Here is a 94,142-nt window from a genome sequence, read left to right as displayed (position 1 = left end):
TGGAAAGCACCATCAGCAACATCAGCAACATCATCGAGAACGCTACCGCCTCTCGTTCGACCATTCAGGACGTAGACTTCGCCGCTGAAACCGCTGAGCTGACCAAGCAACAAACCCTGCAACAGGCTTCCACCGCAATCCTGTCCCAGGCCAACCAGATCCCGTCCGCTGTTCTGAAGCTGCTTCAGTAATATCGGTCGACGGTCAATGACGAGGGGGTGCGCTGAGCGCGCCCTCTTGTTGTTTTCACCCTGAGGTAACGGTTATGGACATGAGTGTCAATGCAGTAAAGGCGCTTGAAGTCAGCAAGCCCATGACCACGTCAGCTCCTGTCGATGCAGCAAAGCCCGTTGGTGCCGCCGATTCTTCGGCCAGCAACAGCGTGCCGGCTACCGGCAAGATCGAGCGTGAGCAGGTTGAAAAGGCTGTTGAAGATATTCAGGCGTTTGTGAATTCCAACCAGCGCAATCTGGATTTTTCCATCGACGACACCACCGGTGACGTTGTGGTGAAGATCGTGGCAACCCAGAGCGGAGAAGTCATTCGACAACTTCCGTCCGAAGAAGCCTTGAAGATGGCGCAGCGCTTGAAGGATCCCCACAGCCTATTGTTCGATGAGCAGGCGTGAGTTGGGCACGGAACTTGTAGTGTTCCGGTGAAGAAGGCAGCCCGCCGGTTTTTCGGCGGCTGACCTACAGGAGAGGATTAATGACTTCCACTACATCCACCACGTCGGTCAGCTCGAGCGGCGGCATCACGGTTAGCGGTGTTGGTTCGGGTATCGACACGTCGGCGATCGTCAGCGCGTTGGTGAGTGCATCCACCAGCCCCAAGCAAACCCAGATTACCAAAGCCGAAACAGCGACCAACACCACGCTGTCCGGCATCGGTAGCCTGAAAAGCGCGCTGGAGGCTTTCCAGACTGCTGCCGCGGCCTTGAACAACACCAACACGTTCATGGGCCTGACGGCGGCGTCGTCGTTGGAGACGGTGGTCAAGGCCACGTCCAGCAACACCGCGTCCCCAGGCAACTATGCTCTGGACGTGACCAAAGTCGCCACCGCTTCGAAGGTGTCGAGCCAGTTGTTCGCCAGCGGTTCTTCGACCGCTATCAGTTCCGGCACCCTGGCGATCACCCAGGGCAGCAAGAGCTACTCGGTCACCGTTGGCTCGGGCGCTACCTTGAGCAGCGTGCGGGACTCGATCAACTCATCGCTGTCGTCCAGCGGTATCAGCGCCAACATCGTCACGGACTCCAACGGGTCCCGGCTGGTATTGACGTCGACCACCACCGGCGCGGGTTCGGACATCTCCACCAGCGGTATTTCCGAACTCACCATCGACGGCACGAGCAAGCTCGACCCCACGGACACCACCAGCGCGGGTTACATCACTGACCGCCCTGTCGACGCGGCCTACACCATCGACGGTTTGTCGATGACCAGTAGCAGCAACACCATCGACTCGGCGGTGAGCGGTATCAGCCTCACCTTGACGGGTGCGGGCAAGTCTACGGTGACGGTAGCGTCCGATAGCGACACACTGAAAACCTCGGTGAAGGCGTTCGTGGACGCTTACAACACCATGATGACGGTGGTGAACAACCAGACCAAGGTGACGTCCACCGGCGCCACCACCAGCACCAGCGATTCGGCGACCACCTCCAGTGGCCCGCTGACCGGTGATGCCATGGTGCGCAAACTGGTGTCGCAGATTCGCGGCGCGCTTACCAGCGTGAGCACTACCAGTGGTTCGTTGAGCGTGTTGTCCCAGTTGGGTGTGGGCACCAACTCTTCCACTGGCTTGTTGTCGCTTGACGACACCAAGTGGGACACCGCGATGAAAACCCAGTACGGCAACGTGGCCAGCCTGTTCACCGGCGACGACGGTTTGATCAACCGCATGGATGACATCCTTGAGGGTTACACCCAGACCGGCGGCGTACTGGAAACGCGGCAGAAGTCCCTCAACGCCAAGCTGAGCGACCTGGATAACCAACAGGACGCGCTTGACCGGCGTACCGAGTCGCTCACGGCGATCCTCACGGCGAAGTACACCGCGATGGACACCCTGGTAGCCCAGCTGAACGCCACCAGCACCAGTGTATTGAGCACGCTGGAAGCCATGAACAACTCCGACGATTGATGCAGTGATTCGTTGTTTCGGGCCCGGTAACTTCAACAGGTTATCGGGCCTTTTTTCATTCCACGCTCCGTTAAAGTTCAACGGCTTAGTGTCGATAAACTAAGCAAGAGGACCAGCCGGTTCCGCAGACTACGCCCCAACTTCCGAGGCCAACCGCAATGCATCCGATGAAGGCGCTTCGCCAATACCAGAAAGTAAACTCCCACGCGCAAGCGTCCGAAGCCAGCCCGCACCGCCTGGTGCAGATGCTGATGGAAGGCGTGCTGGACCGCCTGGCGCAAGCCAAGGGCGCCATGGCGCGTAACCAGGTGGCTCAGAAGGGCGTGATGCTGGGCAAGGCGATCGAGATCATCGGTGGCCTGCGCGAAGGCCTGGACCCCGAGAAGACCGATGACAAAAAAGGCATCGCCAAGCTCGACCAGCTGTATGCCTACATGATGAAACAGCTGATCCAGGCTAACCGCAAGAACGACCCCAACATCGTCGACGAGGTTGCTCGCCTGATGATTACCGTCAAGGCTGGTTGGGATGCGATCGGTCATGTTGCTCAGGAATAACCGTGAGGACTCTGCCATGAGTGCCCTTGAACGTATCGAATACACCCGTGCGGCGCTCAGCGAGGCCTTGGCGGTGAAGGACTGGACCGCCATCGGCAAGCTGGACCTGCAGATCCGTGCCTGCCTGGACGGCCTGTTCGAAGGCACGCCGGCCGACCCGGCCGTGGTTCGGCATAACCTGGAGTCGCTGTTGCAGCTGTACCGCCAGTTGGTAGACGTGAGCCGAGGCGAGCGCCAGGCGGTGGCCGACGAACTCAAGCAGGTGCGTCAGGGTCATAACGCGAGCAAGGTTTACCACCTCTTCACGTAAGCCTGTGGCCCCTGCGCTTAACGCATTGCAGGCGCGGGGTGCGCCATAAATTTGACTGTGCCGGAGTTTTTGACTTTACTAGTGCCTGATTATAGGGTTCCGGCGTCTCACGGTTTACGAGCCATGAGGTGGCAATCGCCGTGGCGGGCATTGGGCCGTATCGGGCATTGACTAGGGAAGTTGCTATTGCATGTGGCGTGAAACGAAAATTCTGCTGATCGATGACGATAGCGTTCGCCGCCGTGACATGTCGGTGATTCTGAGCTTCCTGGGCGAGGACAACCTGCCCTGTGGCAGTGGAGACTGGCAACGCGTGGTCGAGGGCTTGGCGTCCAGCCGGGAAGTACTCTGCGTACTGGTGGGCACGCTCAATGCGCCGGCCAACCTCCCCGGGTTGCTGAAAACCGTCGCAGGCTGGGATGAGTTCCTTCCCGTGTTGCTGCTGGGTGACGGCTCCCAGGTGGAGCTTGCCGAAGACCAGCGCCGCCGCGTGCTGTCCACCCTCGAAATGCCACCCAGCTACAGCAAGCTGCTGGATTCGCTGCACCGCGCCCAGGTTTACCGCGAAATGTACGACCAGGCCCGCGAGCGTGGCCGTCAGCGTGAGCCCAACCTGTTCCGCAGCCTGGTGGGCACCAGCCGCGCCATTCAACACGTGCGGCAGATGATGCAGCAGGTGGCCGACACCGACGCCAGCGTACTGATCCTCGGCGAGTCGGGTACCGGCAAGGAAGTGGTTGCCCGTAACCTGCATTACCATTCCAAGCGGCGCGATGCGCCGTTCGTTCCAGTGAACTGTGGCGCGATCCCGGCAGAGCTGCTCGAAAGCGAACTGTTCGGCCACGAGAAAGGCGCATTCACTGGCGCGATCACCAGCCGCGCGGGCCGCTTCGAACTTGCCAACGGCGGCACCCTGTTCCTTGACGAAATCGGCGACATGCCGCTGCCCATGCAGGTCAAACTGCTGCGGGTACTGCAGGAACGCACCTTCGAGCGGGTCGGCAGCAACAAGACCCAAAGCATCGACGTGCGGATCATCGCAGCCACTCACAAAAATCTCGAAGGCATGATCGAAACGGGCAGCTTCCGTGAAGACCTGTATTACCGCCTGAACGTATTCCCCATCGAGATGGCGCCGCTGCGCGAGCGGGTCGAAGACATCCCCTTGCTCATGAACGAGCTCATCTCGCGTATGGAGCACGAGAAACGCGGCTCGATCCGCTTCAACTCCGCCGCGATCATGTCCCTCTGTCGCCATGCCTGGCCTGGCAACGTCCGCGAACTGGCCAACCTGGTGGAGCGCATGGCGATCATGCACCCCTACGGCGTGATCGGCGTGTCGGAGCTGCCCAAGAAATTCCGTTATGTGGACGACGAAGACGAGCAACTGGTCGATAGCCTGCGCAGCGATCTGGAAGAGCGCGTTGCGATCAACGGCCACACGCCAGACTTCGCTTCCAGCGCCTTGCTGCCGCCGGAAGGCCTGGACCTGAAGGACTACCTGGGTGGCCTCGAGCAGGGGCTGATCCAGCAGGCGCTGGATGATGCCAACGGTATCGTCGCCCGCGCCGCCGAACGCCTGCGTATCCGCCGTACCACCTTGGTGGAGAAGATGCGCAAGTACGGCATGAGCCGCCGTGAAGGCGACGACGCCGCCGACGAGTAACGGCGCGGTTCTGTACCCCGCCTGTTACACGCCCCGGCACATCAATTGCAACTCATGGCTCATCCCAACCGTTTTCTGACGGTGAGCCATGAGAGTTGATGATGTCCCAGGCCGCTCCCCTCGCTGACGCCCGCCACTATCTTGCCGATGACCGGCCAAACCTGGACCAGGCCTTTGCCCTGTTCAACCAGGTTTCGGCTCAGCTGAACGACTCCTACAAGTTGCTCGAAAACCGGGTCAGTCACCTCAAGGGTGAATTGGCGCAGGCGAGCGAGGAGCGGTTGCGGCAGTTGGCTGAAAAGGAGCGGTTGGCCAACCGGCTACAGCACTTGCTGGATCTCTTGCCGGGCGGCGTGATCGTGATCGATGGGCAGGGCCGAGTGGCTGAAGCCAACCCCGCTGCGGGGGCGTTGCTTGGTGTGCCGCTGGAAGGCGCGCTGTGGCGTGACGTGATTGCGCGATCTTTCGCGCCCCGCCGGGACGATGGCCATGAAGTCTCGCTCAAGGATGGTCGCCGGCTTTCCATCGCTACCCGTTCCCTTGGCGCCGAGCCGGGGCAATTGGTGCTGCTCACCGACCTGACTGAAACCCGGCGGTTGCAGGACCAGCTTGCACGTCACGAGCGGCTGTCGGCCCTCGGTCGCATGGTCGCATCGCTGGCGCACCAGATCCGTACCCCGCTCTCGGCCGCCATGTTGTACGCCAGCCACCTCCAGGAGCCGGGCCTTGCCGGTGAAACCCGTGAGCGTTTTGCCGGTCGGTTGAAGGAGCGGCTGCACGAGCTGGAGCATCAGGTTCGAGACATGCTGGTGTTCGCGCGAGGGGAGTTACCGCTTAATGATCGACTTGCCCCGGGCGCGCTCTTCACTGCCTTGCGCGAAGCGGCGCACATCCGCACTGAAGGCTTGCCGCTGCGCTGGCAATGCGACCTCCACGCCGGGGAAGTACTCTGCAACCGGGATACGCTGGTAGGCGCGCTGCTGAACCTGCTGGAAAACGCTGTGCATGCCAGCGGCGATCATCCCCGGCTGAAGGTTCACCTGTACAAGCGGCCTGGCGAGCTTCGCCTATGCGTGAGCGACGCAGGCGCCGGGATCGACAGCGCCACCCTGGCCCGCCTGGGCGAACCTTTTTTCACCACAAAATCGACCGGCACCGGCCTTGGCCTGGCCGTTGTGCTTTCGGTGGTACGCGCCCATGGCGGAGAGCTCCGCTTGCGCTCCAGGCCTGGCCGCGGCACCTGCGCTCTGGTGGTGCTGCCATTGCTGGGCGAACAGGAGGCTTGATGCACACGAAAATTCTGCTGGTCGAAGACGACCGCGCATTGCGCGAAGCGCTGGTGGATACCCTGTTGCTTGCCGGGCATGATTATGTTGCGGTGGGTTCCGCCGAGCAGGCACTGGAGCGGGTGGCTGCCGAGGCCTTCAGCCTGGTGATCAGCGACGTGAACATGCCCGGCATGGATGGTCATGGGCTGCTGCTGCGCCTGCGTGCCGATTGGCCTCAAGTGCCGGTGCTGCTGATGACCGCCCACGGGGGCGTTCAACAGGCGGTGGACGCCATGCGTCACGGCGCCGTGGATTATCTGGTCAAGCCGTTTGATGCCAAGGCGCTGTTACAGCGCGTTACCCAGCATGCGCTCCATCTATTGCCCTCGGCCGAAAACGATCCTGCCGTCGCTTGCGAACCGGCCAGCCAGCGGTTATTGGCATTGGCTGCCAAAGTCGCTCGCAGCGACTCTACGGTGTTGATATCCGGCGAGTCTGGCACGGGCAAGGAAGTGCTGGCCCGTTACATCCATCGGCATTCGCTTCGGGCCGAGCAACCCTTTGTGGCAATCAACTGCGCGGCCATCCCGGACAACATGCTCGAAGCCACCTTGTTCGGCCATGAGAAGGGCGCCTTCACCGGTGCGGTGGCGGCGCAGGCCGGCAAGTTCGAGCAGGCCAACGGCGGCACCCTGCTGTTGGATGAAATCTCTGAAATGCCTTTGGCGCTGCAAGCCAAGCTTCTGCGGGTGCTTCAGGAGCGCGAAGTGGAGCGCGTAGGGGGACGTAAGCCGATCCCTCTGGATATCAGGATCATCGCGACCACCAACCGGCAGTTGCAGGATGACGTAGCCGTCGGCCGATTCCGGGAGGACCTGTATTACCGCCTGTCGGTATTCCCGCTGGCCTGGCTGCCATTGCGTGAGCGCCCGGCCGATATCCTCCCGTTGGCCGAACGTCTGTTGGCCAAACATGGCAGCAAGATGAGAAGTGCTAGTGCCCGGCTGTCGGACAGTGCCCGCGCCGCTCTATTGGCGCATCCGTGGCCCGGCAACGTTCGGGAGCTGGATAACGCGTTGCAGCGCGCCCTTATTCTTCAGCAAGGCGGCGTTATCGAGGCGGAGGACTTTTGTCTTGTGCCCCCGGCAGGCACCAGCCATCGCCCCAACGGCGGTACTTTCCGCGAAGCGGCGGTAGAGCCGGATGTGGTAGGGCTGGGGGATGACCTGCGCCGTCGCGAATTCGAATTGATCCTTGAAACGCTCAGGGCAGAGCGCGGCCGCCGTAAAGAGTCCGCTGAGCGGTTGGGCATCAGCGCCCGAACCTTGCGGTATAAGCTCGCTCAAATGAGAGACGCCGGAATGGACGTCGAGGCGTATCTGTTTGCCAGCTGATGTATCACGGCTGTTGCCGTTGGCATCGCTCTTGCTACCTCCATGGTAACTGACGGTTCAAGCGTCAAAAATTTGCAGGCCCCGGAGAGCAGCCCCCATGACCCAAGGTGTTGAATTCAATCGCTTGATGATGGACATGCGTTCCATGCAGCTCGAAGCCATGGGCACGTCCAAGGCCAATGCAGTATCGGCCGTCAGCGCTACGGGTGGCAGCAGCTTCGCTGATTTGCTCGGCAATGCCGTAGGCAAGGTGAACGATACGCAACAGGCTGCCAACCAGTTGGCTAACGCATTCGAGATCGGCAAGAGTGGCGTCGATCTGACGGATGTAATGATTTCCTCGCAAAAGGCGAGCGTGTCTTTCCAGGCCTTGACCCAGGTTCGTAACAAACTGGTCCAGGCGTACCAAGACATCATGCAAATGCCGGTTTGAGGGCAGATTAGGTCATGGCTGAAGCAACAACGGACAACGTACCGGCCAAAACTGGCGCGGCGGCAGGCGGCAAGTCGATGCCGGGCATGGCCTTTCTGGAAAATATTTCGAAGATGCCGGTGCTGCGGCAGGTGGGCCTGTTGGTCGGCCTGGCCGCCAGCGTGGCGATTGGCTTCGCCGTAGTGCTGTGGTCGCAGCAACCGGACTACCGTCCGCTGCTGACCAGCCTTCAGGGTATGGATGCCAAGCAGGTGACCGACACCCTGGCCGCCTCTGATATTCCCTATACCGTAGAGCCGAATTCCGGCGCCTTGCTGGTCAAATCCGAAGACATCGGCCGTGCGCGCCTCAAGCTGGCTTCGGCGGGCGTGGTGCAAGGTGACGGTAACGTCGGCTACGAATCGCTCGACAAGGACCAAGGCCTGGGCACTAGCCAGTTCATGGAAGCCGCGCGCTATCGCCGCGGCCTCGAAGGCGAACTGGCCCGTACCATTTCCGCGCTCAATGGCGTGAAGGGCGCCCGGGTTCACCTGGCAATCCCGAAGAGTTCGGTATTCGTGCGCGATGAGCGCAAGCCTACGGCCTCTGTGCTGGTAGAGATGTATGGCGGCCGTACCCTGGACCCGGGGCAGGTCATGGCCATCGTTAACCTGGTAGCCACCAGCGTGCCCGAAATGGACCGCTCGGGTGTAACCGTGGTTGACCAGAAAGGCACCTTGCTCTCGGACCTGGGTGAAAACTCCGAGCTGAGCATGGCCGGCAAGCAGTTCGATTACACCCGTCGCATGGAAACCATGCTGACGCAGCGCGTGCAAAGCATTCTGCAGCCGGTGATCGGCAACGATCGGTTCAAGGCTGAAGTGTCCGCGATGGTGGACTTCAGCGCGGTCGAGTCAACCTCCGAACAATTCAACCCTGACCAGCCCGCCCTGCGCAGCGAACAATCGGTGACCGAGCAGCGTTCCAGCGGCAGCAGTTCAGGCGGCGTGCCCGGTGCGTTGAGCAACCAGCCGCCAAGCCCGGCTTCTGCACCCCAGACCACACGTGGCGGTGGCGGTGCGGCAGCGCCTCAGGCCATTCAGCCGGGCCAGCCGCTGCTGGACGCCAACGGCCAGCAGATAATGGACCCGGCCACCGGCCAGCCCATGCTCGCCCCGTACCCGGCAGACAAGCGCCAGCAGTCGACGCGTAACTTCGAGCTGGACCGTTCCATCAGCCACACCCGCCAGCAGCAAGGGCGCCTGACCCGCTTGTCGGTTGCTGTGGTTGTTGACGACCAGGCCAAGCTGGATGCGGCCAACGGCGAAATCACCCATACCCCGTGGAGCGCCGAAGATCTGGCGCGGTTCCAGCGGCTGGTGCAGGACGCGGTGGGCTTCGATGCCAGCCGTGGCGACAGCGTGACGGTGATCAACGCGCCATTCAGCCCCGACCGTGGCGAAGTGTTCACAGAGCCGTCCTTCTACCAGCAACCCTGGTTCTGGGACGTGGTCAAGCAGGGCCTGGGCGTAGTGTTCATTCTGTTGCTGGTGTTCGGCGTACTGCGCCCGGTGCTCAATAACATCACCGGTGGCAGCAAGTCCAAGTCGCTGGCGGTGGACGGTGAAGGCGGCCCAGGTGGCGGCATGGCCGGCGGCCCTGGTGGCTTTACTGGCATGAATGGTGAGCTGGCCGATGATCGGGTCAGCCTGGGAGGGCCTACCAGCATCATGCTGCCAAGCCCGACCGAGGGATATGACGCCCAATTGAATGCAATCAAGAGTCTTGTGGCCGAAGACCCGGGCCGTGTCGCGCAGGTCGTGAAAGAGTGGATCAACGCAGATGAGTAATAATCAGGTTGCCGCACCCAAGCTGACCAAGGTCGACAAGGCCGCTATCCTGTTGCTGTCCCTGGGCGAGTCCGACGCCGCCCAGGTGCTGCGCCATATGGGCCCGAAGGAAGTCCAGCGGGTTGGCGTGGCCATGGCGCAAATGCGCAACGTGCACCGCGAGCAGGTTGAGGAGGTAATGACCGAGTTCGTGGCGAGCGTGGGCGACCAGACCAGCCTGGGCGTTGGCTCGGACGGTTATATCCGCAAGATGCTTACCCAGGCGCTGGGTGAGGACAAGGCCAATGGCCTGATCGACCGCATTCTGCTGGGTGGCAACACCAGCGGCCTGGACAGCCTCAAGTGGATGGAGCCTCGAGCGGTGGCGGACGTGATCCGTTACGAGCACCCGCAAATCCAGGCCATCGTGGTGGCGTACCTCGATCCCGACCAGGCCGGCGAAGTACTGGGCCACTTCGACCATAAGGCGCGGCTCGATATCGTGCTGCGGGTGTCCTCGCTCAACACCGTGCAACCGGCTGCGTTGAAAGAGCTGAACACGATTCTCGAGAAACAGTTCGCCGGTAACTCGACCACTGCCCGTACCACCTTGGGCGGTATCAAGCGTGCCGCCGATATCATGAACTTCCTCGACAGCTCGGTCGAAGGCCAGCTGATGGATTCGATCCGCGAGATCGACTCGGAACTGTCCGGCCAGATCGAAGACTTGATGTTCGTGTTCAACAACCTCAAGGATGTGGACGACCGCGGCATCCAGGCGCTGTTGCGCGAAGTGTCTTCCGAAGTGCTGGTGGTCGCGCTCAAGGGCGCGGACGACGGCATCAAGGAAAAGATCTTCAAGAACATGTCCAAGCGTGCTTCCGAGCTGCTGCGTGACGACCTTGATTCCAAAGGGCCGGTTCGTGTCAGCGATGTGGAAACCGCCCAGAAGGAAATCCTTACTATCGCTCGCCGTATGGCGGAGGCCGGCGAGATCGTGCTGGGTGGCAAGGGCGGGGAGGAGATGATCTAAGCTTTGTACGAAAACGGGCGGCACTCGCTGCTGGTTTGTACAAACCTGCGTCGCCATCGCAGTGTCATACTCTGTGCACGGCGCGCCCCGGGAACACCGGGTCGCGCCGGTCGCCTATCTGTTTTGCCAGGAATACTCAATGAGCCAGTCGAGCAAGGAACCCGTCAGCGAGCTGATTCGCGCCAAGGATTTGATAGGCGTGGATGTGTGGCGCCTGCCCAGTTTCGACCCCCAGGTGGCCGAGCCGGAACCCGAGCCCGAGAGCCTCAACGAGATCGAGGAAGTCCCGCTCGACGAAGTGCAACCGCTCACGCTTGAAGAACTCGAGGCCATTCGCCAGGAAGCCTACAACGAGGGCTTTGCCGCCGGTGAGCGTGACGGTTTCCACGCCACCCAGCTGAAGGTGCGGCAAGAGGCCGAGGTTGCCTTGCAGGCACGCCTGGCCACCCTGGAAACCCTCATGGGTAACCTCTTGGCGCCGATTGCCGAGCAGGATACCCAGATCGAGCGCTCGCTGGTGGAGCTGGTCAGCCACATTGCCCGCCAGGTCATTCAGCGCGAGCTCAAGATGGAATCCTCGCAGATCGAGCGCGTGACCCAGGAAGCACTCAAGCTCTTACCCATGGGCGCGAACAATATCCGTATCTTCGTGAACCCCCAGGACTTTGACCAGATCAAGGCCCTGCGCGAGCGTCACGAAGAGCAATGGAAAATCCTCGAAGATCCGGCGCTCATGCCTGGTGGTTGCCGGATCGAAACCGAACACAGCCGCATTGATGCCTCGGTGGAAACCCGCATAACCCAAGCCTTGGCGCTATTGTTCGACCAGTTGCACGAGCAAGGCCTGCACCCGGCCGAGGCGGATCTGCACCTGGAAATGGAGACCAGCGATGCGACTTGACCGCACCAGTTTCGGCAAGCGCATGAGCACCTATGCGCCGGCGGTTGACCTGCCGCGCCAGGCCGTGGTCGAAGGTCGATTGCTGCGCATGGTCGGGCTTACGCTGGAAGCCGAGGGCTTGCGCGCCGCCATGGGCACCCGGTGCGTGGTAATCAATGACGACAGCTACCAGGCGTCCCAGGTGGAAGCCGAGGTCATGGGCTTTTCAGGCAGCAAGGTCTTTTTGATGCCGGTGGGCAGTGCCGCCGGAATCGCCCCCGGCGCTCGGGTGGTGCCTTTGGCCGACACGGGCCGCCTGCCGATGGGCATGAGCATGCTGGGCAGGGTGCTCGATGGCGCCGGCCGTGCCCTCGATGGCAAGGGCCGCATGCGCGCCGAAGACTGGGTGCCGCTGGACGGCCCTACGATCAACCCCCTTAATCGCGACCCCATCAGCCAGCCGCTCGACGTGGGCATTCGCTGTATCAACGGCTTGCTGACGGTGGGCCGTGGCCAGCGCCTTGGATTGTTCGCCGGTACAGGGGTGGGCAAGAGTGTGCTGTTGGGGATGATGACTCGCTTCACCGAAGCGGAAATCATCGTGGTGGGGCTGATTGGCGAACGCGGCCGCGAGGTGAAGGAATTCATCGAGCACAGCTTGGGCGCCGAGGGCCTGAAGCGCTCCGTGGTCGTGGCCTCGCCGGCGGATGACGCGCCGCTGATGCGCCTGCGCGCAGCCATGTACTGCACCCGCATTGCCGAATACTTCCGCGACCGGGGCATGAATGTCCTGCTGCTGATGGACTCCCTCACCCGCTATGCCCAGGCCCAGCGGGAGATCGCCCTGGCCATTGGTGAGCCGCCGGCCACCAAGGGCTATCCGCCGTCGGTATTCGCCAAGCTGCCCAAGCTGGTGGAGCGGGCCGGTAACGCCGAAGCGGGCGGAGGTTCGATCACGGCGTTCTATACGGTACTGTCCGAGGGTGATGACCAGCAGGACCCTATCGCCGACTCCGCGCGCGGTGTGCTCGATGGTCACATCGTGTTGAGCCGCCGTTTGGCAGAAGAAGGTCACTACCCGGCGATCGACATTGAAGCGTCCATCAGCCGCGTGATGCCTTCGGTGGTCACACCGCAGCACTTGGCCCAGGCGCAGCAGTTCAAACAGCTGTGGTCGCGCTACCAGCAAAGCCGCGATCTCATCAGCGTAGGGGCCTACGTGGCCGGGGGCGACCGGGAGACCGACATGGCGATCAGCTTGCACCCGCAGCTGGTGCACTACCTGCGCCAGGGCCTGCACGATAACGAAAGCCTGAAAAACAGCTCGGAACGCCTGGCAACGGTGTTCCGCCCGCTGGCGCCGGGTTGATAGGCCATGGCAAATAGCCGCGCGGCGCGCCTGGCGCCGGTCGTTGAAATGGCAGAGAAGGCCGAGCGTACGGCAGCACAGCGCCTGGGCCATTTCCAAGGGCAAATGCGCCTGGCCGAAGCCAAGCTGCAGGAGCTGGAACAGTTCCGCATGAACTACCAGCAGCAGTGGATCAACAACGGTACCCAAGGGGTTTCAGGCCAGTGGCTGATGAACTACCAGCGGTTCCTGAACCAGCTGGAGACCGCAGTGGGCCAGCAGCGCAAAAGCCTGGCCTGGCACCAGAACAACCTCAACAACGCACGTGACGCTTGGCAGAAGGCCTACGCTCGGGTAGAAGGCCTCCGCAAGTTGGTAATGCGCTACATGACCGAAGCTCGCGCGCTGGAAGATAAGCGTGAACAACGCTTGCTCGATGAACTTTCTCAGCGGTTGCCGCGGTCTGATTCATACTGACGGGAAACTTCGCGGCCCTCGCCAGCCTGCCAGTACCCGTTCTTAATGTGCTTTTGAAAACGCTTTGTATCCAGAGAAGGATCGATGTATGACAAACGTCACCGCAACGCCGTCGGATGATGGAAAGGAGTTAACCATCAGGATTGACGGCCGTTTCGATTTTGGCTGCCACCAGGCATTTCGTGATTCCTACGAGCGGGTCAACACAAAGCCCAGCACTTTTATCATTGATCTCAAGGACACCAATTACCTGGATAGCTCAGCCTTGGGCATGTTATTGCTGCTACGTGATCACGGGGGCGGCGACAGCGCGAAGGTCCGATTGATCAATGCCAGTGCCGACACCCGGAAAATCCTGGCGATCTCCAACTTCGATAAACTGTTCGACATCCAGTGATGCTACCAGACAGCCTTCCGGTCTCGGTGTTGATCGCCGACGACAACATGACGGACCGAATGCTGCTGTCCAGTATCGTTCGGCGCCAGGGGCACCATGTGCTCCAGGCAGGTAACGGCGAAGAAGCGGTGAAGGTCTTCGAGCAGATGCGGCCGCAGATCGTGCTCCTCGATGTGATGATGCCGATCATGGATGGCTTCGAAGCGGCCCGTCGCATCAAGGCGCTCGCAGGCGAGGCCTTGGTGCCCGTCATTTTTCTCACGTCCATGTCCGAGGACGAGGCGCTGGTGCGATGCCTCGAAGCCGGCGGTGACGACTTTCTCCCCAAGCCCTATAACCAGATCATCCTCGCGGCGAAGCTCCACGCGATGGAGCGCATGCGTCGGTTGCAGGCCACGGTGCTCAAGCAGCGTGACGAACTGGCCCGCCATCATGGCCACTTGCTGAACGAGCAACGCGTGGCCAAGGCGGTGTTTGACCAGGTAGCCCACTCCGGTTGCCTGGGCGCGGGAAATATCCGGTACCTGCAGTCTCCGTATGCACTGTTCAACGGCGATCTGCTGCTGGCGGCGGCGAGCCCGGGCGGTGATCTTTATGTACTGTTGGGTGACTTCACCGGCCATGGATTACCCGCCGCCGTGGGGGCGATGCCGCTGGCCGATGTGTTTTATGGCATGACCGCAAAAGGGTATGGCCTGGCGGAAACGCTGCGCGAAATGAACGCCAAGCTCAAGCGCATCCTGCCCCCGGACATGTTCTGCTGCGCCACTTTGATCAACGTCAGCGTCAATCGGCGAGTGCTTGAGGTATGGAACGGCGGCATGCCGGACGGCTACTTGCTCAAGCAGAACGGTGAGCGCGTGCCGGTGCCGTCTCGGGCGTTGCCCTTGGGCATCCTGTCGCCAGAGCGCTTCGAGCCCAAGACACAGGTGTACCCGATCGAGGAAGGCGACCGGATTTTCCTGCTGTCTGACGGCGTGATCGAAACCACCAACCACGAAGAGACCCTGTTCGGCGCCGAGCGACTGGAAGCGGTGCTGGACCGCAACACTGACCGCGATCGCTTGTTCGAAGACATTCGCGAGGCGTTGCAGGGGTTCCACGGTGAAACCCGCGATGACGTCAGCATGGTGCAGGTAAAGGTAGTCGACAGCGCCAGCCTGCCCCCGGCGGTACTTACGCCCGACCGTGGCCAGCCCACGCCGACAGACTGGTCCGTGTCCTTCGAGTTTCGTAGCGAAACCCTCAAACACTACAACCCGCTGCCTTTCCTGTTGCAGCTGCTTCAGGAGGTGCAGGGGCTGCGAGGCCAGAGTGGCGCGCTGTACACGGTGCTTACCGAGCTGTATTCCAACGCACTGGAGCATGGTGTGCTGGGGCTGGATTCGTCCCTCAAGCGAAATGGGGAGGGGTTCGCCCGCTATTACCAGATGCGCGAGGAACGGCTTCGGGAACTCCAGGGTGGCTATGTGAAGGTGGGCCTGGCGGTAGAACCCCAGACCGAAGAGGGCGGGCGGCTGGTCATCACCATCGAAGACAGCGGTGCCGGCTTCGACGTGCCGGCCACGCTCAAGCGCGTAGGTGAAGGCGATGGCTATTCAGGCCGTGGCGTCAAGCTGGTCCGGGCGCTGAGCCACAGCGCTCGCTGGGCCGACGATGGGCGTAGCGCCCGCGTAGAATTCGCCTGGGAGGGTCAGGCATAATAGCCGCCGTTCAAGGAGGACAATGTGACCACAGCCCATCTGGACCCTGATGTACTTGCAACGCTAAGGGACATCATGGGAGAGGATCAATTTCCTGTGCTGGTCCATACCTATCTCTCGGATTCGGAGCACCGGCTGGCACTGTTGCTGGCGGCCACCGACGCCCGCGCCCTGCGCGACGCCGCGCACAGTTTCAAGGGCAGCAGCTGCAACATGGGGGCCGCGCACCTCGCCCAGCTGTGTGGAGAGCTGGAGCATCTTCCGGTCGAGGCGCCCGCGCAGTGGGTGGCCGACTTGCAAGCGAAGATCGTGGTGGAATTCACTGCGGTCCGAGAGGGTTTCCTCGCCATCCTTGACCGTTCACCGCCGCCTTGAAAAGTTGGCCCACCTTTTGCTTTTAGCCTGATATCCGTTTACCCACCCACTGCGCGGGGTCGCTGTCATGGCTGTCGCTTCAAACCCACTCCTGCAAATCGGCACCTCTGTCGGTAGTACCGGCAAGGTCCAGGCTAATGCTCTCAGCTCGGTGACCAAGGTCGCTGACGCCACCAAGGACGGGGCTTCCAGCTTCGCGGAGGTCTATGCCAAAGAGCATCAGGCCGTTCCGCAGAAAGCGGCTGCCAATGCTAGCGCTCGCTCCAGCGAGCACTTCGCGGCAAGCGACAAAAAAGCAGCATTCACCAGCAAGGCAAAAGACGATAAACCGGCGGTTGCCGCTGACGGCAAACCGTCGCCGGCCAAGGCGGACAAGGCCGACCGCTCGAACAAGGCGGACAAATCCGCCAAGGCTGATCAAGCGAACGATACCGATTCGGTGAAGGCCGATGAGGTTTCGGACGAGGCCAAGGTAGCCGATGCGTCGGCGGACGATCAGGCCGACGAGACAACCGATGTTGTTGACGCGACTGCGCTGCCGGCCACGCCCGTGGCGGACCCGACCGCCGCCGCGCCTGCGGCTGTGCCAGCGGATCCTGCATTGGCCCCTCAGCCGGTGATAGACCCTGCACAGCTGCAAGCCGCCAATCAGGCCCAGGCACCGTCGGCCAATGACGCATTCGATCCTGCCGCCGATCCACTGGCAGACCTGCCGATGGTGCGAATGGCACTGGAACACACGGCCAAGGCGCAGGGTACGACCTCTGTTCATGCGCAGGCGGAGAACACCGCAGCGCAGCAAACCGCTGACACGGCGAGCGGCGACACCTTCGCTCAAGGCATGGGGGCGATGCTGGAACAGCAGAAAGCCACAGATGGCCTGGGCGTTGGCAAGGAGGGTGAAGACGGCATCGGTGCGATTGGCGATATCAAGGACGGCACTGCCGGCACAAGCGGCCGCGTCGAAGACCTCACCAGCCGTTTGAACCAGTTGAACCAGGCGGTGGGCGGCAAGGCGGCGACTACCGCCACGCCTCCGGCGCAGCCACTGAACATGCAGCAGAATGGCTGGAGCGAAGGCTTGGTGAACCGGGTGATGTACCTGTCCAGCCAGAACCTCAAGTCGGCGGATATCCAGCTGCACCCGCTGGAGCTGGGCCGCCTGGATATTCGCGTGGATGTCACCGCTGATCAGACCCAGATCACGTTCCACAGTGCTCATGTGGGCGTTCGCGATGCGTTGGAAAGCCAGCAGGGCCGCCTGCGCGACATGCTGTCGCAACAGGGGCTGACGCAGGTTGACGTAAACGTGTCCGACCAGTCGCGGCAACAGCAACAGCAACAGCAGCAAACACACGCCCAGGCAGGCCAGGGCACGCGCAGCGGCTCGGGCCGTAGCGGCGGGGTAGAGGGCGATATGGAGGTCTCCGCCGTTGCCGAAGCGGCTGCCGCCCAGTCGGTGGTGGGCAGCAGCCTGGTGGATTACTACGCCTGATCAGGGTTCTGGCGGCGTTCCCGTCACCTTGTATGGAGCCAGCTGGAGGTGGAGCCGATCTGGATACGCCAGGCCAACGGTGAATACTCGCGGGCGTGCTGGCGTATTTCCCGGTAGAGCGCCGCCAGCTCGGAGGGAGGGATCGACAGCTCGGTGGCGATCCGGGTGACTGCACGAAACTGGCGAAGCTCCGGCACGTCTCGCATCAATACATCATTGAATACCCCCGGGCCCGTCACATGGCTGATGCGGCGAACGTACGCCGTTACGGTGTCCCGGCTATCGGTGTTTTCGTAGGGGCGCTGGAAGTACAGGTCCCGGTTCGCCAGAAAGCGCTGGTGGCTTTCCTGGGAGATTGCCTTCAGTACGGGGGTGTCTGGCAGCGCCGCGAAATTGCTCGTGTTGAACCTGCAGTGCAGGCCCAGCCGGGACTCGTTGACCAGGCCGTTGAGCATCAAGCGCCCGGGGACGATCGACCAGTCCAGGTCGCCAAAATGCCCGCCGCTCACGGTACTGCCGTAGAGCGTATCGTCGATGTCCATGTACAACCCGCCGTGGTAGTCCAGCAGTTGATACCGCAGCACGTCCGCCGCACTGGCGTAATTGATGCCGCTGCCCTCGGTTGCCGCCTTGTATTGCGCGTAATAAGGCGTTTGCCTGAAGGCTCGGAAAAACGGTGTATTTTCCAGCAAGTGAATGTGCAGATTGGTCGGGGCGGTAGCGAGGTCAGTCAGCGTAAGGGCCTGGTCCAGTGGGTCCTCGATGCTCAGATACAGGTGATAGTCGAACGGAGCACTGCCCTCGGCGGCCAGCACGGCATTGGCAATCACGTTGTTCACGAAGTGATCCGGCAGGCGCCGGCCAAGCCACACGCTGTGGATGTTTCGTGGCAGCGCTACCCGGCCTTGCCTGGGGACTGGAGGGATGCGCCAGGGATAGTTTGCCGGCATGCCCAGTTCCGCCGTTGCCGCTTCGATCTCCTGCGCGCTTGGCTGGATCGCAGGCTGGGCACTCGACGGCTCGAACATATTGGCCGCCGCGTTGTAGCGAAAGCCGGTGCCAGTAGTGCTACGCCAGCAGTCGTTCAGCGGGTCGAAGCGCACTACCCGCAAGGCATCCTCCACGGTGATCAGGTAGCTGGAGGCCACACCGCGCCCTAGCAGCTGGCAATGCACCCCTTGCAATACCCGCAGGGCCGGCGGGGCCCAGGGCTCCCGTGTGAAAGGCGAAAGCAGTCGCAGCCGCGCCGGCGACAGGTCTGCCATCGCGACGTGGGCTTCATGGTCGAGCCAGGCGCCTTCGGCGAAATCGCCTAGCTCTTCAGGCGTCAACAGCCGGTCTTCCTGCCCGAGAAGCGCCAACGTGTTCACCCGGTTCAGGCGCAGGTTCAAGCGCAGCGATGCGACCCTGATTCCCTGCGCCTGGATACGGAACAGTTCAAACGGCCCATCAAAGTGCGACTTGGCAAAGGACAACGCCCCCTCGGCGTTGCCGAACACGCGCACACAGGCGCCCTCTATCATCCGTGGCAACCGCGTAAAACGTCGGGTCGCCGCTAACGCCGGCTCGCTGCCAGCGGCTGCACTGTGTCTCTCGACTTCCTGTACGGCAAACACCAGTTCGAAGTCGGTCTGCTCGATCATTCCCCGCGTGTTGAGCGGCCACTGCGAAATCGGCGAAGGCGGCAAGGCAGGAGGCCTGGGCACCACAAGCGGCTCATCCTCGATCACCTCCCACGGCAAGTCGTTCACAGGGCTGGCGCTGAGCAACGGCAGGTTGAAGAGTGCTGTGACCCCTTCAGCAATGGCGGCGCCGATCGCTGCCTTGCGCTCGGCGGGTGATCGGGCCTGGATGGCCTTGTCGATGTCCAGCCCCATCGCCGTGCTGGCGCTTGCTACGGCGCTCAGTGCAATCGGCCATCCGAGAGGCGCCAGCTGGGTAGCCAACTGCGCGAAGGTGGACAGGAACGCAACGGCGGCTTCCTTGCGCAGGCGATGATTGCTGGTAAGGGCAAGGTCGGCGTGCCGGTACATTTCGGCGGCGGCGCGCTCGGCCAGCCAGGCAAACGGATCTTTGGTTGCGGGTAGTGCTTCGCCACCCAGCCATCCGGGTGCCAGGCTTCCCTTGGCCAGTTGGGCCAGCACCTCTCGTGCGCGTTCGTCGTCCGGATCGAAGTGCGATTGCAATTCCGCCAACCCTTGCGGCGTGGCGGCGTAGCGTTGCAGCCACGTCTCCAGTGCTTCTGCATCCTCGAAGCGTTGAACAACGTTCGCCCCATTGGGCATATACAGGTATTGCGCGCCCTCGGGTTCCATCACGCGCAAAAGGTTACGGGAATGGGTTGCTCGCAGGCTCACGCCGGTTACTTTCAAATCCGCAGCCACTGGCCGTTCCGCTGCCAGGGCGGCGGTCGAGAGGTCTTCGCTCAGGCCGTTGGCGAAGGCCCGTCGCAGGGTAATCAACTGAGCATCGCTCAGGGTGCCTTGCTGCCGCGCCTGATCAATGGCTACCAGCGTGCTGGAGCGGCTCAGGGCAATAAAGCCCGATGTTTGTGTACGCCAGAAATCCCTCAGGCGAGCCTGATAGGTGTCGGCGAAAGCGGCCTCCCAGAAATCGGCGCCAAGCTGGCTGGGCAATAGCCGAAGCTCGTGATGTTCGTCGTAGTGGCCCGCCTCGGCGCCAACGGTATAAAAGCCGCTCATCATGTCCAGTTGATCCATCCGGTCCTGGTCCGCCGACGGGAACCGTTGCAGCACCAGTTGTGGCAAGCTCAGGCGTTGCAAGGGTGGCCCACTGTGAACCCAGCCACTGAAGGCTCTTGGGCTGGACTGCGCGTTTTCAAAGCGGTGCCAGTACACGTGTTGCACATCCTGATCCGGGACCCCGTGCAGTGTCAGCAAGCGCCGGGCTTCGGCCTCTGCGGCAGCACTGAGGTCCGGGTAATCGGCCAGCCACCGATCGTTAAGCTCCAGTAGCTCGGCGAGGTGGCGAGTATGGGTTACAGGTTTCATGGTCAGCCTCTGTTGGCACAAAGCGCGCGACTTTGAAGCCAGCCCTCCAGGCGCTGGTGGTGAATAACGCAATCGGGCCGAGGCGCAACATGGCATAACACTTGCTGAAGCCCACTGGATAGCTGGTGTAACCCCTTATCGCGACGGATTATTGGCATGGCTAAGAAAGACGAAGACGCAGGCGCGGCCCCCGAGAAGAAAAAGGGCAAGCTCAAGTTCATACTGATCATCGTGATAGCGCTGCTGCTTGCGATCGGAGCGTCGGTGGGCGGAACCTGGTACTTCATGCACAAGTCCCAGAACAACAAGGATGAGAAAACACCCGAGGCTACTGCCGAGGCCGTCAAACCTGTGGCGATCTACGAACCCCTCTCGCCCGCGTTCGTGGTCAACCTCAATCAGAACGGCAGACAGCGGTACCTGCAGGTGAGTATCACCCTGCTGACCCACGATCAGGCCGCGCTGGACGCGCTCAAGGTGCATTTGCCGGTCATCCGCAATAACCTGGTGATGTTGCTCTCCGGCCAGGATTTCTCCACGCTGGCAAGCCCGGTGGGGATAGAAATGCTCCGCCAGAAAGCCACTGCCAGCGTTCAGGAAGTGGCCCAGAAAGAGGTTGGCAAGCTGGTTGTGGATCAACTGTTGTTCACCAATTTCGTATTGCAATAGGAAACCCTCATGGCCATGCAGGACCTGTTGTCACAGGACGAGATCGACGCGCTGCTGCACGGCGTGGACGATGGGCTGGTGCAGACCGAAACCATGGTCGAGCCCGGTAGCGTCAAAAGCTACGACCTGACCACCCAGGACCGGATCGTGCGCGGGCGCATGCCCACCCTTGAAATGATCAACGAGCGTTTCGCCCGTTATACCCGCGTGAGCATGTTCAACCTGCTGCGCCGCTCCGCCGACGTCGCGGTAGGCGGTGTGCAGGTAATGAAATTCGGCGAGTACATTCACTCGCTCTATGTGCCGACCAGCCTGAACCTGGTGAAGGTCAAGCCGTTGCGTGGCACCGCGTTGTTCATCCTGGACGCCCGCCTGGTGTTCAAGCTGGTGGATAACTTCTTCGGCGGCGATGGCCGCCATGCCAAGATCGAGGGCCGGGAGTTCACGCCTACGGAGTTGCGCGTGGTGCGCATGGTGCTGGACCAGGCCTTCGTGGACCTCAAGGAAGCCTGGCACGCGGTGATGGATGTGAACTTCGAGTTCATCCAGTCGGAAGTCAACCCGGCCATGGCCAACATCGTGGGCCCCAGCGAAGCCGTAGTGGTTTCCACATTCCATGTGGAAATGGATGGCGGCGGCGGCGACCTTCACGTGGCCATGCCGTATTCGATGGTCGAGCCCGTGCGCGAGATGCTCGACGCCGGCTTCCAGTCCGACCTGGACGATCAGGACGAGCGCTGGATCAAGGCCCTGCGCGAAGACGTGCTCGACGTGTCGGTGCCGTTGTCGGCGACCGTCGCCCGCCGACAGCTCAAGCTGCGAGACATTCTCCATATGCAGCCAGGGGATGTGATCCCCGTGGAGTTGCCAGAGGAGCTCGTGATGCGTGCCAACGGGGTGCCGTCGTTCAAGGCCCGCCTGGGCTCGCACAAAGGCACGCTCTCGTTGCAGATCACTACACCGATCGAGCGCCGCTGATTCGCGCGCGCCGATCCTGAACAGATTGAGGACTTACAATGGCTGATGACAAAGATACTTCCGTCGATGACCAGGCGCTGGCCGATGAGTGGGCCGCGGCACTGAACGAATCGGGCGACGGCGGGCAAAGCGACATCGATGCCTTGTTGCAGGCTGATACCGCAGCGCACCCGGCGGGCACCCGGCTGCCGATGGAAGAGTTCGGTTCTTCGCCCAAGCCTTCCGAGACGCACGGCATGGAAGGCCCTAACCTGGATGTGATCCTGGACATCCCGGTGACCATCTCCATGGAAGTGGGCAGCACTGAAATCAACATCCGCAACCTGCTGCAGCTCAACCAGGGGTCGGTGATCGAGCTGGATCGTCTTGCCGGCGAGCCGCTGGACGTGCTGGTCAACGGCACCCTGATCGCCCACGGTGAAGTGGTGGTAGTGAACGAGAAGTTCGGCATCCGCCTCACCGACGTGATTAGCCCTGCCGAACGTATCAAGAAGCTTCGCTGATGAGGGCCCTGCTGGCCGGGCTGCTCAGCCTGCCGTTGGTGGCTTTTGCCACGGAGCCTGCCGCACCGGCGGCGTCGGCATCAACCACGGCGGTGGGCGCCAGTTCCGGAATGGCCGCCCAGCTCGGGCAAACCGCCTTGGGCCTGTTGGCCGTAGTGGCGGTGATCCTGGGGCTGGCTTGGCTATTGCGCAGGCTGCAACCCATGGGCCCGCGCAATGGCCAGGTAATCGAACTGCTCGGGGCCCGCGCCCTTGGCCCGCGCGACCGGCTGGTGCTGGTGCAAGTGGGCCGGGAACAGATCCTGCTGGGGCTTTCCCCGGGCCGCATCACGCCGCTGCACGTGCTGCAACATCCAGTCGAAACCCCACAACCCAGTGAGGCCACGACGCCTGAATTCGCCCAGCGGCTCATGGAACTGCTTGGCAAGGACCATAAGGATAGGAAGTGATGCGCACCCTGCGCTGGCTGATTCCGCTTTGCGGGGTGCTCTTCGCCCCATCGGTGCTGGCGGCGGACCCGCTGTCATTGCCGGCAATTACCATGACGACTGGCGCCAACGGGCAACAGGAATACTCGGTGAGCCTGCAGATCCTCGCGATCATGACGGCGCTGAGTTTCATTCCGGCATTCGTGATGCTGATGACCAGCTTCACGCGGATCATCATCGTGTTCTCGATCCTGCGTCAGGCACTGGGGCTGCAGCAAACGCCGTCCAACCAGTTGCTGACCGGCATGGCGCTGTTCCTCACTATGTTCATCATGGCCCCGGTGTTCGATCGGGTGAACAACGACGCTTTGCAACCGTACCTGGCGGAGCAGATGAGCGCTCAGGATGCCCTGGCCAGGGCTGAAGTGCCGGTGAAGGACTTTATGCTGGCGCAAACCCGGCAGAGCGACCTGGACCTGTTCATGCGCTTGTCCCGGCGCACCGATATACCCAGCGCCGATCAGGCGCCCATTACGATCCTCGTGCCTGCGTTCGTGTGTTCCGAACTCAAGACCGCTTTCCAGATCGGCTTCATGATTTTCATCCCGTTCCTGATCATCGACCTGGTGGTAGCCAGCGTACTGATGGCCATGGGGATGATGATGTTGTCGCCCCTGATCATCTCCCTGCCGTTCAAGATCATGCTGTTCGTGCTGGTGGATGGCTGGGCGTTGATCATCGGTACACTCGCCGGCAGCTTCGGCGGCGTTTGACTCAGAGGAGGGCGCCATGACCCCGGAAATCGCCACAGACCTGTTCCGTGAAGCCCTTTGGTTGACCACTCTGATGGTGGCGATCCTGGTATTGCCCAGCCTGTTGATAGGCTTGGTGATCGCCATGTTTCAGGCCGCCACGCAGATCAACGAACAAACCCTGAGCTTCCTGCCGCGCATGCTGATGATGCTGGTCACGCTGATCGTGCTGGGGCCGTGGATCGTCCGTGAGTTCATGGACTACATCACCACCCTGTACAGCAGCATTCCCGGGCTGATCGGCTAGCATGCTGCAGCTCACTGATACTCAGATCGGCACCTGGGTCGCCAGCTTCATCATTCCATTGTTCCGTGTGGCGGGGCTGTTGATGACCATGCCGCTGTTCGGCGGCAACATGGTGTCTACCCGGATCCGGCTGTATTTCTCGGTGGCAATCACCGTGGTGATCGTACCCGGCCTGCCGGCCATGCCAGAAGTGCATGCACTCGACCTGAGCGGCCTGCTGCTGGTGGCCGAGCAGATCATCGTGGGGGCGCTGATGGGCCTGTCTATTCACATGCTGTTTCAGGCCTTCGTGATCGCCGGGCAAATCGTCGCTATCCAGATGGGCATGGCGTTCGCGTCCATGGTAGACCCCACCAACGGCGTGAACGTGGCCGTGGTAAGCCAGTTCTTCAACATGTTGGTGACATTGCTGTTCCTCACCATGAACGGCCACCTGGTGGTGTTCGAGGTGTTGACCGACAGCTTCACCACCTTGCCGGTAGGCAATGCATTGGTTACCGCGCAGTTCTGGGACCTGGTTACCCGCGTCGGCTGGGTGCTGGGCGCCTCGCTGCTGCTGGTGCTACCGGCCGTTACTGCCTTGCTGGTGGTGAACATCGCCCTGGGCATCATGACCCGCGCGGCGCCACAGCTGAACATCTTCTCCGTCGGCATGCCCATGACGCTGGTGCTGGGGATGGTTATTCTCTGGATCAACATGGCCGACATACTTAACCAGTACCAGCCGCTGGCGATGGAAGCCTTGCGCTGGCTGCGTGCACTGACCGAGGCGAGGTGAGCCCGTGGCAGAGAGCGAAAGCGGCGCCGACAAGACAGAAGACCCCACAGAGAAGCGAAAGAAGGACTCCAGGGAAAAGGGTGAGATTACCCGTTCCAAGGAGCTCAACACCTTTGTCGTGATGCTGGCCGGCACCGGCGCCGTGCTCGCCTTCGGCGGCGCGCTGGCCGAGGCGCTCATGGCCATCATGAAGTACAACTTTACCCTCCGCCGCGAGGTACTCACCGACACCAACCAGATGGCGCTGTTTCTGTTCAGCTCCGGCAAGATGGCGCTTCAGGGTGTGCAGCCGATCCTGATCATCCTGGTGCTGGCCGCCATCATTGGCCCCATCTGCCTGGGCGGCTGGTTGTTCGCGGCCGGCTCCATGGCGCCCAAGTTCAGCCGCATGAACCCCGCCAGCGGGCTCAAGCGCATGTTCTCCAAACATGCCTTGAGCGAGTTGCTCAAAGCGCTTGGCAAGTTCGCCATCACCATGGCGGTGGCCGTGTGGGTACTCAAGCGCGACACGCCCGAACTGCTGGCGATCGCCCATGAGCCGCTCGAACAAGCCATCACCCACTCCATTCAAGTGGTGGGCTGGAGCGCGTTGTACATGGCTCTGGGGCTGATGATCATTGCGGGCATCGATGTACCCCTGCAGCTGTATCAGGGCAAGGAAAAGCTCAAGATGACCAAGCAGGAGGTCAAGGACGAGTACAAGGACGCCGAAGGGCGACCGGAAGTGAAAGGGCGTATCCGGCAGATGCAGCGCGAGATGTCACAGCGCCGGATGATGACCAACATTCCTCAGGCCGACGTGATCATCACCAACCCTACGCACTTTGCCGTCGCGCTCAAGTACGACGCCGATAGCGGGGGCGCGCCCTTGCTGCTGGCCAAGGGCGTAGACATGCTGGCGTTGAAAATTCGGGAGATTGGTGTGGCCCACGAGGTGCAGATCATGGAATCGCCAGCCCTTGCGCGGTCTATCTACTATTCCACCGAGCTGGACCAGCAAATCCCGGCGGGCCTTTATCTGGCTGTGGCCCAGGTGCTGGCATACGTGTACCAGCTGCGCCAATACCGCCCTGGTTCCGGCCAGCGTCCCCAGCCGCCCAAGGACATGCCCATCCCCGAAGATTTGCGGCGCGACGAAAGCGGCGAGCCACCGCCAGCGCCACCCAAGAGCCCGTAAGCGCTCTACCTGTAGGAAGCGGCGGGGCCGGCCATCCGGCGGAAGCTCGCGAACAGGAGCACTCTTGAACTTCTGCGGTGCCCGGTTCGCGAGCTGCGCCTTGCGGCTCCGCCCGTCTCCCACATCTGCAGCCATTGAACGCTCCTCGGCAGGAAGTGCCAAAACTGGAGAGCTTCTTGCACTACCCCGATTTAGAACGCATGAGCGTCAAAAGTTTGTGGGGAATCATAGATGGCGGTGGATCGGACTCAGTTACTCAGCAACGCACGAAGCTTGACCCAGGGCAACCTGGGTGTGCCGTTGCTTCTGCTTGTGATGCTGGCAATGATGATGTTGCCGGTGCCGCCGTTCCTGCTCGACGTGTTTTTCACGTTCAACATCGCGCTGTCTATCGTGGTGCTGCTGGTCAGTGTGTACGCGCTGCGGCCGCTGGACTTTGCCGTGTTCCCGACCATTCTCCTGGTCGCCACTTTGTTGCGGCTGGCATTGAACGTAGCCTCCACTCGGGTGGTAATGCTCCACGGCCACGAGGGGCACCAGGCGGCGGGTAAGGTGATCCAGGCGTTCGGTGAAGTCGTGATCGGCGGTAACTACGTAGTCGGCGGCGTGGTGTTCGCCATCTTGATGATCATCAACTTCGTGGTGGTCACCAAGGGTGCCGGGCGGATCTCCGAAGTGAGCGCACGGTTTACCCTGGACGCAATGCCCGGCAAACAAATGGCCATCGACGCCGACCTCAACGCTGGCCTGATCGACCAGGCAGCCGCGAAGCATCGCCGCACCGAGGTTGCCCAGGAAGCAGAGTTCTACGGTTCGATGGACGGTGCCAGCAAGTTCGTGCGCGGTGACGCCATTGCTGGCCTGTTGATTCTGTTCATCAACCTTATCGGGGGCATGGCGGTTGGTATCCTGCAGCACGGGCTGACGTTCGCCGATGCGGGCACTACCTACGCCTTGCTCACGATCGGTGACGGCCTCGTAGCGCAGTTGCCCTCGTTGCTGCTGTCCACCGCCGCCGCGATCATGGTGACTCGAGCCTCAGGCTCCGAAGAGATGGGTAAGCAGATCAGCCGCCAGATGTTCGATTCGCCCAAGGCGCTGGGCGTGTCCGCGGGCTTGATGGCGGTGATGGGGCTTATCCCCGGCATGCCACACATTGCGTTTCTGTCGCTGGCCGGCGCCGCGGGTGGCGGTGCTTACCTGCTGTGGAAGAAAAAGAACCAGGTGAAGATCGAAGCTGCCGCCGAAGTGCAACGCCAGCAGGAACTGCTGCCGTCGCCACAGCGGTCGCAAGAAACCAAGGAACTGGGTTGGGATGACGTTACCCCCATCGATATGATCGGCCTGGAAGTGGGCTACCGATTGATTCCGCTGGTGGACCGCAACCAGGGCGGGCAATTGCTGGCGCGGATCAAGGGGGTACGCAAAAAGCTGTCCCAGGACCTGGGCTTTCTGATGCCCACCGTGCACATCCGCGACAACCTTGACCTGGCGCCCAGTGCCTATCGTTTGACGTTGATGGGGGTGATCCTCGCCGAGGCAGAGATCTATCCGGACCGCGAGCTGGCCATCAACCCTGGTCAAGTATTTGGCTCGCTCAACGGGATTCAGGCGCGGGATCCGGCGTTTGGCCTCGAAGCCGTGTGGATCGAGATCAGCGCGCGCAGCCAGGCGCAGTCCCTTGGCTACACCGTGGTGGACGCCAGTACGGTGGTCGCCACCCACCTTAACCAGATCCTCCAGAAGCATGCCCATGAGCTGATCGGCCATGAAGAAGTCCAGCAGCTGCTGCAAGTACTGGCCAAGGGCTCGCCGAAACTGGCCGAGGAATTGGTCCCAGGGCTTATCAGCTTGTCTGCTTTACTGAAAGTGTTGCAGGCGCTGCTCGCCGAACAGGTGCCCGTGCGGGACATTCGAAGCATCGCCGAAGCCATCGCCAACAGCGGTGTGCGGAGTCAAGATACCGCCGCGCTTGTGGCCGCTGTGCGGGCCGGTCTGTCGCGTGCAATCGTGCAAAGCATTGTGGGGACTGAGTCTCAGCTGCCTGTGATCACTCTGGAACCAAAGTTGGAACAGATATTGCTCAATAGTATTCACAAGGCTGGCCAGGGTCAGGAAGAAGGCGTTTTGCTGGAACCGAGCATGGCGGAGCGGCTGCAGCGGTCCTTGATCGAAGCGGCTCAGCGTCAGGAAATGCAGGGCCAACCGGCGATTCTGCTGGTGGCCGGTCCGATACGCACGATGCTCTCGCGTTTCGGTCGCCTGGCGGTGCCGAACCTGCACGTGCTGGCGTACCAGGAAATACCGGATAACAAGCAAGTTACGATCGTTGCGACAGTAGGGCCCAACGGCTGAGGTAGCGGGATATGCAAGTGAAGCGTTTTTTCGCCGCGGATATGCGTCAAGCCATGAAACTGGTGCGTGACGAGCTGGGCGCTGACGCCGCGATCATCGGCAACCGCCGGATCGCTGGCGGCGTCGAGCTTACCGCTGCGCTGGATTACAAGCTCTCGGCCCTGGCGCCACGCGTGCCCAACATCGAGCTCGAAGACGAGCTGCGCAAAACCCAATCGCGTATTGTTTCGGCACAGGCCGAGCTGGACACCCGCAGCAACAGCGATGGCGTGATCAACCGCCAGCTGTTCGCCGGCCTGCCGCTGACCGCCGCCGAGCCACTGATCGAGCCTACCCTCAACGAAGCGCCGCGTGCGCCGGCGCCAGCAGCCCCTGCCCCTGCCGCGGTGGACCAGCGCCTGTTCGATTCCATGCGCTCGGAGCTGTCCGGCCTGCGCGAGCTGCTTGAAGTGCAGCTGGGCTCGCTGGCGTGGACCCAACTGCAAGGTACCCGCCCTGAGCAGGCCACGCTGTGGCGCAAGCTGCAACGCATCGGCCTTTCCGGCCCGCTGGCCCGCGACCTGCTGGGCCAGGTGGAGGATATCGCCGAGCCGCGTCACGCCTGGCGCATGCTGCTGGCCCACTTGGCCCGCATGATCTCCACACCCGAGGCCGAACCCCTCGAAGAAGGTGGAGTGATTGCCATGGTCGGGCCGGCCGGCATGGGGAAAACCACTACGCTGGCCAAGCTTGCTGCGCGTTATGTGCTTAAATACGGCGCGCAAAATATCGCATTGGTAAGCATGGACAGTTTCCGCATTGGCGCCCAGGAGCAACTCAAAACCCTCGGCCGTATTCTTAATGTGCCGGTTACCCACGTCGATCCGGGTCAGTCCCTGGCACAGGCGCTGGAACCGCTGCTGCGCAAACGCGTGGTGTTGATTGATACCGCTGGCCTGCAAGCCAGCGACCCGGCACTCAAGCTGCAGCTCGAAAGCCTGGCCGGGCGGGGCATCCGCGCGCGCAACTACCTCGTGCTGGCAACCACCAGCCAGAAGCAGGTTTTGACCGCGGCCTACCATAGTTACAAGCGTTGCGGCCTCGCAGGCTGTATCCTCACCAAGCTCGACGAAACGGCGAGCCTGGGAGAGGTATTGAGCCTGGCGATCAGCCACGAGCTGCCGGTGGCCTACCTCACCGATGGCCCGCGTATTCCGGATGACCTTCACTTGCCTCGCAAGCACCAGTTGGTCAGCCGCGCGGTGAGCGTACAAATGCAGGAAGAGCCCAGCGAAGAGGCCATGGCCGATATGTTCGCTGACCTCTACCACAGCCCCAGCAAACGTGCGGGCTGAGGGGAATGAACATGAATGAATGCATGCGCAATTGGTTGCGCGACAGCGGGTCCGAAAGGCCGCTGTTTGGCTTGGAACCTACCTTCACCACACGCTGTGCCAGCTCGCCGAATGGCTTGTTCGATGGCGAAGCGGGCCGTGGTGCAGCCAGCGTCTCAGTGACAGGGTAAAGAACGAATGGGCAGCATGCATCCCGTACAGGTGATCGCGGTGACCGGCGGCAAGGGCGGCGTCGGGAAGACAAACGTGTCAGTGAACCTTTCGCTGGCACTGGCCGAACTCGGCCGGCGGGTGATGCTGCTGGACGCCGACCTTGGCCTGGCCAACGTCGACGTGTTGCTGGGGCTCACCCCCAAGCGCACGCTCGCCGATGTGATCGAGGGCCGTTGCGACCTGCGCGATGTGCTCTTGCAGGGGCCGGGCGGGGTACGCATCGTACCGGCGGCCTCGGGTACCCAGAGCATGGTCCACCTGACCCCGGCGCAACACGCCGGCCTCATCCAGGCCTTCAGCGAGATCGGCGATAACCTGGACGTGCTGGTGATCGATACCGCGGCCGGTATCGGCGACTCGGTAGTGAGCTTCGTGCGCGCCGCCCAGGAAGTGTTGCTGGTGGTGTGCGACGAGCCCACCTCCATCACCGATGCCTACGCCTTGATCAAACTGCTCAACCGCGACTACGGCATGAACCGCTTCCGCGTGCTGGCCAACATGGCCCAGAGCCCGCAGGAAGGGCGCAACCTGTTCGCCAAGCTCACCAAGGTAACCGATCGTTTCCTTGATGTAGCGCTCCAATACGTAGGCGCGGTGCCGTACGACGAAACCGTGCGCAAGGCCGTACAGAAACAGCGGGCCGTTTATGAAGCGTTCCCGCGCTCGAAATGCGCGCTGGCCTTCAAGGCCATTGCTCAGAAAGTCGATACCTGGCCGCTGCCCGCCAACCCGCGGGGGCACCTGGAATTCTTCGTCGAACGTTTGGTACAGCAAACCAGTGCGGGGCCTGTCTCATGAGCGCCAGTGGATACCGGATGTACAACAACGCCTCTCGGCAGTCGCAGCAGCATGAGCTGATCGAGCGCTATGCGCCATTGGTCAAGCGCATTGCCTATCACCTGCTGGCGCGATTGCCCGCGAGCGTACAGGTTGAAGACCTCATCCAGGCCGGCATGATCGGCCTGCTCGAGGTGGCCAACAAGTACGACTCCAGCAAGGGTGCGAGTTTCGAGACCTATGCCGGTATCCGCATCCGCGGCGCGATGCTCGATGAAGTGCGTAAAGGCGACTGGGCACCGCGCTCCGTTCACCGCAACAGCCGCACTGTGAGCGACGCGATTCGCAAAATTGAAGCGCGTACCGGTCGTGAGGCTAAAGATCACGAGGTTGCTGCCGAACTCAAGGTCAGCATCGAAGAGTATTACTCGATGCTGAACGATACCTTGGGCAGCCGGCTGTACAGTTTCGACGACCTGTTGGAGGACGGCGAGCATGAAGGCTTGCACGAGGGCGGCGCCAGCCACAGCGGCGAACCCGCGCGTGGGCTGGAGGACGAGCGCTTCCAGGGCGCACTGGCTGACGCCATTGCCAACTTGCCCGAGCGGGAGCGCCTGGTGCTGTCGCTGTATTACGACGAGGAACTGAACCTCAAGGAAATCGGTGAAGTACTGGGGGTGAGCGAGTCTCGTGTGAGCCAGTTGCATAGCCAGTGTGCGGCGCGTTTGCGCAGCCGTCTGGGTGACTGGCGCGCCCGCTGATACCGCTGGCCCGAGGGCTGGCCCGCAAAAATTTCAGAGAGTGCTGGAACGGTACGGCGGCAATATGATATCACCGCCCGCCACGCCTGCTCAGGCAGTCATGCAGGTACAGGTGTAAACGGATTCGATTGACTGCGCGTCCCGGAGTGGGCGCGTTTGAGACTGCTTGGAGGTCTACTTGGACAAGAACATGAAAATCCTGATCGTTGACGATTTTTCGACGATGAGGCGGATCATTAAAAACCTGTTGCGCGACCTGGGGTTCACCAACACCTCGGAAGCGGACGACGGCAATACGGCTTTGCCCATGCTGCAAAGCGGCGCCTTCGACTTCCTGGTAACCGACTGGAACATGCCGGGCATGACCGGTATCGAGTTGCTGCGCACCGTGCGCGCAGATGAGCGTCTCAAGCACCTGCCGGTGCTGATGGTGACCGCTGAAGCCAAGCGTGAACAAATCATCGAAGCGGCCCAGGCTGGCGTCAACGGCTATGTGGTCAAGCCCTTCACCGCGCAGGTGCTGAAAGAGAAGATCGAGAAAATCTTCGAGCGCGTCAACAGCTGAGAGGCCGCACAGGGGGCGCTATGGAGTCCAGTAATCTGCCGTTGGGGGACTTCGAGTCCACCCTGAAAATCCATGCGCGTCAGTTGGTGGAGAGCCTCGAAAAGGGCCGCTTCGGCGACGCCGTGCAGTTGATTCACCAATTGAACCAAACGCGGGACCGTGGGCTGTACCAGGAAGTGGGCAAGCTTACCCGCGAATTGCACAGCGCTATCGTCAATTTCCAGATCGATCCTCGCTCGCCCAAGGCCGAGGAGGTTTCGCAGATCACCGACGCCACCGAGCGCCTGGATTACGTGGTTCGCCTGACCGAAAACGCCGCCAACCGCACCATGGACCTGGTGGAGCAAAGCACACCGGTGGTTCATGGCCTCGCGGAAGAGGCACGCGCTGTGCGCGCCGACTGGCAGCGGTTCATGCGCCGTGAGGTGGATGCGGGCGAGTTTCGCGAGCTGGTGAAGCGCGTGGATGGCTTTCTGCAACGCAGTGAAAGCGATGCCACGGCTATCTCGGCCCATCTGAACGACATCCTGCTTGCACAGGACTATCAGGACCTTACTGGCCAGGTGATCAAGCGTGTCACCGCGCTGGTGACGGACGTGGAGTCCAACCTGCTCAAGCTGGTACTCATGGCCAGCCAGGTAGACCGCTTTGCGGGTATCGAGCATGACCCTGAAAGCCTGCTGGACGAAAAAAATACCGAAAAAGACCTCTCCCGGGGTGAAGGTCCGCAGATTCATGCCGATAAGCGTGAAGACGTCGTATCCGGCCAGGACGATGTGGATGATCTGCTTTCCAGCCTGGGCTTCTGAGCCTGGTCTGGAAGCCTCATCGAACCGGCGCTAAATTGCGCTATCCGGGCCGGATGCCACTTACAAAATTCCAGGGAGCACCCAAATGAGCTTCGGCGCCGATGAAGAAATCCTCCAGGACTTCCTGGTAGAGGCCGGCGAGATCCTCGAGCAGTTGTCCGAACAGTTGGTGGAGCTGGAAAGCCGCCCCGACGACGCGGATCTGCTTAATGCGATTTTTCGTGGTTTTCATACCGTTAAAGGCGGCGCCGGCTTTCTCCAGCTCAACGAGCTGGTCGAATGCTGCCATATCGCCGAGAACGTGTTCGACATTCTGCGCAAGGGCGAACGCCGCGTAGACTCCGAACTGATGGACGTAGTGCTTGAAGCGCTCGACACCGTCAACAGCATGTTCGGGCAAGTACGCGAACGTGCCCCCCTTACCCCGGCTACCCCAGAGCTGCTTGCTGCCCTGGCCCGCCTGGCGGAACCCGCTGGCGCCGCACCAGCGGTCGAAGCACCGGCGCCAGTGGCCGCCTCTGCGCCCAGGCATGAAAATGAGTTCGAGGCGCTCGTGCAGAGCCTGGACGATGTTTCAGTGCCTGCCAGCGGCAGTGACGACATCACCGACGCCGAATTCGAATCGCTGCTGGACCAGCTCCATGGCAAGGGCCAATTCGCGCCTGAAGCCCTGCCCACTGCCGCTGCCGAACCCGCGCCAACAGCGCCTGGTGCCGGGGACGAGATCACCGACGCCGAGTTCGAAGCGCTGCTCGATCAACTGCATGGCAAAGGCAGCTTCGCCGTGGACAAGGTGGTAGCGCCCGCTGCCGCTGCACCATCGGCACCTGTTCCTTCGGTAGGCGGTGGCGATCTGATCACCGACAACGAATTCGAAGCGTTGCTTGACCAGCTTCACGGCAAGGGGAAGTTCAACGCCGAAGCCGCAGCCGAGGCACCGGTAGCGCCCCAGGCGGCCAAGCCTGCCGCGGCACCGGCGCCAGCACCGGCCAAGCCCGCTGCCGCGCCAGCCCGGGCGGAGCCTGCACGCGCTGCGGCGGCTGCTGCTGCCCCGGCCGCCGCAGCCGCGCGCCCCGCCCCGGCAGGGGACAAGCCAGCGGCCAGCGAGGCCGAAACCACTGTGCGGGTCGATACCGCGCGGCTGGACGAAATCATGAACATGGTGGGTGAGCTGGTGCTGGTGCGTAACCGCCTGGTACGGCTTGGCCTTAACAGCGGCGACGAAGCCATGTCCAAGGCCGTGTCCAACCTGGACGTGGTCACCGCCGACCTGCAGACCGCCGTGATGAAAACGCGGATGCAGCCGATCAAGAAAGTGTTCGGGCGCTTCCCGCGACTGGTTCGCGACCTTGCACGTCAGCTCAAGAAAGAAATCAACCTGGAGTTGGTGGGCGAAGAAACCGACCTCGACAAGAACCTCGTAGAGGCCCTTGCCGACCCGTTGGTCCACTTGGTGCGCAACGCTGTGGACCATGGCGTTGAAATGCCCGATGAGCGCGAAGAGTCCGGCAAACCACGCTCCGGCAAGGTGGTGTTGTCCGCCGAGCAGGAAGGGGACCACATCCTCTTGTCCATCTCCGACGATGGCAAGGGCATGGACCCAGCCGTGTTGCGTGCCAAGGCCGTGGAAAAGGGCCTGATGGACAAGGACGCGGCCGATCGCCTGTCTGAAACGGACTGCTACAACCTGATCTTCGCCCCGGGCTTCTCCACCAAGACCGAAATTTCCGATGTGTCGGGCCGTGGCGTGGGCATGGACGTGGTGAAAACCAAGATTTCCCAGCTCAACGGTTCGATCAATATTTACTCGGCCAAGGGCCAAGGCTCGAAGATCGTCATCAAGGTGCCGCTCACCCTGGCGATCATGCCCACGCTGATGGTAATGCTGGAAAACCAGGCCTTCGCCTTCCCGCTGGTGAGCGTGAACGAGATCTTCCACCTCGACCTGTCGCGCACCAACGTGGTCGACGGGCAGGAAGTGGTGATCGTGCGCGACAAAGCGCTGCCGCTGTTCTATCTCAAGCGCTGGCTGGTGCCCGGCGCGCAGGACAACGAGCAACGCGAGGGCCATGTGGTGATCCTTTCGGTAGGCACCCAGCGCATTGGTTTCGTGGTCGACCAGTTGGTGGGCCAGGAGGAAGTGGTGATCAAGCCACTGGGCAAGATGCTCCAGGGCACGCCCGGGATGTCTGGCGCGACCATTACCGGCGACGGTCGTATCGCGTTGATCCTGGATGTTCCAAGCATGCTCAAGCGCTACGCCGCACGGCGTATCTGACACCGCTGCCGCCGGCCATGAACGCCGGCGGTCTGTAATGGAGTAACTATGGCACTCACAGTCCTGGTGGTGGACGATTCCGGTTTTTTCCGCCGCCGCCTTACCGAAATTCTTTCGCAGGACAGCAATATCAAGGTAGTGGGCACGGCCAGCAATGGCCGCGAAGCCATCGACCAGGCCATCGCCCTCAAGCCTGACGTGATCACCATGGATTACGAAATGCCGATGATGGATGGCATCACGGCGGTCCGTCACATCATGCAGCGTTGCCCCACGCCGGTATTGATGTTCTCCTCGCTTACCCATGAAGGCGCCCGGGTAACCCTGGATGCGCTGGATGCTGGCGCAGTGGACTTTCTGCCGAAGAACTTCGAAGACATCTCGAAGAACCCGGACAAAGTCCGGCAGCTGCTGTGCGAGAAGGTGAATTCCATCGCCCGCAGCAATCGCCGCTTCAGTTCCGGCTCATCGGCGGCCGCCGCTGCGGCGCCGTCGCCTGCTCCCGTGTCCCGCGAGCCTTTCACCAGCCGCACGCCAGTACGCCCAACGCCTGCGGCGCCTGCACCTGCTGCGCCGCCGCGGCCTGCCGCACCGGCCACCAGCGGTGCCCCTCGTCGCAAGGCCTACAAGCTGCTGGCCATCGGCACGTCTACCGGTGGCCCGGTTGCCCTGCAGCGGGTACTCACCCAGCTACCCGCCAATTTCCCGTCGCCCATCGTGCTTATCCAGCATATGCCTGCGGCCTTCACGCGTGCCTTCGCCGAGCGGCTGGATAAACTCTGCCGCATCAGCGTCAAGGAAGCGGAAGACGGTGATCAGCTGCGCCCAGGCTTGGCATTGCTGGCGCCGGGCGGCAAACAGATGATGGTGGACGCCCGTGGCACGGTGAAAATCCTGCCCGGCGATGAGCGCCTGAATTACAAACCCTGCGTGGACATCACCTTCGGCTCGGCCGCCAAGTCCTTCGGGGACAAGGTGCTGGCCGTGGTGCTGACCGGCATGGGCGCGGATGGCCGTGAAGGCGCGCGCCTGCTCAAGCAGAGTGGCAGCCAGGTGTGGGCGCAGGATGAAGCCAGCTGCGTGATCTATGGCATGCCCATGGCGGTGGCCAAAGCCGGCCTTGCCGATGCGGTGTACAGCCTGGATGACATGGGCCGGTACCTGGCGGAGGCGTGCCAGTAATGGATGTACTGAGCCTTATCGGGATCATTCTCGCGTTCGTTGCCATTGTGGGCGGTAACTTCCTGGAGGGCGGCCATCTGCCGTCCTTGCTCAACGGCCCGGCGGGCTTGATCGTGCTCGGCGGAACCTTGGCGGCAGCCCTGTTGCAAACGCCCATCAGCGCGTTCAAGCGTGCGCTGCAGATACTGCCGTGGATTTTCTTCCCGCCGCGTATCGACCTCGCCGGCGGCGTGGATCGGGTAGTGGGCTGGAGCCTGGTCGCGCGCAAGGAAGGCCTGCTTGGGCTGGAAAGCGTGGCCGACACCGAGCCGGACAACTATGCCCGCAAAGGCCTGCAGTTGCTGGTCGATGGCGCCGAGCCCGAAGCGATCCGCAGCATCCTGGAGCTGGACTTCCTCTCCCAGGAAAACCGCGATGTGCGCGCCGCCAAGGTGTACGAATGCATGGGCGGCTATGCGCCCACCATCGGCATCATCGGCGCGGTAATGGGGCTTATCCATGTGATGGGTAACCTCGCCGACCCCTCGCAGCTGGGAAGTGGCATAGCAGTTGCTTTCGTAGCCACTATCTACGGTGTGGCGTCAGCCAACCTGGTGTTGCTGCCCGTCGCCAATAAACTCAAGGCGCTTGCTCAGCGCCAGTCCCGCTACCGGGAGATGCTCCTTGAGGGGCTACTCTCGATCGCGGAAGGCGAAAACCCCCGGTCCATCGAACTGAAGCTGCATGGCTTCATGGAGTAATTGATGCGTCGTCGGCGGGTTACCGAAGAGCACGAGAATCACGAACGCTGGCTGGTGTCCTACGCGGACTTCATCACGCTGCTGTTCGCCTTCTTCGTGGTGATGTACTCGATCTCTTCGGTGAACGAGGGCAAATACAAAGTGCTCTCCGACGCCCTCGTAGGGGTATTCAACGAACAACAGCGCAGCCTCAAGCCCATCCCGATCGGCGACGAGCGCCCGCGCACCACGCAGCCGGTTACCCCGCTCAATACCGAGAGCGACGAGCCAGACGCGGCGGTGGGGGAGTCCGATGCGCTCAAGACCATTACCGAAGACGTGCGCACGGCCTTTGGCGACCTGATCGCCGCCGACCAGTTGACGGTCCGCGGCAACGAGCTGTGGATCGAGATCGAGCTCAAGTCCGGCCTGTTGTTCGGCAGCGGCGACGCCATCCCCAGCGATCGTGCCTTTGCAATCATTGAAAAGGTCGCTGGCATCCTTCAGCCCTTTGCCAACCCGGTTCACGTCGAAGGCTTTACCGACAATCAGCCTATCCGTACCGCGCAATACCCGACCAACTGGGAGCTGTCTTCGGCCCGCGCCTCGAGCATCGTGCGCATGCTGGCCATGGATGGCATCGACCCTGGCCGCATGGCCGCCGTGGGCTATGGTGAATATCAACCGGTCGCGGGCAACGATACGGCCGACGGCCGCGCGCGCAATCGGCGGGTGGTGCTGGTGATTTCCAGAAACCTGGAAGTGCGCCGTAGCCTTACAGGCTCTGGCACCGCCAACGCCACGCCAGATGCGGCACTGAAGCGGGCTGGCACACAAAGTGCACCGTCCGGGGCAGTGCAGCCGGTGAAGGGGCAAGCTGTCAAAAGTCCGTCGCCGACGTTGTAAACCAGTTATCGGGACCCGTACACATGAGAGTCTGGGCAATTGCCAATCAGAAAGGTGGCGTCGGCAAGACCACCACCACCGTCGCGCTCGCCGGCCTGCTGTCCGACGCTGGCAAGCGCGTGGTGGTTGTCGATCTCGACCCGCATGGGTCGCTGACCAGCTATTTCGGCAATGATCCGGACGGCCAGGAGCACAGCTGCTACGACCTGTTCCTGCACAAGGGCAATGTGCCCGAGGGCCTGCCTGGCCAGCTGCTGTTGCCTACCAGTGACGAGCGTATCTCGCTGCTACCGTCCAGCACTGCCTTGGCGACGTTGGAGCGCCAATCGCCAGGCCAGAGTGGCCTGGGCCTGGTCATCGCCAAATCCCTCGCACAGCTGTGGCAGGATTTCGACTATGCCTTGATCGACAGCCCTCCATTGCTGGGCGTGTTGATGGTCAATGCTTTGGCGGCCAGCCAGCAGTTGGTGATTCCGGTACAAACCGAACACTTGGCAGTCAATGGCCTGGAGCGGATGGTCAGTACGCTTACCATGATCAACCGTTCGCGCAAGCAGCCGTTGCCTTACAGCATTGTCCCCACGTTATTTGACCGTCGTACCCAGGCCTCATTGGGCACCCTGCGGGTACTGCGTGACCGTTGGCAGGACAGCGTGTGGGAAGGGTACATCCCTGTGGATACCCGCTTGCGCGATGCCAGCCGCGCCGGCCAGGCCCCGTCCCGCTTCGATCCCAAAAGCCGCGGCGTGGTGGCCTATCGCGCGCTGCTCAAGCACCTGCTCGGCCAGCAGCTGCTGACCCAGGTGGCCTGACATGAGCCGCCCAATCGACATTCCACGTCGCCCGCGCCAGGCCTTGCAGTCATACCTTGACGGCCTGTTGCAGGAAGCAACGGAGGACTGGCAAGCCGAGCCTGAATCGCAGCCAACACCTGCGCCCATCGCTGTGCTGGTTCAACCCGAGGCGGCCAGTGTGGATAAGCCAGCCAGCCTGGACGAATTCGAAGCGGCCGTACTTGAAGAGCAAGTGCGCGATTCGCGCCCGCGACCGGTGTTACCGGCTGCCGAGCCGCGCCGCGCCATCGCTCGCCCTGTAGCCGAACCCTTGGTGCGTTTCGAGGAGCCCACCTTGTGGGTAGGCCCCTCGCTCGTGCCTCAGGTATCGCCGCAGGTGCTCGATGAAGCCTTGGCGCCGGTGGTAATGCCGCAAGTACCGGTGGAGCTGCCCGTTATCGAGCCTGCGCCGGTGCTGCCAGTGGCCCCAGCCATAGCCCCGCCAACCGCTAGCCCTGAGGCGAGCCTGCGCAGTGAAGGCGGCGGCCCCGGCACGCCGGTAGAGCAGGGGCTTCCGGCCTGGGCGAACGAGACGTTCGAATGCCTGCTGTTCGACGTGGCCGGGCTTACGCTTGCTGTGCCGTTGGTTTGCCTGGGTTCGATTTATCCATTGGCGGGGCAGGAACTGACCCCGCTGTTCGGCCAACCTGAATGGTTCCTTGGGCTGCTGCCGAGCAACAACGGCAACCTCAAGGTGCTGGACACCGCCCGCTGGGTGATGCCCGACCGTTACCGGGATGATTTTCAGCAGGGCCTGCAGTATGTGATTTCCGTACAGGGCTATGAATGGGGCCTGGCCGTGCATTCGGTAAGCCGTTCGATACGGCTGGATCCGGCAGAAATCAAGTGGCGTACTCAGCGGGGGCAGCGGCCCTGGCTGGCGGGTACAGTGATCGAACACATGTGCGCGTTGCTCGATGTTGCGCAATTGGCTGAAATGATTGCCAGCGGCGCGGTCAAACGACAAGAAGCCGAAGCCAGGGCCAAAGCCGCGGCCGAGGAAAAGGCACGGGCTGCCGCCGCCCGGGGCCGTAAACGATAACGCCCTGTGGCCGTGGGCCAAGGGCATGCATAACAGACCGCACTGCGGGAACGAGGGGTAGGGTATGAGCAAAACGTCCGGTAAGGGTTCAGAGGATCCGATCCTGCAATGGGTCACCTTCCGCCTTGATAACGAAACCTATGGCATCAACGTGATGCAAGTGCAGGAAGTGCTGCGCTACACCGAAATCGCGCCCGTGCCTGGCGCGCCGGCGTACGTGCTGGGGATCATCAACCTGCGCGGTAACGTGGTAACGGTGATCGACACCCGCCAACGCTTCGGCCTGGCCTCCAGCGACGTGACCGACAACACCCGTATCGTGATCATCGAAGCGGACAAGCAGGTGGTGGGCATCCTGGTCGACAGCGTGGCCGAAGTGGTTTACCTGCGCCAATCGGAAGTGGAAACCGCCCCTAACGTGGGTAACGAGGAATCCGCCAAGTTCATCCAGGGCGTGTGCAACAAGAACGGCGAGCTGCTCATTCTGGTCGAACTCGACAAGATGATGTCGGAAGAAGAGTGGTCGGACCTGGAGAACATCTGAGTTGATTCTCGAAGCCGCCGTCATCGTACTGGCCATTCTCTGGGCCGGTTCGGTGGCGATGTTCCTCTCGTATTCGCGCAACCAGCAACGCATCGCGGCCGAACAAGCCGCGGGCGATGCCCTGCGGGACCAGCGTATCCGCGAACTGGCCAAGCGCCTGGACGACTACCAGAACGGCACCGTGCGCATGGGTGAAGCCCTCCATGAACTACGCGCCGTGGTCGCGCCCTTGCCCGACAAACTCCTGCAACTGGAACAACGTGACCCGGACAGCCTTTCCTTTGCGCAGGCCGCGAAGCTGGTGCACATGGGGGCCAGTATCGACGAACTCACCCAGGCCTGTGGGTTGACACAGGCCGAGGCGGAGTTGATGAAGAAGTTGCATGGGTAAGGATGCCCTTGCTACTAAGCCGTAGCATGTGTGACGCTGCCTGGAAAGCGGCGGGGCGGCCGGTGAAACTTGTGAATCAGCAGCGCGCAATACCATCAAGGGTGGAGCGTGCGCACGCCAAGAAACCCTATGGTGATACTGAGCGCTGGCCAGCGCGATTGTGATCGGGGTTGATGTAGATATGCAGCTATTACCTTCTCACTTTATCTGATACGGGGGAGATTGACCGCGCCTCTGTTATCTCGTAATTTCTGTTCATACAATTTCAGGCGTTTACGCTCCGCTGGAAGTAATGGGTTTTTCTTTTCGTAACGCGCTATCTTCTTATCAAAGGCAGAAGCACCTTCGGAAAATATCCGCTTTTGAACCTCAATTTTGCTGACGTCGAGAGCGTTCTTACGTCCCAACGCTGCGCCGATCATGATTGCGGCAGTCTGTTGCTCCATAGAGTCTTTGAAAATGTCCTCTTTTGCCGTTTTGGCAAAAATGTGCTCTAGTTGTTCCTTATGGGTAAAGTTAGGATCTTGACTAAACTTTCCGGCTCTACTAAAATTTATCCCCCTTTTGGCTTCTTCGACGGCGTTCTCTGTGATTTTAATGGTATTAAGGCCTTTGAACGACTCATCACGATAGCCGAGCAGCAATGCATATTTATCATCGAGATGACCTATGTCGCCAGCCTTCCGTCCACCGAATATCCGCTGACCCAATTTTGACAGTGAGCGAAATAGAGCATGCCCATCCGGGTCTATATTGTTGAGGGGGTCACCGGCGCAATAAGCATAGGCGTTCAGCCCACCGCGGTCGAATGGGCTCAAGTCGTCGGCGGCGATGAAGCGCATGAGGGTGGGTGAGTAAGCACGATACCCATTGCCTAAAAGATAAAGTCCGATGGGCTCATGGGGCTGCCCCACGAAACCGGTATTCCCATGGCCTGGATGGGTTGAATAACCAGATGGTGTAAAGCCTGCGACCAATGCTCTGCTGCTTGTTGCTTCGTTTACAAGGGATCCTTGCCAATCGGTCCCTTTCAAGGAACATGAGGTACCGGTGCTGGAGATAGTAGCCATGAACGTATCCTGTTAAAGAGCGTCTTCACATTCAACGCTCAAATCATCGGGTCCGACACCTGGCAATGTACTAGGTAGTGACCTCGAGGGCAGGGCCTTACCAACTAATCACTGGCGCCCGGCGTCACATCCCGTTCCCTCGGCCCCGGGCTTATATCCACCCCCACCGGCACTTTCCCCTGTAAGTACCATGCAAAGGCAATGATCTCGGCAATGGTGAGGTACAGCTCCTTTGGAATGCTGTCGCCCAGTTCCAGCTGCCCGAGCATCTTCACCAGCTCGGCGTTTTCGTAGATGGGCACTTCATGGGCCTTGGCGATGGCGATGATGGCGTCAGCCAGTTCGTCGTCGCCCTTGCCGGACAGGGTAGGGGCCTGGATGCCGTCGTAGCTGAGGGCGATGGCCTGGCGTTGGAAGCGGTTGCTCATGCGGTTTCATCCACCCAGCGTTGTTCGAGGCGTGTGCGGTTGCCCTGAGGTGGGCGACCGGTGTGGCAGTCCAGTTCGCCAACGGTCAGGCCGGCGCTCATCAGCCGCTCGCGGAACCAGGGCAGCTCGCGCTGTACCACGTTCACGGTAGCGGGGTTTTCGGCCCACACCTGGCTGGAAAGGTTGCTGTTGAACAGTTGCGCTTGTACATGCAGCGGGCCCAGCCGTGGCAGGTCGAAGGCGAGGTCCAGCCGCCACACTTTGCGCAGCGGCAGCGGATTGCCTTCCGCGTCGCGCTCCAGCTCGCGCTCCTTGTCGTTGGGTTCATCCTGGGCTTGCACGCGCACCTGCATCGGCACGATGTCGTTGAAGGCGCGCATCGGAATTTCCAGTTGCCAGCTGTGCTGCGCCAGGCCGTGCGGCCCGGTGCTGGCTTGCTCAAGGCTGGCCAACTGGTGCGTCTGCACCCGTGACAGCGCCGCCGAGGCCAGGCGCAGCAGGGAATGCAGGTCGTCTTCGTTTTCGCCTTTTTGCAAGGTGCGGCTGGCGAGCGGAAAAGCTGGCGCCTCCTGTGAGCGTGGCCCCACCTGGCCGAGAATGCCCAGGGCATTGCGAAGGAACCCTGGCGCGGCCAAGGCCATGGTGGCGAGGGTTGCAGGGTTCGGTGGCTGATTGCCCGGCAGGTTCGGCAGGATTTGCGCCACCAGCCGCAGCAGTGCGCCTTTCAGGTCCGCCTCGGGCGCTTCCAGGCTGCCAGTAAGCAAACCGGATTCAAGGAACAGCCCGCTGTTGTTGAACGCTTTGGCCAAGGCATCCGGGGTTTGCAGGTCGGCCATGTCGGGCACCGCCGCCAGCAGCGCGCTGGCACTGGCGCGCACTTCAGGGGGCAGGCTGTTCTGGCTCTGGCTGGCCTGGATCACCGCCAGCAGGCTTTGCAACGATGCCTGGCGGCTGCTCTGAGTACTGATTTGCTGAGCAACGGCCAGTTCATCCAGACGCCCACCCAGTTGCACCACGCTCAGGGCCTGGCTGCCTTGCACTTGAGCGCTCAGAAGGCTGCCGATGCGCAGCGGCTGCGGGCTTTCGATGGTAAGGGTTTGCCCGGCCAGGGCGCTGTTGAGCAACGTGACCATGGCCCGGTACACCGGAGGGCCGTCGTTACCAGCAACGGGCAATGACGTCACGACCTTGCCCTGCAGCAGCGTGCCTACGGGCAGGCGGCTGGTGTCCAGCTGGGTAAGGCCCGTGCGCGGCGCGCCGGCCAGGCTTACCGACAGTTGTTCGGACAGCATGCGGGTGACCAGCAATGGCGTGCCGATGGCCAGCGGCTGCGCGGCGCCCACTTGCACCGTGGCCTGGCGGCCGCTGTCCAGGGTGAGCTTGAGCAGCAGCTGAAAATCCCCAGGCAGCTGCTTGATCGACAGCACCTCCGCTTTCGCGGTTTGCCCGGGCTCTAGCAGGCCGTCCACCGATTGCAGCAGCTTGAGCAGCTCGCCGCTGATGGCCGCCGACCGGGAAGTGGCCGCCAGGTTGGCAGCCGCGGCAACGGCGCTGATTTCGTTCGTCATGGTTTCGCGGGCCAGAAAAGTGTCGCAGCCTGACAGCAGGCGGCAAGCCGGAGCTGGCCGCCTCTGTGTATAATCGCCCGCTGCGCTGGCAGCGACCGTACGGTCTTCGTTGCTTATTTCTATCGGCCCGGCCCGCGTGGACTTGAACCGCGACGCGCCAGGGCGCCTACAAGGTTCACTGTGACGGTTCATCTGGAAGGCATCGCACTGGCCTGCGAACGAGACGGGCGGCAGCTCTTCGAAGGGCTGAGCCTGAGTGTGCGCGGCGGCGAGATGCTCAAGGTCTGTGGGCCCAACGGCGCTGGCAAAACCTCCCTGCTGCGCCTTCTCAGCGGGTTGATGGCGCCCACCGCCGGCGAGGTGCGATTCAACGGTGAAGGGTTACCCGGCGCCGCTCGCCAATTGGCGGGCAGCTTGCTCTGGCTGGGCCATGCGCCCGCGCTCAAGCCAAGCCTTACCCCGCAGGAAAACCTGGCCTGGCTGTGCGCGCTGGGCGTGCGGGCTTCCCTTGCCGCTATCGATGAGGCTTTGGCCCAGGTGGGCCTGCGGGGTTACGAGGACCAGCCCTGCCAGCGGTTGTCCGCCGGGCAGCTGCGGCGCGTGGGGTTGGCGCGGCTTTACCTGAACCCGCCGCCCCTGTGGTTGCTTGACGAGCCGTTTACGGCGCTGGACTCGGCTTCGATCACCTCACTCGAAACGCACCTGGCCGAGCACTGCGCGCGGGGTGGGCTGGTGGTGCTTACCAGCCATCATGCGTTGGGCACCCGGCCGGCAGGCTACCGGGAACTTCACCTCGGTGAAGCGGCATGAGCGGTAGCCTCGCCACCTTTACCCACCTGCTGCGCCGCGAAGGCCTGCTGCTGGCGCGCCGGCCGGCCGCGTTGGCCAACCCACTGGTATTTTTCGCCGTGGTGGCCACGCTGTTTCCGCTCGCCATTGGTGCAGACCCCGGCTTGCTATGGCAGATAGCCCCTGGCCTGGTGTGGGTGGCGGCGGTGCTGGCGGTGTTGTTATCGCTGGACAGCCTGTTCCGGGAGGATTTTGAAGACGGCTCGCTGGAACAATGGGCGCTGAGCCCGCACGGCATGCTGTTACCCGTTTTGGCAAAGGTGTTGGCCCATTGGCTGTTGTCCGGGCTGGCGCTGTGCGTACTGGCGCCAGTGCTGGGCCTGATGCTCGGCCTGCCCGCCAGCAGCCTGCCTGTGCTGATGGTGACCTTGGCGCTGGGCACGCCCGTGCTCACGTTGCTGGGCGCGATCGGGGCGGCGCTGACCGTAGGGTTGGGGCGAGGTGGGTTATTGCTGGCTGTGCTGGTGTTGCCCCTGTATATCCCGGTGCTCATCCTCGGCAGCGGGGCCTTGCGCGCCGCCTTGCAGGGCCTTCCAGTGGCGGGCTTCGTGTTGTGGCTGGCCAGCCTTGCGGCGCTCACTCTGACGCTGGCCCCCTGGGCCATTGTCGCCGGCCTGCGGATCAGCCTTAATGAATGACCTCACAGGGGAAGCGAAACGCGTATGAGCTGGGCATGGTTTCATCGGCTGGCGTCGCCGCCCCGATTCTACGCGCTGGCTGGGCGCCTGGTGCCCTGGCTGGGCGCCGCCGCCGGCTTGCTAGTGGCCGTGGGCACGGTCTGGGGCCTGGCGTTCGCGCCGCCCGACTACCAGCAGGGCGATAGTGTGCGCATCCTGTATATTCACGTCCCGGCTGCGATGCTGGCGCAGAGCTGCTACGTGTTGCTTGCCGTTGCCGGCGTGATTTCTCTGGTATGGAAGATCAAGCTGGCCGACATTGCCCTGCATTGCGCCGCGCCGGTCGGGGCGTCCATGACCGCGCTGGCGCTGGTTACCGGTGCCATCTGGGGCAAGCCCACCTGGGGCGCCTGGTGGGTATGGGATGCGCGCCTTACCTCCATGCTGATTCTGCTGTTCCTGTACGCCGGGGTGATCGCCCTGGGCCAGGCCATCAGCAACCGCGACAGTGCCGCCAAGGCCTGCGCGATCCTGGCGATCGTGGGGGTGGTAAACGTGCCGATCATCAAGTATTCGGTGGTGTGGTGGAGCACCCTGCATCAAGGGGCGACCTTTACCCTTACCGCCAAACCGGCCATGCCTGCCGAGATGTGGCTGCCGTTGGCGCTGACTGTGCCTGGGTTTTACCTGTTTTTCGGCTGCGTGCTGCTGATGCGTATGCGCACCGAGCTGCTGCGCCGCGAAGGGCGGAGCCAATGGGCCCAAGCCGCACTGCGGATGGGCGCTGATTCGAGGAGAACGCGATGAGCTTCGCCAGCTTCGGCGATTTTTTGGCGATGGGCCGGCATGGCCTGTACGTGTGGAGCGCCTATGGTTGCTGCCTCGCCGTGCTGGCCTGGAACCTGGCCGTGCCGCTGCTCACACGCCGCCGGCTTCTGGCCGGTGAAGCCCGGCGCGCCCGCCGGAACAGCCAACCATGAACCCGGTTCGCAAGAAGCGCCTGGTGGTGGTCCTCGCCCTGGTGGCTGGCGTGTGCGTTGCCGCCACGCTGGCGCTTAGTGCCTTGCAGCAAAACATCAATCTGTTCTATACCCCCACCCAGATCGCCAGTGGCGAAGCACCGCCAGGGCAGCGCATCCGCGCCGGCGGCATGGTGGAGCGAGGGTCGCTGGCGCGCAGCGCCGACAGCCTGGATGTAAGCTTCGTGGTCACGGACTTCAACCGCTCGGTGACCATTCATTACCGCGGCATCCTGCCAGACCTTTTCCGCGAAGGGCAGGGCATCGTCGCCTTGGGTGTGCTGGACGCCAACGGCGTGGTGCAGGCCGATGAAGTGCTGGCCAAGCATGACGAGAAGTACATGCCGCCCGAAGTGAACAAAGCCCTGAAAGACAGTGGCCGCCTGGGAGCTACCCCATGATTCCTGAACTGGGCCAGTTGGCCCTCGCCCTGGCGCTGTGCCTCGCGTTGGCCCAGGCTGTGTTACCTCTGCTGGGCGCCTGGCGCAATGTGCCCGTGTGGATGGCGGTGGCGCGCCCGGCCGCCTGTGGTCAATTCGCCTTTTTGTTGTTCGCTTTCGGCTGCCTGGCCCACGCCTTTCTCCATAACGATTTTTCGGTCGCCTACGTCGCGGAGAACTCCAACACGGCGCTGCCCTGGTACTACAAGTTCAGCGCGGTATGGGGCGCCCACGAAGGCTCCCTGCTGCTGTGGGCATTGATCCTCGGCGGCTGGACCTTCGCCGTTGCGCTGTTTTCCCGGCAGCTGCCAACGGCCATGCTCGCCCGGGTGCTGGGCGTGATGGGGCTGATCAGCAGCGGCTTTCTGCTGTTTCTGGTGGCCACGTCCAACCCTTTCGCGCGCATCCTCCCGCAGGTACCCCTGGAAGGCCGGGACCTGAACCCTCTGTTGCAAGACTTCGGGCTGATTGTTCACCCCCCCATGCTGTACATGGGCTATGTGGGCTTCTCGGTGGCCTTCGCCTTTGCCATCGCCGCGCTGCTGGGCGGGCAGCTGGACGCCGCCTGGGCGCGCTGGTCCCGGCCCTGGACGCTGGTGGCCTGGAGCTTCCTCGGCGCCGGTATCAGCCTGGGCTCATGGTGGGCGTATTACGAGCTGGGCTGGGGCGGCTGGTGGTTCTGGGACCCGGTCGAAAACGCTTCCTTCATGCCTTGGCTGGTGGGCACCGCGCTGATCCACTCGCTGGCCGCGACCGAACAACGCGGCGTATTTAAAAGCTGGACCGTGCTGCTGGCAATCGCTGCGTTTTCTCTCAGCCTGCTGGGGACCTTCCTGGTGCGCTCCGGAGTGCTTACGTCTGTACACGCGTTCGCTTCGGACCCTACCCGTGGCGTATTCATCCTGATGTTCCTGCTGCTGGTTACCGGTGGTTCGCTGGCACTGTTCGCCGTGCGCGCGCCTGTGGTGCGCAGCCATGCCCGCTTCGCCTGGGCGTCACGGGAAACACTCCTGCTGGCCAACAACCTGCTGTTGGTGGTGGCGGCCGCGACCATTCTGCTGGGCACGCTCTATCCCTTGCTGCTCGATGCCTTGACGGGCGCGCGGCTGTCAGTGGGGCCGCCGTATTTCAATGCGCTGTTCGTGCCAATCATGGGCGTGCTATTGGCGACGATGGGCGTTGGCGTGGCCATGCGCTGGAAAAGCACGCCCGGCGCCTGGCTGGCTCGGCTGCTCACGCCCGTGCTGTTGGCGGCGGTGGCCTTGTGTGTAGGGCTGGGAATGTTCGCCGGGTTGGACCGCTGGCCTTTGCTCGCGGTGACCGGCCTGGCCGCCTGGGTGGTGCTGGCCGGCGTGCGTGACCTGGCGGACAAGCTTCGCCACCAGGGCCTGGGCGGCGTGTTGAACCTGCGCCGCAGCTATTGGGGCATGCAGCTGTCACATCTCGGTTTGGCGGTGGCGGCCGTTGGCGTGGTGTTCTCCGCCCAGCTCGATGCTGCCCGCGACCTGCGCATGGCGCCGAACGACAGCGCCGAAGTAGGGGGTTACACGTTCATATTCCGAGGCACGCAGACCATGCGCGGGCCCAATTACAAAGGGGACCGGGCCATCATCGAAGTCAGCCGGGATGGGCACACCGAGAGCGTGTTGCATCCGGAAAAGCGCCTTTATACCGCGCAAGGCTCGGTAATGACCGAGGCGGGCATAGACGCCGGCCTGTTCGCCGACCTTTATGTAGCGCTCGGCGAACCTCTGCCTGACGGCGCCTGGGCGGTGCGCTTGCAGGTGAAACCCTTCGTACGCTGGATCTGGCTGGGGGGGCTGCTGACCGCCCTGGGTGGAACACTGGCCGCGCTGGACCCTCGATACCGGGCGCGGTTGCGCCAGCGGGCCCGCGCCGGCGCCGAACTGGAGGCCGCCTCATGAAGCGCGCATGGCTGGCGGTGCCGTTGCTGCTGTTTATCGGCCTGGCCGTGGTGCTGTATCGCGGGCTGTACCTGGACCCTTCCGAGCTGCCGTCCGCGCTGATCGGCAAGCCGTTCCCCGCGTTCGATCTGCCAGCGCTGGAAGATGGCCGGCCACTGAACCGTAACGCGCTGCTGGGCCAGCCGGCGCTGGTGAATGTGTGGGGCACCTGGTGCGTGGCATGTCGTGGTGAGCACCCCACCCTGGCGCGGCTGGCAGAGCAGGGCGTGATCATCCACGGCATCAACTACAAGGACGACACCACCGCGGCGAATCGTTGGCTGCGCCAACTGCACAACCCCTATCAGGTAAACGTGAGCGACCCCCAGGGTACCCTCGGCCTGGACCTGGGCGTGTACGGCGCGCCGGAAACCTTCCTCATCGATGCCCAGGGCGTGATTCGCTACAAGCATGTGGGCATTGTGAGTGACGAGGTATGGCGCGACGAAATCGCGCCGCGCTATCAGGCGTTACGCGAAGAGGGGCGGCAATGAGGGGCGTGTTGCTGTTACTGGCATTGGCGTTCGCCAGCATTGCCCACGGGGCCATCGACACCTATGGCTTCGATAACGACGCCCAGCGCGAGCGCTTCGCTGCGCTTACCCGCGAGCTGCGCTGCCCCAAATGCCAGAACCAGGACCTTGCCGATTCCAACGCACCCATCGCGGCGGACCTGCGGCGGGAAATTCACCGCTTGATGGTGGAAGGCAAGACGGACGAGCAGGTGATCGCGTATCTGGTAGATCGTTACGGCGAATTCGTACGCTACAAGCCCGCCTTCGAGGCCCGTACCTGGCTGCTGTGGCTGGGCCCCGGCCTTCTGCTACTGGCCGGGCTTGGCATAGGTTGGGCGCTGCTGCGTCGTCGACACACTGAAGAGTTGCCCGCCACCCTGGACGAGGCCGACCAGGCGCGCCTCGCCACCTTGCTCAAGAGCACCGACGATGATTGATTTCTGGGCGGCGGCCATTGCCCTGCTGCTGATTGCCTGTGCATTGCTGGCCTGGCCTCTGCTGTCTGCCCGGGTGTACACGGCAAGGCCGAGGCGCGCCGTCAACGTGGCGGTGTACGAAGAACGCCTGGCGTTGCTGGAAGAGGAATACAAGGCGGGGCGGCTGGATACGCCGGGATGGGAAGCGGCCAAGGCCGAAGCGGGCAAAGCGTTGCTCGCGGATGTGGATGCCGAGGCGGGCACCGACACTGCGGCACCTTCGGCGGCCGTGAAGGGGCGGCGCGTCACCTGGGTGGTCATGCTGCTGGTGCCGGTCGCTGCGCTGGTGCTGTACCTGAACGTGGGCGCCCTGGACCGGCTGAGCCTCAGCCGCGAGATGGCCACGCCGGCCAGTTCACCCGCAGAAATGCTATCGCGCCTGGAGCGCACTGTGAAAGCCCAGCCCGACGCCCCCGATGCGCTGTACCTGCTGGCCCGCACCTACCTGTCGCAGAACCGCGCCGGCGAGGCAGTGCCGCTGCTCCAGCGTGCCGCGCAGTTGGCAGGAAGGCCACCGGAGCTACTGGGCCAGTGGGCGCAAGCGATGTATTTCGCGGCGGGCCGGCAATGGTCGGGCGAGATTCAGGCCTTGGTGGATGAGGCGCTGCGTGGCAACCCCAACGAAAGCACCAGCCTGGGCTTGCTGGGGATTGCAGCGTTCGAGGGCAAGCACTGGGCGGCGGCGGTCAGCTACTGGCAGCGCTTGCAGGCTGGCCTGGCGCCGAATGACCCCGCCAGGGCCGCGCTGCAAACCGGTATAGACCGCGCGCGCCAGGCGCTGCGAGAAGAGGGCGGTAGCGAGGTGTCCGGGCGGGCCCTGCGAGTGCAAGTGCGCCTGGCGCCCGCGCTGGCAGCACAGGTAAGCCCGGACGACGCTGTGTTTGTGTTCGCCCGTGCTGTGAGCGGGCCACCGATTCCGCTGGCGGTAAAGCGGCTGCGGGTAGCAGACCTTCCCGCGAACATCACCCTCAGCGACGCCGATGCCATGCAGCCGGCACTGAAACTCTCGGCCTTCGGCGAGGTCAACGTGATGGCACGCATCAGCCGCTCTGGCCAGCCCACTCGAGGCGAGTGGACCGGTACCGCCATTACCGCTGGTGGCGGCTCGGCGGATTATGTACTCACCATCGATAGCCCGGAACACTAAGCATGCCCCAGTTCATCACCGCCACTTCCCGCCTTACGCTGTTAACACTGGCGCTCGGCCTGGGGGCATGTACCGTTCAACGGCCCAGCAGCGAGCCGCAGCCACAGCCGTTGCCGCCGATTCAGACCGTGCCGGCCACCAAGCCTCCGGCCAGCAAGCCCACCCCGCCCACGCCTGCAGCCCGCCCGGCGCCGCGCACGTCGGCCAGCTTCGCGCCACCGCCCAGCGGCCCCAGCCATTGGGACCAAGGCCTGGGCGTATACGTACTGGATAACCAGCCCGGCGTGTACTATCGCCAGCGCACTTATTACCGCTGGAGCAACGGCTGGGGTTGGGCCACCAGCCCCAACGGCCCGTGGGAGCCTACCGACGCCACCGGTGTGCCGCCCGGGCTTGGCCGCCAGCACCCCTGATCGCAACCTGCCACGCCCTGGGTTGCCAGCAACCGCTGCATGTCCTCGGTGAACAGCGCGATGCCATGGCCGTTAAGGTGGTCGCTGTCCTTGTAGAACGAACCCGTGTCCCCGATCAGGCAGCGTTCGCCGTCGCACAGGCGATCGTCGAGGGTGACCAGACGCAGGCGCCCTGCGGCTTGATCACGTTCAAAGCGTGATCGGGTGTAGTGCTGCAGTTGCTGATGCTCGGCTACCGAGATGGAAATGGCCCGCAGCGCCTGCTGTTTCTCGTCGGGGGTGACGTCCGTTTTCTGGGCAAGGCGGTAATACACGTATTTTGGACTGGCCAACTGCTGAGGCGCCTGGGCGATCACGTCTACCTGCGCCCCTAGCGCCAGGTAAGCGTCGAGGGTTTTTTCGAAGGCTTCGTCAAAAACCGCGCGGGAGTTCTCTCGGGTGCGGGCCTGATGCCCGGGCGTGACCAGGAAGTACCGAGTCATCTCGTGTTGCCCATAGCCACCATCGGTGTAAAGGCTCCAGCGGGCGATCAGCACCACGCGCTTGATACCGTGCTCGCGTACGTACGCCAGCTGTCTCTGGGCCAGGTCGGCACAGGCGCCTGGCCCGTAGTTGCCCACCGCCACGTCCACGCCCAGCAATGGCGGGCAGCCGCCCACGCCCAGGTGAGCAATGCTGAGGCGAAGCCGCCGGCCCGCTTCATCGAACGCCGGTAGCATGGCCTCGGAGTGGCTGTCGCCGAATACGGCCACATCCGCCGCGCCGACCTTGGACGGTGCGCCGAAGAAGCACAGCCCGATGCCCCAGCCATCCCCGCGATAATCCCGGTCGCATTCCGCACGTACAGTGGGATCCTCGAAGGCTTGTGCCAGGCTGGGGTCTAGTACTGCGGGCCGCGCGAAACCGTAAGTGAGGTATCCGCCCAAGCCCACTGCAATGAACAGCACCGAGGCCAGCGCGCCATAGCTGAATACCTGGTGGCGGCTGAAGCCTTGCCGCTGGCGGAAAGGCCGCTCCACATAGCGCCAGCTCAGCCAGGCGATCACCAGCGACGCCGCCGCCACCAGCAATAGTTCGGTCAGCGGCGGCGGCACCAGGCTGCGGTGGCGGGCGAACGTCAGCAAGGGTTGGTGCCAGAGGTAAGCGCTGTAGCTGATCAGCCCGATGAACACCAGCGGGCGCGTGGCCAGAAGCCGGCCTACCCAGGTGCTTGCGCCAGCAAACAGGATCAACAGCGCCGCGCCAAGGGTAGGTACGAGGGCGTGCAACCCTGGAAACGGCGTACTGCGATCGAACGTGAAAAACGCCCAGGCCAGCAGCCCAAGCCCCACCGCGGCGAAGCCCTGATGAAGCAGCCCACCACCTTCGGCATGCCGGGGGCGCGCGCTGGCATAAAACGCGACGAACGAGCCGACCAGCAACTCCCAGGCACGGGCAGGCAGCAGGAAGAACGCGCCGTTGCTGGCGTGCTGCGTGCCGTATTCAGCCCAGGCCAGGCTGGCCGCCGCTACCGCCACCAGGCTAAGCACACGGAACCGCAGGCCCAGCCGCCAGGTGAGCATCAGCCACAGGGGGATGAGCACGTAGTACTGCTCTTCAACGCCCAGGGTCCAGGTATGGATCAATGGCTTGAGGTCGGCTTCGCCGTCGAAGTAGCCGCTTTCCATCCAGAACAATACGTTGGAGGAAAACAGCGGCACGGCGACCAGGCTTTTGGCGAAGGCTTTCAGGTCGAGTGGGTCCAGCCACAGCCAGGCCATGGGCAGGCACGCCAGCATCATTACCGTGAGCGCTGGCAGAATGCGCCGCGCCCGCCGCTCGTAGAAGCGCACCAGGGAGAACTCACCTTGTGCCATTTCGGCAAGGATGATCGAGGTGATCAGGTAACCCGAGATCACGAAGAACACGTCGACACCGACGAAGCCTCCGGAGAACAGCGGCGCACCGGCGTGGTAAAGCACCACGGGGAGTACGGCGAGCGCCCGCAAGCCGTCGACCTCCGGCCGATACGGCACAGCGGGAGAATGAGCAGTGGTCATGTGTGGAAGCTCCCCCGGATGGGGCGAAGAAGGATAGGTAAAAGGGCCAGGCAGGCAGAAACGCTACCGCGGGGCCTTCCAGAGAAAGGCCCTGCGGCGGGGTATGCGTATGGGATGGGTTACAAAGTACCCGGCGCCTTGCGGAAGATCAAGCCGGGCGCGCAGGCTTTATTGCTGATAGATCTGGTCGAACACGCCGCCATCGGTGAAGTGGGTTTTCTGCACGGTGCGCCAGTCGCCAAAGGTTTTCTCGACCGACATGAAATCCACCTTCGGGAAGCGGTCGGCGTATTTGGCCAACACTGCCGGGTCCCGTGGGCGCAGGTAGTTGTTGGCGGCGATGTCCTGGCCCTCGGCGGACCAGAGGTATTTCAGGTAATCCTCGGCCAGGGCGCGGCTGCCTTTCTTTTCCACCACCTTGTCGACCACGGCGACCGGAGGCTCGGCCTCGGCCGAAACGCTCGGGTACACCACTTCGAACTGATCGCGGCCGAACTCACGGGCGATCATTTCGGCTTCGTTTTCGAAGGTCACCAGCACGTCGCCGATCTGGTTGGTCATGAACGTAGTGGTGGCTGCGCGGCCACCGGTGTCGAGCACAGGGGCCTGCTTGAACAGCTTGCCAACGAAGGCCTTGGCCTTGGCATCGTCGCCGCCGTTCTTGAGCACATAGGCCCAGGCGGAGAGGTAGGTGTAGCGGCCGTTGCCCGAGGTTTTCGGGTTGGGCACGATCACCTGCACGCCGTCCTTGAGCAGGTCTGGCCAGTCTTTCAGTTGTTTGGGGTTGCCCTTGCGCACGATGAACACCGTGGCGGAGGTAAAGGGTGCGCTGTGGTTGGGCAGCAGCGTTAGCCAGTTGTCGGGCACCAGTTTGCCGTTATCGGCCAAGGCGTTGATGTCAGTGGCCATGTTCATGGTAATGACATCCGCCGGCAGGCCATCGATCACCGAACGTGCCTGCTTGCTGGAGCCGCCGAAGGACATCTGCACGGTCACCGCTTCATTGTGCTCGGCTTGCCAGTGCTTCTGGAAGGCTGCGTTGTAATCCTTGTAGAAGTCGCGCATCACGTCATAGGAAACGTTGAGCAAGGTCGGCGCCGCACTGGCGGCAGTGGTGAACAGCGCCCCGGCGCAAAGCAGCGAGGCGGCAAGCAGTTTATTCACGAAGCGGTCCCTGTGGTGTCGTTATTGGTGGTGTGGGTTGGCCTGCCGGCGACTATAGCCAACAGGCCAAACGCCCGAAAGCACCAAATGTGCTGAGCTTATGCTCACGCCCTGCCGAGCCGGTCGCCGCCAAGGCGGGCTGCTACAGCGGCGGCTTCACTCCCACTCTACAACTACCTTGCCGAAGTGGTCGCCGCTTTCCTGGAAGCGGAACGCTGCTGCGAGCTGCTCCAGCGGGAAGCTACGGTCGATGACCGGGCGGATGCCGGTTTGTTCGAGCGCCGCTACGTATTCCTGCTGTTGCAGCCGGCTACCGACGATCAAGCCCTGCACTCGCGCCTGCCTGGCCATCAACAGCGCCGTGGGGACGTCGCCCTGCCGGCCGGTAAGCACGCCGATCAGCGAAATGTGCCCACCCACACGCACGGCGGCGATGGACTGCGCCAGGGTGCCCGGGCCGCCGAGCTCCACCACATGGTCCACGCCGCGGCCTTCGGTGTACTCCAGCACGGCCTTGCTCCACTCCGGCTGCTGTTTGTAATTGATGCCATGATCGGCGCCCAGCGCCTTGGCTCGCTTGAGCTTGTCATCTGAAGACGAGGTGACAATCACCCGCGCACCCATGGCCTTGGCGATCTGCAACGCCGCGATCGACACGCCGCCGGTGCCCAGGGTAAGCACCGTCTCGCCCGCCTTCAGCCCGCCGTCGCCTACCAGGGCACGCCAGGCTGTGAGGCCCGCCGTGGTGATGGTCGCGGCCTCGGCGTGGCTCCAGCCGCGCGGTGCCAGGGTGAAGGCGCTGGCCGGGCGTACTACATATTCAGCGGCGAAGCCGTCGGCGCCGTCCCCCGGGGTTTCGCCAAAGCTGCCCACTGCGGTGAAGGCTGGCCCTGCCGGCCATTGTGGGAAGAACGTGGACACCACCCTATCCCCGGGCTTGAATTCGGTCACGCCAGGGCCTACCGCTTCCACTACACCCGCGCCATCGGCCATGGGTATGCGGTTATCCGCAGCGGGAATGCTGCCGTTGGCAACCAACAGGTCGTGGAAATTGAGCGAGGTGGCCCGTACGGCAACCCGCACCTGACCGGGCCCGGGTTGGCCAGGGTCGGGCAAATCCACCAGTTGCAGTTGATCCAGCCCACCGGGGGCGCGAACGGTCATGGCTCTCATCTGGATTTCCTCCTCGAATCAGTTGGCAATGGACAACCATAGCTCGTGGATGGTTTGGCGATACGGCGTGTGGATTTGCGCGGGTACCGCCTCGAGATAGTCGCGCGCATGCTGGCGAACCTCGCCGGTGAGCGAAGCCAGATAGGCGATCGCTTGATCAACGGTGGGTATGCGGCCTTCCACGCCGTTGACCCGCGGGGGCAGGCCGGTCCAGATCACACCTTGGGCGCCACGCTCTTGGGCCCATCGGCTGATAAGCCCTGTGGGGTTACCCCCGATCGCCAGGCTGCCGATGCCATCGTCGCGCTCCGGTGGTATCCCCTCACGTGCCTTCAACGCGCTGCAGGCAGCTTCCAGCGTGGGGGAGGCAAGCCAGGCCCAAAGTACCGGTACCGGCTCGGCGTTGGCACACAGTGCCGTGGCCAGTTCGCCTGAATCCCCCACCCGGGAGAACTCGATGGGCAACCGGGGGCCGTCGGTGAACCATTCGCTGGCGACCGGCAGGTTGCCGGGTTTCCAGATCAAAGAGCCCCATCCAAGGCACGCAATCTTCACAGTCAGGCTCCCTCTATTGGCGCTTCATACGACCGCGCCAGCGAAGCGATTGCTCCGCCCGATAGTGCGCGGGGCCCGCCTCACAGTTCATCAGGAAATCACCGCGCCGATGGAACGCCTAGACCTGTGGCCGATCCTTTTTGAAAGCCCCTGCAAAGAAGGAAGCGCCATGGCGATTCGTCCGACCCTAGCGTCTGCCCAGTCCAGCCGTACCGATGAAAACCTCAGCCAGCCTGAGCGCGTATTGTCTGTGGCCGGTGGCGGCGCCTTGCTGCTCAATGGCCTGCGCACCGGCGGGGTGAGCGGCGCCCTGCAACTGGTGGCGGGTGGGTGGTCACTGTGGCGAGGCTACCAGGGCCGTTGTCAGCTCAAGGCGGCCTTGGCGCACACGCCACTGGAGCAGGAGTGGGAGGAGGAAACCGGCTGGGCCAGTACCAAGCTGGTAAGCCGAAGCATCACCGTGAACAAGCCTTTGGAAGAAGTGATTGCCTGGTGCCGGAACCCGGCCAATATCGGGCCGCTGATTCCGTGGGTCGATTCCATCGAGCAGACCGCCGACGACACCTATCGCTGGACCGTGCGCGGGCCAGGCGATCGTACCTTCAGTTGGACGCTGATTCAGAGCGAGCCCGACGCGGGCCGGGCGTTGCGCTGGAATACGCCGGGCGAAGGCGTATGGCAGCACGAAGCCGATGCCCGTTTCACTGAAGCACCCCAGGGGCAAGGGACAGAAATCAAACTGGTGCTGGCTACCGAGCCACCCGAGGGAGCGCCTGGCTATGCCGTGGCGAGCTTGATCAGCCGCTTCACTCACAAAGCGCTGCTGTACCTGCTTCGCGCGCTCAAACAGCAAATGGAAACCGGCGAGATCGCGACCAGTCGTCCGCGCAACGGCGTACGCGATTTCCTGTTCATTCACCCCGATCATCGCGCCCAGGCCGACGAAGCCGTGGCGACCGAGACCCTCGAAGGAGGCATTCACTGATGCGCGCGCTAACCTGGCAAGGCCCAAACCGGCTACAGGTCGAGACTGTTCCAGACCCCATACTGCTCAACCCACAGGACGCCATCATCAAGGTCACGCTGTCATCGGTGTGTGGCTCGGACCTGCACCTGCTGGGCGGGTATGTGCCCACGATGCACGCCGGCGACATCCTCGGCCATGAGTTCCTCGGCGAAGTCGTGGAAGTGGGGGCGCGTGTAAACTCCGTGGCCAAAGGGGACCGGGTGATTACCGTGTCGATCATCGGCTGTGGCGAGTGCGAACATTGCCGTCGGCAGGACTTTTCCTGCTGCGACAACTCCAACCCTAACCCTTGCGTAACGGAAATGGCCTACGGGCAACCCTGCGGCGGGATCATCGGCTACAGCCACGCTTTCGGTGGCTACGCCGGTAGCCACGCGACGTACATCCGCGTGCCGTATGCCGACGTAAACCTGTTCAAGGTGCCGGACGGCGTGACTGACGAGCAGGCGGTATTTGTGTCCGATGCCGCGCCAACCGGTTACTTCGCCGCCGACAACGCGGGTATCCAGCCGGGCGATACAGTCGCGGTATGGGGCTGCGGCGCGGTAGGGCAGATGGCGATCGCCAGCGCGTACCTGCTGGGTGCCGAACGGGTGATTGCGATCGACCGCCTGACCGATCGGCTTACCCTGGCGGAGAACAAGGTGGGTGCTATCGCGCTGGACTATGAAACCACCAATATCCACCAGGCCCTGCTCGAGCTCACGGGCGGCCGAGGGCCCGACCGTTGCATCGACTGTGTGGGCATGGAGGCGCACGGCACCGAAGTGGACTATGTGTACGACAAGACCAAGCAGCTGATGCGGCTGCACACCGAGCGCGGTTCAGTATTGCGCCAGGCCATCCGCGCCTGCCGCAAGGGCGGGACGGTGTCGGTGGTAGGGGTGTATGGCGGCCTGCTGGATAAATTCCCCATGGGCGCCGTGCTGAACAAGGCCCTCACCCTGCGCGCGGGCCAGCAACCTGGCCAACGCTACGCCAACCGGCTGTTCGAGCACATCCAGAACGGCCAGCTCGATCCGTCCTGGATGCTCACCCACCCCATGGACCTGGAAGACAGCGCCGAGGGCTACAAGCTGTTCAAGGAAAAAGGCGACGAGTGCCTGAGGGCTGTGTTCAGGCCATAAGTGGCGGCCCCGGTGCTTCCACGAATTATTGTGGGAGCAAGCGCAGCCGCAGGCGGAGCTCGCGAATAAGGGCTACAGCCCGCACCCCTTCAGCACTAGGGTAGTGATGGTCTGGGTAGCGGCCTCGTAGTCATCCACGCTCAACTGCGCCTTGCCCGTCACGGTCGCGATCTGCCAGTCGAAGTCGGCGTAGGTCTGGGTGGCCGCCCAGATGCTGAACATCAGGTGATGGGGGTCCACCGGCGCCATCAGGCCGCGGTCCACCCATTGCTGGAGGCAGCCAATGTTGTGCCGCGCCTGGGCGTTGAGGGCTTCTGCCAGATCCGGTGGCAAGTGCGGCGCGCCGTGCATGATTTCGCTGGCGAACACCTTTGAAGCATGGGGGAGGTCGCGGGAAATTCGCACCTTGGCACGGATATAATCTGTCAGCACCTCGCGCGGGTTACCCTCAGGATTGAACGGCGCCGATGCCTGCAGTAATGGCTGCACGATGCTGTGCAGCACCTCGCGGTACAAGCCTTCCTTGGACTTGAAGTAGTAGTACACATTGGGCTTGGGCACCCCGGCGCGCGCGGCAATGTCGCTGGCCTTGGCGGCGGCGAAGCCCTTGTCGGCGAATTCCTGGCTGGCGGCGCGAAGAATCAGTTCGCGGTTACGTTCGCGGATACGGGTCATGGCAGGCGCAAAAGCCGCAAGCTTCGACGCAAATGCTTCTACACGCAAGCGTCGCGCGGCTGAAACCGCGCGCGCTCATGCGCAAGGCGCCTCAGGCGTCCTCGAAAGGCCCCTGTGCGGCGAACGCACCACCGTGGTACAGCGCGGCCGGGTCGTCCGCTGCGACCGGCGGCTGAGCGTCGACCTTGGCCTGGAAGCGCGCCGAGCTGTCCTTGGGCTCGTAGCCCAGGTGCGCTGCAAGGCGGTTGTCCCACCACACTTGCGGGTTATCCGACATGCCGAACACCACGGTATGGCCCAGGTCTGGCGCGTCCATGCCCTTCACGATCAATTGCGTGAGGTCGTCGTAGCTCAACCAGGTGCACATCATCCGGCGGTTCTGTGGCTCCGGGAAGGATGAGCCGATGCGGATGCTCAAGGTTTCGATGCCATAGCGGTCGTAATAGAACGTTGCCAGGTCCTCGCCGTAGGACTTGGACAGGCCGTAATAGCCATCCGGGCGACGCGGCGCGAGGGCGTCGATGGTTTCGGTCTGCTTGTAAAAGCCCACCACGTGGTTACTGCTGGCGAAGATCACACGCTGCACGTTGTGCCGACGCGCGGCTTCATAGATGTGGTAAGTGCCAGCGATATTAGGCCCGAGGATTTCCTCGAAAGGGCGCTCTACCGACACGCCACCAAAATGCAAAATGGCGTCCACGCCTTTTACCAATTGATCAACGGCCGCCTTGTCAGCGAGGTCGCAAATCACCACCTCTTCATTTTCGCCGGCTTCTTGCGGGGCGACGATATCCGACAGGCGCAGCATCGAGGCGTAGGGCTTGAGCGTTTGCCGCAAAACCTTGCCCAGGCCGCCCGCGGCACCGGTAAGTAGAATCCGGCGGGGTGTGAAGGTGTCAGGGGTCGATGCAGTCATGGGTGCTCCCGTTATTGTCGTTATCGGTTGTCATATAACTTGGCCCAGTATCGCCATGCCGCCTGATTTGTCAAAGGGCACACGCGTTCATGCCTTCATGGCATGACGTAGTGCCCAATGCTCGTTTGTTCCGCCGCCTGCCAGCCTTGGATACTGCACCTTTAGACAAGGAGCCAGGCATGCAAGCAGACGCCCAGGGGTACCGTTTCAACCCGGCCTTCGAGGCACCGGGCGGGTCAGCGATCCGCGAACTGTTCAAATACCTGTCGCGGCCGGGAATGATCTCGTTCGCCGGCGGGTACCCGGCGCCTGGCCTGTTCGATGCTGAAGGCCTTGCGCTGGCCAGTGCACAGGGCATGGCCGAGCCGGTCACCAGCCTGCAATACGGCGCCACCGAAGGCACCCCGGCGTTACGTGAGCAACTGGCCGCGTTGATGGCGCGGCGCGGCGCGGCCGTGGCGGTGGATGATCTGATCGTTACCACCGGTTCCCAGCAAGGGCTGGACCTGCTCATCCGTGTGTTGCTCAGCCCGGGTGATGCTGTGTTGGTGGAACGGCCTACCTATCCCGCCGCGCTGCAAGCATTGCGGCTGGCCGGGTGTGCGATCGGCAGCATTGCCGGCGATGCCGACGGGCTTGACCCCAATGCGTTGGCACAGCAGTTGGAGGCGGCGCCCCCGGGGCATTTCCGGCTGCTTTATTGCGTACCGGATTTCGCCAACCCTACCGGTGCCTGCCTGTCCCTTGGGCGGCGGCTGGAGGTTCTGGCGTTGGCGGCGCGGCATGACCTGCTGCTGGTGGAGGATGACCCTTACGGCGCGCTGCGCTTTACCGGTGAGCCTGTGCCGTCGCTGCTCGCGCTGTCCCGGCAGGTGCCGGGCGCGGAAGGGCGGGTGGTTCACCTTTCCAGCCTGTCCAAGATCGTTGCTCCTGGCCTGCGGGTTGGCTGGATGATTGCGCCCGCGCCGGTTCGTCAGCGTTGCGTGATCGCCAAGCAGACCATCGACCTGTGCACCTCGCCGATCAGCCAGCAAATGGCTGCCTGCTACCTCGCCAGCGGTGCCCTGGAGCGTCATCTGCCCCTGTTGCGCCAGCGCTATGGCGAAAAGTGCCAGCGGATGATGGCTGGCATCGCGGCGCTGGGCGGGCGCCTCGAGGTGGCGGCACCTACCGGCGGGATGTTTGTGTGGGGGCGCCTGGCCGATGGCGGCGATGCCCAGGCGTTGTTTGAACGCGCCATCGATCAGAACGTGATGTTCGTTCCGGGCAAGGCGTTCTATTCAAGCGAACCGGACCCTGCCAGCGTGCGGCTATCCTTCGCCGCACCTGGGCTGGAGGACATCGACGAAGGCTTGCATCGGCTTGCCAGGGCGTTCAACTGACGCGGCCGGATAGCGAGGGCGATGGCTTGCGGGTTACTCTTGGCGCCCGTCGTTTGATCCGTAAGTACACGCGAGCCCGCCATGAAGCTGCTGCTGGTAGAAGATGAGGCGCTGCTGCGCCATCACTTGCACACACGCCTGGGCGAATGCGGCCATATCGTGGAAGCGGTGGCTGATGCCCAGGCGGCCCTGCAACAGGCCGCGCAAACCGCTTTCGATCTGGTGATCGTCGACCTGGGGTTGCCGGGCCTGTCGGGCCTTGAGCTGATTCGCCAGTGGCGCGGCCAGGGCCTGGCGTTTCCTATCCTGATCCTTACCGCGCGGGGTAGCTGGCAGGACAAGGTCGAAGGGCTGGCGGCCGGTGCGGACGACTATATGGTCAAGCCCTTCCAGTTCGAAGAGGTAGAAGCCCGCCTTGGCGCCTTGCTGCGGCGCGTCAGCGGTTTTATCCAGCCCACCATCGTGGCCGGCCCGCTGGAGCTGGACCTCAATCGCAAGCAGGCAACATTGCAGGGCGAGGCGTTGGCGCTTACCGCATTCGAATACCGCATCCTCGAATACCTGATGCGCCATCACCAGCAGGTGGTGGCCAAGCAGCGGTTGATGGAGCAGCTGTACCCGGATGATGGCGAACACGACCCCAACGTGATCGAGGTGCTGGTGGGGCGCATCCGCCGCAAGCTGGAGGCCGCCGATGGTTTTCGGCCTATCGACACCGTGCGTGGCCTGGGCTATCTGTTTACCGAGCGCTGCCGATGATCCGCTCGCTGCGGCTGCGGCTGATGCTGGCCGGGGCCTTGCTGGCAGTGCTGTTCATGTTGGGGTTGCTGCCCGCGTTGCAAGGGGCCTTCAGCCTGGCGCTGCGCGAATCCGTGGAGGAGCGCCTGGCCACTGAAGTGACCACCCTTATATCCGCGGCACGCCTGGAGCAAGGGCAGTTGCGCATGCCCGCGCCGGTGCCGGATGAGCGCTTCGAGGTCCCCACCGAGCGTTCGCTGGGGTACATATTCGACCGGCAGGGCGCGTTGTTGTGGCGAAGCCCCGGCGCGCCGTCGCCGGAGTACAGCCCCCGTTATGACGGGAAGGGCAACCGGTTTTCCCGCTTCACCAGCGCCGATGGCCAGGCGTTCTGGGTATACGACGTAGAGGTACGGTTGTTGGGAGGCGAAAACGCAGCGTTCAGCTTCGTGGCCATGCAGTCTGTAGAACCTTACCAACGCACATTGAGCGCCCTGCGTGATCGGCTGTACCTGGGCTTTGGCGCAGCGCTGCTCACCCTGTTGGTGCTGTTCTGGGGTGGCATGACCTGGAGCCTGCGCTCGCTTCGGCGTTTGAGCCACGAGCTGGACGAGATCGAGAGCGGGCAGCGGCAGGGGCTGAGCGAGCGCCATCCCAGCGAACTGCTGCGCCTTACCCGCTCGCTCAACCGTTTGCTGGCCAGTGAAGGCGAACAGCGCCAGCGCTACCGGGATTCCCTCGGTGATCTGGCCCACAGCCTCAAAACCCCGTTGAGTGTGCTCCAGGGCATCGGCGAAACCCTGGCTAGTGACTCTCCGCACAGCGAGGAAGGCAAGCAGGCGGCGATCCTGCGCGGGCAGGTGGCACGCATGAGCCAGCAGATCGACTACCAGTTGCAACGGGCCAATGTGCGCCACGGCGGGCTGGTGCGGCGGCAGGTGGCCGTGCGCCCGGTGCTCGATAGCCTGGCGGCAAGCCTGCGCAAGGTGTACCCGGACAAGCCCGTGCAGCTGCATATCGCCCTCGACCCACCGGGTGTACTGCCGATCGAGGAGGGCGCCTTGATGGAGCTTTTGGGCAACCTGCTCGAGAACGCCTGGCGTTTGTGCCTGGAGGATGTGAGCGTGAGCCTGAGCGTGATCGGCCGGCGCCTGGAGCTGCTGCTCGAGGACGACGGGCCAGGTATTCCGCCGGAGCAGCGCAGCCGTATCCTTCAGCGGGGGGAACGGCTGGACCGGCAACATCCGGGGCAGGGGATCGGCCTGGCGGTTGCCCACGACATCATTCGCAGTTACCACGGCACCCTTACCCTCGAAGACTCGCCGTTGGGCGGCGCACGCTTCAGGATCAGTTTTCCCAAGGAATGATGGCGGATATCCGCCAGCGGCACGCTTCCTTGCACGGCAGTTGGCGAGAATCCGCCAGCTTGCCGTGTGGCCGTGGCTTCCTATACTGCTTGCAGATGCCGTATCGGCGGAGATCCAGGGCACTGCGCCAGGTTGGCATGAGCCTTGCGATTGTGTCCTCAGGCCGCCCGCGTGGGTGCATGCGCAGGCTGCAGGCCAAGAACAAATCCCTCCAGTCAGGAGGGTTCTCGCTTCATGTGTTGGGGTGTCGGGAAGACACTTGCCGGCACGCTTGAGGAAACTGCTATGACGACCCGTCAGCCGCTCTACAAGTCCCTGTATTTCCAGGTGATCCTCGCGATCATCATCGGCGTTCTGCTTGGCCACTTCTATCCTCAGACCGGCACGATGCTCAAGCCGCTGGGTGATGGCTTTATCAAACTGATCAAGATGGTCATCGCGCCCATCATCTTCTGTACGGTGGTGAGCGGTATCGCCGGCATGCAGAACATGAAGGCCGTGGGCAAGACGGGCGGCTACGCGCTGCTGTACTTCGAGATCGTATCCACCATTTCCCTCATCATCGGCCTGATCGTGGTCAACGTGGTGCAGCCCGGCGCTGGCATGCACATCGACCCCGCTACCCTGGACGCCTCCAAGGTCGCTTCTTATGTGACCCAGGGTGAAGGCCAGAGCGTTGTGGGCTTCCTGCTGAACGTGATCCCCAACACCATCGTCGGCGCGTTCGCCAACGGCGATATCCTTCAGGTGCTGATGTTCTCGGTGATCTTCGGCTTCGCCCTGCACCGCCTGGGGTCGTACGGCAAGCTGCTGGTGGACCTGATCGATCGCTTCGCCCATGTGATGTTCAACATCATCAACATGATCATGAAGCTCGCCCCGCTGGGTGCGTTGGGCGCCATGGCGTTCACCATCGGCAACTACGGCGTGGGTTCGCTGGTGCAACTGGGCCAGCTAATGCTGTGCTTCTACATCACCTGCGTACTGTTCGTGGTGGTGGTACTGGGCGCAATCGCCCGCGCTCACGGCTTCAGCGTGTTGAAGCTGGTGCGTTACATCCGTGAAGAACTGCTGATCGTGCTGGGCACCTCCTCGTCGGAATCCGCCCTGCCGCGCATGCTGGTGAAAATGGAGCGCCTGGGCGCGCAGAAGTCCGTCGTTGGCCTGGTGATCCCGACCGGTTACTCGTTCAACCTCGACGGTACCTCGATCTACCTCACCATGGCCGCCGTGTTCATCGCTCAGGCGACCGACACCCACATGGACATCACTCACCAGATCACCCTGCTGGCCGTATTGCTGCTGTCCTCCAAGGGCGCGGCGGGCGTAACCGGTAGCGGCTTCATCGTGCTGGCGGCCACGCTGTCCGCGGTTGGGCACCTGCCGGTGGCCGGCCTGGCGCTGATCCTGGGCATCGACCGCTTCATGTCCGAAGCCCGCGCCCTCACCAACCTGGTGGGCAACGCCGTGGCAACCGTGGTGGTTGCCAAGTGGGTTGGCGAGCTGGACGAAACCAAGCTGCAACACGAGCTGGCCTCTGGCGGCACCCCGCTGGAACTCACCCAGCCCAAGGACGACCTGCAAGTGGCCGAAGGTACGCGCTTGTAAGGTTGGCTGATGCTGTGAACGAAGCCCGGGCCAATAGCCCGGGCTTTTTCATTGCGCCCTTATTCGCGAGCTCCGCCTTCGGCTCCGCTTGCTCCCACAGGGGTAGGGGTAGTGTGTGGATGCCCCTCCAGGCCCCCTCACTCCACCCGCATTTCGCCGCTGAACACCAGCGTTTGCCGGCAACGGCGGCACAGGTAACGCCGACCTTGGCGCACCAGGCCATGGCGCTGGGCAGTGAAGGGGAACACGCCGTCGGTGCAGGGGCAGCGGTAGATGTAGCGCTTCACCTGGCGGCGTTTCACTTCGTAGTTGTGGCAGCGCAGCGGCGGCAGTTCGTACACGCCACGCATGATCAGCTGCCACTCTTGGCCATGGGGCTGGATGCGGTCGCCAAACATCTGGTGCGCCACCAGATGAGCCACCTCATGGGGGACCGTCTGGCGAAGAAAATCTTCGGTATTTTTCTGGTACAGCTCGTTGTTGAACCGCAGCTTGTTTTCGTACAAGTGCGCCACGCCGGCCTTCTGGCCTCGCAGCTTGAGGCTGACCACAGGCCTTTTGAACGGGCGCTTGAAGAAGGCTTCGGCCTGTTCGTAGCAGGCTTCGACGCGGTGAAGGAGGGGGTCGGACATAGGTATTGGCTCCACGAAGCGCAATTATGCCCTGCGGGCGGTTGGGTTGCCGAGCCGCTCGTCACCGATTCCTGCCGCAGGGCTCGCCAGCGCCGCCTTGTGGCCTACGCTCCGCCAGCGTTTGCAGGTAGAATGCGCGCCTTCGTATTCCGCTGTCGGCACGTATCAGGATTTCCTCATCATGGGCACCCTCTCGGTCAACCAGAACAAACTGCAGAAACGTCTTCGCCGCCTGGCGGGGGAAGCCGTGGCTGACTTCAACATGATCGAGGACGGCGACAAGGTGATGGTCTGCCTGTCCGGGGGCAAGGACAGCTACACCATGCTGGACGTGCTGCTGCACCTGCAAAAGGTCGCGCCCATCCGCTTCGAGCTGGTGGCGGTGAACATGGACCAGAAGCAGCCTGGTTTTCCCGAGCATGTGCTGCCGGCCTACCTGAAGGAACTGGGGGTGGACTACCACATCCTCGAGAAGGACACCTACTCGGTGGTGAAGGCGCTCATCCCGGAAGGGAAGACCACCTGCTCGCTGTGTTCGCGCCTGCGCCGCGGCACGCTCTACACCTTCGCCGATGAAATCGGTGCCACCAAGATGGCGCTCGGGCATCACCGGGACGACATCGTCGAAACCTTCTTCCTGAACATGTTCTTCAACGGCACCATCAAGGCGATGCCGCCCAAGCTGCTGGCCGATGATGGCCGCAACGTGGTGATCCGCCCGCTGGCCTACTGCGCCGAGAAGGACATCCAGGCCTACTCGGATATGAAGCAGTTCCCGATCATCCCGTGCAACCTGTGTGGCTCCCAGGAAAACCTGCAGCGCCAGGTGGTCAAGGACATGCTGGTGGAGTGGGAGCGCAAGCACCCGGGGCGCACCGAGAACATTTTCCGTGGGCTGCAGAACGTCGTGCCCTCGCAGTTGGCCGACCGCGACCTGTTCAACTTCACCGACCTGCGTATCGACGAAAGCGCAACGCCCCGGTTTGTCGATGTGATGAACCTCTGACTCCACTCATCGGCCGTGCCAGCCGCCGTCGAGCGCTGGCACAACGGCCGTCTGTATCGGGTTCGCCCGCTATCGAACGCCGCCTGGCCTCCCGGCTTGCCTTAAGCTGCCGAACAGCATCGGACGAACGGTAATCCCGTAATAACCCCCTCTATTTCCATAGCCCCAGCGGCCTTTCTGCCCACAATTTTCACTGGTAGAGAGATCATACCATCATCCAAGTATACAAACAGTTCAGGTGATGCTAGAACTCTCCCATGCCCGTGCCACTGTGAGCCCGGGTGAGGCGTGGATCGCTGCCTTATCGCGACCCTAATAAGAAAACACTCGTCACACCGGTGGGCGCCCTGGCGAACACCCTGTCGATGAGCCGGAGAGAACAGACATGTCCCAGGTCTCCGCAGCCCCTCAGGTCGAGCAATCGGCTATCCGCAAGATCTCGCTTCGCCTGGTGCCCTTCGTGGCACTGATGTTCTTCATCAACTTCCTTGACCGTACGGCGATTTCCTTCGCGGGCCCTAATGGCATGACCCAGGACCTGGGGCTGACCATCGCCCAGTTCGGCATGGCCTCGGGCATCTTCTTCATTGGTTACATTCTTCTGGAAGTGCCGAGCAACCTGGCCTTGCATCGCTTCGGGGCGCGCAAGTGGCTGGCGCGGATCATGGTGTCGTGGGGCATCGTTTCGCTGCTGTTCACCTGGGTGTCCAGCGTGGAAGGGCTGTATGCCTTGCGTGTACTACTGGGGGTTGCCGAGGCAGGGTTCTTCCCCGGGGCCATTCTGTTCCTCAGCCTCTGGGTACCCGGGCGCTATCGCAGCAAGATCCTCTCGCTGTTCTACCTGGCACAACCGCTCACCGTGGTCATCGGCGCCCCGCTGGCAGCGTGGCTGATCAGCCATGACGGCTTGTTCGGCCTGGCAGGCTGGCGGGTAATGTTCCTCGGGGTGTCGATACCCGCGATCGTGGTGGGCTTGATTGCCTGGTTCTACTTGGTAGACCGGCCGGCCAGCGCCAAGTGGCTCAACGAAGAAGAACGCACCTGGCTGGTAAGCGAACTGGAACGCGAGCAGCAACAGGCCCAGGCCAGTACTCACCACCTCAGTGTTGGCAAGGCCATGCTCAACGGGCGGGTATGGGTGCTGTGCTTCATCTACTTCGGGTTCATCTACGGCCTGTATGCATTGGCGTTCTTCCTCCCCACCATCATCGGCGGGTTCCAGGCGCAGTTCGGCACCACGTTTACCGTATTCCAGAAGGGGCTGATCACCGCCATCCCGTACCTGCCGGCAGCGGTAGCGCTGTACCTCTGGTCCCGTGACGCCACCAAGCGCGGCTGCCGCACCTGGCACATCGCGTTGCCGGCCGTGACTGGCGCGGTCAGCATTCCGCTGGCGCTGGCCATGGGGTCGCCGACCGCGACGGTAGCGGTGGTCACTATCACCGCGTGCTCCATCTTTGCGGCGCTGCCGAACTTCTGGACCCTGCCCACCCGCTTCCTCACCGGTGCCTCCGCGGCAGCCGCTGTGGCGCTGATCAATACCGTAGGCAACGTGGCCGGTTTTTCGGCGGGGTTCGTCACCGGCATGCTCAAGGAAAGCACCGGCAGCTACGCCGTGCCGATGTTCGTGGTTGGCGGGCTGATGCTGATGTCGGCGGTGCTGATGGTGTTGCTGGGCCAACAGCGGCCTACCGCGTCGAAAGACACGCTGGCGCCCGTGCGTCACGCGCACTGAGGAGATAACAATAATGACCCGTCTGTTTAATCAGCCCTCTGACTTCGCCGGTGAACTGGTAGAAGGCTTTGTCGCGGTACACAGCGACAAGGTCCGCCGGGTGCCTGGCGGGGTGGTGCGCAATACCCGCACCCCCGACAACAGCGTTGCCGTGGTGATTGGCGGTGGCTCCGGCCACTACCCGGCGTTCGCTGGTTTGGTGGGGCAGGGGTTGGCCCATGCCGCGGTGATGGGCAACCTGTTCGCCTCGCCCTCGGCGCAGCAGATCTACGGCGTAGCCCGCCTGGCGAACAAAGGCGCGGGCGTGCTGCTCGGCTACGGCAACTACGCCGGCGACGTGCTGCATTTTGGCCTGGCCCGCGATCGGTTGCTGGCCGAAGGCATTGCCTGCGAAGTGATCGCGGTCACGGATGACATCTCCAGCGCGTCGAGCCAGGAGCTGCACAAGCGCCGCGGCATCGCCGGCGACCTGGTGGTGTTCAAGGCCGCCAGCGCGGCGGCCGAGGAAGGCTATGACTTTGCCGAGGTGGTGCGGGTGGCCCGGCATGCCAACCAGCGCACCCGGTCATTGGGCGTGGCGTTTACCGGCTGCACGCTACCAGGCGCCGACCATCCGCTGTTCACCGTGCCGCACGGGAAGATGGCCCTGGGCATGGGCATCCATGGCGAGCCCGGTATCGACGAGGGGCCCGTGCCCAGCGCCGACGAGTTGGCCGAGCTGCTGGTGGCGTCCTTGCTCAAGGACCTGCCAGAAGGGATCGGCCAGCCCGCCGGTCACCGTGTGGCGGTCATTCTCAACGGCCTGGGCAGCGTCAAGTACGAAGAACTCTTTGTGGTGTATCGGCGGGTGGCGCAACTGCTGAGCAATATAGGGCTGACCGTAGTAGAGCCCGAAGTGGGTGAACTGGTGACCAGTTTCGACATGGCCGGCGTATCGCTCACCCTGTGCTGGCTGGACCCGGAACTGGAGCGGTTCTGGTGCGCCGCTGCCGCCACGCCGGCTTACCGCAAGGGCAACGTGATGTTCGCCGAACGGCTGGGCGCGCTCGACCTGGCCCCTTTGCAAAGTGCTGCGATCCCCCCCGCCAGTGCCAAATCCCGCCGCTCGGCGCATTGCGTGCTCCAGGCCCTGGAAATAGCCGAACGTACCGTGCTCGAGCACGTGGAGGAGTTGGGCCGTATCGACGCGGTGGCCGGCGACGGCGACCATGGCATCGGCATGCAACGCGGGGTAATGGCTGCCGTGGCCCGGGCGCGTGAAGTGCTGGCCCAGGGCGCGGGTGCCGGTACCTTGCTGCGCTGCGCCGCCGATGCCTGGGCCGACAAGGCCGGGGGCACCTCAGGGGCCATCTGGGGCGTGGCGCTCACCGCGCTCGGGAGCAGCCTGGGCGACACGCTCGACCCCGACGCCAGTCGGGTGGCCAAGGGCATTCAACACGCCAGTGACGGTATTCGCCATTTCGGCAAGGCCCAGGTGGGCGACAAGACACTGGTGGATGTGTTGGTGCCCTTTGCCCAGGCCCTGAACGAGGCGGCGGGGCAGGGGCTTGAGCTTGCCGAGGCCTGGCGGCATGCCGCCGCGGTGGCCCGGGACGCCTGCGCGGCCACCGCGCAACTGCGCCCGAAAATCGGCCGCGCTCGCCCTTTGGCGGAGAAAAGCCTGGGCACCCCGGACGCCGGCGCCGTATCGCTGAGCCTGATCATCACCGCCATCGAGCCGCTGCTGGCGGCTGGAGTGAGCGCCGCACGCCGCCCAGAGGAGAGCCTTCATGAGTGACACACTGCGAATAGTCATCGGCTGCGACGACGCCGGTTTCGAATACAAGGAAGCGCTCAAGCGTGACCTGCTCGCCAACCCTCTGGTCAGCCATGTGGAGGACGTGGGGGTGGACAGCCAAAGCCATACCGCGTACCCCTTGGTGGCCATCGCGGCAGCGGAAAAAGTGGCCGCCGGCGACGCCGATCGTGCGCTATTGATCTGCGGCACGGGCCTGGGGGTAGCGATCGCTGCCAATAAAGTACCCGGCATTCGGGCGGTTACGGCCCATGACAGCTTCTCGGTGGAGCGCGCCGTGCTCAGCAATAACGCCCAGGTGCTGACCTTCGGCCAACGGGTGATCGGCCTTGAGCTGGCCCGCCGCCTGTTGAAGGAATGGCTCACCTATCGCTTCGACGAAACTTCAGCCTCGGCCCTCAAGGTCAAGACACTGTCGGACTACGAGCAGGTCGGCAGCCGATGAGCCGCCCGGCCGTTACGCTGGGCGTGAGCCTGAAGATGTACTTCGGCTACCAGCAGACGCTGGACTGGTCGCGGGCCATCGCCGCGCTGCTGCGGGAACATCCGCAGGTGCGCAGCGGCGCCATCGAGGTGTTCGTGATTCCCAGCTTTCCGATGCTGGCCGCTACGCTGGAGATTTTTGATGGCCTGGCGGTGGTCGGGGCGCAAAACCTTGCCTGGGAAGACCAAGGCGCCTGGACCGGTGAAGTCAGCCCGCACGTGCTCGCGGAAATGGGCTGCCAGGTGGCGGAAATCGGTCACGCCGAACGCCGCCGGCACTTTGCCGAGACCGATCGCCAGATCGCCGACAAGACCGCCGCGGCCTGGCGCAACGGGCTCACCCCCGTGCTGTGCCTGGGCGAAACCCAACAAGGCAGCATCACCGAGGCGGTGGCGGTGTGCAAAGGCCAGCTGGATGCAGCCCTTGCGCCTGCGTTGGCGGCCGGGTTGAGCGGCGAATTGCTCCTGGCCTACGAGCCGCAATGGGCCATCGGCGCGGCGGAGCCAGCCAGCCCGGACTATATCGCCGAGGTGTGCCAGCAGTTGCGGCGCGAAGGGGCGCGGGTGATCTACGGCGGCAGTGCCAAGCCCGGCTTGCTGAGCCAGCTGGGCGGGCAGGTGGATGGGCTATTCCTGGGGCGCTTCGCCCACGATCCCCACGCGTTCGCCGCCATTCTGCAAGAAGCCGCACAGTGCGCCGCACATCCAAGGGAGACGCAGACATGGCAATCGGCCTGAGCACCTATTCGTTCTTCTGGCGCGCATCGGATCGGGTGCCTCACCCGATGGACCTACCCGCCATGCTCCAACACACTGCCGACCTGGGCGCTACGGTGTTCCAGATCTGTGACTATGCCGGGCTCGAAGCCTTATCGCCGCAGCAGCTGCGCGAACTGCGGCAGCAGGCCGATGCGCTTGGGCTTACCCTCGAGCTTGGTACCCGTGGCCTGCGCACCGAGCACCTGCTCAAGTACCTGGGTTATGCGGACATCCTCGGCGCCAAGGTGCTGCGCAGCATGTTCAACGGTGCCGCGCACCGGCCCAGCCCTGACGAAGCGTTCGCCCTGCTGGAAACCATCGCCCCACGGCTGGCCGAGCAGGGCGTACGGCTGGCGCTTGAAACCTATGAACAAGTGCCTTCCAGCACACTATTGGCTGTGGTCGAGCGGCTCGCCAGCCCCTGGGTAGGCATTTGCCTCGACCCTGGCAACTGTGTGGCCGCGCTCGAATTACCTCAAGCCGTCATCGATCGCTGCGCAGCGCGCACCCTCAACCTGCATGTGAAGGATTTTGCATTCTCGCGCCGGGACGGTTGGGTCGGCTTTACCTACGCCGGCTGCCCGTTGGGCGAGGGGTTGCTGGATTACGACTATCTGCGCGCGGCAGTCCAGCCCGAGGCGCGGGGCATCAACCAGATCATCGAACACTGGCTGCCGTGGCAGCTCGATGCGGCCACCACCTGCGCGCTGGAAGACCAGTGGACCCGCCACAACCTTGATTACCTCAACGCCAAGGCTGCCACACCGCCCGGCGCCCCTCACTTCCCTCTTTGACAAGAACAATCCGAGGAACCACCCATGACCTACGAACTGAAAAAAATCGCCATCGTCGGTGCCGGCGGCAAGATGGGCATGCGCATTTCCGCCAACCTGCAGAACAGCCCGTACAGCGTTACCTATTGCGAGAATTCCCCCCGTGCCCAGGAACAGATCCTCGCGGCCGGCCGTAGCCTGTCGGAGACCGCCGAGGTGGTACCCAACGCTGATGTGGTGATTTTGGCGGTGCCGGATGTGGCGCTGGAAACCGTCTCGGCGCAAGTGGTGCCGCAACTGAAGAAGGGCGCTATCCTGCTGACCCTCGACCCCGCCGCGTCCTATGCCGGGTTGCTGGCCCAACGTGAGGGCATCCATCAGGCCGTGGCGCACCCGTGTCACCCTTCGGTGTTTCTGGAACGCACCACCAAGGAAGAACACGCCGACGCCTTCGGCGGCACCGCCGCTGTGCAAGACGTGTGTGCGGCGTTTGAATCGGGCAACGACAAACAGCGCTCGGAACTGGCCAATATCATTGCCGTGATGTATGGCCCGGTAGGGCAGGTGCATTGGGTCACGGTCAAGCAGTTGGCCTACCTGGAACCTACACTGGTCGAAACCGTGGCCTGCATGGTCGGCACCTTCATGAAGGAAGCCCTGGACGAAACCATCAACCGCATCGGCGTACCGGAGGCTGCTGCCAAGGCCATGCTCTACGGGCATATCCAGATCGCCCTGGCGGTAGCGTTCCGCAGCACCAACCCCTTCTCCGATGCCTGCATGATCGCCATCGACTACGGCCGGGAGAAAATCATCAAGCCGGACTGGAAAACCATCTTCGACGAGCAGGAGCTCGACCTGATCATTGCGCGCATGCTGAAGATCGAGGCGGTGCGGCGGGTCGACGCGGCCTGATTTCGAGGTAAATGGAGCGCCCGGGTAAAGCCCGGGCGTTTGCCGTGTGCAAAACAAAAAGGAGGCAACATGGCGCATCAGCCACCCCTTCGCGGCGCCTTGATCGGCTGCGGCTTCTTCGCCCTCAATCAGTTACGCGCCTGGCAGGACCTGCCCGGCGTCGAGATCGTCGCGTTGTGCGATACACAGCCCGAACGCCTGGATGCTTTTTCAGCTCACTGCCCGAGCGCCGCGCGTTATACCGATGCCCAGCAAATGCTCGACGCGTTGGCCCTGGACTTCGTGGACATTGCCACGCCCACCTCCGCGCACAAGCCGCTGGTGCTGATGGCGGCACGCGCCGGTGTACCGGTGATCTGCCAGAAGCCCTTCGCCGCCAGCCTGGACGACGCCCGGCTGATGGTCGATACCTGCGCCGAACACGGCGTGAGCCTTACCATCCACGAGAACTTCCGCTGGCAAGCGGCGGTGCGCGCCACCATCGAACACCTGCGTGCCGGGGTGATCGGCGAGCCGTTCTTTGGCCGGGTGAGTTTTCGCAGCGGCTTCGACGTGTACCGGCTACAGCCCTACCTGGCTCAGACGCCGCGGTTCATCATCGAAGACCTGGGTGTGCATGTGCTGGACATCGCCCGCGCCCTGTTCGGCGACGTACAACGGCTGAGCGCCCACACCCAACGGGTGAACCCTGCTATCAAGGGCGAAGACGTGGCGACCATTCTCCTGCGCCACGACACCGGTGCCAGCTGTGTTGTGGACATGAGCTACGCGACCCGGCTGGCCCGTGATCCCTTTCCTGAAAGCCTGATCGAAGTGGACGGCAGCGAGGGTTCGCTACGCTTGCTGGCCGACTACCGGCTGGAGGTTCACCGCGGCCCCCGGCAGGTTGAAACGATCGACGTTACAGGGCAGGCCCCCGGCTGGGCGGAAGCGCCCTGGGCTGCGATCCAGGGCAGCGTGCTACGCCTGCAGCAGGAATGGCTGGCCCACCAGCAGGCAGGTACGCCGTGCGAAACCCATGGGGCGGACAATTACAACACCCAAGCGCTGGTGGAAGCGGCGTACCAGGCGGCCGAGCAAGGTACGGTGGTGGTGCCGGCCAGGTATTGATCATGTAACGAAGTTGCGAGGTGCGCCCGCTATTGCAGGAGACGGGCGCAGCCTCAGAGCTTGCGAATCGGGTTCAGAAAACCCTTCGCGAGCTACCTCATCCCAAACCCACCCTCGCGCACGTCCTTGCTGTTTTCCTTGGTCACCAATACACAATCCACCGATTGCTTCTCGGGCTTGTCCGTTTTGCCGGTACGAAGGAACTGGTCCGCCTGCTCCATGGCCATGGCTGCCATCTGTGTCGCTTGCTGCAGGCCTGTGGCCGCGATGGGGCCGGTGGTTGCGATCTGCCGCACCACGTCGGGGTTGCCGTCGATCCCGACCACGATCACCTTGTCGTTACCGGCATTTTTAAGCGCCGCGGCGGCGCCGAGGGCCATGGTGTCATTGCCGGCGATCACCCCGACAATGTTCGGGTTGCCCTGGATAATGGTCTGCATGACCGTGTAGCCCTGGGTCTGGTCCCAGTTCGCCGACTGCTGCGCGGCCAGTTTCAGCTCGGGGATCTGGTCCAGCACCCGATGGAAGCCGTCGGAGCGCACATGGGCGTTGATGTCCGAGGTGCGGCCCTGCAGTTCCACGTACTCACCCTTGTAGCCCACCTTCTCGGCGAAGAACTCCGCCACCGAGGTGGCGCATTGCGAGTTGTTCGACACGATCTGCGCGGTGGCGATACCGTTGGCGTTCACTTCGCGGTCGATCAGGAACGCCGGGATACCGGCTTCCTGCGCGCGCTTGACTGCCGCGATCGAGGCATCGGAGCCGGCGTTGTCGAGGATGATCGCGCTGGCTCGGTCGCCGATGGCCGTCTGCACCAGGCGAAGCTGCACGTCCGGGTCATCGTTGTGAACCAGCGCGCTGGTGCGGTAACCGAGCTTTTTCGCCGCGGCCTCCGCGGTGTCCGATTCGGCCTTGTAGAACGCGTTGCTGTGAGACGGAGTGATGATCACGATCAGATGATCGGCCGGCTTGAATTCGGCAGCCTGGGCGGTGGCCGACACTACGCAGGCAAAGGACAGGGAAAGCGCAAAGACGGTTTTCATTGTTGTTGTCATCTCTTCGTGGGTGATCGGGGTCAGGCCTGCGGGCCGGGCAGTGCTTCCTGCGCCTTGGCCTGGCGCTCGGCGCTGGATTTTTCAACGCGACGCTGCAACTGGTCCACGACCACGGCCAGGATGATCACCGCGCCGGTGATCACGGTTTGCCAGAAGTCGGAAATACCCACCAGCACCATGCCGTTGCTCAGCACGCCCAGCACGAACGCGCCAATGAGAGTGCCGCCGATAGTGCCCACGCCGCCAAACAGCGACGCGCCGCCGAGCACCACCACGGCAATGGCGTTGAGTTCGTACGAGCTGGCAATGGCCGGGTTCGCCGCGCCCAACCGCGACGCGATGATCAAGCCGGCCAGGGCCGCGCAGAAGCCGGAGATGGCGTAGGTGCCGATCTTCACGCGGCCCACGCGCACCCCGGACAGCTCAGCGGCGCGCTCGTTGCCGCCGATGGCGAACACCTGGCGGCCGAAGACCGTCTTGCGGCTGATGTACACCGCCACCAGGGTGAGCAGGATCATTAGCCAGATCGACACGGGCACCGACAGCACGCGCGCCGTACCCAGCCACAGAAAGCCTGTGTTGTTGAGTTCAGGGTTGCCCGCCAGGTTGCCGTAGGTTGCGCCGTTGGACACCAGCGACGCAGCGCCGCGGGCCATGTACAGCATGCCCAGGGTCATGATGAAGGGCGTGACCTTCAGCCGTGTGATGAACCAGCCATTCACCGCGCCTACCAACGTACCCAGCGCCAGGGTGGCAACACAGATCAGCGGAATGCTGCCGAATGCCGACACCCCCAGCCACGGCAGGCGCAGCCCTTCGGCGATCAGGCTTCCGGCAACCATGGCAACCAGCCCGGCGATGGCGCCTACCGACAGGTCGATGCCCGCGGCCAGGATCACGAAGGTCATGCCGATGCCGAGGATGGCGAACACGGCCACCTGTTCGGCGACGATCACCAGGTTGCGTGCGGAAAGGAACGAAGGCGCGATCGAGGAAAACAACACCACCAGTACCGCCAGCGCGAGGTATGCGCGCAGCTTGAGCAAAAGCAGCGGGAGCGAGCGCACGCCCAGGCCGGAGGGGTTACCTGGAGCGGCAGAAAGGATATGGGCCATGTTACGCGGGCTCCTGCTGAGGGTGTTTGGGGTCGCTGTATGCGCCCACCTGGGACCAGGCCACCAGGCTGGCCTCGCACAGCTGAGCGCGAGGAAGGTTGGCGGTGATCCGGCCTTGGCACATCACCAGCACGCGGTCCGCGCCGCCCAGGATCTCGGTGAGGTCGCTGGAGGCGTACAAAATGGTCAGCCCCGCCTTGGCCAGGCCGTCGAGCACCTCGAACAGCTCCCGGCGCGCCTTGATGTCGATACCGCGAGTGGGCTCATCCAGCAGCAAAATGTGGGGTTCGGTGAGCAGGTTCTTGCCTACGACCACCTTCTGTTGATTGCCGCCCGACAACGAGGAAATGGCGATGTCAGCGTTGCTGGCCTTGATGTGCAGTTGTTCGATCATGCGGGCCACATCGGCCTGCATGGGCGCAGGTGCCAGCCCATGGCCGCGGGCATACCGCTTGAGGTTGGCCAGCAGCAGGTTGTCGCGTACCGAAGCGCCGGTCACCAGCCCCAGCTTCTGCCGGTCTTCAGGTACCAATGCGATCCCGGCCTGGATGCGCTCGGCGATCGCCTGGCGCAGTGGCAGCTCCACGCCATTGAGCGTGATGTGGCCGCCGATGGCCTTGCGCAGGCCGATCAGGGTTTCGAAGAGTTCGGTTCGCCCCGCACCCATCAACCCATAGAAGGCCACCACTTCGCCCCGGCGCACGCTGAAAGACAGCCTGTCCAATAACAGGCCACCGCGCCCATTGGCCACCGTCAAATTCCGTACTTCCAGCACGCACGGCCCCGCAGGGCTGGCGGCGCCCTCTCGCAGCTGGGTCGCCATGTTGCTGCCGATCATGCGTTCCACCAGCCACTCGATGGTGACCGAGCCTTTGACCCCCGTACCGACCAAATGCCCGTCGCGCAGCACGGTGAAGGTGTCGCCAATTTCGATCAGCTCTTCGAGCCGGTGCGAGATATAGATGATGGAAACGCCTTGAGCCTTGAGGTCGCTGATCAGTGAAAACAACACCTTCACTTCGGCTTCGCTGAGCGAAGAGGTGGGCTCGTCGAGGATCAGTACCTGCACATCGCTGACCAGCACCTTGGCGATCTCGATGATCTGCCGGGTGCCGATGCTCAAGTCCTGTACCAGGGCGTCCACGTCGATTGCCTGGCCCATGCGCGCCAGGGTCGCCCGCGCGCGACGGCGCTGCTCGGCGTGGCGCACCATGCCCCAGCCGTTACGCAGTTCCTTGCCGATGAACAGGTTCTCGGCAACGCTGAGGTTGGGGCACAGGTTAAGTTCCTGATGCACGATGCCAATGCCCAGCGCCATGGCCTGGCGCGGGTCGCTCAGTTGCAGTGCCTCCTCGCCGCGAAACAGCTGGCCGCTGGTGGGTTGCTCGATGCCAGCGAGGATTTTCATCAAGGTAGATTTGCCTGCCCCGTTCTCACCGATCAATACGTTCACCTGGCCGTACATCACGTTGAAGTCCACGCCCTTGAGTGCCGTGGTGCCTTGGTACACCTTGGTGATCTGCCGCGCATGCATGGCTACGTTCGCAACGGCGCCGTCGCTGCGGCGCACGACGGTGCTCATGGCGACTCCTTGATCATCACGCTGACGGGCACGATGCGCAGGGAGGAGGGCGACTGAAGGTTGAGCACCCCGGTGAAGTCCACGGTCTTGCCAACAAGGCTGGCGGCGGGCACCTGGCCATAGGCTTTTTCCAGCGCCACCTTGTTCAAGGCGGCCGCCACGTCGGCATATTGGGTCTGGTTGGTGAAGTTGTTCAGCGACATGTCCGGCACGATGTCGCGCAGCACCGTGCTGATCACCAGCGGGCCCGTGAGCAGCTGCACCTTGGTATGAGCCAGCGCGGGCTCATCCGGGAACTCCAAAGTAAGCAGCCCCATGGGCGATTTGACGTCGGCCTGGGCAACGCGGGCCTGGCCGCTCACAGCGAGGTTTTTCGCTCGGGTGTTGTGCGGCAGGCCATAGCGGTCCGCCGCGCCATTGCTGTCCTCCGCCAAGGCGCCGAGCAACGTGGCCAGTGGCACGGTGTTTTCTCTAAGGATAGGCGCGACGTCGGTTGCCCACTGTTGCCGGGCATAGGCCATGGCGTCGAAGCTGTCCACGGCGAACTTCTGATTCTGCCCCTTGCCGTTCGCGCCTTGGGCGTCGTTGAGCACCACGCGGCCGGTGGCTGGGTCCAGCGGGCGCAAGGTGACCAGCGGCCCGCCGGCCAGGTTCACGGCAACAAGGGCGGCAACAGCGAGGCCACCGACGAGCAAGGGCAGGCGGCGGGGTGGAGCGACCTTTCGGGAGTGGGCAGCGGCTGGCGCAGACGTCATGTGTGCAGAGCTCCTCGCCCATCGTGGGGCGATTTCTTGTACTTGTCAGGAGGTTCTGAAATCACTATATACCATCATCATACCAGTGGTGTTACTCTATTTTTGCTCGCCGAGCTTCGCGCATTACCCACCTATAACAACAAGGGAGTGTGGCGCCATGATGCCTGCCTGGTCGCTGGACAAGCGCCTTTATGGCACCGATCAACCTGCGCAAGCGCGCACTCACGTCACGGTAGGTCCTATCGGGTTCTGGACCGAAGGGCCGCAGTTGCGCCACTTCACCTTTGAAGGCATGGAGGTGCTGAGGGCGGTAGGCCTGGTGATTCGCGATGCCTGGTGGGGTAGCCATGTACTTGAAGCCCAAGCCTGGAACGTGCAGGCCAGCGAAACACAGTGGAGAGGGGAGCTCAGCGGTGCCGTGCCCGGCCCCGACGGCAGCGCGGCACTGGGTTGGCAACTGGTAGTGCAGGTAGGGCAACAGGGCCTGGTGGCCACCGCCCGGCTTACGCCCCACGAGGACTTCACCACTTGCCGCGCCGGTTTGATGCTGCTGCATCCGCTGGTTGGGGTAGTCGGCGCCCCCGTTGCCGTCACCCATGGCAATGGAAACGTTGAGGAGGGGCATTTCCCTGACCTCATCAGCCCAGCGCAGCCGTTCCTTGATATCCGTGAGTTGCGCCACGCGCCCGCACCCGGCCTGCGGGCCCATTGGCGCTTGAGCGGGGATACGTTCGAGATGGAAGACCAACGCAACTGGGGCGACGCATCCTTCAAAACCTACAACCGGCCCTTGGCCTGGCCGTGCCCGTATGTGATCGAGGCCGGCAGTTGTGTGGAGCAGCAGGTGGTGCTTACCCTCAGCCGCGAGGTGGCGGCATGAACCACGCCATGATCCGCATTACCGGGTTCGCGCCCCAGCCGCTGCCCGCGCTAGGCCATGGGCTTTGGGTCGACCACCTTGACGACGGCGCGCAGGCCAGCTGGCTGGCGTCGCAGTTGGCACCGCAGCACCTTGATCTGCTGGCAGACCTGCGCTTGCCAGGCAGCCACCAGCGCTTGCAGCAAGGCTTGGCGATCTGTGCGCTGTGCGGCGCTCAGGCCTGGCTACTGTTGATCATCGACGACAACGAAGGCGAGGCCCAACTCCACGCGTTGGCCGCCAGCCTGTCGCACTCTGCGGTGCAGCCTTCGGGCGTGCTGGTCACACCTGCCGCTTACCTGGAAAGTTATCAGCCCAGTGGGCCATGGCCCCGCGGGCTTACGCCGAACCAGGCGCTGGTACTGGCCCGTGCCGCATTGCCGGGTGTGCCGATCGGCGCGGGTGCACCTACCTATTTCACCGAACTGAATCGCTGCCGGCCTGCTCCGGGCACTTTCGACTACCTCACCCATGCCACATCGCCAACCGTGCACGCGGCCGATGATGTGTCGGTGATGGAGACCTTGCAGGCGCTGCCCGATATCGTTCGTTCAGCCCAGGCCCTGGCCGCAGGCCAACCCTACCGCATCACCACCAGTGCCATCGGCGCGTGGCGCAATCCGTATGGTGGCCAGCTCACCCCAAACCCTGACCGCCAGCGCCTGACCCTGAGCGACCGCGATCCCCGGCAGCATGGGCTATTAGCGGCAGCGTGGACGGTGGGGCACTACGCTGCAATGCACCGCGGCGGGGTTCAGGCCACGGCGTTATGGGCGCTTAACCCGCCCTTCGCCATCGCTGACGAAGGCTGCTACTGGCCCGTGTTCCACGTACTCAGGGCACTGGCCGGGGGGCATGGCCAGCGCGCGCTGGCGCTCGACTGCTCCGGGCCCGGCGCAGCGGCGGTAGGGTGGATGCAACAGGAAAACAACCTGGCCCGGGTATGCGTGGCAAACCTCACGGCGCAGCCGTTGACGCTGGGGTTTGCCGGCCTGGTGCCGCATGCCGCCGCTGTGCTCGGGCCCCTGGCATTTCATCAAGCGCTGGAAGAACCGGGATTCATGGACCACCGCGAAGCCGTACCGAGGGTGCTTGAACCCTTTACCTGCGCGGTGATCGACTGTTCGCTGGACGTCGAGCCCGCCTCGAAATGGTGCTAACTTACCGCCTTTTTGGTGAATGCCGGAGCTGTCTGCCTAATGTCCGAGATCAAGAAACGCCTGATTCAGCGCAAGAAGCTGTCCGACATTGTCTTCGAGCAGCTGATCAGCCTGATCGAAGAGGAAAACCTGCAGCCGGGCGACCAGATGCCGGCCGAGCGCGAGCTGATGGAAACCTTTGGGGTAGGCCGACCGGTAGTGCGTGAAGCGATGCAGCGGCTGGCCGGCATGGGCATGATCACCATCCAGCACGGTGAGCGGGCGCGGGTAGGGCGGGTGGACATGCATTCGATGATCGGCCAGATCGACCTGGCTGCCCGCCATCTGCTGTCTAGCTCGGCTGAAAACGTCGACCATCTGCGGCAGGCACGGGCGTTGTTCGAAACCGGGTTGGTAAAGGTAGCCGCCGAGCGTGCGTCTGACGCCGACATCGCTGTGCTGGAGGATGTCGTCGCGCGCATGCACACCTTCCGCGACAGCGACGACTTCATTCTGATTGACATGGAGTTTCACGGAGAGCTCGCGCGCATCTCCGGTAACCCGATCTATATGGCGATTTCCCGGGCCATCCTGGAATGGATGGCCGACTACCGTCGGGAAATGCTGCGCTTCAAGGAGCGTGAGCAGACCTTGCGAGAGCACGAGGCCATCCTGGCCTGCATCAAGGCCCGTGACCCGGCCGGTGCCGAGCGGGCGATGTCGGATCACCTGGTGAAGCGTGTCGAGGCGCGGTAGACGCCATAGCAATCACTGCATGGCCCTCGTTGCAGGGCCAGGCCGAGCCTAGATCTGAACGACGATTTTGCCGATCTGAGCATTGGACTCCATATACTCGTGCGCCTCGACGATCTGATCGAAACTAAAGGTTCTGGCGATCAACGGCCGCAGCGCTCCGCTTTCCAGCCCTTTGGAGATAAAGGCCTTCGCACTCTTCAAGCGCTCGGGGTCCTGCGTGATTTCGAACAGCTGGTATCCGCGAATCGTCAAATCTTTCCCGAGTACTTCCATTACTGGAATGCTCAGGTCCGTGGTATCCAGGGCGCCGTACTGGAAGAAAATACCAAGGTAGCTGAGCGCCCGAAGCATATTGGCTACTTCGGGCCCGCCGACTGGGTCGAATGCCATCCGCGCACCTTTACCCTCGGTAATACGGTTGACCTCGGCTACCAGGTTCTCTTCCTGGGTTGCGATCACATGGGCGGCGCCTGCATCGAGCAACGCCTGCCGCTTTTCGCTGCTACGGGTCAGCGCTACGGGTAGCGCCCCTACCAGGTTCGCGATCTGGATGGCCGCAAGGCCAACGCTGCTCGACGCCGCGCGAATCAAAACCGTCTCGCCCTTCTGCAGTTTGCCGATATCAATCAGGGCGCCATACGCAGTCACGAACTGCATCCAGGTGCCTGCCGCTTCCACCGCCGTGAGCCCCTGCGGTTGACGGACGATTGCATGTACCGGCGCCACCGCCAGCTCGCCATACAGGCCGTAGTCGGCGAACGAGAACGCTGGGATCACGTTCACTTCGTCGCCAACGGCATATTCGATGACGCCCTCGCCAACGCTTTCGACAGTTCCCGCAGCTTCGTACCCCAGGGTAGCGGGCAGCTGGGGCGGGAAGGTGTATTCCCCTCGGCGATACATAGCCTCAGCGCGGTTCAGCCCCAATGCCTTCACCTTGATGCGGACCTCGCCCGCACGTGGGGCACGTACCTCTACTTCATCGATCTGGAGCACTTCGGGTCCACCGGTACGATGGAATCGGACAACCTTAGACATGTGTAATCCTCGCAAAATGGATGTATCCCAGGCCCAGGCGCTTGACCCGGCTTGAAGGCAGCATGCTAGAGTTTTGTCCGCTGGCGTGCATACGGCATAAATCCGCATGTAGTGCCAAAAAGCGTACTACCACGGCGGAGATTCCGGTGACCAAACTTCGAAACTATGACGGTGCCCCCGGCTGCTCGGTAGAGGCGGCGCTGCATATCATGGGCGGCAAATGGAAAGGGGTGATCCTCTATCATCTGCTGGATGGCACCCACCGTTTCAACGAGCTGCAGCGCCGCCTTACCGGGGTTCCGCCCAGGCTACTGATCAAGCAACTTCGTGACCTTGAAGAGGACGGCCTCGTAGTACGTACCGTCTACGCCGTGGTACCCCCCAAGGTCGAATATGCACTGAGCGACGAGGGCCGAAGCCTGGAGCCGTTCCTGCTGGGGCTGTGCGCCTGGGGGGATGCCTGGCTGGCCCGGCGGGGCATGAAGACTGCCGCGCAACTGAAGCTCGATGCAGAACCGGAATCCGCCGTGCACACCGACGAAAGCGCCACGCCCGCATCGCCGATGTGATGAACCCCTGAGCCTTTGCCGCTGAATGAGCGCTGGCGCTACGCCACGCTGAAGATTTAAACCATTGAGACAACCATGAACGACCTGACCGAAGAAGAAATGCGCCGCGCCTTGTTTGGCGCCGCGCAGGCGCCTGCGCCCACGCATGTACACATCCCCGACCCCATGGAGGCTATCCCGGACGTAGTCATCGTGCCGACCGCTTCCGTGGCAAGGAAACGGAAGGTTGATAAAGCGTTTACCCCCAGGCTCAGGGTTACGCTCAGGGTGGGGAATGCCTTTGAAGGCGAGACGCAGGAGCTGGTGCATGAGGCCGATACGTTGAGCACGTTGCTGGCGGAGCAGGATGCAGTGAAGGCTGCGCGGAAGAAATTTCGCTATGTGGAGGTGGTATCGGTTAAGCCGATGTAGGTCTTCATCCCGAGCGGCGAGGAAGGTCATACTGCGATTGGCCGGCAGTAGTACACATGGATTTAGCCGCAGCGGATGGTTGCTCAAGGCCCTCCACGATCAAGGCACCAGAATGACTTTGCCCGCGCTGCCCTGATGTACTTCCGTGTAGCGCGACACACCCTCTTCAAGCGGCGACTCAAGCAGCCCTGTCGGTAGCGGTAGGGAGCCTTCATCGAACAGTTTGCCGAACTGCTCCAGCATCCGCGCGCAGGCTTCAACGCCGTACAACAGTGAGTTGATGCCCACCACCGAACCGCCTTTGCGGTAGAGGGCCAGTGCCGGCAGCTTAACGTGGCCGTCCACAGGTGCAGCGATGATGGCGATGCGGCCAAATTGTGCCAGCGCAGGCACGGCGGCAGGGAGCCAGAAGCCAGTGGTATCGAAGATCACGTCTGCGCCGCCTGAAAACACGGCGTTCACCTGGGCGCCGAGGTCTTCCGGCTTGCCGAGTTGGATTGTGTTGAAGCCTTGCATTTGCAGTGCTTGCAGGTGGTCCGGTCGACGTACCGCGGCCAGCACCTGCGCGCCGCGCACTTTCGCCAGTGCAATGGCCGCGCTCCCCACAGCACCATTGGCGCCGATCACCAGCAAACGGGTGCCGGCCTGCACCTGGCTGCGCTCAAGCGCATCCCACGCTGTGGTGTAGGGCACGCCCAGGCTCGCCGCCTGAGCAAAACTCAGCGAGGACGGCTTGAGCGCCACCCCGTTGGCGGGGAGCGCAATGTAGCTCGCATGCGAGCCGTCGCGAAGAAAGCCGATCTCCTTCCCGGTACCCCAGACTGCCTGACCGATCAGCGCCTGCGGGCCTTCGACGACGACGCCTGCGAAATCGCGACCCGGCACCCGAGGCATCGTGGTGTAAGGGAAGCGGCCGAGCACGTTTTTCACGTCGCTTGGGTTAAGGCCCGCAGCTTTAATCTGCACAAGAATTTCGTCAGCCGCCGGGACGGGCCTGGAGAGTTCGACGACTTGCAGCGCAGCCAGGTCGCCGGTGCTTGAGAATTGCAGTGCTTTCATGGTGGTCATCCAGAAGTATGGAAAAGAGCCAGCCGTTTCAGGAAGTCAGGCCGACAAAGAATTGCTTGCCCACAGGCCACAGCCATTCACCCGCCTGCATGCCGAGTAACCCGACCAGTGCGACAAGGGGCGGCGCAGGAGAGCGGAAATCCAGAAGGCCATACAGCAAGCCGACGGCGATACCGATTGCGAGGGAAATGACGTAGCTCATGACAAACTCCGGGGCATGGGACGCGCGGCCCGAGTGCGGCGCGGCTGCGATAAGCAATGACCAGAGTGTAAGGAGGGGCGGCCAACGCTACCGGCCAAATGCTTCTGAATTTCGGACAGAGTCGGCGCAGGCGTCAGTTGGCGGGATTGCTGACCGGGTATTGAGAGGGGGGTATGCCCAGCTCGCGACGGAACATGTCGCTGAAGCTGCTGGGCGAATACCCTAACGACCGGGCTATGGTGTTCACCGGTACGCCCTGAATGATTTCCGCAACCGAAGTCGCCAACTGCACCTGCCGCCGCCACTCGGCGAAGCCCATGCCTAGCGCCGCCTGGAACAGCCGCGACAGTGTTCGCACGCTGGCGCCAGCCTTTTCGGCGTGCTGCTCGAACGGCACGTCAATGGAGGGCTCGATCATTACCGCCTGACAGACATTCATCAGCCTGCGGTCGCTGTCATCCGGCATGGGCACCTTCAGCAGCGAGCGCCGGGCACGCATGATTTCGAGCAGCGCCAGGTTGGCAAGCGCATCGTAGTAATTCGAGGCGTTGTCCTGCTCCGCGACCAGGCTCACGATCAGCTCGCGCAGCAGGCGCCCGACCTCCAGAACCTGGACCGTGCTGTCGAGGGTGACGGCGAGGGTGGGGCGCAGGTAGATATTGCGCATCTCCAGGTCCGATACCACGCGGATGCCGTGCGGCACGCCGGGTGGCAACCACACCGCACGTTGCGGCGGGACGACCAGCGCTTCGTTTGGGGTCTCCACCCACATCACGCCCGACATCGCATACAGCACCTGGCCCCACTCATGCTTGTGGGGCTCGATGTACAGCCCGCGCGGGTAGGTCCGCGACAACGGCTGCACGGGGATGGCGGTGTTGGTGAGGTCGGGTGGGGCCGCAAGTGCCATGGTAAAACCGGTTGCTGTGGGATGTGGAGATCGTAGCGGGAGAGCGCCGGGGGTCGCCAGTTCGATTGAGCGTTCGGGTTCGTTTCGGGAGGGCAGGTCGGTGCCAGGCCCCTTCAAGTGGTTGAATCAAGAAACCCTAACGCGGTGCATTTAGCCGATCAGCCCCTTGGAGCGCATGTGGTCAAGGCGTTCAATCATCTTCCACCACCCCTGCTCGCGAACCCGACTGCGGAGGGCGGAAAGCGTGTGCTGTTTTATTCAGGTGATCATGCGGCCACTAAAAGGCAGGTTGCCGAATTGATCACTCGATCGGGGTTTCACGGCATTGATCTGGGCGACCTGCAGCAGGGTCAACTTGCCCAGTTTCCAGGTGGACCGTTGCCAGGCCTGAATCTGGTCAAGCACGGCTGACTTCTGCGAAGTGAGGTGGGGCTGTGGGGTAAGCATCGCGCGCTGGTCAGATGACCTCAATAACGAGGCAATTTATAATACCCACAGGTGCAACTGCCTCACGTTTAAAGCATTATGTTTTTCTGATTTAAAGTTATCGCAAAACAGTATATTTGATATATAGCGCGGAATTGACGTATCGAGGCTTATCTTCCGCAGATCTTTAAAGCCGTTGGTCCCTTAGCCCTGTCAATATCGTCTCAGCGGACCATGCTTCATGGTGAAACTCAAAAGGAGTTGCATCATGAAGCCTATAAAAATAACAAGTGCCCTATTTGCAGTTCTGCTTGCGCTGTCCAGTGCATTCGCGCTCGCAGATCCACCCCGTAAACATAAACCTGTAGCCGAAAATGCTTTGCCCGTCCCAACCGCTTCCTCGACCCCGTCCATTGATACAAAAACCGCCGCCGGTGTGGACAGCCAAGGCGCCGAATCAAAGGGGCGGTATAGCTCCCATTCGATGCATCAGGACTCAGCAATCGGTGCTCCGCAGACAACCATAAAAAGCGACACCCTGCAGGCGGATGATAAATAGGGGTACCCGGATGACTGTGCAAAGCCAAGCGCTGGACGATATACGCGCCACGGTCAACGCTATATTGAATGAAGGTATGAACTATGCGAATGAAGACGATCTGAACCGAGCGTTCGATCCCGCCTGAAAAATAATTGGGCATTATCAAGACGCCTTGGAATGGCTCTGGATGACTCCATCAATGCCATAATGATGGAGGGCCCCGCTGATGCGGCGCAATTAGCAGGTACCGTGTTCGTTTCCACCTGTTCTTGCGCTCCTTTCGCTATATCCCTACCGGTATTGCCTACGCCGTCTGGTCGGGCATTGGCATTATTCTGATTTCGCTGCTCGCATGGTGGGCACACGGGCAGAGGCTGAACTTGCTGTACAGGCCGGCATGCTTCTACTCATGGTAGGTGTGGTGGTTATCAATATTTTCTCGCCGGTAGAGCCTTGATGCACTCGTAAATAACCCATCAACGAACCCCCAGCAACCGATCCAGCGATGCGTTGCCACCGCCTCGGGCGATCAGCAACAACAGCAGGCCCGCCCAGGACAAGTGGGTTGCCCAGGCATCGGGGTACACGAACACTTCGATCACAGTGGTCATCCCAAGCAGCGCCAAGGCTGACAGGCGCGTGCCCAGCCCCAGCAGCAACAGCAGCGGGAACAGATGTTCGGCATAGGTGGCCAGGTGGGCCGCCAGGTAGGGCGAGATCAACGGCAAGGCATACTCGCTCTGGAACAAGTCATAGGTGCTCGGGGTAATAGTCAGAAGCCCCTCGACCTTGGTGCGCCCGGAAAGGAAAAACACCGATGCAATGCCCAGCCGCGCCACCAGGCACAGAACGGTGATGTTGAGCAGGTGTTGCACGGTTTCGGCGAGCTGGTTCCAGCGATGGCGCAGGCCGAAGCGGGTAGTCGATGTTTGGATCACGTCCATGGCCAATGCCTCTAGGTGGGTAGGATGAGGGGAGCGAAGGCCTTGGCAGCCAGCAGCTGGCCGAGCAAGGCGTTGAAGTCCACGGTGGGTTGCGCGTCTAGCGCCAAGGCCGAGGCGTGGTCCAGGTTGTGGCCGGCGGCGCAGGCGTCCAAAAACGCACAGGCGCCAACCTCCAGAGCCTGCGAAGTAACGCCCGCCACACCGCCCACCAGCAACGCGCCCTCGCCCTGCCAAACCAATGTTTCAGGCAACGCAAGCCCTTCGCGGTTAGAGCGCCAGAGGGTGTAGATCGGCTGCTCGGCGAACCAACGCCAGCGCACATTGGCGCGAGGGCGTAGCCCACAGCGGGCAAGGTCGCTGGCGGTCATGCCGGCAAGCTCCGCCAGCATCAGGCCGGCGCACTCGGGCGCGGTGAAGGCTTCCAGCCACAGGCGATCCAGGCGTGCGATGTCCGCCAGGTAAGGCAGTTCTGCGGCGGGCTCGAATGTTTCCAGAAAATCCGCGAAACCAGCCCCGTAGTAGATCAGCCGGGCATCCACCGGCGGCGTACGCCGTGCATAAACCGCTGCCGCCGCCGCTAGCCAGCCGTAACCGACCAATCGCGCTACGGCGGGAAAATTCGCGCACAAGGCATCGATGCAGCCCTTGAACACTGTGTTGCGGTACACCTCAAACGCCGGCTGGGCAGTGAGGGCGGCCAGCTGCGGTGCCGGCCGCTGATAGAGCGCCTCGGTGAAGGCATCCTGGAACTGGCCAAGGGACAGGTTCATGCCGGTACCCTCGCGAGTTCAAGGGTGCGTTGGGCAATCGCCCGCTCGCCTAACAGCCCGTCGAAGGCCGGAATCCGGCCGTCGCGCTCTATGAGGGTAGGGCGCCGGCCGATGCGTTGCACCAAACGTTGGAACAGCGCCCATACCGGCTCAGCGACCCAGGCATCGTGGGAGTCGATCAGCAGCTCGCCAGCCCCATCTTCGCTGTGCCCGGCAAGGTGAACCTCAAGGATTGCCCACGCCGGGAAGCGATCGAGGTAGGCGGCCGGGTCGAAGCCCAGGTTGTGGGCACTGACGTGTACGTTATTTACGTCTAGCAACAGGCCGCAACCGCTGCGGCGGGCGACTTCGGCCAAAAAGTCGATCTCATCCCAGTCATGGCCCTCCAGGTGTAAATAGTGGCTGGGGTTCTCGATAGCGATGCGCTGGCCCAGTACCTCCTGGGCCTGCAGGATGTTCCGGGTGATGCGCGTCAAAGCCTCATGAGTACGAGGGAACGGCAGCAGGTCGGGCAGGTAGTGGCCGCGCCAGGTGGACCATGCCAGATGCTCGGACACCAGCACGGGCTGCACCCGTTCGATCAAGGCACGCAGCTGGCGCAAATGCGCCAGATCAGGCTCGGCATCGGCTGCCAGCGACAACGACACCCCATGCAGCGACAGTGGGTGGCGCGCAGCTACCCGCTCCAGCCAGGCAAGGCGAGGGCCGCCCACCATGTAATTTTCCGGATGCACTTCGAACCACAGGCCGTTGGCGGTGCAGGCCTCGGCCTCGGCGTAATAGTCCGCCTTCAGGCTCAGCCCGGCGCCCAGTGGTGGCAGTGGTGTGTTCATGGTCAGCGGCCCTGGCTCAGGATTTCATCGGTGTTAGAGAGCCCATGCCATGCGGCGTTTTTATTGAGGTGCAGCTGCCGACTGGCACATTCTTCCAGTGCATGGCGTCGTAATCGGTCTTGGCGCTGCCGGCGCACGTGGTACCCGCGCCAGCCTTGCAGTCGTTTTTGCCGGCCATGGCCACGCCGTAGCATTTTTCCATGGCGGTGCCACTGCCACCCGTGTCGGCAGCGGCGGCTGCCCCCGCGAGCGAGGCGAGTGCAAGGGCGGCGGTAGCGAGGGCGAAAGTTTTCATGGTGCGTTCTCCTGGAACAGTAAGTGGCAACCGGTGGCTTACCGGCGGCTCGTGAACCAGTTCGTCGCCATGGAGGTTTGGGTTACAGCCCTGGGCAGATTTTATTTTTGAGGTTTGCGCCTCAGCCTTCTAACGTTCAAACACGGTTTAGTGTTCGTGACCGGTGCGGTTTTCAATAAGAACCACTGGATGTAACCAGGGCGGCCCATGCAACGAACTACCAGCCAGGAGCAGCTGAACGCACGCGAAGCACAGCTGCGGATATTGCTGGTGCGTGGCATGGCAGGCGACGGTGCGGCTTATGCGCTATTCCTGAGCGACCTGAGCAGGCACTTGCGCAGCTTTTTGCACCGGCGGTTGATGCAACGCCCAGGGGAGGTCGAGGACCTGTTGCAGGAGGTACTGCTAGCTGTGCACAACGCCCGCCACACTTACCGTGCCGATCAGCCGTTGACCGCCTGGGTACACGCCATCGCGTGTTACAAGCTGGCCGACCATTTTCGTGCCTTCGCCCACCGTGAGGCGCTGCAACAACCGCTGGCTGAAGACGACGAACTCTTCGCCCGCGAAATACACGAGCCGGCCCAAGCCAGCCGCGACCTCGGCCGACTGTTGCAGGCATTACCCGACCGCCAGCGGCTCCCGATCATCCACGTGAAACTGGAAGGGCTGTCGGTAGCGCAAACCGCCCGTCTCACTGGCCTGTCCAGCTCGGCAGTGAAAGTAGGCATCCACCGCGGGCTCAAGGCCTTGGCGGCCATGATTCGAGGTAAGCGAAGCAATGAAAACCGATGAGCTGATTTCCTTGCTTGCTGCGGGCGACACAACGGTAGAAAAGCATGCCCTGAGCTGGCGTTTCGCCGTGGCCTTGTGCAGTGGCCTGTTTGGCGCGTTCCTATTGATGGCCGCTCTCTATGGCGTACGTGCCGACCTTGGCGATGTGATGCGCTTACCCTTGTTCTGGGCCAAGGTCGCGCTGCCCGCCAGCTTGGCGATACTGGCATTATGGCTGTGCAGCCGGCTGGCAAGGCCCGGCGTACGCGGCGGCGCCATCTGGTGGGCGCTGGCGCTTCCGGTGTCGCTGGTATGGCTTGGTAGCCTTGCGGTATTGGCTTGGGCCCCCGTTGGAGCGCGCGCCGAACTGATATTGGGGCATACCTGGCGCACCTGCCCGCTGAACATTGCGTTGCTGGCCGTTCCGGCATTTATCAGCGTGTTCTGGGCCCTGCGGGGCCTGGCGCCTACCCGCCCGCGCCAAGCGGGCGCAGGCGGCGGTTTGCTCGCCGGAGCGACCGGCACGCTCGCCTATACCTTGCACTGCCCTGAGATGGCGGTGCCATTCTGGGGGGTGTGGTATGTGCTCGGGATGCTGCTACCGCTAGTGGCCGGAAGTGTACTCGGGCGAAGGGTGCTGCAGTGGTAGGGGGCTGCATCGGGATGCCACAGCGCGTGCAACTATACCCAATCCACTTCACGACACGGCGCAAGCCAGAGGTGGGCTATGGAACGCTTCTGTCGTCAGACCTCGCCGCCACTCTTCCCGCGAGCTCGTGGTCATGCTCGCTTGGATCAGCAAGCCCTAACAATCGTTAGGTAGGTAGTTGACTTCAGGGGAAAGGAGGAATAGATTCAGTTCACCTAACGATTGTTAGGTAGATTTTTCTCTTCCTTCTGGAGCTGACCATGACCGCTAAACTGCATCTCTTCACATCTCCATCGGCTTTCCCCAACCCTCAACGCCTGCGTCTGTTCATGCACGAAAAGGGAATAGCGGACCTGTTCGAAGAAACGATTTATGACATGGCGCCCGGAGGGCAACAGCGCGGGTGGCGTCATCTCAATATGAATCCATGGGGTGAAACGCCCACGCTGGAACTCGCAGACGGAAGTTTCATTTCCGAAACGGCAGCTATCGTTCGCTATCTCGATCAGTCCTATCCGGGCCGCAAGATCATGGGCGAGACCGCCTTGGAGCAAGGGCTCGATAACATGTGGGATAACCGGGTCTGGGTGCATATTCTTTATCGGATAGTGACGGCGTTTCACGTGTTGCACACCGGGTTGGGCTTCAAGCTTGAACTGACGAAGAATGAGGCCTGGGGCGAGCACTGTCGCAAGGAAGCGTTAGCCCATGCGGCACTGGTCAATCGTCATCTGTCCGATGGCCGTGAATGGTTGTTGGGCGGCGATGCTCCGACCTTCTCGGACATCACTCTGGCAACTGCGATTGCATTCTCCAAGTTCCCGGTCAACGCCACCCCTCTGGATGAGCGTTTCGAGTTCATCGACGCCTATTGGAAGCGCTGGCAGAAACGCCCAAGCTTCCAGGCTGCCTATGCTGATCGGAACAGCGGAATTCCGGAACTGGATTCGCCGTCTGAGTGATCTCGTGCTGGGTGCGTGGAGTCGCTGGGACCGCAATGCATGGCGTTCCCGGCGGAGCTATTTCCAGGTCGGTGACAGATGCACAGGACGGCTACCTAACAAAAGGTAGGCTTTTGATCTAGCATGGCAATCTTCCGATCACTCGACCAAAGAACAAAGGCAAAGCAATGACGATCAACGCCCGGGAAGCCATTCTGCTGGCGGCGAGAAATATCGCCCAGTCCCAAGGCTACAACGGCTTGAACTTCCGCGATCTGGCCACTGCGGTTGGAATCAAGCCTGCGAGTATTTATTACCACTTCCCGAGCAAGGCTGATCTTGGCGTTGCTGTCGCCAGGCGGTATTGGGAAGACGGCGCTGCGGCACTCGAAGTGATCTCGCAGGAAACGCCAGACGCTCTCGATGCACTGCGTCGTTTCCCCGAGATTTTCCGTCGCTCTTTGGAGGCCGATAACCGTCTCTGTCTGGGCAGCTTTGTGGGCGCTGAAACCGACAATTTGCCGGCAGAGATGACTCAGGAAATTCAGACGTTTGCCGAGGTGAATGTGGCTTGGCTGAGCAAGCTTCTGGAAGCCGCGAACGTATGCGAGCCACAAGACAGTGAGAAGCGGGCCCGTGCGATTTTTTCGGCTGTGGCGGGTGCTCAGCTTATTGCCAGAAGCCGATCGGACATTTCGCTATTTGACACACTGATAGACACCTATCGTGCATACGGACCACTGCCAGCATAAGGGCTGCTATCGACCCATAGCCGTCGTCGAGTAATTGCCGAGATTGCTCAGAAGCGGCCAGCTCACATACTTTGTAAAAACGCAGACATCTTTCAAAACTAGGTGCTCGCTCGACGCAAACGCCCCAGAATGGGCAAAGGGCCCTATGCCCCCAGCAACTGCAGCTCAGGGCTGGTATCGGCGAACATGAACTGGTCCGCGCCCAAGTCGTCGCCATGGTCCCCACTCAGGACGATCTCGAAGCGTTGGCCGCTGCTGGTGGTGGTGAAGTCCTTGATATAGGTGCCCGCAGGGTGTCGGCATGGCGATCGTCCAGCCCGGTGAACCCCAAGCGGGACAGGTCAATCCCATCCCGGGAGGCTGAAAAGTCGGTGACGGTGAGGCGATGCCCTTAGCTAGCCCGGCAACTTCACGTCCACTGCCTACCGTATTACCCCAGCAATCAACTAGGCTCAGAGCCCGCGCTGCGTTTTCCTGTTTTCTCCATTCACTGCGAACGTGTCGCGGCAGGGAGAACGCTAATGGCGACACAATTCAATGTGAAAGACTACGGCGCCAAGGGCGATGGCGTCACCGATGACACCCAGGCGATCCAGGCGGCGATCAATGCCGCGGCGGCAGCGGGTGGCGGGCAAGTAACGATAGGTGCAGGGACCTTTCGGCTCAGCCCGAACGACGCGGCCGACGGAGGCTGCCTGCTGCTCAAAAGCGGGGTGGCACTGGAAGGGCTGAGCACTGAAGGCACGATACTCAAACTGGCGAGCGGCGTTACTACGGCGGCCGGCATCCTGCGGGCCGAGGGTAAAGGTGTGCAGGCCAGCCACTTGAGTATTGATGGCAACAGCACGGCGGCCGATTCAGGCGCCGTGGACGGTGTGGTCAGCGGCACGGTCAGCAATCTGCTGCTCGATGACGTAGAGGTGCACAACGCCAGTGGCTACGGCTTCGACCTGCGCAGCGGGGGCAGCACCGTAACGCTGCGAAACAGCAGCGCTCATGACAACATGAAGGACGGAGTCATAGCCAATGGCCTGCGCACTAGCGTGTTCGAGCACAACGTTTCCTACAACAACGTAGGCGACGGCTACCAGCTGGGCGGTACCCTGCGCGTGCTTGACAGCGACGGCTATGGAAACGGCGGCGATGGCATCCACCTGGTGGAAGGCAGGGCCACCGACACCGTTAAGGATGACCAGGTGGGCAATATCCTGGTCAGCGGCGGCGCCTTTTGGGAGAACGGCGATTCAGGCGTGCATATCGACACTGTGGATGGCTACCGAGTGACCGGTATCGACGCCCACGGTAACGATGTCAACGGGGTGCACAGCGACGACAGCAAGCATGGCGAAATCAGCTTCAGCAACGTCCACGAGAACAACGGCGAGGTCACTGGCGCAGAAATCCTGCTCACCGGTGTTGCTTCCATGCCGGCGCTGCGCGCGGAATATATCGACGTATACGGTAATGTCGTTACGGGCGGCTTCTGGACGAATTCCAACCTTGGCATTGCTGAAGGCTATGACGCGGGTGACAACAACCGCATTACGGACAATGTGATAAGTGAGGTTGAATACCCCACGCAGCAGGGGGGCATCCATAGCACAGTGACCGA

Annotated in this window: 99 protein-coding genes and 1 pseudogene (1 of these 100 only partly in view); 77 read left to right on the top strand and 23 right to left on the bottom strand. The window is 62.6% G+C overall.

Annotated features, from left to right (window positions below; all coding sequences use genetic code 11):
- The 18 genes from G7016_RS09155 to G7016_RS09070 form a co-directional block, all read left to right on the top strand.
- A partial coding sequence (locus G7016_RS09155) for a flagellin (RefSeq protein WP_258195113.1) occupies positions 1-191 on the top strand: 191 nt, incomplete at its 5' end.
- A gap of 74 nt (positions 192-265) precedes the next feature.
- Positions 266-628, top strand: a complete 363-nt coding sequence (locus tag G7016_RS09150; protein WP_181113067.1) for a flagellar protein FlaG — start codon at positions 266-268, stop codon at positions 626-628.
- A gap of 80 nt (positions 629-708) precedes the next feature.
- Positions 709-2,145, top strand: coding sequence for a flagellar filament capping protein FliD (fliD, locus tag G7016_RS09145; RefSeq protein ID WP_181113063.1), 1,437 nt, complete (start codon positions 709-711; stop codon positions 2,143-2,145).
- 158 nt (positions 2,146-2,303) lie between these two features.
- Positions 2,304-2,702, top strand: coding sequence for a flagellar export chaperone FliS (gene fliS / locus G7016_RS09140; RefSeq protein ID WP_181113059.1), 399 nt, complete (start codon positions 2,304-2,306; stop codon positions 2,700-2,702).
- 16 nt (positions 2,703-2,718) lie between these two features.
- On the top strand, positions 2,719-3,012 hold the full coding sequence (locus tag G7016_RS09135) for a flagellar protein FliT (RefSeq protein ID WP_181113055.1): 294 nt from the start codon (positions 2,719-2,721) through the stop codon (positions 3,010-3,012).
- A 190-nt stretch (positions 3,013-3,202) separates the two neighbouring features.
- Positions 3,203-4,678, top strand: coding sequence for a sigma-54 dependent transcriptional regulator (locus tag G7016_RS09130; protein ID WP_181113051.1), 1,476 nt, complete (start codon positions 3,203-3,205; stop codon positions 4,676-4,678).
- Between the two features lie 101 nt (positions 4,679-4,779).
- Positions 4,780-5,964: a sensor histidine kinase gene (locus tag G7016_RS09125; RefSeq protein WP_181113047.1), complete on the top strand. Its 1,185-nt coding sequence runs from the start codon at positions 4,780-4,782 to the stop codon at positions 5,962-5,964.
- The gene (locus tag G7016_RS09120) at positions 5,964-7,340 is read left to right on the top strand and encodes a sigma-54-dependent transcriptional regulator (RefSeq protein WP_181113042.1); all 1,377 of its coding nucleotides are present in this window, start codon (positions 5,964-5,966) and stop codon (positions 7,338-7,340) included. Before G7016_RS09125 ends, G7016_RS09120 begins: the two co-directional genes overlap by 1 nt.
- Before the next feature lie 97 nt (positions 7,341-7,437).
- The gene (fliE, locus tag G7016_RS09115; protein WP_181113040.1) at positions 7,438-7,773 is read left to right on the top strand and encodes a flagellar hook-basal body complex protein FliE; all 336 of its coding nucleotides are present in this window, start codon (positions 7,438-7,440) and stop codon (positions 7,771-7,773) included.
- A gap of 14 nt (positions 7,774-7,787) precedes the next feature.
- The gene (gene fliF / locus G7016_RS09110) at positions 7,788-9,602 is read left to right on the top strand and encodes a flagellar basal-body MS-ring/collar protein FliF (protein ID WP_181113037.1); all 1,815 of its coding nucleotides are present in this window, start codon (positions 7,788-7,790) and stop codon (positions 9,600-9,602) included.
- Complete coding sequence (gene fliG / locus G7016_RS09105) at positions 9,595-10,614, top strand: flagellar motor switch protein FliG (protein ID WP_181113033.1); 1,020 nt, start codon at positions 9,595-9,597, stop codon at positions 10,612-10,614. The genes fliF and fliG overlap by 8 nt, the downstream gene beginning before the upstream one ends.
- A gap of 139 nt (positions 10,615-10,753) precedes the next feature.
- On the top strand, positions 10,754-11,515 hold the full coding sequence (gene fliH / locus G7016_RS09100; protein ID WP_181113029.1) for a flagellar assembly protein FliH: 762 nt from the start codon (positions 10,754-10,756) through the stop codon (positions 11,513-11,515).
- Positions 11,505-12,863 carry a flagellar protein export ATPase FliI gene (fliI, locus tag G7016_RS09095; RefSeq protein ID WP_181113026.1) on the top strand — a complete coding sequence of 453 codons (1,359 nt, stop codon included), beginning with the start codon at positions 11,505-11,507 and terminating at the stop codon, positions 12,861-12,863. The genes fliH and fliI overlap by 11 nt, the downstream gene beginning before the upstream one ends.
- A gap of 6 nt (positions 12,864-12,869) precedes the next feature.
- Positions 12,870-13,319, top strand: a complete 450-nt coding sequence (gene fliJ / locus G7016_RS09090; RefSeq protein ID WP_181113023.1) for a flagellar export protein FliJ — start codon at positions 12,870-12,872, stop codon at positions 13,317-13,319.
- Between the two features lie 88 nt (positions 13,320-13,407).
- Positions 13,408-13,716 (top strand): STAS domain-containing protein, encoded by a 309-nt coding sequence (locus G7016_RS09085; RefSeq protein ID WP_181113020.1) that lies wholly within the window; start codon positions 13,408-13,410, stop codon positions 13,714-13,716.
- A complete protein-coding gene (locus G7016_RS09080) occupies positions 13,716-15,419 on the top strand; it encodes an ATP-binding SpoIIE family protein phosphatase (protein ID WP_181113017.1) in 1,704 nt (567 codons plus the stop codon). Before G7016_RS09085 ends, G7016_RS09080 begins: the two co-directional genes overlap by 1 nt.
- A gap of 24 nt (positions 15,420-15,443) precedes the next feature.
- Positions 15,444-15,794, top strand: a complete 351-nt coding sequence (locus tag G7016_RS09075) for an Hpt domain-containing protein (RefSeq protein WP_181113015.1) — start codon at positions 15,444-15,446, stop codon at positions 15,792-15,794.
- A gap of 67 nt (positions 15,795-15,861) precedes the next feature.
- Positions 15,862-17,289, top strand: coding sequence for a flagellar hook-length control protein FliK (locus tag G7016_RS09070; RefSeq protein ID WP_181113013.1), 1,428 nt, complete (start codon positions 15,862-15,864; stop codon positions 17,287-17,289).
- Between the two features lie 23 nt (positions 17,290-17,312).
- Here the strand turns inward: G7016_RS09070 and G7016_RS09065 are convergent, their stop codons facing one another.
- Positions 17,313-20,300 carry a dermonecrotic toxin domain-containing protein gene (locus G7016_RS09065; RefSeq protein ID WP_181113010.1) on the bottom strand — a complete coding sequence of 996 codons (2,988 nt, stop codon included), beginning with the start codon at positions 20,298-20,300 and terminating at the stop codon, positions 17,313-17,315.
- Between the two features lie 156 nt (positions 20,301-20,456).
- On the opposite strand from G7016_RS09065, the gene fliL reads away from it, so the two are divergent.
- The 22 genes from fliL to G7016_RS08955 all read left to right on the top strand — a co-directional run bounded on the left by fliL (position 20,457) and on the right by G7016_RS08955 (position 40,601).
- Positions 20,457-20,969: a flagellar basal body-associated protein FliL gene (gene fliL / locus G7016_RS09060; RefSeq protein ID WP_181113007.1), complete on the top strand. Its 513-nt coding sequence runs from the start codon at positions 20,457-20,459 to the stop codon at positions 20,967-20,969.
- 9 nt (positions 20,970-20,978) lie between these two features.
- Positions 20,979-21,947, top strand: coding sequence for a flagellar motor switch protein FliM (gene fliM / locus G7016_RS09055; RefSeq protein ID WP_181113004.1), 969 nt, complete (start codon positions 20,979-20,981; stop codon positions 21,945-21,947).
- A 38-nt stretch (positions 21,948-21,985) separates the two neighbouring features.
- The gene (gene fliN / locus G7016_RS09050; protein WP_181113001.1) at positions 21,986-22,450 is read left to right on the top strand and encodes a flagellar motor switch protein FliN; all 465 of its coding nucleotides are present in this window, start codon (positions 21,986-21,988) and stop codon (positions 22,448-22,450) included.
- Complete coding sequence (gene fliO, locus G7016_RS09045) at positions 22,450-22,899, top strand: flagellar biosynthetic protein FliO (protein ID WP_181112998.1); 450 nt, start codon at positions 22,450-22,452, stop codon at positions 22,897-22,899. The genes fliN and fliO overlap by 1 nt, the downstream gene beginning before the upstream one ends.
- A complete protein-coding gene (fliP, locus tag G7016_RS09040) occupies positions 22,899-23,651 on the top strand; it encodes a flagellar type III secretion system pore protein FliP (protein ID WP_181112992.1) in 753 nt (250 codons plus the stop codon). Before fliO ends, fliP begins: the two co-directional genes overlap by 1 nt.
- Before the next feature lie 16 nt (positions 23,652-23,667).
- Complete coding sequence (fliQ, locus tag G7016_RS09035) at positions 23,668-23,937, top strand: flagellar biosynthesis protein FliQ (protein WP_181112989.1); 270 nt, start codon at positions 23,668-23,670, stop codon at positions 23,935-23,937.
- 1 nt (position 23,938) lies between these two features.
- Complete coding sequence (gene fliR, locus G7016_RS09030) at positions 23,939-24,715, top strand: flagellar biosynthetic protein FliR (RefSeq protein ID WP_181112986.1); 777 nt, start codon at positions 23,939-23,941, stop codon at positions 24,713-24,715.
- 4 nt (positions 24,716-24,719) lie between these two features.
- Complete coding sequence (gene flhB / locus G7016_RS09025; RefSeq protein WP_181112983.1) at positions 24,720-25,892, top strand: flagellar biosynthesis protein FlhB; 1,173 nt, start codon at positions 24,720-24,722, stop codon at positions 25,890-25,892.
- 237 nt (positions 25,893-26,129) lie between these two features.
- On the top strand, positions 26,130-28,247 hold the full coding sequence (gene flhA / locus G7016_RS09020) for a flagellar biosynthesis protein FlhA (RefSeq protein ID WP_181113103.1): 2,118 nt from the start codon (positions 26,130-26,132) through the stop codon (positions 28,245-28,247).
- An 11-nt stretch (positions 28,248-28,258) separates the two neighbouring features.
- Positions 28,259-29,581 (top strand): flagellar biosynthesis protein FlhF, encoded by a 1,323-nt coding sequence (gene flhF / locus G7016_RS09015; protein ID WP_181112979.1) that lies wholly within the window; start codon positions 28,259-28,261, stop codon positions 29,579-29,581.
- A gap of 177 nt (positions 29,582-29,758) precedes the next feature.
- Positions 29,759-30,592, top strand: coding sequence for a flagellar synthesis regulator FleN (gene fleN, locus G7016_RS09010; protein ID WP_181112976.1), 834 nt, complete (start codon positions 29,759-29,761; stop codon positions 30,590-30,592).
- Positions 30,589-31,332: an RNA polymerase sigma factor FliA gene (gene fliA / locus G7016_RS09005; protein WP_181112973.1), complete on the top strand. Its 744-nt coding sequence runs from the start codon at positions 30,589-30,591 to the stop codon at positions 31,330-31,332. The genes fleN and fliA overlap by 4 nt, the downstream gene beginning before the upstream one ends.
- A gap of 190 nt (positions 31,333-31,522) precedes the next feature.
- A complete protein-coding gene (locus G7016_RS09000; protein ID WP_181112970.1) occupies positions 31,523-31,897 on the top strand; it encodes a chemotaxis response regulator CheY in 375 nt (124 codons plus the stop codon).
- 20 nt (positions 31,898-31,917) lie between these two features.
- Positions 31,918-32,706, top strand: coding sequence for a protein phosphatase CheZ (locus G7016_RS08995; protein WP_181112967.1), 789 nt, complete (start codon positions 31,918-31,920; stop codon positions 32,704-32,706).
- An 85-nt stretch (positions 32,707-32,791) separates the two neighbouring features.
- The gene (locus tag G7016_RS08990) at positions 32,792-34,984 is read left to right on the top strand and encodes a chemotaxis protein CheA (protein WP_181112964.1); all 2,193 of its coding nucleotides are present in this window, start codon (positions 32,792-32,794) and stop codon (positions 34,982-34,984) included.
- 48 nt (positions 34,985-35,032) lie between these two features.
- Positions 35,033-36,166 (top strand): protein-glutamate methylesterase/protein-glutamine glutaminase, encoded by a 1,134-nt coding sequence (locus G7016_RS08985; protein ID WP_181112961.1) that lies wholly within the window; start codon positions 35,033-35,035, stop codon positions 36,164-36,166.
- Positions 36,166-36,906, top strand: coding sequence for a flagellar motor protein (locus G7016_RS08980; protein WP_181112958.1), 741 nt, complete (start codon positions 36,166-36,168; stop codon positions 36,904-36,906). The genes G7016_RS08985 and G7016_RS08980 overlap by 1 nt, the downstream gene beginning before the upstream one ends.
- Before the next feature lie 3 nt (positions 36,907-36,909).
- Entirely contained in the window at positions 36,910-37,791 is an 882-nt protein-coding gene (motD, locus tag G7016_RS08975) for a flagellar motor protein MotD (protein ID WP_181112956.1), read from the top strand.
- Between the two features lie 23 nt (positions 37,792-37,814).
- Positions 37,815-38,603, top strand: a complete 789-nt coding sequence (locus G7016_RS08970; RefSeq protein WP_181112953.1) for a ParA family protein — start codon at positions 37,815-37,817, stop codon at positions 38,601-38,603.
- A gap of 1 nt (position 38,604) precedes the next feature.
- Positions 38,605-39,666, top strand: a complete 1,062-nt coding sequence (locus tag G7016_RS08965; RefSeq protein WP_181112950.1) for a CheW domain-containing protein — start codon at positions 38,605-38,607, stop codon at positions 39,664-39,666.
- Positions 39,667-39,730: 64 nt separating this feature from the next.
- On the top strand, positions 39,731-40,210 hold the full coding sequence (locus G7016_RS08960; RefSeq protein ID WP_181112947.1) for a chemotaxis protein CheW: 480 nt from the start codon (positions 39,731-39,733) through the stop codon (positions 40,208-40,210).
- Between the two features lies 1 nt (position 40,211).
- A complete protein-coding gene (locus tag G7016_RS08955) occupies positions 40,212-40,601 on the top strand; it encodes a DUF2802 domain-containing protein (RefSeq protein ID WP_181112944.1) in 390 nt (129 codons plus the stop codon).
- A gap of 203 nt (positions 40,602-40,804) precedes the next feature.
- Here G7016_RS08955 and G7016_RS08950 read toward each other — a convergent pair whose 3' ends face one another.
- From G7016_RS08950 to fliK, 3 genes are all read right to left on the bottom strand, one after another.
- Positions 40,805-41,671 (bottom strand): RHS repeat-associated core domain-containing protein, encoded by an 867-nt coding sequence (locus tag G7016_RS08950; RefSeq protein ID WP_181112941.1) that lies wholly within the window; start codon positions 41,669-41,671, stop codon positions 40,805-40,807.
- A gap of 104 nt (positions 41,672-41,775) precedes the next feature.
- Entirely contained in the window at positions 41,776-42,099 is a 324-nt protein-coding gene (locus G7016_RS08945) for an EscU/YscU/HrcU family type III secretion system export apparatus switch protein (protein ID WP_181112938.1), read from the bottom strand.
- A complete protein-coding gene (gene fliK, locus G7016_RS08940; RefSeq protein WP_181112936.1) occupies positions 42,096-43,667 on the bottom strand; it encodes a flagellar hook-length control protein FliK in 1,572 nt (523 codons plus the stop codon). Before fliK ends, G7016_RS08945 begins: the two co-directional genes overlap by 4 nt.
- 180 nt (positions 43,668-43,847) lie before the next feature.
- On the opposite strand from fliK, the gene ccmA reads away from it, so the two are divergent.
- The 10 genes from ccmA to G7016_RS08890 are packed head-to-tail and all read left to right on the top strand — an operon-like array spanning position 43,848 to position 51,107.
- Entirely contained in the window at positions 43,848-44,477 is a 630-nt protein-coding gene (gene ccmA / locus G7016_RS08935) for a cytochrome c biogenesis heme-transporting ATPase CcmA (protein ID WP_181112933.1), read from the top strand.
- Positions 44,474-45,154, top strand: a complete 681-nt coding sequence (gene ccmB, locus G7016_RS08930; RefSeq protein ID WP_181112931.1) for a heme exporter protein CcmB — start codon at positions 44,474-44,476, stop codon at positions 45,152-45,154. The genes ccmA and ccmB overlap by 4 nt, the downstream gene beginning before the upstream one ends.
- Positions 45,155-45,178: 24 nt before the next feature.
- Positions 45,179-45,940, top strand: coding sequence for a heme ABC transporter permease (locus G7016_RS08925; RefSeq protein ID WP_181112929.1), 762 nt, complete (start codon positions 45,179-45,181; stop codon positions 45,938-45,940).
- On the top strand, positions 45,937-46,113 hold the full coding sequence (gene ccmD, locus G7016_RS08920) for a heme exporter protein CcmD (RefSeq protein WP_181112926.1): 177 nt from the start codon (positions 45,937-45,939) through the stop codon (positions 46,111-46,113). Before G7016_RS08925 ends, ccmD begins: the two co-directional genes overlap by 4 nt.
- Positions 46,110-46,553, top strand: coding sequence for a cytochrome c maturation protein CcmE (ccmE, locus tag G7016_RS08915; RefSeq protein ID WP_181112923.1), 444 nt, complete (start codon positions 46,110-46,112; stop codon positions 46,551-46,553). The genes ccmD and ccmE overlap by 4 nt, the downstream gene beginning before the upstream one ends.
- A complete protein-coding gene (locus G7016_RS08910; RefSeq protein WP_181112920.1) occupies positions 46,550-48,517 on the top strand; it encodes a heme lyase CcmF/NrfE family subunit in 1,968 nt (655 codons plus the stop codon). Before ccmE ends, G7016_RS08910 begins: the two co-directional genes overlap by 4 nt.
- Positions 48,514-49,050 carry a DsbE family thiol:disulfide interchange protein gene (locus G7016_RS08905; protein ID WP_181112917.1) on the top strand — a complete coding sequence of 179 codons (537 nt, stop codon included), beginning with the start codon at positions 48,514-48,516 and terminating at the stop codon, positions 49,048-49,050. Before G7016_RS08910 ends, G7016_RS08905 begins: the two co-directional genes overlap by 4 nt.
- Positions 49,047-49,508, top strand: a complete 462-nt coding sequence (locus tag G7016_RS08900; protein WP_181112914.1) for a cytochrome c-type biogenesis protein — start codon at positions 49,047-49,049, stop codon at positions 49,506-49,508. Before G7016_RS08905 ends, G7016_RS08900 begins: the two co-directional genes overlap by 4 nt.
- Entirely contained in the window at positions 49,501-50,694 is a 1,194-nt protein-coding gene (gene ccmI / locus G7016_RS08895) for a c-type cytochrome biogenesis protein CcmI (RefSeq protein WP_181112911.1), read from the top strand. The genes G7016_RS08900 and ccmI overlap by 8 nt, the downstream gene beginning before the upstream one ends.
- Positions 50,695-50,708: 14 nt before the next feature.
- Entirely contained in the window at positions 50,709-51,107 is a 399-nt protein-coding gene (locus G7016_RS08890) for a hypothetical protein (protein WP_181113100.1), read from the top strand.
- Here G7016_RS08890 and G7016_RS08885 read toward each other — a convergent pair.
- From G7016_RS08885 to G7016_RS08870, 4 genes are all read right to left on the bottom strand, one after another.
- Positions 51,002-53,146, bottom strand: a complete 2,145-nt coding sequence (locus tag G7016_RS08885; RefSeq protein WP_181112908.1) for an acyltransferase family protein — start codon at positions 53,144-53,146, stop codon at positions 51,002-51,004. The genes G7016_RS08890 and G7016_RS08885 overlap by 106 nt on opposite strands.
- A 168-nt stretch (positions 53,147-53,314) precedes the next feature.
- Positions 53,315-54,310 (bottom strand): sulfate ABC transporter substrate-binding protein, encoded by a 996-nt coding sequence (locus G7016_RS08880; RefSeq protein WP_181112905.1) that lies wholly within the window; start codon positions 54,308-54,310, stop codon positions 53,315-53,317.
- Positions 54,311-54,466: 156 nt separating this feature from the next.
- Positions 54,467-55,483 carry a zinc-dependent alcohol dehydrogenase family protein gene (locus G7016_RS08875; protein WP_181112902.1) on the bottom strand — a complete coding sequence of 339 codons (1,017 nt, stop codon included), beginning with the start codon at positions 55,481-55,483 and terminating at the stop codon, positions 54,467-54,469.
- 18 nt (positions 55,484-55,501) lie between these two features.
- Entirely contained in the window at positions 55,502-56,008 is a 507-nt protein-coding gene (locus G7016_RS08870) for a hypothetical protein (protein WP_219856237.1), read from the bottom strand.
- Positions 56,009-56,207: 199 nt separating this feature from the next.
- On the opposite strand from G7016_RS08870, the gene G7016_RS08865 reads away from it, so the two are divergent.
- Together G7016_RS08865 and G7016_RS08860 are read left to right on the top strand one after the other, a co-directional pair.
- Positions 56,208-57,023 (top strand): SRPBCC family protein, encoded by an 816-nt coding sequence (locus G7016_RS08865; protein WP_181112897.1) that lies wholly within the window; start codon positions 56,208-56,210, stop codon positions 57,021-57,023.
- Positions 57,023-58,192 carry a zinc-dependent alcohol dehydrogenase gene (locus G7016_RS08860; protein WP_181112895.1) on the top strand — a complete coding sequence of 390 codons (1,170 nt, stop codon included), beginning with the start codon at positions 57,023-57,025 and terminating at the stop codon, positions 58,190-58,192. The genes G7016_RS08865 and G7016_RS08860 overlap by 1 nt, the downstream gene beginning before the upstream one ends.
- Positions 58,193-58,264: 72 nt before the next feature.
- Here the strand turns inward: G7016_RS08860 and G7016_RS08855 are convergent, their stop codons facing one another.
- Positions 58,265-58,867 (bottom strand): TetR/AcrR family transcriptional regulator, encoded by a 603-nt coding sequence (locus G7016_RS08855; RefSeq protein ID WP_181112892.1) that lies wholly within the window; start codon positions 58,865-58,867, stop codon positions 58,265-58,267.
- Between the two features lie 91 nt (positions 58,868-58,958).
- The gene (locus G7016_RS08850; RefSeq protein ID WP_181112889.1) at positions 58,959-59,783 is read right to left on the bottom strand and encodes an NAD-dependent epimerase/dehydratase family protein; all 825 of its coding nucleotides are present in this window, start codon (positions 59,781-59,783) and stop codon (positions 58,959-58,961) included.
- Positions 59,784-59,962: 179 nt separating this feature from the next.
- On the opposite strand from G7016_RS08850, the gene G7016_RS08845 reads away from it, so the two are divergent.
- The 4 genes from G7016_RS08845 (at position 59,963) to G7016_RS08830 (ending at position 64,878) form a co-directional block, all read left to right on the top strand.
- Positions 59,963-61,165 carry an aminotransferase-like domain-containing protein gene (locus G7016_RS08845; protein WP_181112886.1) on the top strand — a complete coding sequence of 401 codons (1,203 nt, stop codon included), beginning with the start codon at positions 59,963-59,965 and terminating at the stop codon, positions 61,163-61,165.
- 81 nt (positions 61,166-61,246) lie between these two features.
- The gene (locus tag G7016_RS08840) at positions 61,247-61,924 is read left to right on the top strand and encodes a response regulator (protein WP_181112883.1); all 678 of its coding nucleotides are present in this window, start codon (positions 61,247-61,249) and stop codon (positions 61,922-61,924) included.
- A complete protein-coding gene (locus G7016_RS08835) occupies positions 61,921-63,270 on the top strand; it encodes an ATP-binding protein (RefSeq protein WP_181112881.1) in 1,350 nt (449 codons plus the stop codon). Before G7016_RS08840 ends, G7016_RS08835 begins: the two co-directional genes overlap by 4 nt.
- Before the next feature lie 285 nt (positions 63,271-63,555).
- Complete coding sequence (locus G7016_RS08830; RefSeq protein ID WP_181112878.1) at positions 63,556-64,878, top strand: dicarboxylate/amino acid:cation symporter; 1,323 nt, start codon at positions 63,556-63,558, stop codon at positions 64,876-64,878.
- Between the two features lie 137 nt (positions 64,879-65,015).
- On the opposite strand, the gene G7016_RS08825 is transcribed toward G7016_RS08830, so the two are convergent.
- Entirely contained in the window at positions 65,016-65,510 is a 495-nt protein-coding gene (locus G7016_RS08825) for a SprT family zinc-dependent metalloprotease (protein ID WP_181112876.1), read from the bottom strand.
- Between the two features lie 181 nt (positions 65,511-65,691).
- On the opposite strand from G7016_RS08825, the gene ttcA reads away from it, so the two are divergent.
- The 8 genes from ttcA (at position 65,692) to G7016_RS08785 (ending at position 74,086) form a co-directional block, all read left to right on the top strand.
- Positions 65,692-66,516 carry a tRNA 2-thiocytidine(32) synthetase TtcA gene (gene ttcA, locus G7016_RS08820; RefSeq protein WP_181112874.1) on the top strand — a complete coding sequence of 275 codons (825 nt, stop codon included), beginning with the start codon at positions 65,692-65,694 and terminating at the stop codon, positions 66,514-66,516.
- 385 nt (positions 66,517-66,901) lie between these two features.
- A complete protein-coding gene (locus G7016_RS08815) occupies positions 66,902-68,251 on the top strand; it encodes an MFS transporter (RefSeq protein WP_181112872.1) in 1,350 nt (449 codons plus the stop codon).
- Positions 68,252-68,264: 13 nt separating this feature from the next.
- Positions 68,265-70,028, top strand: coding sequence for a dihydroxyacetone kinase family protein (locus G7016_RS08810; RefSeq protein ID WP_181112870.1), 1,764 nt, complete (start codon positions 68,265-68,267; stop codon positions 70,026-70,028).
- Positions 70,021-70,491 carry a ribose-5-phosphate isomerase gene (locus G7016_RS08805; RefSeq protein WP_181112868.1) on the top strand — a complete coding sequence of 157 codons (471 nt, stop codon included), beginning with the start codon at positions 70,021-70,023 and terminating at the stop codon, positions 70,489-70,491. Before G7016_RS08810 ends, G7016_RS08805 begins: the two co-directional genes overlap by 8 nt.
- Positions 70,488-71,267, top strand: coding sequence for a triose-phosphate isomerase family protein (locus G7016_RS08800; protein WP_181112866.1), 780 nt, complete (start codon positions 70,488-70,490; stop codon positions 71,265-71,267). Before G7016_RS08805 ends, G7016_RS08800 begins: the two co-directional genes overlap by 4 nt.
- Positions 71,252-72,082 (top strand): sugar phosphate isomerase/epimerase family protein, encoded by an 831-nt coding sequence (locus tag G7016_RS08795; RefSeq protein WP_181112862.1) that lies wholly within the window; start codon positions 71,252-71,254, stop codon positions 72,080-72,082. Before G7016_RS08800 ends, G7016_RS08795 begins: the two co-directional genes overlap by 16 nt.
- A 24-nt stretch (positions 72,083-72,106) precedes the next feature.
- Positions 72,107-72,976 carry a phosphogluconate dehydrogenase C-terminal domain-containing protein gene (locus G7016_RS08790; RefSeq protein WP_181112859.1) on the top strand — a complete coding sequence of 290 codons (870 nt, stop codon included), beginning with the start codon at positions 72,107-72,109 and terminating at the stop codon, positions 72,974-72,976.
- A 69-nt stretch (positions 72,977-73,045) separates the two neighbouring features.
- Positions 73,046-74,086, top strand: coding sequence for a Gfo/Idh/MocA family protein (locus G7016_RS08785; RefSeq protein ID WP_181112856.1), 1,041 nt, complete (start codon positions 73,046-73,048; stop codon positions 74,084-74,086).
- Positions 74,087-74,178: 92 nt separating this feature from the next.
- On the opposite strand, the gene G7016_RS08780 is transcribed toward G7016_RS08785, so the two are convergent.
- Genes G7016_RS08780 through G7016_RS08765 form a run of 4 tightly spaced genes read right to left on the bottom strand, consistent with a single transcriptional unit; the run spans position 74,179 to position 78,593 of the window.
- Positions 74,179-75,129 carry a D-ribose ABC transporter substrate-binding protein gene (locus G7016_RS08780; RefSeq protein ID WP_181112853.1) on the bottom strand — a complete coding sequence of 317 codons (951 nt, stop codon included), beginning with the start codon at positions 75,127-75,129 and terminating at the stop codon, positions 74,179-74,181.
- A 32-nt stretch (positions 75,130-75,161) separates the two neighbouring features.
- Positions 75,162-76,256 carry an ABC transporter permease gene (locus G7016_RS08775; RefSeq protein WP_181112850.1) on the bottom strand — a complete coding sequence of 365 codons (1,095 nt, stop codon included), beginning with the start codon at positions 76,254-76,256 and terminating at the stop codon, positions 75,162-75,164.
- A 1-nt stretch (position 76,257) separates the two neighbouring features.
- A complete protein-coding gene (locus G7016_RS08770) occupies positions 76,258-77,838 on the bottom strand; it encodes a sugar ABC transporter ATP-binding protein (protein ID WP_181112847.1) in 1,581 nt (526 codons plus the stop codon).
- Positions 77,835-78,593 (bottom strand): DUF2291 family protein, encoded by a 759-nt coding sequence (locus G7016_RS08765; protein ID WP_181112845.1) that lies wholly within the window; start codon positions 78,591-78,593, stop codon positions 77,835-77,837. Before G7016_RS08765 ends, G7016_RS08770 begins: the two co-directional genes overlap by 4 nt.
- A gap of 157 nt (positions 78,594-78,750) precedes the next feature.
- Between G7016_RS08765 and G7016_RS08760 the strand changes: the two genes are divergently transcribed.
- The 3 genes from G7016_RS08760 to nanR are packed head-to-tail and all read left to right on the top strand — an operon-like array spanning position 78,751 to position 81,407.
- On the top strand, positions 78,751-79,473 hold the full coding sequence (locus G7016_RS08760) for a hypothetical protein (protein ID WP_181112843.1): 723 nt from the start codon (positions 78,751-78,753) through the stop codon (positions 79,471-79,473).
- Entirely contained in the window at positions 79,470-80,672 is a 1,203-nt protein-coding gene (locus G7016_RS08755; RefSeq protein ID WP_181112840.1) for a hypothetical protein, read from the top strand. Before G7016_RS08760 ends, G7016_RS08755 begins: the two co-directional genes overlap by 4 nt.
- Before the next feature lie 39 nt (positions 80,673-80,711).
- Entirely contained in the window at positions 80,712-81,407 is a 696-nt protein-coding gene (gene nanR / locus G7016_RS08750) for a transcriptional regulator NanR (RefSeq protein ID WP_181112837.1), read from the top strand.
- A 48-nt stretch (positions 81,408-81,455) separates the two neighbouring features.
- On the opposite strand, the gene G7016_RS08745 is transcribed toward nanR, so the two are convergent.
- Complete coding sequence (locus G7016_RS08745) at positions 81,456-82,445, bottom strand: zinc-dependent alcohol dehydrogenase family protein (RefSeq protein ID WP_181112834.1); 990 nt, start codon at positions 82,443-82,445, stop codon at positions 81,456-81,458.
- Between the two features lie 146 nt (positions 82,446-82,591).
- On the opposite strand from G7016_RS08745, the gene G7016_RS08740 reads away from it, so the two are divergent.
- Entirely contained in the window at positions 82,592-83,014 is a 423-nt protein-coding gene (locus G7016_RS08740; RefSeq protein ID WP_181112831.1) for a winged helix-turn-helix transcriptional regulator, read from the top strand.
- A 75-nt stretch (positions 83,015-83,089) separates the two neighbouring features.
- Positions 83,090-83,425 carry a hypothetical protein gene (locus G7016_RS08735; protein ID WP_181112828.1) on the top strand — a complete coding sequence of 112 codons (336 nt, stop codon included), beginning with the start codon at positions 83,090-83,092 and terminating at the stop codon, positions 83,423-83,425.
- Between the two features lie 99 nt (positions 83,426-83,524).
- Here G7016_RS08735 and G7016_RS08730 read toward each other — a convergent pair whose 3' ends face one another.
- From G7016_RS08730 to G7016_RS08720, 3 genes are all read right to left on the bottom strand, one after another.
- Positions 83,525-84,484, bottom strand: coding sequence for a quinone oxidoreductase family protein (locus G7016_RS08730; protein ID WP_181112826.1), 960 nt, complete (start codon positions 84,482-84,484; stop codon positions 83,525-83,527).
- A 37-nt stretch (positions 84,485-84,521) separates the two neighbouring features.
- Complete coding sequence (locus tag G7016_RS08725) at positions 84,522-84,695, bottom strand: DUF1427 family protein (RefSeq protein WP_181112823.1); 174 nt, start codon at positions 84,693-84,695, stop codon at positions 84,522-84,524.
- A gap of 133 nt (positions 84,696-84,828) precedes the next feature.
- Entirely contained in the window at positions 84,829-85,605 is a 777-nt protein-coding gene (locus G7016_RS08720) for an AraC family transcriptional regulator (RefSeq protein WP_181112820.1), read from the bottom strand.
- Between the two features lie 168 nt (positions 85,606-85,773).
- On the opposite strand from G7016_RS08720, the pseudogene G7016_RS25090 reads away from it, so the two are divergent.
- The 3 genes and pseudogenes from G7016_RS25090 to G7016_RS25550 form a co-directional block, all read left to right on the top strand.
- Positions 85,774-86,016 (top strand): annotated as a pseudogene (locus G7016_RS25090) (NADP oxidoreductase); the annotation flags it as partial.
- A gap of 283 nt (positions 86,017-86,299) precedes the next feature.
- Positions 86,300-86,590 carry a hypothetical protein gene (locus G7016_RS08710; protein ID WP_181112814.1) on the top strand — a complete coding sequence of 97 codons (291 nt, stop codon included), beginning with the start codon at positions 86,300-86,302 and terminating at the stop codon, positions 86,588-86,590.
- Positions 86,591-86,808: 218 nt separating this feature from the next.
- Positions 86,809-86,988: an SMR family transporter gene (locus G7016_RS25550; protein ID WP_375139689.1), complete on the top strand. Its 180-nt coding sequence runs from the start codon at positions 86,809-86,811 to the stop codon at positions 86,986-86,988.
- A gap of 60 nt (positions 86,989-87,048) precedes the next feature.
- On the opposite strand, the gene G7016_RS08700 is transcribed toward G7016_RS25550, so the two are convergent.
- The 4 genes from G7016_RS08700 to G7016_RS08685 are packed head-to-tail and all read right to left on the bottom strand — an operon-like array spanning position 87,049 to position 89,414.
- Positions 87,049-87,516: a DoxX family protein gene (locus G7016_RS08700; protein WP_181112811.1), complete on the bottom strand. Its 468-nt coding sequence runs from the start codon at positions 87,514-87,516 to the stop codon at positions 87,049-87,051.
- Between the two features lie 11 nt (positions 87,517-87,527).
- Entirely contained in the window at positions 87,528-88,286 is a 759-nt protein-coding gene (locus G7016_RS08695; RefSeq protein WP_181112808.1) for an HvfC/BufC N-terminal domain-containing protein, read from the bottom strand.
- Positions 88,283-89,119, bottom strand: a complete 837-nt coding sequence (gene bufB, locus G7016_RS08690) for an MNIO family bufferin maturase (protein ID WP_181112805.1) — start codon at positions 89,117-89,119, stop codon at positions 88,283-88,285. The genes G7016_RS08695 and bufB overlap by 4 nt, the downstream gene beginning before the upstream one ends.
- Before the next feature lie 16 nt (positions 89,120-89,135).
- Positions 89,136-89,414 (bottom strand): BufA1 family periplasmic bufferin-type metallophore, encoded by a 279-nt coding sequence (locus G7016_RS08685; RefSeq protein ID WP_181112803.1) that lies wholly within the window; start codon positions 89,412-89,414, stop codon positions 89,136-89,138.
- A 207-nt stretch (positions 89,415-89,621) separates the two neighbouring features.
- Between G7016_RS08685 and G7016_RS08680 the strand changes: the two genes are divergently transcribed.
- From G7016_RS08680 to G7016_RS08660, 5 genes are all read left to right on the top strand, one after another.
- A complete protein-coding gene (locus tag G7016_RS08680) occupies positions 89,622-90,209 on the top strand; it encodes a sigma-70 family RNA polymerase sigma factor (RefSeq protein ID WP_181112801.1) in 588 nt (195 codons plus the stop codon).
- Positions 90,196-90,837, top strand: a complete 642-nt coding sequence (locus G7016_RS08675) for a DUF1109 domain-containing protein (protein WP_181112799.1) — start codon at positions 90,196-90,198, stop codon at positions 90,835-90,837. Before G7016_RS08680 ends, G7016_RS08675 begins: the two co-directional genes overlap by 14 nt.
- A 260-nt stretch (positions 90,838-91,097) precedes the next feature.
- The gene (locus G7016_RS08670) at positions 91,098-91,799 is read left to right on the top strand and encodes a glutathione S-transferase family protein (RefSeq protein ID WP_181112797.1); all 702 of its coding nucleotides are present in this window, start codon (positions 91,098-91,100) and stop codon (positions 91,797-91,799) included.
- A gap of 167 nt (positions 91,800-91,966) precedes the next feature.
- Complete coding sequence (locus tag G7016_RS08665; RefSeq protein WP_181112795.1) at positions 91,967-92,530, top strand: TetR/AcrR family transcriptional regulator; 564 nt, start codon at positions 91,967-91,969, stop codon at positions 92,528-92,530.
- 521 nt (positions 92,531-93,051) lie between these two features.
- Positions 93,052-94,142, top strand: the 5' portion of a protein-coding gene (locus G7016_RS08660; protein WP_181112792.1) for a glycosyl hydrolase family 28-related protein. 1,048 nt of this gene lie beyond the right edge of the window; the window shows 1,091 of its 2,139 coding nt (coding positions 1-1,091); its start codon is at positions 93,052-93,054; its stop codon lies off the right edge, out of view.

It is taken from the genome of Pseudomonas japonica, assembly GCF_013522925.1.
Taxonomy (GTDB): Bacteria; Pseudomonadota; Gammaproteobacteria; order Pseudomonadales; family Pseudomonadaceae; genus Aquipseudomonas; species Aquipseudomonas japonica_A.
The sequence above is the reverse complement of the archived record's forward strand: the minus strand, read 5'-3'. Positions and strand labels throughout refer to the sequence as shown.

Bases quoted from the DNA above. Each gene is read 5' to 3' on its own strand.
- G7016_RS09130 (WP_181113051.1), top strand. From the start codon at position 3,203: ATGTGGCGTGAAACGAAAATTCTGCTGATCGATGACGATAGCGTTCGC.
- G7016_RS08945 (WP_181112938.1), bottom strand. From the start codon at position 42,099: ATGAGCAACCGCTTCCAACGCCAGGCCATCGCCCTCAGCTACGACGGC.
- G7016_RS08710 (WP_181112814.1), top strand. From the start codon at position 86,300: ATGAAGCCTATAAAAATAACAAGTGCCCTATTTGCAGTTCTGCTTGCG.
- G7016_RS08730 (WP_181112826.1), bottom strand. From the start codon at position 84,484: ATGAAAGCACTGCAATTCTCAAGCACCGGCGACCTGGCTGCGCTGCAA.
- G7016_RS08950 (WP_181112941.1), bottom strand. From the start codon at position 41,671: ATGGCTACTATCTCCAGCACCGGTACCTCATGTTCCTTGAAAGGGACC.
- fliO (WP_181112998.1), top strand. From the start codon at position 22,450: ATGAGGGCCCTGCTGGCCGGGCTGCTCAGCCTGCCGTTGGTGGCTTTT.
- G7016_RS08755 (WP_181112840.1), top strand. From the start codon at position 79,470: ATGAACCACGCCATGATCCGCATTACCGGGTTCGCGCCCCAGCCGCTG.
- G7016_RS09150 (WP_181113067.1), top strand. From the start codon at position 266: ATGGACATGAGTGTCAATGCAGTAAAGGCGCTTGAAGTCAGCAAGCCC.
- G7016_RS08910 (WP_181112920.1), top strand. From the start codon at position 46,550: ATGATTCCTGAACTGGGCCAGTTGGCCCTCGCCCTGGCGCTGTGCCTC.
- fliF (WP_181113037.1), top strand. From the start codon at position 7,788: ATGGCTGAAGCAACAACGGACAACGTACCGGCCAAAACTGGCGCGGCG.
- G7016_RS09135 (WP_181113055.1), top strand. From the start codon at position 2,719: ATGAGTGCCCTTGAACGTATCGAATACACCCGTGCGGCGCTCAGCGAG.
- fliJ (WP_181113023.1), top strand. From the start codon at position 12,870: ATGGCAAATAGCCGCGCGGCGCGCCTGGCGCCGGTCGTTGAAATGGCA.
- G7016_RS08785 (WP_181112856.1), top strand. From the start codon at position 73,046: ATGGCGCATCAGCCACCCCTTCGCGGCGCCTTGATCGGCTGCGGCTTC.
- nanR (WP_181112837.1), top strand. From the start codon at position 80,712: ATGTCCGAGATCAAGAAACGCCTGATTCAGCGCAAGAAGCTGTCCGAC.
- G7016_RS08845 (WP_181112886.1), top strand. From the start codon at position 59,963: ATGCAAGCAGACGCCCAGGGGTACCGTTTCAACCCGGCCTTCGAGGCA.
- G7016_RS08840 (WP_181112883.1), top strand. From the start codon at position 61,247: ATGAAGCTGCTGCTGGTAGAAGATGAGGCGCTGCTGCGCCATCACTTG.
- G7016_RS08810 (WP_181112870.1), top strand. From the start codon at position 68,265: ATGACCCGTCTGTTTAATCAGCCCTCTGACTTCGCCGGTGAACTGGTA.
- G7016_RS08805 (WP_181112868.1), top strand. From the start codon at position 70,021: ATGAGTGACACACTGCGAATAGTCATCGGCTGCGACGACGCCGGTTTC.
- fliA (WP_181112973.1), top strand. From the start codon at position 30,589: ATGAGCGCCAGTGGATACCGGATGTACAACAACGCCTCTCGGCAGTCG.
- G7016_RS08735 (WP_181112828.1), top strand. From the start codon at position 83,090: ATGAACGACCTGACCGAAGAAGAAATGCGCCGCGCCTTGTTTGGCGCC.
- G7016_RS09065 (WP_181113010.1), bottom strand. From the start codon at position 20,300: ATGAAACCTGTAACCCATACTCGCCACCTCGCCGAGCTACTGGAGCTT.
- ccmD (WP_181112926.1), top strand. From the start codon at position 45,937: ATGAGCTTCGCCAGCTTCGGCGATTTTTTGGCGATGGGCCGGCATGGC.
- G7016_RS08720 (WP_181112820.1), bottom strand. From the start codon at position 85,605: ATGGCACTTGCGGCCCCACCCGACCTCACCAACACCGCCATCCCCGTG.
- G7016_RS08970 (WP_181112953.1), top strand. From the start codon at position 37,815: ATGAGAGTCTGGGCAATTGCCAATCAGAAAGGTGGCGTCGGCAAGACC.
- G7016_RS08835 (WP_181112881.1), top strand. From the start codon at position 61,921: ATGATCCGCTCGCTGCGGCTGCGGCTGATGCTGGCCGGGGCCTTGCTG.
- ccmB (WP_181112931.1), top strand. From the start codon at position 44,474: ATGAGCGGTAGCCTCGCCACCTTTACCCACCTGCTGCGCCGCGAAGGC.
- G7016_RS08925 (WP_181112929.1), top strand. From the start codon at position 45,179: ATGAGCTGGGCATGGTTTCATCGGCTGGCGTCGCCGCCCCGATTCTAC.
- fliH (WP_181113029.1), top strand. From the start codon at position 10,754: ATGAGCCAGTCGAGCAAGGAACCCGTCAGCGAGCTGATTCGCGCCAAG.
- G7016_RS08965 (WP_181112950.1), top strand. From the start codon at position 38,605: ATGAGCCGCCCAATCGACATTCCACGTCGCCCGCGCCAGGCCTTGCAG.
- G7016_RS08865 (WP_181112897.1), top strand. From the start codon at position 56,208: ATGGCGATTCGTCCGACCCTAGCGTCTGCCCAGTCCAGCCGTACCGAT.
- G7016_RS08985 (WP_181112961.1), top strand. From the start codon at position 35,033: ATGGCACTCACAGTCCTGGTGGTGGACGATTCCGGTTTTTTCCGCCGC.
- fliM (WP_181113004.1), top strand. From the start codon at position 20,979: ATGGCCATGCAGGACCTGTTGTCACAGGACGAGATCGACGCGCTGCTG.
- G7016_RS08760 (WP_181112843.1), top strand. From the start codon at position 78,751: ATGATGCCTGCCTGGTCGCTGGACAAGCGCCTTTATGGCACCGATCAA.
- G7016_RS08905 (WP_181112917.1), top strand. From the start codon at position 48,514: ATGAAGCGCGCATGGCTGGCGGTGCCGTTGCTGCTGTTTATCGGCCTG.
- G7016_RS08675 (WP_181112799.1), top strand. From the start codon at position 90,196: ATGAAAACCGATGAGCTGATTTCCTTGCTTGCTGCGGGCGACACAACG.
- G7016_RS08700 (WP_181112811.1), bottom strand. From the start codon at position 87,516: ATGGACGTGATCCAAACATCGACTACCCGCTTCGGCCTGCGCCATCGC.
- G7016_RS08815 (WP_181112872.1), top strand. From the start codon at position 66,902: ATGTCCCAGGTCTCCGCAGCCCCTCAGGTCGAGCAATCGGCTATCCGC.
- flhF (WP_181112979.1), top strand. From the start codon at position 28,259: ATGCAAGTGAAGCGTTTTTTCGCCGCGGATATGCGTCAAGCCATGAAA.
- G7016_RS08875 (WP_181112902.1), bottom strand. From the start codon at position 55,483: ATGAGAGCCATGACCGTTCGCGCCCCCGGTGGGCTGGATCAACTGCAA.
- fliD (WP_181113063.1), top strand. From the start codon at position 709: ATGACTTCCACTACATCCACCACGTCGGTCAGCTCGAGCGGCGGCATC.
- fleN (WP_181112976.1), top strand. From the start codon at position 29,759: ATGGGCAGCATGCATCCCGTACAGGTGATCGCGGTGACCGGCGGCAAG.
- G7016_RS08770 (WP_181112847.1), bottom strand. From the start codon at position 77,838: ATGAGCACCGTCGTGCGCCGCAGCGACGGCGCCGTTGCGAACGTAGCC.
- G7016_RS08765 (WP_181112845.1), bottom strand. From the start codon at position 78,593: ATGACGTCTGCGCCAGCCGCTGCCCACTCCCGAAAGGTCGCTCCACCC.
- G7016_RS08695 (WP_181112808.1), bottom strand. From the start codon at position 88,286: ATGAACCTGTCCCTTGGCCAGTTCCAGGATGCCTTCACCGAGGCGCTC.
- G7016_RS08990 (WP_181112964.1), top strand. From the start codon at position 32,792: ATGAGCTTCGGCGCCGATGAAGAAATCCTCCAGGACTTCCTGGTAGAG.
- G7016_RS09085 (WP_181113020.1), top strand. From the start codon at position 13,408: ATGACAAACGTCACCGCAACGCCGTCGGATGATGGAAAGGAGTTAACC.
- G7016_RS08900 (WP_181112914.1), top strand. From the start codon at position 49,047: ATGAGGGGCGTGTTGCTGTTACTGGCATTGGCGTTCGCCAGCATTGCC.
- motD (WP_181112956.1), top strand. From the start codon at position 36,910: ATGCGTCGTCGGCGGGTTACCGAAGAGCACGAGAATCACGAACGCTGG.
- G7016_RS08855 (WP_181112892.1), bottom strand. From the start codon at position 58,867: ATGACCCGTATCCGCGAACGTAACCGCGAACTGATTCTTCGCGCCGCC.
- G7016_RS08665 (WP_181112795.1), top strand. From the start codon at position 91,967: ATGACGATCAACGCCCGGGAAGCCATTCTGCTGGCGGCGAGAAATATC.
- G7016_RS08780 (WP_181112853.1), bottom strand. From the start codon at position 75,129: ATGAAAACCGTCTTTGCGCTTTCCCTGTCCTTTGCCTGCGTAGTGTCG.
- G7016_RS08995 (WP_181112967.1), top strand. From the start codon at position 31,918: ATGGAGTCCAGTAATCTGCCGTTGGGGGACTTCGAGTCCACCCTGAAA.
- G7016_RS08885 (WP_181112908.1), bottom strand. From the start codon at position 53,146: ATGACCACTGCTCATTCTCCCGCTGTGCCGTATCGGCCGGAGGTCGAC.
- ccmI (WP_181112911.1), top strand. From the start codon at position 49,501: ATGATTGATTTCTGGGCGGCGGCCATTGCCCTGCTGCTGATTGCCTGT.
- fliR (WP_181112986.1), top strand. From the start codon at position 23,939: ATGCTGCAGCTCACTGATACTCAGATCGGCACCTGGGTCGCCAGCTTC.
- G7016_RS08670 (WP_181112797.1), top strand. From the start codon at position 91,098: ATGACCGCTAAACTGCATCTCTTCACATCTCCATCGGCTTTCCCCAAC.
- G7016_RS08680 (WP_181112801.1), top strand. From the start codon at position 89,622: ATGCAACGAACTACCAGCCAGGAGCAGCTGAACGCACGCGAAGCACAG.
- G7016_RS09120 (WP_181113042.1), top strand. From the start codon at position 5,964: ATGCACACGAAAATTCTGCTGGTCGAAGACGACCGCGCATTGCGCGAA.
- G7016_RS08860 (WP_181112895.1), top strand. From the start codon at position 57,023: ATGCGCGCGCTAACCTGGCAAGGCCCAAACCGGCTACAGGTCGAGACT.
- G7016_RS09080 (WP_181113017.1), top strand. From the start codon at position 13,716: ATGCTACCAGACAGCCTTCCGGTCTCGGTGTTGATCGCCGACGACAAC.
- G7016_RS08800 (WP_181112866.1), top strand. From the start codon at position 70,488: ATGAGCCGCCCGGCCGTTACGCTGGGCGTGAGCCTGAAGATGTACTTC.
- fliS (WP_181113059.1), top strand. From the start codon at position 2,304: ATGCATCCGATGAAGGCGCTTCGCCAATACCAGAAAGTAAACTCCCAC.
- G7016_RS08825 (WP_181112876.1), bottom strand. From the start codon at position 65,510: ATGTCCGACCCCCTCCTTCACCGCGTCGAAGCCTGCTACGAACAGGCC.
- G7016_RS08960 (WP_181112947.1), top strand. From the start codon at position 39,731: ATGAGCAAAACGTCCGGTAAGGGTTCAGAGGATCCGATCCTGCAATGG.
- G7016_RS08685 (WP_181112803.1), bottom strand. From the start codon at position 89,414: ATGAAAACTTTCGCCCTCGCTACCGCCGCCCTTGCACTCGCCTCGCTC.
- fliG (WP_181113033.1), top strand. From the start codon at position 9,595: ATGAGTAATAATCAGGTTGCCGCACCCAAGCTGACCAAGGTCGACAAG.
- G7016_RS08850 (WP_181112889.1), bottom strand. From the start codon at position 59,783: ATGACTGCATCGACCCCTGACACCTTCACACCCCGCCGGATTCTACTT.
- G7016_RS09000 (WP_181112970.1), top strand. From the start codon at position 31,523: ATGAAAATCCTGATCGTTGACGATTTTTCGACGATGAGGCGGATCATT.
- fliQ (WP_181112989.1), top strand. From the start codon at position 23,668: ATGACCCCGGAAATCGCCACAGACCTGTTCCGTGAAGCCCTTTGGTTG.
- G7016_RS08775 (WP_181112850.1), bottom strand. From the start codon at position 76,256: ATGGCCCATATCCTTTCTGCCGCTCCAGGTAACCCCTCCGGCCTGGGC.
- fliL (WP_181113007.1), top strand. From the start codon at position 20,457: ATGGCTAAGAAAGACGAAGACGCAGGCGCGGCCCCCGAGAAGAAAAAG.
- ccmE (WP_181112923.1), top strand. From the start codon at position 46,110: ATGAACCCGGTTCGCAAGAAGCGCCTGGTGGTGGTCCTCGCCCTGGTG.
- G7016_RS09070 (WP_181113013.1), top strand. From the start codon at position 15,862: ATGGCTGTCGCTTCAAACCCACTCCTGCAAATCGGCACCTCTGTCGGT.
- fliE (WP_181113040.1), top strand. From the start codon at position 7,438: ATGACCCAAGGTGTTGAATTCAATCGCTTGATGATGGACATGCGTTCC.
- G7016_RS09125 (WP_181113047.1), top strand. From the start codon at position 4,780: ATGTCCCAGGCCGCTCCCCTCGCTGACGCCCGCCACTATCTTGCCGAT.
- ttcA (WP_181112874.1), top strand. From the start codon at position 65,692: ATGGGCACCCTCTCGGTCAACCAGAACAAACTGCAGAAACGTCTTCGC.
- G7016_RS08795 (WP_181112862.1), top strand. From the start codon at position 71,252: ATGGCAATCGGCCTGAGCACCTATTCGTTCTTCTGGCGCGCATCGGAT.
- bufB (WP_181112805.1), bottom strand. From the start codon at position 89,119: ATGAACACACCACTGCCACCACTGGGCGCCGGGCTGAGCCTGAAGGCG.
- G7016_RS08980 (WP_181112958.1), top strand. From the start codon at position 36,166: ATGGATGTACTGAGCCTTATCGGGATCATTCTCGCGTTCGTTGCCATT.
- G7016_RS08830 (WP_181112878.1), top strand. From the start codon at position 63,556: ATGACGACCCGTCAGCCGCTCTACAAGTCCCTGTATTTCCAGGTGATC.
- G7016_RS08790 (WP_181112859.1), top strand. From the start codon at position 72,107: ATGACCTACGAACTGAAAAAAATCGCCATCGTCGGTGCCGGCGGCAAG.
- G7016_RS08745 (WP_181112834.1), bottom strand. From the start codon at position 82,445: ATGTCTAAGGTTGTCCGATTCCATCGTACCGGTGGACCCGAAGTGCTC.
- G7016_RS08725 (WP_181112823.1), bottom strand. From the start codon at position 84,695: ATGAGCTACGTCATTTCCCTCGCAATCGGTATCGCCGTCGGCTTGCTG.
- fliK (WP_181112936.1), bottom strand. From the start codon at position 43,667: ATGACGAACGAAATCAGCGCCGTTGCCGCGGCTGCCAACCTGGCGGCC.
- fliN (WP_181113001.1), top strand. From the start codon at position 21,986: ATGGCTGATGACAAAGATACTTCCGTCGATGACCAGGCGCTGGCCGAT.
- fliI (WP_181113026.1), top strand. From the start codon at position 11,505: ATGCGACTTGACCGCACCAGTTTCGGCAAGCGCATGAGCACCTATGCG.
- fliP (WP_181112992.1), top strand. From the start codon at position 22,899: ATGCGCACCCTGCGCTGGCTGATTCCGCTTTGCGGGGTGCTCTTCGCC.